Annotated in this window: 98 protein-coding genes and 1 pseudogene; 43 read left to right on the forward strand and 56 right to left on the reverse strand. The window is 72.3% G+C overall.

Annotated features, from left to right (window positions below):
• Together AB0958_RS14775 and AB0958_RS14780 are read right to left on the reverse strand one after the other, a co-directional pair.
• Positions 1 to 625, reverse strand: a 625-nt coding sequence (locus AB0958_RS14775; protein WP_366890791.1) for a maltotransferase domain-containing protein, incomplete at its 3' end; no start/stop codon positions are given.
• A gap of 101 nt (positions 626 to 726) precedes the next feature.
• Complete coding sequence (locus AB0958_RS14780; RefSeq protein WP_366890792.1) at positions 727 to 1,020, reverse strand: DUF5133 domain-containing protein; 294 nt, start codon at positions 1,018 to 1,020, stop codon at positions 727 to 729.
• Positions 1,021 to 1,332: 312 nt separating this feature from the next.
• On the opposite strand from AB0958_RS14780, the gene AB0958_RS14785 reads away from it, so the two are divergent.
• Positions 1,333 to 1,836, forward strand: a complete 504-nt coding sequence (locus tag AB0958_RS14785; RefSeq protein ID WP_366890793.1) for a pep a2 — start codon at positions 1,333 to 1,335, stop codon at positions 1,834 to 1,836.
• 23 nt (positions 1,837 to 1,859) lie between these two features.
• Positions 1,860 to 4,073, forward strand: a complete 2,214-nt coding sequence (gene glgX, locus AB0958_RS14790; protein WP_366890887.1) for a glycogen debranching protein GlgX — start codon at positions 1,860 to 1,862, stop codon at positions 4,071 to 4,073.
• Here glgX and AB0958_RS14795 read toward each other — a convergent pair.
• Positions 4,042 to 4,857 carry a VOC family protein gene (locus AB0958_RS14795; protein ID WP_366890794.1) on the reverse strand — a complete coding sequence of 272 codons (816 nt, stop codon included), beginning with the start codon at positions 4,855 to 4,857 and terminating at the stop codon, positions 4,042 to 4,044. The two genes, glgX and AB0958_RS14795, sit on opposite strands and share 32 nt — an antisense overlap.
• Positions 4,858 to 4,984: 127 nt before the next feature.
• On the opposite strand from AB0958_RS14795, the gene AB0958_RS14800 reads away from it, so the two are divergent.
• Entirely contained in the window at positions 4,985 to 5,302 is a 318-nt protein-coding gene (locus AB0958_RS14800; protein ID WP_366890796.1) for an ANTAR domain-containing protein, read from the forward strand.
• A 10-nt stretch (positions 5,303 to 5,312) separates the two neighbouring features.
• Here AB0958_RS14800 and AB0958_RS14805 read toward each other — a convergent pair whose 3' ends face one another.
• Entirely contained in the window at positions 5,313 to 6,110 is a 798-nt protein-coding gene (locus AB0958_RS14805) for an RNA polymerase sigma factor SigF (protein WP_366890797.1), read from the reverse strand.
• 283 nt (positions 6,111 to 6,393) lie between these two features.
• Here AB0958_RS14805 and AB0958_RS14810 point away from each other — a divergent pair, with 283 nt between their 5' ends.
• The 4 genes from AB0958_RS14810 to AB0958_RS14825 all read left to right on the forward strand — a co-directional run bounded on the left by AB0958_RS14810 (position 6,394) and on the right by AB0958_RS14825 (position 9,209).
• A complete protein-coding gene (locus AB0958_RS14810; protein WP_366890888.1) occupies positions 6,394 to 6,849 on the forward strand; it encodes a MarR family transcriptional regulator in 456 nt (151 codons plus the stop codon).
• Entirely contained in the window at positions 6,846 to 7,673 is an 828-nt protein-coding gene (locus AB0958_RS14815) for an ATP-binding cassette domain-containing protein (RefSeq protein WP_358981640.1), read from the forward strand. The genes AB0958_RS14810 and AB0958_RS14815 overlap by 4 nt, the downstream gene beginning before the upstream one ends.
• A complete protein-coding gene (locus AB0958_RS14820) occupies positions 7,633 to 8,487 on the forward strand; it encodes an ABC transporter permease (protein WP_366890798.1) in 855 nt (284 codons plus the stop codon). The genes AB0958_RS14815 and AB0958_RS14820 overlap by 41 nt, the downstream gene beginning before the upstream one ends.
• Before the next feature lie 194 nt (positions 8,488 to 8,681).
• The gene (locus AB0958_RS14825) at positions 8,682 to 9,209 is read left to right on the forward strand and encodes a hypothetical protein (RefSeq protein WP_366890799.1); all 528 of its coding nucleotides are present in this window, start codon (positions 8,682 to 8,684) and stop codon (positions 9,207 to 9,209) included.
• A 6-nt stretch (positions 9,210 to 9,215) separates the two neighbouring features.
• Here AB0958_RS14825 and hemC read toward each other — a convergent pair whose 3' ends face one another.
• From hemC to AB0958_RS14845, 4 genes are all read right to left on the reverse strand, one after another.
• The gene (gene hemC, locus AB0958_RS14830; protein WP_366890800.1) at positions 9,216 to 10,151 is read right to left on the reverse strand and encodes a hydroxymethylbilane synthase; all 936 of its coding nucleotides are present in this window, start codon (positions 10,149 to 10,151) and stop codon (positions 9,216 to 9,218) included.
• 92 nt (positions 10,152 to 10,243) lie between these two features.
• Complete coding sequence (locus tag AB0958_RS14835) at positions 10,244 to 11,200, reverse strand: ATP-dependent DNA ligase (protein WP_366890890.1); 957 nt, start codon at positions 11,198 to 11,200, stop codon at positions 10,244 to 10,246.
• A 299-nt stretch (positions 11,201 to 11,499) separates the two neighbouring features.
• The gene (locus tag AB0958_RS14840; RefSeq protein WP_366890801.1) at positions 11,500 to 12,264 is read right to left on the reverse strand and encodes a DUF2690 domain-containing protein; all 765 of its coding nucleotides are present in this window, start codon (positions 12,262 to 12,264) and stop codon (positions 11,500 to 11,502) included.
• 209 nt (positions 12,265 to 12,473) lie between these two features.
• Complete coding sequence (locus tag AB0958_RS14845; RefSeq protein WP_366890802.1) at positions 12,474 to 12,893, reverse strand: SH3 domain-containing protein; 420 nt, start codon at positions 12,891 to 12,893, stop codon at positions 12,474 to 12,476.
• Positions 12,894 to 13,173: 280 nt separating this feature from the next.
• Between AB0958_RS14845 and AB0958_RS14850 the strand changes: the two genes are divergently transcribed.
• From AB0958_RS14850 to AB0958_RS14860, 3 genes are all read left to right on the forward strand, one after another.
• Positions 13,174 to 13,707: a MarR family transcriptional regulator gene (locus AB0958_RS14850; protein ID WP_366890803.1), complete on the forward strand. Its 534-nt coding sequence runs from the start codon at positions 13,174 to 13,176 to the stop codon at positions 13,705 to 13,707.
• Between the two features lie 154 nt (positions 13,708 to 13,861).
• On the forward strand, positions 13,862 to 14,239 hold the full coding sequence (locus tag AB0958_RS14855; RefSeq protein WP_366890804.1) for a hypothetical protein: 378 nt from the start codon (positions 13,862 to 13,864) through the stop codon (positions 14,237 to 14,239).
• Positions 14,240 to 14,707, forward strand: coding sequence for a peroxiredoxin (locus AB0958_RS14860; protein ID WP_366890805.1), 468 nt, complete (start codon positions 14,240 to 14,242; stop codon positions 14,705 to 14,707).
• A gap of 80 nt (positions 14,708 to 14,787) precedes the next feature.
• On the opposite strand, the gene AB0958_RS14865 is transcribed toward AB0958_RS14860, so the two are convergent.
• On the reverse strand, positions 14,788 to 15,390 hold the full coding sequence (locus AB0958_RS14865) for a DNA polymerase ligase N-terminal domain-containing protein (protein WP_366890806.1): 603 nt from the start codon (positions 15,388 to 15,390) through the stop codon (positions 14,788 to 14,790).
• A 68-nt stretch (positions 15,391 to 15,458) separates the two neighbouring features.
• Complete coding sequence (locus tag AB0958_RS14870; RefSeq protein WP_366890807.1) at positions 15,459 to 16,334, reverse strand: oxidoreductase; 876 nt, start codon at positions 16,332 to 16,334, stop codon at positions 15,459 to 15,461.
• 161 nt (positions 16,335 to 16,495) lie between these two features.
• Here AB0958_RS14870 and AB0958_RS14875 point away from each other — a divergent pair, with 161 nt between their 5' ends.
• Together AB0958_RS14875 and AB0958_RS14880 are read left to right on the forward strand one after the other, a co-directional pair.
• The gene (locus tag AB0958_RS14875) at positions 16,496 to 17,377 is read left to right on the forward strand and encodes a helix-turn-helix transcriptional regulator (protein ID WP_366890808.1); all 882 of its coding nucleotides are present in this window, start codon (positions 16,496 to 16,498) and stop codon (positions 17,375 to 17,377) included.
• A gap of 86 nt (positions 17,378 to 17,463) precedes the next feature.
• Positions 17,464 to 17,655: pseudogene (locus AB0958_RS14880) on the forward strand (TauD/TfdA family dioxygenase); the annotation flags it as partial.
• A 10-nt stretch (positions 17,656 to 17,665) separates the two neighbouring features.
• On the opposite strand, the gene AB0958_RS14885 reads toward AB0958_RS14880, so the two are convergent.
• The 3 genes from AB0958_RS14885 to AB0958_RS14895 form a co-directional block, all read right to left on the reverse strand.
• Positions 17,666 to 18,706: an LLM class flavin-dependent oxidoreductase gene (locus AB0958_RS14885; protein WP_366890809.1), complete on the reverse strand. Its 1,041-nt coding sequence runs from the start codon at positions 18,704 to 18,706 to the stop codon at positions 17,666 to 17,668.
• Between the two features lie 66 nt (positions 18,707 to 18,772).
• Positions 18,773 to 20,275 carry a metallophosphoesterase gene (locus AB0958_RS14890; RefSeq protein WP_366890811.1) on the reverse strand — a complete coding sequence of 501 codons (1,503 nt, stop codon included), beginning with the start codon at positions 20,273 to 20,275 and terminating at the stop codon, positions 18,773 to 18,775.
• Positions 20,276 to 20,393: 118 nt separating this feature from the next.
• Positions 20,394 to 21,044 carry an NAD(P)-binding domain-containing protein gene (locus AB0958_RS14895; RefSeq protein WP_366890812.1) on the reverse strand — a complete coding sequence of 217 codons (651 nt, stop codon included), beginning with the start codon at positions 21,042 to 21,044 and terminating at the stop codon, positions 20,394 to 20,396.
• A 156-nt stretch (positions 21,045 to 21,200) separates the two neighbouring features.
• Between AB0958_RS14895 and AB0958_RS14900 the strand changes: the two genes are divergently transcribed.
• Entirely contained in the window at positions 21,201 to 21,644 is a 444-nt protein-coding gene (locus AB0958_RS14900; RefSeq protein ID WP_366890813.1) for a GNAT family N-acetyltransferase, read from the forward strand.
• Between the two features lie 93 nt (positions 21,645 to 21,737).
• On the opposite strand, the gene AB0958_RS14905 is transcribed toward AB0958_RS14900, so the two are convergent.
• Both AB0958_RS14905 and AB0958_RS14910 read right to left on the reverse strand, forming a co-directional pair.
• Entirely contained in the window at positions 21,738 to 22,493 is a 756-nt protein-coding gene (locus AB0958_RS14905; RefSeq protein WP_366890814.1) for a dienelactone hydrolase family protein, read from the reverse strand.
• A 118-nt stretch (positions 22,494 to 22,611) separates the two neighbouring features.
• Entirely contained in the window at positions 22,612 to 23,232 is a 621-nt protein-coding gene (locus tag AB0958_RS14910; RefSeq protein WP_366890816.1) for an L-threonylcarbamoyladenylate synthase, read from the reverse strand.
• 257 nt (positions 23,233 to 23,489) lie between these two features.
• On the opposite strand from AB0958_RS14910, the gene AB0958_RS14915 reads away from it, so the two are divergent.
• A complete protein-coding gene (locus AB0958_RS14915) occupies positions 23,490 to 25,019 on the forward strand; it encodes a helix-turn-helix domain-containing protein (RefSeq protein WP_366890817.1) in 1,530 nt (509 codons plus the stop codon).
• Positions 25,020 to 25,143: 124 nt separating this feature from the next.
• Here AB0958_RS14915 and AB0958_RS14920 read toward each other — a convergent pair whose 3' ends face one another.
• The 14 genes from AB0958_RS14920 to AB0958_RS14985 all read right to left on the reverse strand — a co-directional run bounded on the left by AB0958_RS14920 (position 25,144) and on the right by AB0958_RS14985 (position 37,740).
• Positions 25,144 to 26,376 carry a cytochrome P450 gene (locus AB0958_RS14920; RefSeq protein WP_366890818.1) on the reverse strand — a complete coding sequence of 411 codons (1,233 nt, stop codon included), beginning with the start codon at positions 26,374 to 26,376 and terminating at the stop codon, positions 25,144 to 25,146.
• Positions 26,373 to 27,599 carry a cytochrome P450 gene (locus AB0958_RS14925; protein WP_366890819.1) on the reverse strand — a complete coding sequence of 409 codons (1,227 nt, stop codon included), beginning with the start codon at positions 27,597 to 27,599 and terminating at the stop codon, positions 26,373 to 26,375. Before AB0958_RS14925 ends, AB0958_RS14920 begins: the two co-directional genes overlap by 4 nt.
• Positions 27,596 to 28,219: an ATP/GTP-binding protein gene (locus AB0958_RS14930; protein WP_366890820.1), complete on the reverse strand. Its 624-nt coding sequence runs from the start codon at positions 28,217 to 28,219 to the stop codon at positions 27,596 to 27,598. Before AB0958_RS14930 ends, AB0958_RS14925 begins: the two co-directional genes overlap by 4 nt.
• Positions 28,191 to 28,553 carry a DUF742 domain-containing protein gene (locus AB0958_RS14935; RefSeq protein WP_360519058.1) on the reverse strand — a complete coding sequence of 121 codons (363 nt, stop codon included), beginning with the start codon at positions 28,551 to 28,553 and terminating at the stop codon, positions 28,191 to 28,193. Before AB0958_RS14935 ends, AB0958_RS14930 begins: the two co-directional genes overlap by 29 nt.
• Positions 28,550 to 28,972, reverse strand: a complete 423-nt coding sequence (locus tag AB0958_RS14940) for a roadblock/LC7 domain-containing protein (RefSeq protein ID WP_358981612.1) — start codon at positions 28,970 to 28,972, stop codon at positions 28,550 to 28,552. The genes AB0958_RS14935 and AB0958_RS14940 overlap by 4 nt, the downstream gene beginning before the upstream one ends.
• Positions 28,969 to 30,672 (reverse strand): ATP-binding protein, encoded by a 1,704-nt coding sequence (locus tag AB0958_RS14945; RefSeq protein ID WP_366890821.1) that lies wholly within the window; start codon positions 30,670 to 30,672, stop codon positions 28,969 to 28,971. The genes AB0958_RS14940 and AB0958_RS14945 overlap by 4 nt, the downstream gene beginning before the upstream one ends.
• A gap of 218 nt (positions 30,673 to 30,890) precedes the next feature.
• The gene (locus AB0958_RS14950; protein ID WP_366890822.1) at positions 30,891 to 32,141 is read right to left on the reverse strand and encodes a serine hydrolase domain-containing protein; all 1,251 of its coding nucleotides are present in this window, start codon (positions 32,139 to 32,141) and stop codon (positions 30,891 to 30,893) included.
• A 101-nt stretch (positions 32,142 to 32,242) separates the two neighbouring features.
• Positions 32,243 to 32,710, reverse strand: coding sequence for a hypothetical protein (locus AB0958_RS14955; RefSeq protein ID WP_366890823.1), 468 nt, complete (start codon positions 32,708 to 32,710; stop codon positions 32,243 to 32,245).
• A 181-nt stretch (positions 32,711 to 32,891) separates the two neighbouring features.
• A complete protein-coding gene (locus AB0958_RS14960; protein WP_366890824.1) occupies positions 32,892 to 33,986 on the reverse strand; it encodes a PP2C family protein-serine/threonine phosphatase in 1,095 nt (364 codons plus the stop codon).
• 62 nt (positions 33,987 to 34,048) lie between these two features.
• Positions 34,049 to 34,936, reverse strand: a complete 888-nt coding sequence (locus AB0958_RS14965; RefSeq protein WP_366890825.1) for a Gfo/Idh/MocA family oxidoreductase — start codon at positions 34,934 to 34,936, stop codon at positions 34,049 to 34,051.
• Positions 34,937 to 34,983: 47 nt separating this feature from the next.
• Positions 34,984 to 35,967: an ATP-grasp ribosomal peptide maturase gene (gene tgmB, locus AB0958_RS14970; RefSeq protein WP_366890826.1), complete on the reverse strand. Its 984-nt coding sequence runs from the start codon at positions 35,965 to 35,967 to the stop codon at positions 34,984 to 34,986.
• Positions 35,968 to 35,982: 15 nt separating this feature from the next.
• A complete protein-coding gene (gene tgmA, locus AB0958_RS14975) occupies positions 35,983 to 36,174 on the reverse strand; it encodes a putative ATP-grasp-modified RiPP (RefSeq protein ID WP_089102565.1) in 192 nt (63 codons plus the stop codon).
• Between the two features lie 165 nt (positions 36,175 to 36,339).
• Positions 36,340 to 37,206 carry a fructosamine kinase family protein gene (locus tag AB0958_RS14980; RefSeq protein WP_366890827.1) on the reverse strand — a complete coding sequence of 289 codons (867 nt, stop codon included), beginning with the start codon at positions 37,204 to 37,206 and terminating at the stop codon, positions 36,340 to 36,342.
• Between the two features lie 66 nt (positions 37,207 to 37,272).
• On the reverse strand, positions 37,273 to 37,740 hold the full coding sequence (locus AB0958_RS14985) for a hypothetical protein (RefSeq protein ID WP_366890828.1): 468 nt from the start codon (positions 37,738 to 37,740) through the stop codon (positions 37,273 to 37,275).
• 322 nt (positions 37,741 to 38,062) lie between these two features.
• Here AB0958_RS14985 and AB0958_RS14990 point away from each other — a divergent pair, with 322 nt between their 5' ends.
• Complete coding sequence (locus AB0958_RS14990; protein ID WP_366890829.1) at positions 38,063 to 38,479, forward strand: hypothetical protein; 417 nt, start codon at positions 38,063 to 38,065, stop codon at positions 38,477 to 38,479.
• 110 nt (positions 38,480 to 38,589) lie between these two features.
• A complete protein-coding gene (locus AB0958_RS14995) occupies positions 38,590 to 39,276 on the forward strand; it encodes a class F sortase (protein WP_366890830.1) in 687 nt (228 codons plus the stop codon).
• Positions 39,277 to 39,302: 26 nt separating this feature from the next.
• Here AB0958_RS14995 and AB0958_RS15000 read toward each other — a convergent pair whose 3' ends face one another.
• From AB0958_RS15000 to AB0958_RS15015, 4 genes are all read right to left on the reverse strand, one after another.
• The gene (locus AB0958_RS15000) at positions 39,303 to 40,310 is read right to left on the reverse strand and encodes a LacI family DNA-binding transcriptional regulator (RefSeq protein ID WP_366890831.1); all 1,008 of its coding nucleotides are present in this window, start codon (positions 40,308 to 40,310) and stop codon (positions 39,303 to 39,305) included.
• 2 nt (positions 40,311 to 40,312) lie between these two features.
• The gene (locus AB0958_RS15005) at positions 40,313 to 41,614 is read right to left on the reverse strand and encodes a glycoside hydrolase family 27 protein (RefSeq protein ID WP_366890832.1); all 1,302 of its coding nucleotides are present in this window, start codon (positions 41,612 to 41,614) and stop codon (positions 40,313 to 40,315) included.
• Between the two features lie 17 nt (positions 41,615 to 41,631).
• Positions 41,632 to 43,152, reverse strand: a complete 1,521-nt coding sequence (locus AB0958_RS15010; protein ID WP_366890833.1) for an alpha-L-arabinofuranosidase C-terminal domain-containing protein — start codon at positions 43,150 to 43,152, stop codon at positions 41,632 to 41,634.
• Between the two features lie 156 nt (positions 43,153 to 43,308).
• Positions 43,309 to 44,757, reverse strand: coding sequence for a glyceraldehyde-3-phosphate dehydrogenase (locus tag AB0958_RS15015; RefSeq protein WP_366890834.1), 1,449 nt, complete (start codon positions 44,755 to 44,757; stop codon positions 43,309 to 43,311).
• A gap of 176 nt (positions 44,758 to 44,933) precedes the next feature.
• Between AB0958_RS15015 and AB0958_RS15020 the strand changes: the two genes are divergently transcribed.
• A complete protein-coding gene (locus AB0958_RS15020; RefSeq protein WP_366890835.1) occupies positions 44,934 to 46,127 on the forward strand; it encodes a hypothetical protein in 1,194 nt (397 codons plus the stop codon).
• Positions 46,128 to 46,273: 146 nt separating this feature from the next.
• Here the strand turns inward: AB0958_RS15020 and AB0958_RS15025 are convergent, their stop codons facing one another.
• Positions 46,274 to 46,588 carry a hypothetical protein gene (locus tag AB0958_RS15025; RefSeq protein ID WP_366890836.1) on the reverse strand — a complete coding sequence of 105 codons (315 nt, stop codon included), beginning with the start codon at positions 46,586 to 46,588 and terminating at the stop codon, positions 46,274 to 46,276.
• 317 nt (positions 46,589 to 46,905) lie between these two features.
• On the opposite strand from AB0958_RS15025, the gene AB0958_RS15030 reads away from it, so the two are divergent.
• The 5 genes from AB0958_RS15030 (at position 46,906) to AB0958_RS15050 (ending at position 52,338) form a co-directional block, all read left to right on the forward strand.
• Complete coding sequence (locus AB0958_RS15030) at positions 46,906 to 48,177, forward strand: DUF1343 domain-containing protein (protein WP_366890837.1); 1,272 nt, start codon at positions 46,906 to 46,908, stop codon at positions 48,175 to 48,177.
• Between the two features lie 63 nt (positions 48,178 to 48,240).
• Complete coding sequence (locus AB0958_RS15035) at positions 48,241 to 49,221, forward strand: GNAT family N-acetyltransferase (RefSeq protein WP_366890838.1); 981 nt, start codon at positions 48,241 to 48,243, stop codon at positions 49,219 to 49,221.
• Entirely contained in the window at positions 49,218 to 50,519 is a 1,302-nt protein-coding gene (locus AB0958_RS15040; protein WP_366890839.1) for an ABC transporter substrate-binding protein, read from the forward strand. Before AB0958_RS15035 ends, AB0958_RS15040 begins: the two co-directional genes overlap by 4 nt.
• Positions 50,513 to 51,472 carry a sugar ABC transporter permease gene (locus tag AB0958_RS15045; protein WP_366890840.1) on the forward strand — a complete coding sequence of 320 codons (960 nt, stop codon included), beginning with the start codon at positions 50,513 to 50,515 and terminating at the stop codon, positions 51,470 to 51,472. The genes AB0958_RS15040 and AB0958_RS15045 overlap by 7 nt, the downstream gene beginning before the upstream one ends.
• Positions 51,469 to 52,338, forward strand: a complete 870-nt coding sequence (locus AB0958_RS15050; protein WP_366890841.1) for a carbohydrate ABC transporter permease — start codon at positions 51,469 to 51,471, stop codon at positions 52,336 to 52,338. Before AB0958_RS15045 ends, AB0958_RS15050 begins: the two co-directional genes overlap by 4 nt.
• Positions 52,339 to 52,384: 46 nt before the next feature.
• Here AB0958_RS15050 and AB0958_RS15055 read toward each other — a convergent pair whose 3' ends face one another.
• Positions 52,385 to 52,993: a GPP34 family phosphoprotein gene (locus AB0958_RS15055; protein ID WP_366890842.1), complete on the reverse strand. Its 609-nt coding sequence runs from the start codon at positions 52,991 to 52,993 to the stop codon at positions 52,385 to 52,387.
• Positions 52,994 to 53,191: 198 nt separating this feature from the next.
• Here AB0958_RS15055 and AB0958_RS15060 point away from each other — a divergent pair, with 198 nt between their 5' ends.
• Positions 53,192 to 54,082, forward strand: a complete 891-nt coding sequence (locus tag AB0958_RS15060) for a PaaX family transcriptional regulator C-terminal domain-containing protein (RefSeq protein WP_366890843.1) — start codon at positions 53,192 to 53,194, stop codon at positions 54,080 to 54,082.
• On the opposite strand, the gene AB0958_RS15065 is transcribed toward AB0958_RS15060, so the two are convergent.
• A complete protein-coding gene (locus tag AB0958_RS15065; RefSeq protein WP_366890844.1) occupies positions 54,063 to 54,485 on the reverse strand; it encodes a RidA family protein in 423 nt (140 codons plus the stop codon). The genes AB0958_RS15060 and AB0958_RS15065 overlap by 20 nt on opposite strands.
• A gap of 157 nt (positions 54,486 to 54,642) precedes the next feature.
• Between AB0958_RS15065 and AB0958_RS15070 the strand changes: the two genes are divergently transcribed.
• From AB0958_RS15070 to AB0958_RS15090, 5 genes are all read left to right on the forward strand, one after another.
• Complete coding sequence (locus AB0958_RS15070; protein WP_366890845.1) at positions 54,643 to 55,152, forward strand: cupin domain-containing protein; 510 nt, start codon at positions 54,643 to 54,645, stop codon at positions 55,150 to 55,152.
• Complete coding sequence (locus AB0958_RS15075; protein ID WP_366890846.1) at positions 55,149 to 56,084, forward strand: acyl-CoA thioesterase domain-containing protein; 936 nt, start codon at positions 55,149 to 55,151, stop codon at positions 56,082 to 56,084. Before AB0958_RS15070 ends, AB0958_RS15075 begins: the two co-directional genes overlap by 4 nt.
• Positions 56,085 to 56,129: 45 nt before the next feature.
• Complete coding sequence (locus AB0958_RS15080; RefSeq protein ID WP_366890847.1) at positions 56,130 to 57,773, forward strand: AMP-binding protein; 1,644 nt, start codon at positions 56,130 to 56,132, stop codon at positions 57,771 to 57,773.
• A complete protein-coding gene (locus tag AB0958_RS15085) occupies positions 57,770 to 60,154 on the forward strand; it encodes a bifunctional salicylyl-CoA 5-hydroxylase/oxidoreductase (protein ID WP_366890848.1) in 2,385 nt (794 codons plus the stop codon). The genes AB0958_RS15080 and AB0958_RS15085 overlap by 4 nt, the downstream gene beginning before the upstream one ends.
• A 330-nt stretch (positions 60,155 to 60,484) precedes the next feature.
• On the forward strand, positions 60,485 to 61,006 hold the full coding sequence (locus AB0958_RS15090) for a transglycosylase SLT domain-containing protein (RefSeq protein ID WP_366890849.1): 522 nt from the start codon (positions 60,485 to 60,487) through the stop codon (positions 61,004 to 61,006).
• A 37-nt stretch (positions 61,007 to 61,043) separates the two neighbouring features.
• Here the strand turns inward: AB0958_RS15090 and AB0958_RS15095 are convergent, their stop codons facing one another.
• Positions 61,044 to 62,495: a cytosine permease gene (locus tag AB0958_RS15095; protein WP_366890850.1), complete on the reverse strand. Its 1,452-nt coding sequence runs from the start codon at positions 62,493 to 62,495 to the stop codon at positions 61,044 to 61,046.
• Positions 62,496 to 62,700: 205 nt separating this feature from the next.
• Here AB0958_RS15095 and AB0958_RS15100 point away from each other — a divergent pair, with 205 nt between their 5' ends.
• Together AB0958_RS15100 and AB0958_RS15105 are read left to right on the forward strand one after the other, a co-directional pair.
• On the forward strand, positions 62,701 to 63,510 hold the full coding sequence (locus AB0958_RS15100) for a serine hydrolase (protein WP_366890851.1): 810 nt from the start codon (positions 62,701 to 62,703) through the stop codon (positions 63,508 to 63,510).
• Positions 63,511 to 63,744: 234 nt separating this feature from the next.
• Positions 63,745 to 64,836, forward strand: a complete 1,092-nt coding sequence (locus AB0958_RS15105) for an AI-2E family transporter (RefSeq protein WP_366890891.1) — start codon at positions 63,745 to 63,747, stop codon at positions 64,834 to 64,836.
• A gap of 15 nt (positions 64,837 to 64,851) precedes the next feature.
• Here the strand turns inward: AB0958_RS15105 and AB0958_RS15110 are convergent, their stop codons facing one another.
• Complete coding sequence (locus tag AB0958_RS15110) at positions 64,852 to 67,137, reverse strand: nitrate- and nitrite sensing domain-containing protein (RefSeq protein ID WP_366890853.1); 2,286 nt, start codon at positions 67,135 to 67,137, stop codon at positions 64,852 to 64,854.
• Positions 67,138 to 67,486: 349 nt separating this feature from the next.
• On the opposite strand from AB0958_RS15110, the gene AB0958_RS15115 reads away from it, so the two are divergent.
• Positions 67,487 to 68,671, forward strand: a complete 1,185-nt coding sequence (locus tag AB0958_RS15115; RefSeq protein ID WP_366890854.1) for a type III polyketide synthase — start codon at positions 67,487 to 67,489, stop codon at positions 68,669 to 68,671.
• Between the two features lie 83 nt (positions 68,672 to 68,754).
• Here AB0958_RS15115 and AB0958_RS15120 read toward each other — a convergent pair whose 3' ends face one another.
• The 3 genes from AB0958_RS15120 to AB0958_RS15130 all read right to left on the reverse strand — a co-directional run bounded on the left by AB0958_RS15120 (position 68,755) and on the right by AB0958_RS15130 (position 73,769).
• Entirely contained in the window at positions 68,755 to 70,923 is a 2,169-nt protein-coding gene (locus AB0958_RS15120) for a SpoIIE family protein phosphatase (RefSeq protein ID WP_366890856.1), read from the reverse strand.
• 156 nt (positions 70,924 to 71,079) lie between these two features.
• Positions 71,080 to 71,994, reverse strand: a complete 915-nt coding sequence (locus AB0958_RS15125; RefSeq protein ID WP_366890857.1) for a YceI family protein — start codon at positions 71,992 to 71,994, stop codon at positions 71,080 to 71,082.
• A 5-nt stretch (positions 71,995 to 71,999) separates the two neighbouring features.
• Positions 72,000 to 73,769: an FAD-dependent monooxygenase gene (locus tag AB0958_RS15130; RefSeq protein ID WP_366890858.1), complete on the reverse strand. Its 1,770-nt coding sequence runs from the start codon at positions 73,767 to 73,769 to the stop codon at positions 72,000 to 72,002.
• A 166-nt stretch (positions 73,770 to 73,935) separates the two neighbouring features.
• Between AB0958_RS15130 and AB0958_RS15135 the strand changes: the two genes are divergently transcribed.
• Positions 73,936 to 75,702 (forward strand): helix-turn-helix domain-containing protein, encoded by a 1,767-nt coding sequence (locus AB0958_RS15135; RefSeq protein WP_366890859.1) that lies wholly within the window; start codon positions 73,936 to 73,938, stop codon positions 75,700 to 75,702.
• Positions 75,703 to 75,814: 112 nt separating this feature from the next.
• On the opposite strand, the gene AB0958_RS15140 is transcribed toward AB0958_RS15135, so the two are convergent.
• Positions 75,815 to 77,152, reverse strand: a complete 1,338-nt coding sequence (locus AB0958_RS15140; protein ID WP_366890860.1) for a jacalin-like lectin — start codon at positions 77,150 to 77,152, stop codon at positions 75,815 to 75,817.
• Between the two features lie 439 nt (positions 77,153 to 77,591).
• Between AB0958_RS15140 and AB0958_RS15145 the strand changes: the two genes are divergently transcribed.
• Positions 77,592 to 78,158: a lamin tail domain-containing protein gene (locus AB0958_RS15145; protein WP_366890861.1), complete on the forward strand. Its 567-nt coding sequence runs from the start codon at positions 77,592 to 77,594 to the stop codon at positions 78,156 to 78,158.
• 61 nt (positions 78,159 to 78,219) lie between these two features.
• Here the strand turns inward: AB0958_RS15145 and AB0958_RS15150 are convergent, their stop codons facing one another.
• Positions 78,220 to 79,176 carry a ScbA/BarX family gamma-butyrolactone biosynthesis protein gene (locus tag AB0958_RS15150; RefSeq protein WP_366890862.1) on the reverse strand — a complete coding sequence of 319 codons (957 nt, stop codon included), beginning with the start codon at positions 79,174 to 79,176 and terminating at the stop codon, positions 78,220 to 78,222.
• A gap of 392 nt (positions 79,177 to 79,568) precedes the next feature.
• Here AB0958_RS15150 and AB0958_RS15155 point away from each other — a divergent pair, with 392 nt between their 5' ends.
• The 5 genes from AB0958_RS15155 to AB0958_RS15175 all read left to right on the forward strand — a co-directional run bounded on the left by AB0958_RS15155 (position 79,569) and on the right by AB0958_RS15175 (position 83,567).
• On the forward strand, positions 79,569 to 80,291 hold the full coding sequence (locus tag AB0958_RS15155) for an HAD family phosphatase (RefSeq protein WP_366890863.1): 723 nt from the start codon (positions 79,569 to 79,571) through the stop codon (positions 80,289 to 80,291).
• Complete coding sequence (locus AB0958_RS15160; protein ID WP_366890864.1) at positions 80,288 to 81,061, forward strand: glucose 1-dehydrogenase; 774 nt, start codon at positions 80,288 to 80,290, stop codon at positions 81,059 to 81,061. Before AB0958_RS15155 ends, AB0958_RS15160 begins: the two co-directional genes overlap by 4 nt.
• A 137-nt stretch (positions 81,062 to 81,198) precedes the next feature.
• Positions 81,199 to 81,879: a ScbR family autoregulator-binding transcription factor gene (locus AB0958_RS15165; protein WP_366890866.1), complete on the forward strand. Its 681-nt coding sequence runs from the start codon at positions 81,199 to 81,201 to the stop codon at positions 81,877 to 81,879.
• 169 nt (positions 81,880 to 82,048) lie between these two features.
• Positions 82,049 to 82,657 (forward strand): ScbR family autoregulator-binding transcription factor, encoded by a 609-nt coding sequence (locus tag AB0958_RS15170; protein ID WP_366890867.1) that lies wholly within the window; start codon positions 82,049 to 82,051, stop codon positions 82,655 to 82,657.
• Positions 82,658 to 82,733: 76 nt separating this feature from the next.
• Positions 82,734 to 83,567: an AfsR/SARP family transcriptional regulator gene (locus AB0958_RS15175; RefSeq protein WP_366890868.1), complete on the forward strand. Its 834-nt coding sequence runs from the start codon at positions 82,734 to 82,736 to the stop codon at positions 83,565 to 83,567.
• A 7-nt stretch (positions 83,568 to 83,574) separates the two neighbouring features.
• Here AB0958_RS15175 and AB0958_RS15180 read toward each other — a convergent pair whose 3' ends face one another.
• On the reverse strand, positions 83,575 to 84,846 hold the full coding sequence (locus AB0958_RS15180; protein ID WP_366890869.1) for an FAD-dependent oxidoreductase: 1,272 nt from the start codon (positions 84,844 to 84,846) through the stop codon (positions 83,575 to 83,577).
• Between the two features lie 627 nt (positions 84,847 to 85,473).
• On the opposite strand from AB0958_RS15180, the gene AB0958_RS15185 reads away from it, so the two are divergent.
• Positions 85,474 to 86,331: an AfsR/SARP family transcriptional regulator gene (locus AB0958_RS15185; protein ID WP_366890870.1), complete on the forward strand. Its 858-nt coding sequence runs from the start codon at positions 85,474 to 85,476 to the stop codon at positions 86,329 to 86,331.
• A gap of 54 nt (positions 86,332 to 86,385) precedes the next feature.
• On the opposite strand, the gene AB0958_RS15190 is transcribed toward AB0958_RS15185, so the two are convergent.
• Positions 86,386 to 88,269, reverse strand: a complete 1,884-nt coding sequence (locus AB0958_RS15190; protein ID WP_366890892.1) for a cellulase family glycosylhydrolase — start codon at positions 88,267 to 88,269, stop codon at positions 86,386 to 86,388.
• A gap of 65 nt (positions 88,270 to 88,334) precedes the next feature.
• On the reverse strand, positions 88,335 to 89,084 hold the full coding sequence (locus AB0958_RS15195) for an alpha/beta fold hydrolase (protein ID WP_366890871.1): 750 nt from the start codon (positions 89,082 to 89,084) through the stop codon (positions 88,335 to 88,337).
• 114 nt (positions 89,085 to 89,198) lie between these two features.
• Between AB0958_RS15195 and AB0958_RS15200 the strand changes: the two genes are divergently transcribed.
• Positions 89,199 to 89,888 (forward strand): DUF6215 domain-containing protein, encoded by a 690-nt coding sequence (locus AB0958_RS15200; protein ID WP_366890872.1) that lies wholly within the window; start codon positions 89,199 to 89,201, stop codon positions 89,886 to 89,888.
• Between the two features lie 122 nt (positions 89,889 to 90,010).
• Here AB0958_RS15200 and AB0958_RS15205 read toward each other — a convergent pair whose 3' ends face one another.
• The 5 genes from AB0958_RS15205 to AB0958_RS15225 all read right to left on the reverse strand — a co-directional run bounded on the left by AB0958_RS15205 (position 90,011) and on the right by AB0958_RS15225 (position 96,699).
• A complete protein-coding gene (locus AB0958_RS15205) occupies positions 90,011 to 90,622 on the reverse strand; it encodes a hypothetical protein (protein ID WP_366890874.1) in 612 nt (203 codons plus the stop codon).
• A 416-nt stretch (positions 90,623 to 91,038) separates the two neighbouring features.
• Positions 91,039 to 93,072: an NAD(+) synthase gene (locus tag AB0958_RS15210; RefSeq protein WP_366890875.1), complete on the reverse strand. Its 2,034-nt coding sequence runs from the start codon at positions 93,070 to 93,072 to the stop codon at positions 91,039 to 91,041.
• Positions 93,073 to 93,187: 115 nt separating this feature from the next.
• Positions 93,188 to 94,024 carry a PaaX family transcriptional regulator C-terminal domain-containing protein gene (locus AB0958_RS15215; protein WP_366890876.1) on the reverse strand — a complete coding sequence of 279 codons (837 nt, stop codon included), beginning with the start codon at positions 94,022 to 94,024 and terminating at the stop codon, positions 93,188 to 93,190.
• A gap of 49 nt (positions 94,025 to 94,073) precedes the next feature.
• Entirely contained in the window at positions 94,074 to 95,474 is a 1,401-nt protein-coding gene (locus AB0958_RS15220; RefSeq protein WP_366890877.1) for a hypothetical protein, read from the reverse strand.
• A gap of 232 nt (positions 95,475 to 95,706) precedes the next feature.
• The gene (locus AB0958_RS15225) at positions 95,707 to 96,699 is read right to left on the reverse strand and encodes a phospholipase D-like domain-containing protein (protein ID WP_366890878.1); all 993 of its coding nucleotides are present in this window, start codon (positions 96,697 to 96,699) and stop codon (positions 95,707 to 95,709) included.
• A 340-nt stretch (positions 96,700 to 97,039) separates the two neighbouring features.
• Between AB0958_RS15225 and AB0958_RS15230 the strand changes: the two genes are divergently transcribed.
• The gene (locus AB0958_RS15230) at positions 97,040 to 99,442 is read left to right on the forward strand and encodes an excinuclease ABC subunit UvrA (protein WP_366890879.1); all 2,403 of its coding nucleotides are present in this window, start codon (positions 97,040 to 97,042) and stop codon (positions 99,440 to 99,442) included.
• A 108-nt stretch (positions 99,443 to 99,550) separates the two neighbouring features.
• Positions 99,551 to 100,057, forward strand: a complete 507-nt coding sequence (locus tag AB0958_RS15235; protein WP_366890880.1) for a MarR family winged helix-turn-helix transcriptional regulator — start codon at positions 99,551 to 99,553, stop codon at positions 100,055 to 100,057.
• 64 nt (positions 100,058 to 100,121) lie between these two features.
• On the opposite strand, the gene AB0958_RS15240 is transcribed toward AB0958_RS15235, so the two are convergent.
• From AB0958_RS15240 to AB0958_RS15260, 5 genes are all read right to left on the reverse strand, one after another.
• Positions 100,122 to 100,559 carry a universal stress protein gene (locus AB0958_RS15240; RefSeq protein ID WP_366890881.1) on the reverse strand — a complete coding sequence of 146 codons (438 nt, stop codon included), beginning with the start codon at positions 100,557 to 100,559 and terminating at the stop codon, positions 100,122 to 100,124.
• Positions 100,560 to 100,771: 212 nt separating this feature from the next.
• Positions 100,772 to 101,629 (reverse strand): DMT family transporter, encoded by an 858-nt coding sequence (locus AB0958_RS15245; protein ID WP_366890882.1) that lies wholly within the window; start codon positions 101,627 to 101,629, stop codon positions 100,772 to 100,774.
• A 100-nt stretch (positions 101,630 to 101,729) separates the two neighbouring features.
• The gene (locus AB0958_RS15250; RefSeq protein ID WP_366890883.1) at positions 101,730 to 102,647 is read right to left on the reverse strand and encodes an NADP-dependent oxidoreductase; all 918 of its coding nucleotides are present in this window, start codon (positions 102,645 to 102,647) and stop codon (positions 101,730 to 101,732) included.
• A gap of 67 nt (positions 102,648 to 102,714) precedes the next feature.
• Entirely contained in the window at positions 102,715 to 104,142 is a 1,428-nt protein-coding gene (locus AB0958_RS15255) for an alkaline phosphatase family protein (RefSeq protein ID WP_366890884.1), read from the reverse strand.
• A gap of 108 nt (positions 104,143 to 104,250) precedes the next feature.
• Positions 104,251 to 105,612 carry an RICIN domain-containing protein gene (locus AB0958_RS15260; RefSeq protein WP_366890885.1) on the reverse strand — a complete coding sequence of 454 codons (1,362 nt, stop codon included), beginning with the start codon at positions 105,610 to 105,612 and terminating at the stop codon, positions 104,251 to 104,253.
• 577 nt (positions 105,613 to 106,189) lie between these two features.
• Here AB0958_RS15260 and AB0958_RS15265 point away from each other — a divergent pair.
• Positions 106,190 to 106,505, forward strand: a 316-nt coding sequence (locus tag AB0958_RS15265) for an MFS transporter (protein WP_366890886.1), incomplete at its 3' end; no start/stop codon positions are given.

The following is a 106,505-nucleotide window of genomic DNA, read 5'->3' on the forward strand; positions in this document are numbered from 1 at the left end:
GCGGGAAGAACTCGTACCACGAGCCGTACAGGGCCCGTTCGCGCTCGACCAGCAGCGGCAGCGGCTCGGAGGCGGTCACCAGCTCCCGCAGCGGGAAGCGTGCGAGGATCTCGTCCACCTCGGGAGCCAGTGCGTTCGCCAGCCGGGTGTGCAGGGGCAGCGCGTCGTCGCCCAGGGCCCGGGCCGCCGCCAGCACCCGCTCGCGCTCCGGGCCCTCGGGGACCCCGGTGGCCGCCCGCTCGTAGAGCTCGGCGCCCTCCTCCAGGACCAGGCCGGTGTCGACGCCCGCCGGGATCTTGATCCGGGCGTGCCGCCGCCAGGTGCGCAGCGGGGCGCTCCAGGCCTCCACGTGATACGTCCAGCGGCCCGTGGCGTCCGGGGTGACCTCGGCTCCCCAGCGGTCGGTGCCGGGGGCCAGCTCGCGCATCGGCGTCCAGGGGCCGGGGCGGCCCTGCGGGTCGCACAGCACCACGTTGGCGCCGACGGCGTCGTGTCCCTCACGGAAGACCGTGGCGGTGACCGGGAACGTCTCGCCGGGAACCGCCTTCGCCGGACGCCCGCCGCACTCCGGGGCCGGCCGGACGTCACGCACCGGAACACGGCCGATGGTCTCGGTCGCCTTCATGGGTCTCACCTCCGCCGTGCGCGGAGCCGGGCCCGTGGCCCGGCTCCGCGATCCGTAGTGCGCCGGAAGACAGGTGTCTTCCCGCGGGTCCGTCCGTGGGATCACTGCCTCGCGGAGCGCCGGTTCGACGGCGGCCCGCGCCGGACCTGCCCGCTCAGCTGGGGCCGCCCGCTCTGTTCCCGCAAATAGGTGACGAGGCTGGTGCGCAGATAGCGCTCGGCCGCGTCCACCGCCTCCCGGGCGCAGCGCTTGCCCATCAGCACGCACAGCGTGTAGCCCGAGTCCTCGAAGGTGGACCGCACCTCGCGGTCGTGCGGCGAGGCGAGCATCACTCGCTCCCACGCCCGGTAGCGCCGCAGCTGCCGGGCCACCTCGGCCTTCGCGGGTAGCAGCATGGCCGTGTCGTTCCTTCCGACGCTCTCGAATGGGCACGTGTCCCCGACGGTCGGGGGAGCGTCCGGGCACGCAGGGGCACGGAGCCGTTACGGCGAATCGAGGCTTTCACTCATGGTGCACGCATCATGACGGAGCGTCTTGTTGGATCTTCAACCACACCCCACGGCTCTCCCGTGGCTCTCGTGTTGCACGAATGGCGTAGCGCCCGCACTGTGGATGGTGACTCAGAAGCGAGCAGTGCTCACGCTGTGCGTACGGGACGGTTTCCGGACGGTGAGCGCGAGCCCGACGCCGGTGAGGAGCAAGCGACAATGAAGACCGCAGTGCCCTGCTACTACCACCTCGACGTCGAGGTCAGCCAGGAACGGGTGGGACAGGTCGGCCGCATCCTGGCCGCCCATCTCCGCTACTGGGACCTCGACAACCTCGTGGACCCCGTCTGCCGCGGTGCCGAACTGCTGCTGACCGCCATCGACCGGCACGCGACCGACAAGCACACGTCCATCGAGATGTGGTGGAACGGGCAGCACCTCATCACCGCCATCGGTGACGACGACCGCGACCTGCGTCCCGACCAGGACCTGCGGTCCTGCCTGGCGCATCTCGCCGCCACCAGCGACGGCTGGGGCTGCTGTGCCACGGAGACCGGCAGCAAGATCATCTGGTTCTCGCAGCGCGCCCGGTCCGGCGAGCGGGTCCCGCTGGTCCCGACGGTGCCGGCGCCCAGTCTGCGCCGGACGCTCCGGGTGCCCCGGAGCCTGCCGGTCGCCCAGTTGGCCGAATCCGCCGACCGCGTCCTGGAGGGCGCCCGGTGACGGCGAGCAAGTCCCGGAAAGGGGTGCCCGTGTGGAGCGGGCAACCCTACCCGTTGGGTGCCTCCTTCGACGGGCAGGGCACCAACTTCGCCCTTTTCAGCGAGGTCGCCGAGCAGGTCGAACTGGTCCTGGTGAACGACGCGGGGACCCGTACCCCGGTGCCGGTGACCGAGGTCGACGGCTTCGTCTGGCACGCCTACCTGCCCGGCGTCGGACCCGGTCAGCGCTACGGCTACCGGGTCACCGGGCCCTGGGCCCCGGACGTCGGGCACCGCTGCAACCCGGCGAAGCTGCTCCTGGACCCGTACGCCAGGGCGGTCGACGGCCAGATCGACAACCACGCGTCCCTGTACGAGCGCACGCCCGGCGGGCCGTCCCCGGCGGACAGCGCCGGGCACTCCATGCTGGGCGTGGTCACCGACCCCTACTTCGACTGGGGCGACGACCGCCCGCCCCGGCGGACGTACTCCGACTCGGTGATCTACGAGGCCCATGTCCGTGGTCTGACCCGCACCCATCCGGACGTACCCGAACGGCTCAGGGGCACGTACGCCGGCCTCGCGCACCCGGCGGTCGTCGAGCACCTGACCTCGCTGGGCGTCACGGCGGTCGAACTGATGCCGGTCCACCAGTTCGTGCAGGACGGCGTGTTGCAGGACCGGGGCCTGTCCAACTACTGGGGCTACAACACCATCGGCTTCTTCGCCCCGCACAACGCCTACGCCGCCTTCGGCAGCCGGGGCCAGCAGGTCAACGAGTTCAAGGCGATGGTCAAGGCGCTGCACGCGGCCGGCCTCGAAGTCATCCTCGACGTGGTCTACAACCACACCGCCGAGGGCAACGAGATGGGGCCCACCCTCTCCTTCCGGGGCATCGACAACGCGTCGTACTACCGCCTGGTCGACGGCGACTGGGCGCACTACTACGACACCACCGGCACCGGGAACAGCCTGCTGATGCGGCACCCCTACGTGTTGCAGCTGATCATGGACTCGCTGCGGTACTGGGTGACCGAGATGCACGTCGACGGCTTCCGCTTCGACCTCGCGGCCACCCTCGCACGGCAGTTCCACGAGGTGGACCGGCTCTCGGCGTTCTTCGACCTGATCCAGCAGGACCCGGTCATCAGCCGGGTCAAGCTGATCGCCGAACCCTGGGACGTCGGGGAGGGCGGCTACCAGGTCGGCAACTTCCCGCCGCTGTGGTCGGAGTGGAACGGCCGCTACCGGGACGCCGTACGGGACTTCTGGCGGGCCGAGCCCGGATCGCTCGGCGAGTTCGCCTCCCGGCTCACCGGCTCCTCCGACCTCTACCAGCACAGCAGGCGCAGACCGCGGGCGAGCGTCAACTTCGTCACCGCGCACGACGGTTTCACCCTGCGCGACCTGGTGTCGTACAACGACAAGCACAACCAGGCCAACGGCGAGGGCAACCGGGACGGCGAGAGCCACAACCGGTCCTGGAACTGCGGTGCCGAGGGCGAGACCACCGACCCGGCCGTCCTCGAACTGAGGGCCCGCCAGCAGCGCAACCTCCTCGCCACGCTGCTCCTCTCGCAGGGCATCCCGATGCTCAGCCACGGCGACGAACTCGGCCGTACCCAGCGCGGCAACAACAACGCCTACTGCCAGGACAACGAGGTCTCCTGGACCGACTGGGACCTGACCGAGGAACAGCGGGCTCTCACCGACTTCACCCGGCACGTCATCGCGCTGCGCGCCGCCCATCCCGTCCTGCGCCGCCGCCGCTTCTTCCACGGCGAGACCGCCGTGCACCCCGGTCAGCCGCTGCCCGACCTGGTGTGGCTGCTGCCCGACGCCCGCGAGATGACCGACCGGGACTGGCAGCGCCCCGACGCGCACACGCTCGGGGTCTTCCTCAACGGCGACGCCATCGCCGAGCGCGATCCCTACGGGGGGCGCCTGGTCGACGACTCGTTCCTGCTGCTCCTCAACGGGCACTGGGAGCCGGTCGACTTCCGGCTGCCCGACGACTCCTACGGCGAACGCTGGACCACCCTCATCGACACCGCCGAGCGCGACGGCATCCCCGACGAACGCGAACGCAAGGCCGGGACCAGGCTGCCGGTGGCGGCCCGCAGCCTGGTCCTGCTGTCCAGGCCGTCACACAGCGGGGACGGCAAGGAGCGGGGACAGCGGGGACGGGAGGCCGCCAGGGCCCGCAAGCCCCGCAAGACGGGGGGAGTCAGGGGAGCAGGGGGCGCACGGTCACGGTGAACTGCGCCCCGTCCGGGTCGCGCAGCACCGCCTCCGTGTCAAGTTCCCGCAGGACGCTGCCGCCGTGCTTCTCGGCAGCCCGCGCGCACTCGCCGACGTCGGCGACCGCGAAGTGGACCTGCCAGTGCGGCCGCACCGACGGATCGGGGGCCGTCTCCACCGCTCCCGAGTCGATACGGGCCACGGCGTCGCCCCGGCTGCGCAGCACGACCTCGCCGCCCTCGTACTCGACCTCGCAGCAGCCCGGCTTGTCGGAGGCCCAGCCGAGGACCTCCCCGTAGAAGATCGCCGAGTCGAAGGCGTTGCGGGTGTGCAGCCGGATGAAGGTGGGGGCGGCCCGCCGCCAGGTCTCCCAGTTGGAGACCAGCTCCCCCTCCCAGATGCCGAAGACGGCACCGTCCCGGTCGGCGATCAGCGCGGCCCGGCCGGGCGGGAAGGACAGCGGCCCGACCGCCGGCGTGCCCCCGCGCTCCCGGGCCCGGGCCACCGCCTCGTCCGCGTCGGGCACGGCGAAGTACGGCGTCCAGGCCACCGCCATCTGCCACATCGCGGCGACCGCGGCGATGCCTGCCACCGGCACCCCGTCCGCCAGGGCGATCCGGAAGTGGTCGCCGAGCCGTACGCTGCGCCATCGCCAGCCGAGCACGGCGCTGTAGAAGTCCTCCGTGGTCCCCAGGTCACGGCTGGTGAGGCTCACCCAGCAGGGCGCGCCGAACACCGAGTGCGTGGACACGACGTCCCGCTTCTTCTGCGCGGGGCCGGGGGAGGTCAGGTCGTTGTTCATGGCACTCGCGTCCTGGGGTCGGGGCCGGCGGGGAAAGGGTCTGACACCAGTCTCCAACCGGAAGCGGGAGGAATGCCTGCCGAGTACCCCGGTGGCGTTCGCCCAGTCGGATGACGACGATGGGGGTGTGAGCGAGAGCGAACCGGACCGGATCCTCCACCTCCAGGAGGAGGTCGACCAGCTCAAGGAGGCCGTCTCCTCCCATGCCGTGGTGGATCAGGCCATCGGGATGGTGGTGGCGCTCGGCCGGGTCACGCCCGACGAGGGCTGGCAGGTGCTCAAGGAGGTCTCCCAGCACACCAACATCAGACTCCGCAACGTCGCGGACCTGATCCTCATGTGGGGCCGCACCGGTGACATGCCCGCCGAGATCCGCGTCGAGCTGGCGGAGGCCCTCGAACGGTACGGCCCGACCCAGATCCCCGGCGCCCCCGCCGTCGAGTGAGCGGCGGGTCTCAGCCGCCGTCGGCCAGCAGCTCCTCGCGCAGCCGGTCGAAACAGGCGGTGAGCAGCCGGGACACGTGCATCTGCGAGATGCCCAGCTGCTCGGCGATCCGGCTCTGCGTCATCCCGCGGAAGAACCGCAGGTAGAGAATGACCCGGTCGCGCTCGGGCAGACCCTGGAGACAGGGCTGCGCCGCGGTCCGGTCCACGATCAGGTCGTAACCGGGGTCCGCGCCGCCCAGGGTGTCACCGAGCGCGTAGCCGTCGCCGCCGGGCACCTCGGCGTCCAGGGACAGCGCGGAGAAGCACTCCAGCGCCTCCATCCCGGCCCGCACCTCGCTCTCGGTGAGCTGGGCCCGCGCCGCGATCTCGGCGACGGTGGGCGCGCGCCCCGCGGTGGTCTGCCCCGCTTCCTTCAGGGCCACCCGGACGCGGTTGCGCAGCTCCTGGACCCGGCGGGGGACGTGCAGGGTCCACATGTGGTCACGGAAGTGCCGCTTGATCTCACCGGTGATCGTCGGTACGGCGTACGCCTCGAAGGCCCGGCCGCGCTCCGGATCGTAGTGGTCGACGGCCTTCACCAGGCCCAGTGCGGCGACCTGGTAGAGGTCTTCCAGGGTCTCCCCGCGACCGCGGAACCGCACGGCGATCCGCTCGGCCATGGGCAGCCAGAGCTCGACCAGCTCGTCGCGCAGCGCCCGGCGCTCCGGGCCCTCGGGCAGTTCGGCGAGCCGAACGAAGTCCGCGGCCGTGTCGGGCGCGTCGTCATGCCGATGAGACTGGGTGGGGCAGGTGGTGGTGGTACGCATCGCGCGCACCTCCCTCAGCGAGGTGCTGGTGTGGACAGACCGTAGGAGGAACGCGCTCGGATCCCGGGGAGGACACGGGGGCGACCGGAGAGACCGGCTCCCACGCACGTGCCTCCGATCCGAAGCACAATCGACAAATGCCCCGAATGGGGCAAAGCAAAACAGATAATCCAAAAGGTTGAGATTGGTCTCATCGTCTCGGATGCCTTGACCCTCCCTTGGGGAGAGATACCTCTGTAGCAGAGGTAATCTTCGAGATGTGGAACACCGAGAAGTGGCACCCCTGGAGTCCGAGTCCCTTCCGGAAGAGCTGGCCGCGGCGGTCCTCGGCATCCAGCGCCTGGTCCGCCGCCGACTGCGCCGGGGGCTCGCCCTGCCTCGGCTGCGCGGGGCCGAGGTGGAACTGCTGCGGCTGGTCGAGTCCCGGCCCGGCATCGGCATCTCGGACGCCGCCAAGGAGCTGTACCTGGCGAGCAACTCCGTGTCGACGCTGGTCAACCAGCTCGTCAAGGACGGCCACCTGCTGCGCGAGACCGACCCGGCCGACCGGCGGGCCGCCCGGCTGCTGCTGACCGAGGCCGCCGCGCAACGCCTCGCCGACTGGCAGCGGCGCCGCGCGGAACTCTTCGCCGGTCATGTCGCCCGGCTCGACGAGGCCGACCAGGACCTGCTCGCGGCGGCCCTGCCCGCCCTGCGCAGACTCGCCGTCACCCTGCACGAGGAGGTCCAGGAACCATGACACCGGACACCGCCGCGGTCGCCTGCACCGGGCTGTCCTACTCCTTCGGGGACACCAGAGCCGTGGACGGGCTCGACCTGACCGTCGGCGAGGGCGAGGTCTTCGGGCTGCTGGGTCCCAACGGAGCGGGCAAGACCACCGCCATCCGCTGCATCACCACCCTGCTCCCCGTCCCCGCCGGCATGGTCCGCGTCTTCGGCCACGACACCGGCAAGGACCGGATGGCCGTACGCAGACTGCTCGGCTACGTCCCGCAGCAGCTGTCCGCCGACAGTGGGCTCACCGGACGCGAGAACGTCGCGCTGTTCGCCCGCGTCTTCGACGTCCCCCGGCGCGAACGCGCCGAGCGGGTCGCCCAGGCGCTGGCGGCCGTCGACCTCGCCGACGCCGCCGACCGGCTCGCCGGCACCTACTCCGGCGGCATGGTCCGCCGCCTCGAACTGGCCCAGGCGCTGGTCAGCGCGCCACGGCTGCTGATCCTCGACGAGCCGACCATCGGCCTCGACCCGATCGCCCGCACCGGCGTCTGGGACCAGATCAACGCCGTACGCGAAGCCACCGGCATGACCGTCCTGGTCACCACCCACTACATGGACGAGGCCGACCAGCACTGCGGACGCGTCGGCCTGATGCACCGCGGCCGGATCCGCGCCCTCGGCACCCCCACCGAGCTGCGGCAGGGCCTCGCCGAACGCCAGGGCGCCGACACCCTGCCCACCCTGGAAGACGTCTTCCGCGACGTGGCCGGCAGCGGCCTCGACGACCAGTCAGGAGGTTTCCGCGATGTCCGAAGCACCCGCCGCACCGCGAAGCGCGTCGGCTGAGCGCACGGCAGCCGCGTCCCTGCTGCTGACCCCGCCCCAGCCGCGCTCCGGCTGGCGGCTGCTGCCCGCCCGCGTCGTCGCCATGTGCGCCGTCGAGTTGCAGAAGCTCCGGCACGACCGCACCGAGCTCTACACCCGGGCGATCCAGCCGGCCCTCTGGCTGCTGATCTTCGGCCAGACCTTCACCCGGATCCGGGCGATCCCCACCGGCGGCATCCCCTACATCGACTACCTGGCGCCCGGCATCATCGCCCAGTCCGCGATGTTCATCGCCATCTTCTACGGCATCCAGATCATCTGGGAACGCGACGCCGGCATCCTCAACAAGCTGCTCGTCACCCCGACCCCACGCTCGGCGCTGATCACCGGAAAGGCGTTCGCGGCGGGTGTGAAGTCCCTGATCCAGGCCGTCGTGGTGATCGTGATCGCCGCGCTCCTCGGAGTCTCGCTCACCTGGAACCCGCTGAAGCTGCTCGGGGTCGGACTGGCCGTCGTCCTCGCCTCCGCGTTCTTCTCCTGCCTCTCGATGAGCATCGCGGGGATCGTCCTCAGCCGCGACCGGCTGATGGGTATCGGGCAGGCCATCACCATGCCGCTGTTCTTCGGCTCCAACGCCCTCTACCCCGTGGCGATCATGCCCGGCTGGCTCCAGGTGGTCAGCAAGGTCAACCCGCTCAGCTACCAAGTCGACGCCCTGCGCGGGCTGCTGCTCGGCACACCGGCACATCTCGGCCTCGACTTCGGGGTGCTGGCGGTGGCCGCCGCCCTCGGCATCACCGCGGCCTCCTCGCTGCTCGGCCGCCTCGCCCACTGATCTTGCGACGGGCGAGGCGCCGACGTGATGTGCGGCACGCGCCCGCACCCCGCCCGGGGCACCCGGGGCGGGATAACCCCTGCGCAACGCTTGATCAGCGATCAAAGGGGGCGAACCCCCTGGCCACAGCGCATTCCGCTCATTTGACAGTGCGCTGAGCCCACAGATAGACAGCGTGGGTCGAGAGGGGCACTGTGTACGAGCCGAACGTGGTCGGGGACTGGCACGAGTACGACGAGCATGCCGGTCTGCGGGTCCGCGTCCACCGTCTGGAGGCGGCCGAGCCGCCGCGCGGCCGGGACGACGCCGCGGCCGGTCTGACGTACTTCAGTGCCCGGGTGACCATCGAGAACCGAGGCTCCCGCACGGTCGGAGTCCAGTTGGAGGACGGTCAGATCGACGTCCGGGTGGGCCCCGACGGGGAGGGCGCGTTCATCGACTGGCGCAACTCCCAGTTCATCGAGGGCTTCGACGTCTACCCGCTGCGCCGCGCCACCGCGGTCCTGTACGCGGCCTGCCCGGAGAACGCCCTGGGCCAGGTGGACATCCAGATCCACCTGCGCGTCGACGAGGAGTGGACCGAACGCCGGCTGTGGGCGGGCGGCATCGGCGTGCTGGAGTCGACGGCCGGCTCCGCCTGCCAGCAAGCCGGGCCGGGCGGCCTGGCCCACCAGGTGACCGCCTTCCTCAAGGACCAGACGGAGCCCGGCGCCTCCGCCTGACCGGCGTCAGTGCGGGATGCCGTCGATGAGTTCGCGGGCCCCCTGGCGCAGCAGAGCCACGGCGACCGAGGTGCCGAGCGTCGCCGGATCGAGGCGGCCCGCCCACTCGTGGGCGTTCAGCCGGGTCTTGCCGTCGGGCGTGAACACACAGGCCCGCAGCGACAGTTCACCGGCGTGGTCGACCCGGGCGTAGCCGGCGATCGGGCTGTTGCAGTGCCCCTGCAGCACATGCAGGAACATCCGCTCGGCGGTCGCCTCCCGGTGGGTGACGGGATCACCGAGGCCGCTCACCGCGTCGATCAGCTCGCGGTCGTCCTCCCGGCACTGCAAGGCGAGGATGCCCGCGCCGATGGGCGGCATCATCGTCTCCAGGTCCAGCACCTCGGTGGCGACCTCGGGACGCCCGATCCGCTCCAGCCCGGCCATCGCGAGCAGCAACGCGTCCGCGTCACCGGCGGCCAGCTTCTCCAGTCGGCGGTTGGCGTTGCCCCGGAACGGCACGCACCGCAGATGGGGGTGGGTCGCCGCCAGTTGGGCGACCCGGCGGACCGCGGAGGTGCCCACCCTGGTGCCCGGCGGCAGTTCGTCCAGGGTCAGGCCGCCCGGGTGGATGAGGGCGTCACGGATGTCGTCCCGCTTCAGGAACGCGGCGAACACCGTCCCGGCGGGCAGTGGGCGGTCCGCCGGCACGTCCTTCACGCAGTGCACCGCGAGATCGGCCTCGCCGGCCAGCAGCGCGGCGTCCACCTCCTTGGTGAACGCGCCCTTCCCCTCCACCTGGGACAGATCGCCCAGCCACTTGTCACCGGTCGTCCGCACCGGTACGACCTCGGTGCGCACCTGCGGGTGAAGGACGGCCAACTCGGCCCGGACACGGGCCACCTGAGCGAGCGCCATCGGCGAGTCGCGGGACACGATGCGGATCAACTCGGGCACGGACATGGGGACACGATAGACCCAGGGGCCCCGCGCTGATTCCGACATCCTGTCGGCCGCCGGCAGGAGAGCGGGCCGTCCGGTCACCGGGCCGCCGCTCAGGCCGGCTCCTGCGGCAGGTCCGCCGCCGACTCCCGCGGGGTGAGGTCGGGGCGCAGCCGCAGCCAGGACGGCTGGCGCAGCAGCCCGGCCCGGGTGCGCGTGCTGTAGGTGACCTCGCCGACCAGGCGGGGCAGCACCCAGTGGGCGTTCGCGACCGGTGGCACCGGATCGAAGGGGCAGGCACCGGTCTCGGCGGCCCGCAGCAGCGCGGCCAGTTCGGCGCGTTCCGGCCCGCTCCAGCCGGTGCCCACCCCGCCGACGTACCGGAGTCGTCCGTCGGCGGACCGCTGGCCCACCAGCACCGCGCCCGGCAGGCCGGTCAGCCGGCCTTTGCCCGGCAGCCAGCCGCCGACGATCACGTCCTCGGCACGCCTGTTGCGGATCTTGAGCCAGGCACGGGACCGCACTCCGGGCTGGTAGCCCGAGTCCAGCCGCTTGCACACCACGCCCTCGAGGCCGTGCTCCCGGGTGGCCCGCAGCGCCTCGGCGCCGTGCCCGACGACCGCACCCGGCGTCGACCAGTACGGCCCGTTCAGGGCGAGGGACTCCAGGCGGGCCCGCCGGTCCCGGTACGCAACGTCGAACAGCGGTCCCTCCAGGAACGGGACGTCGAACAGGATCAGGTGGACCGGTACCCGGGCCGCCCTCCGCGCCGCCCGGGCCGGAGCGTGGCCGAGCCCCATCCTGCTCTGCAGCAACTGGAAGTCGGCACGCCCCTGTTCGTCCAGGGCCAGCACCTCGCCGTCCAGGACCGCCGGCACCCGGCCCAGGGCCCCGCCGAGCGGCTGGAGCTCGGGGTAGGCGGCGGTGATGTCCTCGCCGGAGCGGGCGCGCAGCACCAGCGTGCCGTCACCGGGCAGGTAGACGACCGCCCGCTGGCCGTCCTGTTTGGTCTCGTACGCCCATCGAGAGTCCTGGGCGGCGGGCGGCAGCGTGCCGGGGGTGGCGAGCATGGGCGCGATCAGCGGCAGGACGGTCACCCAGAAGGTGTGGACCGACCACGTCCGCCGCACGCCCCTTCCGGCGCCGGTTCCCCCGAACAGGTCTCAGGCGTCCGTTGCCGGCGGTCGGGGCCGCACCGGCCCCGACCCGGGGGCCGGCCCGACGAGTCGGGCGCGCTCCACGGCGTCCGGCTCGGCCGCCGTCGCTCAGCGCGCCGGCGCGGCCGAGTGCTCGGTGGGTGCCGGGACGGGTCCGGCGTCCGCCGGCCGGTTCGGCGCCGCGCTCCCGCGACGGGCGCGGCGCCGCGTCCTCAGTCCTCCAGGCCGGGCTCCGCCTCGAGCCCGGTGCACGCGAGTTTCCCTTCGACGTCGGCGCAGGCCTCCACGCCGCGGGGGGTGGGCACCGCGAGCATCGGGCTGGTGTAGCCGACGGAGTCCTCGGCGGGATAGCTCGCGGAGAGCACGTCCTGGCCGGCCCGCACCGAGACCTCCCGGGCGTGCGGGGTGTGCAGCCGCACCTCGGACCAGGCCGTGCCGCAGGTGGGGGACCAGCGCAGCCGGACGTCGTAGGCGGTGTCGGCGACGGCGCTCTTCGTCTGCGCGTCCCGGGCGCACGCCGAGGCGTCCGGCAACTCGCCCTGGCAGGACCGGCCGTGGCAGCCCGGCGCCGCGGAGACGGGCTGCGCGCCCGGCGTGCCGCGCCGGTACGAGACGGTCATGGCGGCCGCCGCCACCCCGGCCACCGCGAGCAGGGCGAGCGCGGTCAGCGGCAGCCGCCACCACCGTCTCGCCCGTGGCCGCCGGGGGGCCGGTGCGACGGCCCGCGGTTCCTCGGCCGCCTCGCACAACGCCAGCACGGCGGCCGGATCCACGCCCGCGAGCCGGGCCAGCGCCTCCACGGCCGGTCGAGGCGGCCGCTTGGCGCCGGACAGGTAGCGATGCCAGGCGGACTTGCTGTACGGAGTGCGGGCGGCCAGCGCCGCCAGGCTGAGCCCCGTACGTTCCTTGAGTTCGCGCAGCCGTGCCGCGGGCGAATCGTCCGGTGGGGTGGTGGGCGCTCCTTCGGGGTGCCGCATGGTGCGTGCCTCGACTTCATTACGCTATGGGCGTTTCGCCCCTGTTGTCGGGATGGCTTCCCATGGGGGCCGGGTCCGCAACCGGCGGACGGGTGTGAAGACGTGAAACGGGGGGCGCGTCGAAGGCCTGTGCGGGACGCGGGGGTTCCCGAACAGGCCTCGACGGTCAGGGAGTACGGCGGGCGGGGAGGGTCAGCGTCGCGCGGGTGTCAGCACCAGGGGACGGCGTGCCCGACCCGGACGTAGCGGGCGGTGACGTAGCCCCCGCGGTGCGGGAGCCGGTACCAGGTGCGGGTGCCGCGTACCGAGCCGCCCCAGGTCTTGCAGGTCACGGGGATGAGCCGGTTGCTGTGCCGGTGGCCGACCACGCGGTAGCGGGTGCTCGGGCCGGAGCGGACGTTGAGCCGGACGTGGTGCGTGGTCACCCGGCCGACGCTGCGGTACGTGGTGTGCCGGTGGTGACGGGGGGCCGCCGGGGCGGGCAGCGTGGTGTAGTCGTAGTACTGAACGATTCCCCGCGGCGCGGGGATCGGAGTGGCGGCGCTCGCGGTGGCGGCCCCGGCCGTGGGCAGGAACGCGAACACCGCGACCGTGGCCAGCAGGCCGTTCTTCAGGATCCGACGGGACATGGAAACCTCCGTGCTGTCGTGCCCGTGACCACCGGGCGTGATCACGATTCGGAGGATTGCCGTGGCCGGGAGGCACCATGTCGTCCCGGCGTGCCGCGGGACGCGTGGGACGTCCCCGGGGACGGGGTCCGGCCGTCCGGGCGCGGCCACGGAGGTGCGCGACGCTCCTGTCCGCGGGTGCCGGCCGTGACGCGGAACGCATGCGGGGACGCGGGACGGTCCGCTCGGCCGCGACCACCAACTTACTTGAGTTACGCAACGATATGGTAAACTGGTGGGTATGCCGACAGACTCCCCGCCCGCCCTTCCCGCCGCGACCCCGGAGGTCGTGGAGATCGAGCGCGCCCTGACGCGCATCACCTACCTGAGCACCCGGGCTCGCCGGCACGAGCGGCTGATGGCGCTCGCGGGAGTCCCGCTGGACCGGGCCGCGGTGGCACTGCTGCGCCAGGTCGCCGACTCCGAGCCGCTGCGGCCGGGGGAGCTGGCGCAGCGGCTCGGAGTCGAGGCGTCCCACGTGACCCGCACGGTGCAGCAGCTCCAGCGCTCGGGTTACGTCACGCGCGTGCCGGACCCCGACGACCGCCGCGCCCAGCGGATCGAACTCACCGACGCCGGCCGGGCGGCCGTCGACCGCGTCCGGGACGCCGGAGCCCGCGGCATGCAGCTGGCCCTCGGGGGCTGGCCGCCGGAGGAGCTGCGTCAACTGGCCACGCTCTTCCACCGCATGGTCGACGACTTCCTGTCCTGCGCGGTCGAGGACGAGCCCGGCCAGGAGGCCGGCGAGACGGCGCCTCCTGCCCCGGCGGTCTGAGCTGCTGGAGCGCCGACGGCGCCCCGGAGTTCGGCATTCCCATGGCCGCGCGCGACTCGACGCGAACGTCATCCACCGCCTGGAACAGGGCCCGGCGCGGACCGGGGCGGTACCGCCGGGTAATATCCGGCGACAGGTCGTCAGAGGAGGCTTCGTGTCCCGGTCCGAACGTTCCGCCCTGGTGCTCGCCGGGTTGCTTGCCACCGCGGGGGTCGCCCACTTCGCGGCGCCCAAGTCCTTCGACGCCACCATCCCCAAGGCCCTGCCCGGGTCACCGCGGGCGTGGACGTACGGGAGCGGGGCCGTCGAGCTGGCACTGGCCGCCGGGATCGCGATGCCCCGCACCCGGACGGCGGCGGCCCGTGCGGCCGCCGCCTTCTTCGTCGGCGTGTTCCCGGCCAACGTCCAGATGGCCGTCGACTGGCAGAAGCGGCCCCGGCCGTACCGGACCGCGGCCCTCGCCCGGCTGCCGCTCCAGGTCCCCCTGGTGCTGTGGGCGCGCGGTGTCGCACGAAACGAGGAGGGCCGCTAGATGGCGGAACCAGTCGAGGTCGGAAGCAAGGTCGAGGACTTCGCGCTGCCGGACGAGACCGGTACCACCCGGACGCTGACGGAGCTGCTGGCCGACGGGCCCGTCGTGCTCTTCTTCTATCCGGCCGCCCTGTCGCCGGGCTGCACCGCCGAGGCCTGCCACTTCCGGGACCTGGCGAGCGAGTTCGCGGCCGCCGGTGCCCGGCCCGTCGGGATCAGCGGGGACAGCGTGGAGCGGCAGCAGGAGTTCTCCGGGAAGCACACGCTCGGCATGCCGCTGCTGTCCGACACCGACGGCACGGTCCGGGAACGGTTCGGCGTCAAGCGCGGTTTCTCGCTCGCCCCGACCAAGCGGGCCACCTTCGTCATCGCTCAGGACCGCACCGTCCTGGAGGTCGTCCGCAGCGAACTGCGCATGAACACGCACGCCGACCGCGCCCTCGCCGCACTCGGGGCGCACCAGGGCTGAGCCCGCGCGTCCCGCGGTCGATGCGCTGGGACACGGGTCCCGACGGGACCGGACCGGCCCGGGTGAAACGGCGGCCCCGGTCAGCTGTCGGCGTCCGCGGCCACCTGGGCGAGGGTGCGGCCGGAGCGCACCGAGCGGGCCCGTCGGGGGTCGGGGGTGCCGTGGCCGCCCGACCGCGCCGGGCCCTTCCTCACCAGCAGCCAGGCGTCGTCGCCGTCCCGCCCGCGGAACCGCGTGAGGGCGTACTCGCCGTGCAGCTTGGCGCCGTGCAGCCGGAAGGTCGCGTGCCCCGCCGCCAGCGACTCCTCGAAGCCGACCGGCCGCCCCCCGCGGTCGTGGCTGAGCGGCTCGTACCAGCCGCGGTCCCAGACGATCACGGTGCCGCCGCCGTACTCGCCCTTCGGAATCACCCCCTCGAACTCCTCGTACTCCAGGGGATGGTCCTCCGTCGGCACGGCCAGTCGCTTGTCCCCGGGGTCGGCCGACGGGCCCTCGGGGACCGACCAGGACTTCAGGACCCCGCCCACCTGCAACCGGAAGTCGAAGTGCATCCGGCGCGCGTCATGGATCTGCACCACGAACCGGGGCCGGCCCCCGGCCGCCGACGCCTGCCCCGAAGGCTCCCTGGTCCGCCCGAAGTCGCGCTTGTCACGGTATGTGCGCAGCCGGTCGTCAGCACCCACCACGACTCCTTCCGCCGTACCCGTCGTACCCTCCTGCCTGACCGGGTACCCGGCCGGGCCCCTCCCGCTCAGCCCGCGATCCGCTGCCCGATCCCGTCCAGTTCGGTGATCGCGTCCTCGGGCAGCTCCAGGGAGGCCGCCGCGATGTTCTCCCGCAGGTGCGCGGGGGAGGAGGTGCCCGGGATCAGCGCGATGTTGGGGGAGCGCCGCAGCAGCCAGGCCAGCGCCACCTGCTGCGCCGAGGCCCCGAGCCGGTCCGCGACCTTGCTCAGCGTCTCCGACTGCAGCGGAGTGAAGCCGCCCAGCGGGAAGTACGGCACGAAGGCGATGTTCTCGGCCGCGGTCCGCGCGACCAGCGCGTCGTCCTGCCGGTTGGCGAGGTTGTACAGGTTCTGGACGGTGACCACGGGCGCGATCGCCTGCGCCTCGGTCAGCTGCGCGGCGGAGGCCGTGCTCAGCCCCAGGTGCCGGACCAGGCCCGCCTCGCGCAGCTCGGCCAGCGCGCCGAACTGGTCGCCGATCGGGTCCTCGTTCGGTGTGTCCATGTCTCCCAGGCGCAGGTTGACCACGTCCAGGGCCTCCACGCCGAGGTTCCGGAGGTTGTCGTACACCTGCGCCTTCAGGTCCTCGGGATGCCGCATCATCACCCAGCTGCCGTCGGCGGCCCGGCGGGCGCCCACCTTGGTGACGATGCGCAGCTCCTCCGGATAGGGGTGCAGGGCCTCCCTGATGATCTCGTTGACGACCACCGGTCCGTAGAAGTCGGCGGTGTCGATGTGCGTGATGCCCGCCGCCACGGCCGCGCGCAGCACCGCGACGGCCCTCGCACGGTCCCTCGGCGGGCCGAAGACGTGCGGGCCGGCCAGCTGCATGGCGCCGTAGCCGACACGGGTCAGGGTCAGGCCGTCCGCCGGGGTCAGCGTTCCGGCGAGCTGAGCGGTCATGATGTGTGCCTTCCGTGAAGTGTCAGAGGGCCACCGGTACGGCCGGTGTCCCGTCCTCGCCGTCCATCCTGCGGCGCCCGCGGCCGGCGAGGCCAAGCCCCGGTGTTCCTGGGAGTGACAGGACCAGGCACCGCGTCCGGCCGGACCGTAGGGTTGGGGGCGTGGACGGTTCGAACGCGCTGGGTGAGTTCCTGCGGGCCCGCCGCGCGCTGGTCGGCCCCGCGGACGTCGGGCTGCCCGGCGGCGGGCTGCGGCGGGTGCCGGGGCTGCGCCGCGAGGAAGTCGCGATGCTCGCCGGCATCAGCTCCGACTACTACCTGAGGCTGGAGCAGGGCCGCGACCGCAACCCCTCCGTCCAGGTCCTCGAAGCCCTCGCCCGGGTCCTCGGCCTGGACGCCGACGCCACCGCGTACCTCGTGTCCCTGGCGCGGGACCGGCCCGCGGAGGGACGGGGTCCGCGGGCCCGCGCCCCGCACCGGACCGAGCAGGTGCCGGCCGGCCTCCGCCAGCTCATCGACGGCTGGCCCCGCAACCCCGCCTACGTCCAGAACCACTACACCGACTGCCTGGCCGCCAACGCGCTGTGCAGTGCCCTGTCCCCGAACTACGTCCCCGGCGTCAACCTGTTGCGGGCCGTCTTCCTCGACCCCGCCGAGCGGGAGCTGCGCCGGGACTGGGAGGACCTCACCGAGGAGGGTGTGGCCGTCCTGCGCGCGTACGCCGGCCCCGACAGCGACGACGCACGGCTGCGCGAACTGGTGGGCGACCTCTCCGTGCGCAGCGAACGGTTCCGCACCCTGTGGGCCCGGCACGACATACGGCCCCGGCGCGAGCGGGTGAGCCACCTGACCCATCCGCTGGTCGGCGACCTCGACCTGCACTCCACCAAACTGTCCATGGACGGCACCGGGCTCACCGTGGTCGTCTTCCACGCCGAGCCCGGCAGCCGCGACGCCGAACTCCTGGACATCCTCGGAAGCCTCACCGCGACCGGCGGCGGGGACGGGCGGGAGGAGACCGCCGGGGAGCGTGTCGAGGAGTGACCGCCGGGGAGCGTGTCGAGGAGTGACCGCCGTGCCGAAGGACCAACCGTCGGACCGGTCGGCCGTTCAGAACTCCTCGTGGGTCCGATCTGGCCGCGGCCTACGCGAGCGCCGCGCTCCTGGAGATGTTCCTCGATCAGGCCGTACGGCTCGAGTGGACCGTCCGCTTCCGCCGGGAACCCGGCTTCCCCCGGGTCACGCTGCACGGTGAGGTCCCGGTCGGCGTGGACGGCCGGCCGTCGGAGCCGGTCACCGGCACGGAGGTACGGCGGTGGTGACCCGGTGACCTCACACGGCTCCGGCGTGCCGGCCGAGGGCCGGGCCGAGGTGGGTCGCGATGTCCGTGAGGATCTGGACGTAGTCCTCGTGCTCGAAGGTGAACGGCAGGGCGAAGGCCACCTCGTCCACCTCGCGGAACCCGGCGTGCGCGTGCAGTCGCTCGGCGATCTCGGCCGAGGTGCCCACCAGGTCCGGCGCGAACAGCAGCCGCGCCGGGCCCTGCGGGGCCGTGGTGCGGGGCAGCCGCTTGGCCGCGTACGCCTCGTACTTCGCGCGCTGCTCGGGTGTGGCGGAGTCGGTGGGGATCACGACCAGTCCTTGGGAGACCCGGGCCGCCTCCCCGTCGGGGTGGTGGGCACGGAACTCGGCGATGTGCGAGCGCTGGGTCTCCGCGAAGTCGTGGGCGCCGCCCACCGGGTCCGGCCCCTCGGCCTTGACCACGCTGCTGGTCAGGAAGTTCATGCCGTGCTCGCCCGCCCAGCGCGCCGAACCGAGACTGCCACCCCCGTACCAGAGGCGACGTCCGAGACCGGCCGAGTGCGGCTGGACCACGTCCGAGAAGATCTCGAAGCCCTCCACCCCGCTGAAGTCGGTGGCCGGCTTGCCGCGCACGAAGTCCAGCAGCCGCCGCACCCGCTCGTAGCCGAAGTCCTCGCTGTCCGCCGTGTCCGGGTAGAGGGCCTCCTTGACCTGCTCGTAGTGCATGGGCGGCCCCACGCTCACACCGGGGTTGAGCCGGCCGCCGGACAGCAGGTCGACGGTTGCCAGGTCCTCGGCGAGCCGCAACGGGTTCTCCCAGCCCAGCGGGATCACCGCGGTGCCCAGTTCGATACGGCTGGTGCGCTGGGAGGCGGCGGCGAGGACGGCGACCGGGGACGAGATGCCGTACTGGAGGTGCCGGTGGCGCACCCAGGCGCTGTCGAAGCCCAGCCGTTCGCCCAGTTCGATGATCTCCAGCGTGGACTCGTGCCCCTTGGCCGGGTCCGCCCCGTCGAACAGGCCGATGGTGAGAAAGCCCAGTCTGCGCAGCGGGCGGGGAGTGGACGGCACCGGTCCTCCAGCGGTCGTACCTCAGTTCTGCCCTGATTGTGGCACCCGAACATTGCGGGAGTGTGATCAGCCGAGCGGAATGACGATCTCGTCCTCGACCGGCGGGTCCAGCTCCTGCGGGCGGTTGCCGGTGGCGGCGAAGCAACGCAGCCGTACCGCCTCCGGGCTGACGTCCAGGCGCAGGAAGCACTTGAAGAACGGCGGGCTGTAACTGACCGAGCCCGGTGAGAACAGCTGGGTGTAGATCTTCTTCACCGGCAGCCGGAAGCGGGGACCGCGGTCCGGGCGGCTGCCGGCGCCGAGCAGGGTCGCGACCACCCGGGCGCGCCGGGTGACCCGGGTGTCCGGGTGGGGTGTGCGGGCGGGCCTGATGCCGAGCCGCTCGGCGATCACCGCCGTCGCCTCCGCCTCGGTGAGGGTGAACAGGCGGGGCAGACGCAGTCTGCGGCCGTACAGCCGGCTGTAGAAGGCGAGCGAGTCGCCGCGCAGCGGGTAGCAGCGGAAGTCGTCCTCGGTGACGTTCGCGACCGAGACCCGGGGGATGGTGTGGGTGGCGTGCATGAAGGCACCCCCGCCGCCCGCGACCACGTACTGGATGGTGCGGCCGGCCACGTCGACGGGGTACCGCTGGTAGTTGTGGATGTCGCCGCCGATCGCCGCCACGTAGTGGTGGGCCGGGTCGCGGACGATGTCGTCGACCGTGCCGCCGCCCTCGACGGGGCACGGGTGGTGTTCGCCGTCCACGTACAGGGGGGAGCCGGTGACCAGGATCTTCGGGCGCGGCCCCCGGGACACCTCCCGCAGCCAGGCGCCCTGTTCGGCGTCGATCGTGCCCAGCAGACCGGTGTCGATGCCGACGATCCGGACCGGACCGGCGTCGATCGCCCAGTAGGGGCCCGGCTGCACGGCCTTCTGCTCCGGCTTCGGCCTCAACTTCATTGCCTGCGCGAGCAGTTCCTCGTCGGCCGGGCGGGGCCGGTGCCACAGCAGGGTGCGCCACCAGGCGCGGGTGAGCGGACGGGGCCCCGGCTCGGGGACGAGGGGCGGGGTGTCGTCGCAGAAGACGCGCATGAACGCGCCGAGGTCCTCGTACCAGTCGTGGTTGCCGGGTATCGCGTAGATCGGCGCGGGATAGTCCTGGTAGGGGCGGAAGAACTTGGGGCCGTAGTCGTCGGCGGTGCCGACCGGGTAGATCACGTCGCTGGCGATCACCGCGAAGTCGGTGTCCCGGCCCGCCTTCAGGAAGCCCGGCACCACGGCGTACTGGGAGTCGTCCCCCTCACCGGTGTCGCCGATCACCATGAACGAGAAACGGTCGGCCTCATGACGCCGGATCACCTTGTCGGCGGGCGCTCCGGCGGCCTCCCGGGCGGCCACCCAACGGCTGCGGGTACGGCCGGTCGGGTCGCCGAACCAGGAGGCCAGTACGCCGTTGCGGGCCGCCCACATGGTCGCCGGGTCGAACCAGGACAGCTTCTGGACGTGGTCCGGCATGAGCCGCCGGTAGGCACCCCGCTCGGCCTCGCCCCAGCCGGCGCCCTGTGCGGTCTCGCGTGAGGAGTCAGACACGCCCGAACCGTAACAATGATCAACGGAGCGGCGAGGCGCGGGGGTCAGGGGTGGGGGAAACGTCCCCGCGGCCGTCCGTCAGGACATCGGTCGCCCCTCGCGCGCCACGGGACGCCGCTCAGGGCGGGACGATCTTGATCGCGCTCATCCAGCCGTGTCCCTCGGGCCGTGTCTGCAGGGCCATGTGCAGCAGCTGCATGCCCTCCAGTTCGCGGGCGTGGCGCAGCGCGCCGACGACCACCGGGTTGAGCCCGCCGGAGGCGGCCAGCTCGGCCACCTGGTTCCGGGCCGCCGCGTCGTCGCCCGCGATGAACACGTCCAGGGGCAGTCCGCCGACCTGGCCCGCGACCAGCGCGCCCGCGAAGGTGGTGTTGAAGGCCTTGACCAGGTGCGTACCCGGCGCGGCGGCCTTCGCGAGCTGCTGGGCGGCGGAGCTGTCCGCGGGCACCGTGAGCGAGTCGAAGGTGGCGAAGTCCACCGGGTTGGAGATGTCGACGACCGCCTTCCCGGCGAGCCGGTCCCCGTACTCGGTCACGACCTCCTGGGCCGCGTCGAACGGCACGGCCAGCACCACCACGTCCGCCGACCCGACCGCGTCCGGCACGGCGGGTTCCACGTCGGCCCCCGCCACCCGCTCGGCCAGCGCCTTCGCGAGCGTGCCGGCCTTCGCGGGATCCGTGCCGATCAGCCGGACCGTGTGTCCGCCCGCCAGGGCCCGGGTGGCGATACCGCCCGCCATGTTGCCTGTGCCCACGATGAAGACCCGCATGAGGAGCCCCTTCCGTGCGGGGTGGGAGCTGCCGACGGCCGGTTGTGGTCGAGATGTCACATTCCGGCCGAACCAGGATAAAACGGTGCGGTCGACCGCGCTGCTCTCCCCGCCCCGGTCCCTTGGCGTCCGGCCGCACCGGATAGCGTGGTGATCATGAGGGGCTGGAGGACACGGCCGGCGTCACCGGCGGACGTCGAGGCGGTCGCCGAGCTGCGCGCCGTCGTGCTGCGGGCCGATCTGGAGCGGCTCGGGCGGTACGACCCGCAGCGCGTCCGGCAACGGCTGAGGGACGGGTTCGACGCCGACCGCACCTCGGTGATCGAGGTGGACGGCGCCTTCGCCGGGTGCGTGGCGCTGCGGCCGGCCGAGGACGCGCTCTGGCTGGAACACTTCTACCTGGCCCCGGCGCTCCAGGGGGCCGGGATCGGCTCGGGAGTCCTGGCCGGGTTGCTGGCGCGGTGCGACCGCGACGGGGCCCGGGTCCGGCTGAACGTCCTGCGGGGCAGTGCGGCCCGACGACTGTACGAGCGGCACGGGTTCACCGTCGAGACCGAGGACCCGGTGGACGTCTTCATGGTGCGCGCGCCGTCCCGGTGAGCCCGGGGTCACGGTGACCGACTCGGCCGGCACCACCGGCACCGCAGGCGGGCGGCCCGCGACCGGAATCAGGTCGCGGGCCGCCCGGTCGGATCAGAACGTGCGCTTCAGCAGGCCGAGCAGCGCCTCCCAGTGCCGCTCGGAGGCCTCGGCGGAGTAGGCCGGGGTGTCGGCCTGCGTGTAGCCGTGGTCGGCGCCCCGGTAGATCTCGCAGGTGTTGCGGACCCCGGCGGTGTCCAGCGCCTCCTGGAAGGTGCGGATCTGCTCCTCGGTCATCGATTGGTCCTGGTCCGCGAAGCCGAAGTACAGCTCGGCGGTGACCCGGCCGGCCAGCAGGTGCGGGCTGTCGGCGTCCTCGGTGACCATCCGGCCGCCGTGGAAGCCGCCCGCGGCCGCGACCCGGTCCGGGAACGCGGCGGCGGTCCGCATGGCGAGCCGGGCGCCCATGCAGTAGCCGGTGATCGCCACCGGCCCGTCGGCCACCAGCGGGCTCTGCGCCAGCCAGTCCAGGTAGGCGGCCGAGTCCCGGTCGGTGAGCTCCGGCGTCAGCGACATCATGACCGGCATGATCTGCTGCCAGATCGTGGGGTCCGCGGAAGGGTCGATGAACTCGGGGAGGTCGAACACCGGGGTCCGGCCGTGACGGTAGAAGACGTTCGGGACCAGAACGGTGTAGCCCTCGCCGGCGAGCCGGTCCGCCATCGCCTTCAGATGCGGGCGGATCCCGAAGGCGTCCTGGTAGAAGAGCACACCGGGGTGCGGGAGTCCGTCGGCCGGGTGGGCCAGGTAGGCGTCGGCGACTCCGTCCGCGGTGGCGATGTCCACGTCGGTTCCCTGTACGGCGGTCATGGCGCAAGTGCCTCTCTGTGGAGTCGGCGTCGGGGTGCGGCACACCCGGCGCGGCATGTCCTGATCATCGTGGCACGGGCGGGCGGCCGAACCGGCTCGGGGGGGGAGCGGGAACCGGTCACTCGAAGCGCGAGGTGTCACCCGCGCCACGGCGGACGATCTCCGCCTCCCCGCTCGAGAAGTCGATGACGGTGGTCGGCTCGGTGCCGCACTCCCCGGAGTCGACCACCGCGTCCACCGAGTGGTCGAGCCGGTCCTTGATCTCCCAGCCCTGGGTCAGCGGCTCCTCCTCGTCCGGCAGCAGCAGGGTGCTGGACAGCAGCGGCTCGCCCAGCTCCGCCAGCAGGGCCTGGGTGACCACGTGGTCGGGGATGCGGACGCCGACGGTCTTCTTCTTCGGGTGCAGCAGTTTGCGCGGGACCTCACGGGTCGCCGGAAGGATGAAGGTGTAGCTGCCGGGGGTGGACGCCTTCACGGCCCGGAACACGTCGTTGTCCACCCGCACGAACTGGCCGAGCTGGGCGAAGTCGCGGCACATCAGCGTGAAGTGGTGCCGGTCGTCCAGATGCCTGATGGTGCGGATCCGGTCGATGCCGTCCCGGCTGCCGAGCTGGCAGCCCAGTGCGTAGCACGAGTCGGTCGGGTACGCGATGAGCGAGCCCGACCGCACCGAGTCGGCGATCTGGGAGATGCTCCGCGGTTGCGGGTTGTCGGGGTGCACGTCGAAGTACTTCGCCATCCGCCGAGCTTATGCCGAGCGACGCGAACCGGCCGAATCTCCGGTTCGGCGCGCATGGGCGCCGGAATCCGGGGCACACGACCATTCAGCCGCCCGGGACCCTCCCCCCCCCCCGGTCCCGGGTGAGGCGTCCTTCGCCGGCGGCCCTTCCCCCGAGGGCCGCCGGCGAAGTCGTGTCCGGTGGCCGGGACCGGCCCGGATCCATCGGGTAACGTCCGTGGACCGAGGCCGAGGCGAGGACGAGGAGCTGGGGCGAGATGGCAGGCCGAGCGGACCGGGGCCCCCACCACCCGACACCCGACGGCGACCGCTGGGCCGCGCAGCTCCTCGACCATCTGCGCCCCGGCGCCCGGGACCCCCGCCGGGTCGTCACCTGGCTGGCCCAGGCCGTCCAGGCGAGCGTCTGCCTCCGGGCCGCCGACGGCACCCTGCTGGCCGGCACCCGGATCCCCCTCGACGCCGGCCTGGTGGCCGACGTGACCACCGGCCGCATCTCGGCCGCCGCCGTCCAGGACGGCGACCGCCATCTGCGCCTGGTCGCCGTCCGCGCCCCCGACCCGCGCCCGGCAGCGGCCGGACTGCTCGCCGTGGCCCGCGCCACCCCCTTCGACCGGCGCGCCGCCGAGACGGTCACCCACACCGCCGGAGTCGTCGAACTACTGCTGCGCGAACGCGAACTGACCACCGCGGGCCGCCGGCTCCGGCGGGCCGCCGCCGACCTGCGGCTGGCCATCCTGCAACTCCTGATGGTGGAGGACACCGTCTCCGCCCGCCGCGTCGCCGCCGGCCTGTGGCCCGGCCTCCTGGACACCGACAGCGCCTGCGTGTACATCGTCGAAGGGCACCCCGCGGAACGTGACGGCCTCGCCGACGACTGCGTCGACGTGACCCACGGCCAGGCCCTCGTCGTACGCTGCCCCGCCATGGACGGCCACGTCATCGTCCTCAGCCCCTCCCCGGCCACCGGGGAAGCGCTGCGCACGCTCGTCGACGGCCGCCCCGGCACCTTCCTCGGCGGCAGCGTCCGCCAGAGCCTCGCCCAGACGGCCACCGCCTACGGCCAGGCGGTCAGCGCCCTCGCCGTCGCCCACTTCCGCCCCGACCAGGCCGCCGTCTACGCCGAACGCACCCATCCCGCCCGGCTGATGGACCCCACCGCACTGCGCGCCTGGTCCTGCGCCGTGCTCCGGCCCCTCGACGACCTGCCCCACCACACCCGGGCCGAACTGCTCGCCACCACCCGCCTCGGCCTGGAGTTCACCGCCGTCAGCGCCGCCAAGGTCCTCGGCGTCAGCCGCAACACGGTCCGCGCCCGCATGGACCGCGTCGAGACGCTGCTCGGCGCCGACTTCTCCGACCTCACCGTACGGGCCGTCGCCCATCTGGCCCTCAACACCGAGGCGGCCCGCACGGAAGACCTCGCCGGGGCGGCACGGCAGTCCGCCCCGGTCCGGCTCGGCGACCTGCTGGCGGGACCCGCGCTACGGGCCTGGGCCCAGGACCTGCTGGACCGCCTGGTCAGGGACGGCCGGGACCTGCGCGGCACCCTGCGTGCCTGGATCGCCGCCGACGGGAACGCCGAACGCGCCGCCCAGGACCTGGGCGTGCACGCCCAGACGGTCCGCGAACACGTCCGGGGCGCCGAACCCGTCCTGGAACGGCAGCTGCTGGCCTCCGGCACCGACCTCTACGAGGTCGTCCTCGCCCACCTCGTCCTCGGCGACCTCACGGCACCCGTCCTGCTCCGGGCGAACCAGGGCCAACCGGACTCACCTGTGCACAGGTGAGTCCTTCGTCCACCCGAACAGGCACCGGCGCGATACCCAACGGCCGGATCCGCACGTAAGTTCACCTTGCGCGGGGGCCCGACCGGCACGGGGGTCCGGTCGCCGCCCCCGCCACCTGCGGCTTTCACACCCCCAGCCGGACCGGGACCTCCTGCCAGCCGAAGGCGATGAACGACGGCACCTGCCGCAGCTCCTGCTCGCCCACCGCCAGCCGCAGGCCCGGAAAGCGGTCGAACAGGGCGGGCAGCGCGGCCAGCGCCTCCGCCCTGGCCAGCGGCGCGCCGATGCAGCGGTGCACCCCGATCCCGAAGGACAGATGGTCGTCGGCGCCCCGCGCGGCGTCGAACACGGCGGCGTCCGGCCCGTAGTGCGCCGGGTCGAGACCCGCCGCCGCGTACGTCGTGACGATCGCGTCCCCGGCCGCGATGGTCACGTCGCCCACCGTCAGGTCGCTCACCGCGAACCGCAGCGGCAACGAGGCGATCGAGGGATGCACCCGCAGCGTCTCGTCGATCACCGCGTCCCAGCCGATCGTCCTGGAGCGCACCGCGGCCAGCTGCACGGGCCGGGTCAGCAGCGCCACGACCGCGTTGCCGATCAGGTTGACCGTGGTCTCGAACCCGGCGCCGATCACCAGCAGCAGGGTGTAGAGCAGCTCTTCGTCGCCGAGCCGGTCGCCGTCCTCGTCGCGGACCCGGATCAGCTCCGTGGTCATGTCGTCGCCCGGGTGCTCCACCTTGTACGCGATCAAGCCACCGAGGACCGTGCCGATCCGCTCCTGCACGGACGCGGCGTGCTCCGGGCTCGGGTCGGAGGTGTCCATGATGGCCGCGATCAGCTCAGCGGCGTCGTCCCGCATCTCGTCCGGGACGCCGAAGAGTTCGCAGATCATCCGCATGGGCAGCGGATGGGCCAGAGCGGCGCGCAGGTCCACCACCGAGCCGTCGGCGCCGGCCTTGGCCACGGCGTCCAGCAGCTCCCCGGTGATCGCCGTGACCCGCGGCAGCATCGCCTCGGTGCGGCGGTGCGTGAAGCTCGGTGCCACCAGCTTGCGCAGCCGCGTGTGGTCCGGGCCGTAGGTGGACAGCATGTTGATCACGCCGACCCAGCCCAGGATCCAGCCCCAGGAGGGGTGTTCGGAGATCTCCGGCCACAGTCGCCAGTGCTTGCGCGGGTCCTTGCTGACCCGAGGGTCGAGTATGAGCTCCTTGAGCACGTCGTAGCCGGTGGGAGCCCAGGCGGGGATGCCGCCCGGCAGCTCGACCGGCACGACGGGGCCGAGGGCACGTAACCGCGCGCTCTCGGCCGGGATGTCGGAGCCGAACGGGTCGAGGGCGATGCGGTCGGTGACGGTCACGGCGTCTCTCCAGGCTGGTCGGGGGAGCGGGGGCTGAACCGGACGGGCAGGGACGTCAGCGAGCGGTGGAACGGGCCGGGCCGCCAGCTGAGCCGCTCGCGGGGCAGCACGGGTTCGAGGTCGGGCAGCCACAGGGTGAGCCGCTCGATCGCCTCGGTCGCGATGAGCAGCGCGTGGTGCCGGACCGGGCAGGCGTGCGGGCCCGCGCCCCACGACAGGTGCGAGGCGTCCCCGGCCCGCCGCCCACCGGGGACCTCCCGCTCGGCGAACAGCCCCACGGCACCGAAGGAGACCACCACCGGGACCGCCGGCCTGATCCACGCCCCGTGGAAGGAGACCGCCCGACGGGCGTAGTAGATGCCGTAGTTGGCCAGCGGGGTCTCGTGGTGCAGCACCTCGACCACCGCGTCCATGACCGGGCGGGCGCCGCTGGTCAGCGTGGAGTAGTAGAGCGGGTTGCCGAGGATCCGGGAGAGCGCGTTGGAGACCAGGTTCGTGGTCGGCTCGTACCCGGCGCCCAGGGTGAGGAACACCTGCCAGGAGACCTCCTCCGGGGTCAGTCCGGCGGGATGGTCCAGGAGCATGCTCGGCAGGTCCTCGCCGCGCTCGGCGACCTTGGCGGCGACCAGCCGCAGCACGTACTCGGCGTACTCCGCCTCGCCCTCGGCCGCCCGCGCACCACCCTCCATCATCTTCAGAACGCCCTCGTTGAGCCGGTCGCCCTGGCTGTCCGGCAGCCCGAACAGGTTGTTGAACACCAGTGCCATCAGCGGGCGGGTGAAGTCGGCGACGAGGTCTGCCTCGCCGCGGGGCGCGAAACGGTCCACCAGCAGCCGTACCGCGCGGTGCACCAGCGACCGCAGGTCGTGCGGTTCGATCAGGTCGAACACGTCGAGGAGGGTGGTCCGGTAGCGGATGTGCGCGTCGGCGTCCGAGAACAGCGCGTTGGGCCGCCAGCGCATCATGCCGAGCAGCGGGGAGTCCTCGGGGACGGTCCCCTCCCAGGCCCGCGGGTCGTGCGAGAAGGTCTCGACGTCCCGCAGCACGTCCAGGGCGGCGCGCCGCTCGGTGACGACGTACGCCGGGGTACCCGGCGCGAGTTCCGCCCAGCCGACCGGGCCCTGGGCGCGCAGGGCCGCGTAGTAGCCGTGCGGGTTGCGGGCGAAGCCGTCCTCCCACAGGCACACCGGAGCGGACACGGTGAAGGACTGCTGCACGGTCATCGGGCCTCCGCCGGCCGGTCGTCGATCAGATGCTGTACGAGGGCGAGCAGCGCGTCGACCGAGGAGTGCGCGTCCCGGGCGTCGCAGGTCACCAGCGGGGTACCGGGCTCCAGGTCCAGCGCGGCACGCAGTTGTTCGCCCGTGTGGTGGTCCGGGGCGTCGGGAAACGCGTTGAAGGCGACCGCGTAGGGCAGTCCCGCCTCCTCGACCAGGCCCAGCACGTCGAACGAGGCGTCGATCCGGCGGCCGTCCACCAGGACCAGCGCGCCCAGCGCCCCGTAGGAGACGTCCTGCCAGAGCGTCCGGAACCGGTCCTGCCCCGGCGTCCCGAACAGGTACAGCACGACCCCGCCGGGCAGGCTGATCCGCCCGAAGTCGATGGCGACGGTCGTGGTCTCCTTCTCCCGCACCCCGTCGAGGTCGTCGACGTGCGCCGAGGCCTCGGTGAGGTGCTCCTCGGTGTGCAGCGGGCGGATCTCCGACACCGAGTCGATGAGGGTCGTCTTGCCCACCCCGAACGGCCCGGTGACCAGGATTTTCACCAGATCGCGGGCGGAGTCGGGGAGATGGGTGCCGCCCGTGCGGGGCAGCTCACCGGTGCTTGAGGGCGCGGAGGCCATCGGCCACTCTCTTCAGCAGGTCGGGGTCGAACCGTTCGGCGGGCGGGATCGGCGCGCGGGCCCGCACCAGGTCCCGGTCGACGAGGTCGGCGGCCAGCACCCGGACGGCGGAGAACGGCAGCCGCAGCAGCGCCGCCGCCTCCACCACCGTCAGCGCACCGCCGGACAGCAGTTCCAGCAGCGCCTGTTCGGCGGCCGGCAGCCCGGCGGGCAGGGGCGAACCGTCGCGGGTGAGCACCGTCAGCCGTTCCAGATGCGGACGGCTGGGCCGGGCCACCCCGCCGGTGGACAGATACGCGGGGACCAGGGGGCGGCCGCCGCGGCGGCCGGTCATGCCGGCGCGCCGCCGTCGGAGCCTCTGGGCGCGGCCGCCATCGCCTTCTCACCCAGCCGGGCCACCTGCGAGTGCACGCGGTGCGCCAGCAGGTCCAGACGCACCTCCGGGTCGCCGTAGGCGGCCACACAGGTGCCGTGGTCGGTCGGCACGATCAGCACGTAGCCGTGGTCCGACTCGATGACCACCTGGCGTACCTCGGCCCGGTCCCGGTCCGCGAACGCGGCGGCCGCGGCCCGGCAGGCGCCCTGCACGGTACTGGTGATCGCGGCGACCCGCTCGGCGCTCGCCCGGGACAGACCGTCGGTGTGACCGGTCGCGAGACCGTCCCGGGTGAGCAGAACGGCGGCCAGTACGTGCGGTACCTGCAGGACGGGGTCCAGCACCCATGCCGTGTCGCCCGTGTCGCGGCTGGTCATCTGTCCGCTCCTCCTTCGTCGTCGGTCCGGTGGGGATCGGGCGGGGTGGCCCGCTCGGGTCCGCGTGCCGCCGCGGTGCCGTACTGCAGGGCCGCGAGCGCGGCGGCGGCCTCCTCGGGGCGGCGCGCGGCCGGCTGCGACGCGGGTGCGCCGGGTGCGGCGGCAGGGGTACGACGGCGCCGCCGCGGCAGTCCGCCCAGGTCACCCGGTTCCTGGTGGCCGGGGGCGGGAGCGGTGGCGCGACCGTGTTCGGGGCCGGCCCCGGCGGGCCCGGGTGCCGGAGCCGTGGCGGGAGCACGGGACGCGTGCGCCCCGTCGGCCACCGCCGCACGCCCGCCCGGCGTGCGGACGCCACCCTCACGCCCGGCTGCACCGCGCACGGGGGTCTCGCGCCAGGGCGCGCCGGCCACGGGTGTCCCGCGCCCAGCCGGCCCGCCCACGGCCACCGCAGGCACAGCCGCCTCACGGGCGACCGTCTCGCGCCCGGGTGTCCCGGGTCCGGCTGTCTCGCGCCCGGCTGTCCCGGGTGCCGGTGCTTCGTGCCCCGGTGTCTCCGGTCCAGGCGCTTCCCGCACGGGCTCTTCGGGCACGGGCGTTTCGCGTGCGCCGGTGTCGCGGGGCGGATGCTCGCGCGTCGAGCGTGGCGCGCTGGCCGACGGCGGACGTTCGCCGGGGTCGATCCGGCAGAGCAGATGGCTGTCCACCCGCAGCACCGCGCGCACCCCGCCGTAGGGGGAGGGGGAGGTGACGTCGACGTGCAGGTCGAACTGGCGGGTGAGCTGGCCCACCGCGGCCAGGCCCATGCGCGGCGGATCCCCGAGGTCGGTCAGCAGAATCGGGTCGCTGCCCGCGACCAGCCGCTGCGCGCGGGCCCGTTCGTCCTGCGTCATGCCGAGGCCCGCGTCGTCGACGGTGACGCACACCCCGTGGTGGACGTGTTCCAGGTTGACCAGGACCTCGGTGTCCGGCGCCGAGTGGCGCAGCGCGTTGTCGAGGAGTTCGGCGACGATGATGGCGACCGGCTCCACCGCGTGCGACACCAGGGCGGTGCCGGGTTCCAGGTGGTTGTGCACCCTGACCCGCCGGTACCCCGCGAGCCGGGCCTGGCCGCCGGTGACGGCGTCCACCACGTGGGACTCCTCGCGCGCCAGGCCCACCCAGGCCCCGCACACCACGGCAGCCACCTGTGCCCGCCGCAGCGACTGCTCGTTCTCATGGTCGAGCGCGAACAGCGTCTGCGCCAGCTCGGGATCGTCGTAGCGCTGTTGCAGACTCCGCAGGGCGTCCTGGAGACGGTACAGGGCGGCCTGGATCTCCCGGGTCGCACCGCGCAGTCCGGCCTGGGCGGCGGCGTCGATCCGGGCCCGCTGCGCGGTCAGCTCCTCGCGCAGTGCGGTGAGCACGTACTCCAGGGCGATCCCGGTGGGGGTCCCCGGCGTGTGCTGCCGGGCGGGCCCCGGCACCTTGAGGTGCGGATGGGCCAGCTGGGCCGCGGCGGCGGGCATCCGGCGGGCGGCGAGATGCTCGATCTCGGTGATGAACGCGCCCTCGGCGCCTTCCAGCCGGGCGTGCGACTCCGCGACCTCGGCCCGCAGCGCGGCGTTCTGGCGCCGGGAGCGCCACAGACTGCCGCCGAGGACGAGCGCGCAAAGCGTTCCGGCGGCGAGACCACCGGCCACCAGTTCCGGTAATTGGATCATGGAGTCGGATTCCAGGGGGTAGGGCAGCAGTGGGCAGGGGGGAGCCCTGGGGCCCCTCCCATGTGGCGCTCGCAGCACAGTACACACCGTCATTGACCGGCCTCGCACGGTGAATCGACACATCACTTCGAATCCGGCCGCCGACTGTTCGCTTCTGTGTCAAGTGTCGGAAATGCCGTACGTGGACGACGAGTTGGCCTCTGGAGAGGCCCGGGTCCTCACCGGGTGGCCGAGGCCGGCGCGGGCAGGTCGTAGACGTGGGCCGGCGAGATGATCCGGGTGATCGCCTTGCCGAACAGGGTGCTGGGCTCGATGTCGCCGTGGTAGCCGATGTCGGTGTTCAGCAGTACGGCCACCGTGGTGCGCGCCGACGGCAGGTACACCGTCAGTGCCTCGTAACCCGGCAGTGAGCCGTTGTGCCCGATCCAGCCCTGTACGTCGAAGATGCCGAGGCCGTACCCGGCGCCCGTGATCCCGGTCGGGGGAGTGGCGAGCCGCTGCTTCTGGGTGGCGGGGCCGACCATGGTGCTGCCGTCGGGGAAGACCCCGGTGGCCGCCGTACGGGCCCAGATGCGCAGATCGGCCAGGTCCGAGATCATCGCGCCTGCCGCCCAGCCCCAGGAGGGGTTCCAGTCGGCGGTCTCGGCCACCTTCCCGTTCGCTGTCTGGTCGGTGTAGCCCTGGGCGTGCGGGGTGGGGAACGCGTTCCCGGTCGGGAACACCGTCCGGTTCATGCCGGCGGGGGCGAGGACGTGCTGCCGGAGGTACGCGCCGAGTCGCTGTCCGCTCTCCTTCTCGACGAGCAGGCCGAGCAGGATCAGGTTGGTGTTGGAGTAGGAGAACTTCGCCCCTGGCTGGAACAGCACCGGATGCCTGAAGGAGTAGGCGAGCAACTGCCGCGGGGTGAAAGCCCGTTGCGGATCCGAGGTGAGCGCCTTGAAGAAGTCGTCGTCCTCGGAGTAGTTGAACAGTCCGCTGCGCATGCCCGCCAGGTCCCGCACGGTGATCCGGTCGCCGTTCGGCACGCCGCCGAGGTACTTTCCGATGGGGTCGTCCAGGCCGACCTTGCCCTGGTCGACCAGTTGCAGCACCGCCGTGACGGTGAACATCTTGGTCTCGCTGCCGATCCTCATGGAGAGGCCGGGCGACATCCGCTGCCCGGTCTCCTTGTTCGCGACCCCGAACGCGCGAACGTAGTCGCGCTGCCCGGGCGTCCAGACGCCGACGATCACGCCGGGCACATGCGCCTCGCGCATGACCCGCTGTACGGCCGCGTCGAGCCGGCGGGCCACGGCCGGAGTCATGGCCCGCACGTCAGGACTCCCGGAGGGCGACGGCGTGGACGCGGACGAACGCGCGGCGGACAGGGCCGGTACGGCGGGGGGTGCGGTGGCGAGCGGCGTCGTCAGTGCCCCCAGTACGACGGCGATCGCGGCGCAGGCGCGCAGCCTGGCGGGTGAGCAGGACATGGGCGACTCCCGGCACGTGGGGTGACCGTGCGGTGGGGTCGGACGTCGGAACCCTGGGTTCACAGGATACGAGGGTCTGTCCGAGGCCGCTCGCCGGCCCGCTACTCGTGGCTGACCGGCCGCAGCACCGCGAGCGTGGCGTTGGCCTCGCGCAACGCCAGTTCGAGCATGCCCGGCGAGTGCAGCGTGCCGGCCCCGTCGGGCGGCACCAGCCACTCCAGGCTGCGCCCGGCCCGGTACGGCGGCGGGGCGGCCACCCATGACCCCTTGGTCGCGTACCGCAGTCCGGCGCCGATCCAACCGCCGGCCGGATCGGGCGGCACGAAGAAGCCGACCCGGTGCGCCGCGCTGTCCACCAGGGTCGGCCCCGGCACCGGCAGCGACGGCCGCCACAGCAGGTCCAGTGCGAGCAGGCCGAGCTGGCCCGGCACGCTCAGCAGGTCCCAGAAGCGGCCCGCCTCCAGCAGCGAGACGCCCTCCCCGTGGTCCCACTCCCACTTGCACGTCCGGGGGTCCGCCGCGGCCGCCGCGAGCCATTCCACGCCCTGCATCCACATCGCGTTCGTCATCCACTGCTCCGGCACTCAAGACATCCGTCCGCCAACCCGGCACATGCATGCTGGTAGATATTTCTAAGTGGCGGAAGGGGTGGCGAACCCTGGCGTTTTGGGGTGTTTGTTCGAACAGGGAGCGTCTGTTCGGTTGTCGACGCGGCGGCAGGGTCACCGATGTCGACGGGCGCGCTGCATCTCAGCCGACGAAGGGCGTCAGGACGAGCATGGTGGCGTCGTCACGGACCTCGCAGCCCCGGGCCAGATCGGTCCACACCGCCTCGGTGAGCTCGGCGTCCGTGCCGGTGAACCCGGCCAGCCGCGACGGGAGCGGATAGAAGCGCCCGGCCCGGTCGCGGGCCTCCCAGACCCCGTCCGAGGCGATGAAGAGGCGGTCGCCGCGGCCCAGCTCGACCGTGATCTCCTTCGGCGGGTCCACCCCCGCCAGGTCCAGCCCCAGCGGAGCCGCCGACGAGACGGCGAGTTCCCGGGCCCGGCCGTCCCGCAGCAGCACCGGTGCCGGGTGACCGCAGGCGACGATCCGGACCGACCGCAGATCGGCCGAGAACTCCAGCAGCAGGGCGGTGGCGAACAGCTCGGCGTCGGGCACGCCGTCCGAGTCCACCAGCAGCCGGCGGTTCATCCGGGCCGCGACCGCCTCCAGGTCGGGCTGGTCGAGCACCGCCTCCCGGAACGCGCCGAGCAGCCCCACCACGGTCGCGACGGCGGCCAGCCCGTGCCCCCGTACGTCTCCCATCACCGCCCGCACCCCGTACGGCCCGTCGCGCACGTCGAAGAAGTCCCCGCCGACCAGCGTGCCGTGCTGCGCGGCCCGGTACAGCCCCGCGCACCCCACCGCCCCGACCCGCTCCGGCAACGGCGGCAGCACGGCCCGCTGCACCGCCTCCCCCACCGCCCGCTCGGTGAGCAGCTGGGCGTCACGGTGACTGCGCACGTAGGAGACGAACACGCTCAGTACCGCCACGAACGTGACCGTGAGCAGGTCGGTGTCGCCGGGCTGGTTGAGGTGGGTGGCGGGCACGTTGAGCAACATCACCACCAGGGAGCTGAGCACGGCCGTCGCCAGTGGCCCGTACGAGAGGACGGCCAGCGGCGGGATGGCTCCCAGGAGGAAACCGAAGTCGTGGCCGTCCGGGCTGATCAGTGTCGCCACGGTCACCGCCACGAGCAGGGCGAGAGGCAGCACCCGCACCCAGCGCGGCGGCGGCGCTCCCTGCAACCAGCCACGACCGTCCTGGTAGCCACGCGGCGACCAGCCGCGCACCCATGTCACATGCCCACGCTACGCCCGTGCCCCTGCCCGGTCCCACCGGCACCGGGCAAAACACGCGGCGGTCAGTCGACGTCCCTGCCCAGCACGGTCTCCGCCTCCGCGAGGATCTCGGTGACCCGCAGGCCGAACACGGCGTCGCACGGGTGCGCGCGTCCGGTACGGGCGGCGCCGAGCAGGGCGTCGGCGGCCCTGGTCAGGGCGGGTACCGCGCCTTCCGCACTCCTGGGCATCAGCGTCACCCCTGGCTCGCCCCGCAGTTCCACGTCCGCACCGGCCGCCGCCGGGGGCGCGGTGAGGCTCAGCGTCACCGTGCTGGAGGCCCCGGTGGCATGGTCGAGGACGAGGTGGACGGTGTCCGCGGGTCCGTGCACGGCGGCCGCCACCCGCCGTACGTCGCCCAGCACCGGCAGCAGCACGGACAGGGCGTGCGGGCCCACGTCCCACAGCGCCCCCTTCTCCTTGCGCCACGGAGAGTCGGCGAACGGGCTCTCGCCGGTGAACAGCGAGCCGAGCCACTGCGCCCTGGCCGTGAACCAGCCGGCCGCGGCGGCCTGTTCGCCGATCCACCGCTCCGGCTCCTGCTGGAACCGGGTGGTGAAGAAGACCACCGAGGCGACCCGGGCCCGCTCGGCCGCCTCCACCACCGCCCGCGCCTCGGCGACCCGGATCGCGAGGGGCTTGTCCAGCAGCAGATGGCGGCCGGCCCGCGCGGCCCGCACCGCCAGTTCCGCCTGCACGGCCGGCGGCAGCGCCACGGCCACCGCGTCGACGTCGGCGAACAGCGCGTCCACGTCGTCGTACGCCCGGACGCCGTACTGCCGCGCCAGCTCCCCCGCGGCCTGCGGGCGGCGGCCCCACACTCCGGCGAAGTCCAGCGAGCCGTGTCCCGCCAGCGCGGGGGCGTAGGCCGCCCGCGCCCAGGGCCCGGTCCCCAGCAGTCCGATGCGCATCTCGCGTTCCTTTCTCCGTGCTCTGCTCCACACCGTCGCCCGGCCCGTCAGGGGGCCGTGCGACGCCCGCCGCCGACATAGGTCCGGCGCCGCCCGGCGCCGTCCGCCAGCCACCCGGCGATGCTCTCGGCGATGGGCTGCCCGGTGTCCATCTCGACGAACCCGAACTGGCCCGACTGGTTGCACTCCAGGAACCACCAGATGCCGTCGGCGTCCTCGGCGAAGTCGAAGGCACCGTAGGCCAGCCCGGCGTCCTTCATATACGTGTGAACGGCCTCGGCGACTCGCAGGGGCACCTCCGCTTCCTGCCAGGGAGAGACGGACGGGGCGAACCGGACGTCCACGTCGTCGGGGTGGGCGTCCGGGTGCACCGGCTTGCGGGCGGCCAGCAGCCGCTCGCCGACCACCGTGAGCCGGATGTCGGCCCGCTTGGCGACCCGCCGCTGGAGCAGCGTCGGCCCGAACGCCACGGCCGAGAAGTCGGTGTCCGGCGCCACCCTGCTGGTCGGCACCGCCCGCGGCGGCTCCTGCGGGTGCGCCCCTGACACCGGCTTCACCACCAGGTCCGGGAACCGCGCCGCGAACTCCCGGGCCGCCTGCGGGAACGTCGTGATCAGCGTGGCGGGCACGGCGAGTCCGCTGCGCTGGGCCAGTCGCAGCTGCCAGGGCTTGTGGCGCGCCTGGCGGGCCGCGTCCGGATGGTTCATCCAGCGCGCCCCGGTTCCGCGCAGCATGCCGTACAGCGCCTGCGCGGACTCCTCGGACAGCCAGGCCGACGGCTGGGCGGCCCGGGAGGCCGCCACCCCCGGCCTGCGCACCCAGATGGAGCGCAGGCCGTCCACACTCACCAGGCGCCCGTTCACGGACAGGTGTCCGCGGCTGACGCCCTGTACATACTCGCCCGACAGGGCCACCCCGCTGGTGAGGTCGGCGGGGTCGAGGCGGACGACGGGCACGGATGCCTCGTGCAGCCGGAGGACCACCATGTCCGCCGTCACGTCCTCGTCACTGGTCAGGATGAGCACGGTCATCGTCGGGTTCCGCGCTCAGTCGTCGAAGTGCGTCTTGGAACCCGCTGTGGACGTCGTGGTCCCCAGGGCTCTGAGCGTTGCGTGATCGGTGGCTGCGATCCGGCCATCGTGGAGAACGTTCAACTGCAGTCCGGAGTCATACGCGTACGGAGTGGTGACGTCCAACTGCACAGCGGGGCGTGCGTAGTTGAGCGCGAACGGTTGCATGGTCTCTCCCTGTTTCGTTCTTCCATGCACTTATACGATTCGAACGCGTGGTTGGTTTCCTTACTCTGCGTAATCTCAGCCCCAATTAAGAGGTTGTTAAGGAAACAGCGCCCGATCGTCGCCACAAGTGGCCGATTTCACATGCCGGTCCGACGCGTGACAGGGTCAAATGCCTGCGATTCTCCGGGATGTCGCGAGGGCCTGTTCGGCGTAGCTCCGCCCGAAGAGGGCGGCATGCACCAACAGCGGGAACAACTGGTGCAGTCCGATGCGCTCGGTCCAGCCGTCGGCCGACGGCGCGGTCTCCTGGTACGCGGCCAGGATCCGGTCCAGATGCGGGCAGCCGAAGAGCCGGAGCATCGCCAGGTCGGTCTCGCGGTGACCGCCGTGCGCGGCCGGATCGATCACCCGGACCGTGCCGTCGGCGCCCCACAGCACGTTGCCGTTCCACAGGTCGCCGTGCAGCCGGGCGGGCGGCTCGGCCGGCCCGGCGAGCTCCGGCAGTCGTTCGCAGACCCGTTCGACCACCAGGGCCTCCCGAGGGTGCAGGGCCCCGCGGTCGACCGCCTCGCGGAGGTAGGGCAGCAGCCGGTGCTCGGCGTACCAGTGCGGCCAGTCGGCGCCGGGTTCGTTGCGCATCGGGGCGAGGCCGATCCAGGCCTCGCGCGGGCCGTGCGGCGGTGCCGCCCCGAAGGCCGGGGCTCCGCAGGCGTGCAGGGCGGCCAGTGCGCGGCCGAATCGGGTGGCCGCCTCGGCGCTCGGGGGGCCGGTGGTGACCAGTTCGGTCACCAGCCACCGCTCGTCGTGCCCGAGCACCTCCGGCACCTGGACCGCCCGGGCCGCGGCCAGCCAGCGCAGCCCGGCCGCCTCGGCCCGTACCGCACCGGATCGTTCGCCGCGTTTGACCATGGCGGCAGTGCCGTCCGCCAGTTTCACCTCGGTCAGGCTGCCGGACCGTGCCCGCCGGACCGAGACCGGCCGCCCGGTGAGCCGGGCGGCCGCCGCGTCCGGACCTTCGTCGCCGTCGACCACGGCCACCAGCGTACGGGCCGCACCCGGCCGGGACTCCGAGGCGCCCCGGTCGGGGCGCCGTGGGTGTCAGGAGCCCCAGGTGCCCTGGTCGACGGCGCAGCTCCAACCTGTGCCGTGCAGGGTGAACTTCACCTTGTAGGTGTGGGTGTCCAGCAGGTGGGACTGCACCCGCACCCCGAGGCTGGTCCTCTTCTTCAGGGTCGCCGTGGACACCGACACCGTCGTCGACGTCCGACGGGTGACCTTGCCGCCCGTGGGTGCGGCCGTGCCGAAGCGGATGTTCTTGACGTCCGTCACGGTGAACGTCACCTTCGTGAAGTCCTTGCCGGCGCTCTTGTTCTTGACGGCGAAGTAGAGGCCGCCGTTGGTCACCCAGTTGCTCGAGTTCGCGTAGAAGCGGCTCGGATAGACGATGTCGACCGGGCAGCCGGTGCTCTGCGGCGCCCCGGTCCGCGCGGACGCGCCCGCGGCGAGGCCGAGTTGGGCGGCGGTGACGACGCCGACGGTGGTCAGGACTCCGACGGATGTGCGCATGCGGCTCATTACGGTGATAACCCCCCCTGTGGTACTCATCGGAACTTAGCGAAGAGTCCCATGTTTCTCAGCCCAAAGCAGTCGCTTATCCCTCGTCAGGGTGTAATACGGCGACACGCCGACGGCGGGCCCGTGTCCGCCCGAACGGCGGTGCGCCCCGCCGCGGGATTGAGCCGGCCGGGCGGTGTTGGGCGTGTCGGCGCCACGGATGGGCGGCCCGGATGGTGCGCGGCCGGGAGCTGGCTGACGGTGGTTCATGTCGGAGCCGGGTCGTTTCAGCTGATGGAGTATCGGCGCCCGGCCACGGCGGAAGGACATAGAGATGCGTTCTGCCCGCATGATCCTCGCGACGACGGCCGCCACCGCGGCCCTGGCGTTCGCCGCTCCCACCGCGCACGCCGCGGGTTCGGGGGACCGCGACGACGGGGGCCGTGACGACAGCTCCTACAGCAGCAGCGACAGCAAGTTCGACCCCGAGACCTACAAGGGCAAGGGCGACGACGAGCAGGGCGGCAAGGGAGACAAGGGAGATAAGGGAGACAAGGGGGACCGGGGAAAGAACGAGGGCGGCTCGTGGGGTGACGACGAGGAGAGCGACCGTCCGCACGGCGGCATGCACACCGGTGGCGGCGCCCTCGCCACGCCCGGTGTCACGGCCGGCGGGCTGGCCGTCCTCGGCGTAGCGGCCTCGGGCGCCTACGCGCTGCGGCGCAGGAGAGTCGCCGGGCCCGTGTCCTGATGGGCATAGGAATACGGGGCCGCGGCCGCCGCCGGCGCTCGACACGCCGACGGCACCGCGGGTCCCGTCTCCCGCCCCTCCCGCTGCCGTGCCCCAGAAAGGTGACCCCGATGGCAGCTGGCCCTTCCTCTCCGAACCCCGACGCCCCTGACGCCGGCGACCCGGCCGCCGCGGCCGACACCCGGCGCGGCGGGCTGCTGCCCGTGTGGGGTGTCGCCCTGGTGCTGCTGGCCGTGGCACTGATCGGCGGACACGACAAGGCCTCCGACGACGCCGGCGGCGGGACCCCGGCCGGGCGCACCGGCGCCGCCCCCTCGGCCGATCCGCAGCGGACCCGTGAGGCGCTGCCCCGGTCCGTACCCACCCGCCTGCTCATTCCGAAGATCTCCGTCGACGCCCCCTTCACCGCTCTCACCATCAGCCCCTCGGGCCAGCTCGAACCGCCGCCCGCCGACAACACCAACCTCGTCGGCTGGTACTCCAAGGGTGCCGCGCCCGGTGAGGCGGGCACCGCGATCATCGCGGGCCATGTCGACACCAAGGTGTCGGCGGCCGTCTTCGTCAGACTGGACGAACTGGAGCGCGGCGACCGCTTCACGGTGGACCGGGCCGACGGCACGACGGCTCAGTTCGTGGTCGACGACGCCGAGACCTTCCCGAAGGACGACTTCCCCAGTGACCGCGTCTACGCGGACACCAGCCGCCCCGAGGCCCGGCTGATCACCTGCGCCGGCGACTACGACCACGACGTCAAGGACTACACGGAGAACCTGGTCGTCTTCGCCCACCTCGTCTGAGTTCGAACGCGTGACGAAGGCGCGGCTCAGCCGCCCGTCGACTCCCGCACCACCAGGCGGAAGGGACTGACGTACTCCTCCCGTTCCGGCCCCGGGCCGGCCCGGTCGATCCGTGCGGCCAGCAGGGCGACCGCGCGTTCGGCCATCAGGTCGTGGTCGGGGTCGACGGTCGACAGCGAGGGGACGAGGTACGCGCTCTCGTCGACGTTGTCGAAGCCGATCACCCTGACCTGTTCCGGCACCCGGACCCCGGTGTCGGCGAGCGCGCGCAGGACGCCCATGGCCACCGTGTCCGTCACACAGAACACCCCGTCGAAGTCGAGGCCGCCCGTCACCTTCTCGCGCATGCGGCGGGCCGCTTCCTGCATGGTGAGCGACGCGACCGTCACGACGAGGTCCGGGTCCGTCGCCAGTCCCGCGGCGGACAGCGCCCGCAGGTACCCGGCGTGGCGCAGGCTCGACATGTCGACCTCGCCGCCGAGCCGTCCGCACACCAGGGCGACCCGTCGGCAGCCCCGTTCGAGCAGATGCCGGGTCGCCGCTTCCGCGGCCGCCTCGTTCGGCATGGCGACGTGGTCGACGGGACCGCCGAAGACGCGCTCGCCGAGGATCACCACCGGATGGTCTGCCTCCAGCGCCTCGAGATCGGACCGGTCCATCCCGGCCGTGCTGAGGATGAGTCCGTCGTAGAGCCGGTTGCGGGACAGGGACAGGGCCGCCAGTTCGCTCTCCCGGCGGGCCCCGGTCTGTTCGATGCTCACCCGCAGACCGTGCCGGCCGGCCGCCGTGATGAGGGAGGCGGCCAGTCGGCCGTAGTACGGGCGGTTGATCTCGGGGACGGCCAGGCCGATGGTCCCGGTGCGGCCCTTGCGCAGGTTGCGGGCGGCGACGTTGACCCGGTAGTCGAGCCGGGTCATCGCCTCCAGGACGCGCTCCCGGGTGGCCGGGCGGACGTTGGGGTGGCCGTTGATCACGTTGGAGACGGTCATCGCCGAGACTCCGGCCGCCTTCGCCACGTCCTGGATCGTCGCCACGCTCACTCCCGCCTGCCGTCCTCGGCAAGACGATAGAGGGCGGCTCCGTGCGCGGGCAGCTCGGCGACCAGGTACCGGCCGTCGTGAGCGGTGTCGGTACGGGTCCACAGCTCGCGGACCCGGTCACGGGGCCCGGCTGCGACCGATCCCAGCGGCACCTCGAAGCGGCGTGCCTCGTCGGCCAGCGAGAACACCGCCGCGTACCGGGTGTGTCCGTCGGTGTCCCGGGCGGTCCAGAGCACCAGATCCCCCTCCCGGAGCACCTCCCGGTTGCCGGTGCTGTGCCACAGGACGTCGAGCGCCTCGTCGTTGGTGAGCAGCTCGATCGTCTCGGGCGGGCTGGTGGGCAGGTCGCCGCCCATCATCAGCGGAGAGCGGGAGATCAGCCAGAGGGTGAGCAGGCTGACCTGCTCGGGGCGGGTGAGGCGGGACAGGCGGTCCGTGCCCCGCTCGGCGCGGATGCCGATGTGCCCGAGCGGCAGCATGTCCGCGTCCGCCCAGCCGCCCTCCCGCTGCCAGGGCGCCCAGCGCGCCATGCGCGCGAACTGCGCCTCGACGTCCTCCCAGCGGTCCCACAGGTCGTCGCACACCCGCCACATCGTGGCGTGCTCCCGCAGGTGGTCCAGCCGCGCCACGGACAGGTCCGTGCCGGGGGAGAGGCTCAGTTCGATGGGCCGTCCGCTGCGTTCGACGGCCCGTGCGTAGGCGGCGATCTCCCGTTCGTGGTAGGGGAAGAGCATGTCGTCGGCCTTGACGAAGTCGACGCCCCACTCGGCGAACTGGGCGACCTGGGAGTCGTAGTAGGCCTGGGCGCCGGGGTGGTCGTGGTTCAGGCCGTGGTTGTCGGAGTTCCAGGGGCACACCGAGTCGGTGTCGGCCACGTCGGCGGCGGTGAACTCCGTGCCGAGCACCGGGAGTTTCGCCTCGACCGCCCGACGGGGGACGCCCCGCATGATGTGCAGTCCGAACCGCAGCCCCATGGCGTGCACCCGTGCGGCCAGCGGCCCGAACCCGGCGCCGCCCACCGCGGAGGGGAACCTGTTCGGCGCGGGCAGCTGGCGGCCGTACTCGTCCAGCACGAGCGGCGCGTCCGGGTTGTAGCCGTGGGCGCGGGCGGTGGGCTCGTACCACTGGATGTCCACGACCACGGTGTCCCAGCCGTGCGGGAGCAGGTGGTCACGCATGAACTCGGCGTTGGCGAGGACCTCGTCCTCGGTGACGGTGGTGCCGTAGCAGTCCCAGCTGTTCCAGCCCATGGGCGGACGCAGCCGACGGGCGGGCAGCGGACGTGCTGGTCGGGTCATGTGCGCGCTCCTGCGGGTCAGTGCTGGGTCAGGGCAGCCTGGACGGTGACGAACGAGTGGGGCGGGAGGGTGAGCCGGAGACCGCCGGCGGCGTCGGAGAGTCCGTCGAACTCCCTGGGGGCCACCGTCGTCGCCCCGGGTGTGTTGTGTGCCTGGAGCCTGTCCGCGGTGAGGATGCGGGCGGTCGGGCCGGCGAGGGTGCCGCCGCGCAGGTCGAGGAGGAGGTCGGCGGGCTCGTCGGCGTCGAGGTTGCTCACCGAGATCAGGACCTTGCCGTCCTTGACGCTGGCGGAGGCGGACAGGGTGTCCAGTTCCGCGTCCCCGACCCGGCGCCGGGCACCCTCGGCGCGGACGTGCACCGGGAGCGACGTGGCGTCCTGGTGGCCCTTGTTCATCTCGAAGACGTGGTAGGTCGGGGTCCGGACCAGGCGGTCGCCGTCGGTGAGGATCATGGCCTGGAGGACGTTGACGGTCTGGGCGATGTTGGCCATGTGCAGGCGGGCGGCGTGCTTGTGGAAGATGTCGAAGTGGGTGCTCGCCACCAGCGCGTCCCGCAGGGTGTTCTGCTGGAACAGGAACCCCGGGTCGGTGCCCGGCTCGACGTCCCACCAGGTGCCCCACTCGTCCAGGACCAGGCCGACCGTGCGGTGCGGGTCGTAGACGTCCATGACCGTGGAGTGGCCGGTGAGGATGCGGTCGATCCGGCGGGCCGACACCATGGTGCGGTAGTAGTCGTCGGTGTCGAAGCCGGTCGCGCTGCCCTTGGCCTCCCAGGGGCCCGCGAGGGTGTAGTAGTGCACGGACAGGCCCTGGAAGAAGGTCTTCGGGGTGGCCTCGCAGCCGAAGCAGCTGATCTGCTGCATCAGGGTCTCGGTCCACTTGTAGTCGGCGTCGGAGGCGCCCGAGGCGATGCGGTAGAGCTTGTTGTCGCCGTGGTCGCGGCAGTAGGTGGCGTACTGCCGGGCCAGGTCGGCGGAGTACTCGGCGCGCATGTTGCCGCCGCAGCCCCAGGTCTCGTTGCCGATGCCCCAGTACGTCACCCGCCAGGGTTCCTCGCGGCCGTTCTCCTTGCGCAGCCGCACCATCGGGCTGTCGCCGTCCCGGGTCAGGTACTCCACCCACTCGCTCATCTCGCGGACCGTGCCGGAGCCCACGTTGCCGCTGATGTACGGCTCGGCGCCCAGGAGTTCGCACAGGGCCATGAACTCGTGGGTGCCGAAGTGGTTGTTCTCCTCGACGTTGCCCCAGTGCGTGTTGACCATCCGGGGCCGCCGCTCGCGCGGGCCGATGCCGTCCTGCCAGTGGTACTCGTCGGCGAAACAGCCCCCGGGCCAGCGCAGGTTGGGGATGTCCAGGGCGCGCAGGGCCTCGACGACGTCCAGCCGGATGCCTCCTTCGTTGGGGACGGGGGAGTCCTCGCCGACCCAGAAACCGCCGTAGACGCAGCGACCGAGGTGCTCCGCGAAGTGGCCGTAGAGATGGCGGCTGATCGTCGGACCTTCGATGTCGAGGTTGATGATCGCGGTGGCTGTGGACACGGGCACTCCTGACCGACTGAGATGTTCGATATGACGAACGGCGTCCGCTGAACCGGTTGTATCGATAAAAAGTTGCCATCGAGCGGTGGGAGCGTCAAGAGTGCGGACGGCCCGGCCCTCTCGTGGAAGGGCCGGGCCGGACAAGGCGGAGAGGCGTCAGACCGCCGACGCCGCCGGGTACGTCGGGTACTCGACACCGGACACGTACTGGACGACCCGGACCACCTGGCAGGAGTAGCCGAACTCGTTGTCGTACCAGAGGTAGAGGATCGCGTTGTCGCCCTCCACCTTCAGCGCGCCGGCGTCGACGATCGAGGCGTGGCGCGAGCCGATGAAGTCGCTGGAGACCGCGTCCGGGGCGGTGGTGAAGTCGATCTGGCGCTTGAGCGGCGAGGTGAGCGACACCTCGCGGAGGTGGTCGAGGACCTCGGCGCGGGTCGCCTCGCGGCCCAGCTGGAGGTTGAGGATGGCGATCGACACGTCCGGCACCGGCACCCGGATCGAGCTGCCGGTGATCCGCGCCTTGAGGTCGGGCAGCGCCTTGGCGACGGCGGAGGCGGCACCCGTCTCGGTGATGACCATGTTGAGCGGCGCGGACCGGCCGCGGCGCTCCGACTTGTGGTAGTTGTCCAGCAGGTTCTGGTCGTTGGTGAACGAGTGGACCGTCTCCACGTGTCCGCGCAGCACGCCGTACTCGTCGGCCATCGCCTTCAGCGGCGGCACGATCGCGTTGGTGGTGCAGGACGCGCAGGACAGGATCTGCTCGTCCGGCTTGATCGTGTCGTGGTTGACGCCATGCACGATGTTCGGGACGTCGCCCTTGCCCGGCGCGGTGAGCACGACCTTCTCGATGCCCGGGCGCAGGTGCTTCGACAGGCCCTCGCGGTCCCGCCACCTGCCCGTGTTGTCGATGAGGATGGCGTCCCGGATGCCGTACTGCGTGTAGTCCACGGCGCTCGGGTCGTCGGCGTAGATCACCTTGATCTCGTTGCCGTTGGCGAGGATCGTGCTGCTCTCCTCGTCCACGGTGATCGTGCCCTGGAACTGCCCGTGGATCGAGTCGCGCCGCAGCAGCGAGGCGCGCTTGACGATGTCCTCGGCACCGCCGCGGCGCACCACGACGGCCCGGAGCCGGAGACCGTTGCCGGAGCCGGACTTCTCGATGAGCAGCCGGGCGACCAGCCGGCCGATGCGGCCGAAGCCGTAGAGGACGACGTCGCGGGGTTCACGCCGGTCGATCTTGTCGGCGCCGGTGGCGCCGGCGACCTCCTCCGCGGTGAACGCCGCCACCGTCAGACCACGGTCGTCGGCCTTGTACTTGGCCGCGAGCATGCCGAGGTCGATCTGGGAGGGCCCGAGGTCGAGCGTGGTGAGCGCCTGGAGGAAGGGCATCGTCTCGGTGACCGAGAGCTCGGCGCCGTCGATCTGGCGGGCGAAGCGGTGGGTCTTGAGGATGCTGACCACCGACTTGTTCACCAGGGAGCGGCTGTGGAGCAGGACCGTCACGTCCCGCTCCCGGTGCAGCTTCCCGATGAGCGGGATCATCGACTCCGCGATCTCCTCACGGTTCTTCCAGTTGGTGAACGAGTCCTCGTTGACAGTCACAGACCTGCATCTCTCGATCGAGCTGGGTGGCGCTCATATGGTAAACAGATCGACAGATGATCGATCAAGGGGGTGCGCATGTGATGCGGGTCGCGTGGGTCTGAACGGGTGCGGAAGACCGTAAGAAACCCCCGTGTCGCGTTGCGAGGTGGCGTTCCGCTGCCGATGGTCGGACCGTGAGCACGTCATCCGTACCGCGGTCGGGCCCCGTCGCCCCGTCGCGCCCCGCCCGTCTGCCCTCCCTCGGCCGCACCCCGTCCGGCCTGGGGGCCGCCCTGGCGTTCTTCGTGGCCGTCCGGCTCGCCGGAGCCACCGTCGTCGTCCTGGCGAACCGCGCCACGGGGCACCCGCTCCTGAGGAACCTCGCGCACGCCTGGGACGCCCGCTGGTACCAGCACATCGCCGCGTACGGCTACGGCGACCTGATCGAGATCACGCGCCACGGAGGCGTACAGGCCGACTGGGCGTTCTTCCCGCTGTACCCCGGGCTCATCCGCGCCCTGACGACGGTCCTGCCGCTCACGCCCGGCAAGGCCGCGCTGCTGCTGGCCGGCGTCGCCGCCGTGGTGGCCGCGTGGGGCGTCTACCGGGTCGGCGACCTCGTGTACGGCCGCGGCGTCGCCACGGCGCTCGTCGTTCTGTGGGCCGTTCTCCCCCAGTCGGTCGAACTGACCATCGCCTATACCGAGTCCCTCTTCTCGGCGCTCGCGGCCTGGTCCCTGTACAGCGTCCTCAGGGGCCGTTGGCTGTGGGCCGGCGGTCTCGCCGCGCTCGCCGGTCTCTCCCGGCCCAGCGGCTTCGCGGTCGCCGCCGCGGTCGTCGTCGCGGGCGCCCACGAGGCGGTACGGCGACGGGGCCGGGTCTCGCCCCGGCTCTGGGTGGGGTGCCTGACGGCCCCGGTCGGCTGGCTCGGCTACGTCCTGTGGGTGGGACACCGGACCGGCGACCTGCTGGGGGGCTACTTCGGGGTGCAGCAGGCCTGGAACTCGCGCTTCGACTTCGGCCGGGGGTCCCTGCTGTTCGTGAAGGGCCTGCTGGTGCACGGCGGCGGCTTCGTCTACGCCGCCGCCCTGGTGATGGTCGTGGCCGGCGTCCTGCTGTTCTGCCTGCTCTGCCTTGACCGCGCCCCACTGGTCCTGGTGGTCTTCGCCGGCGTGCTGGTCCTGGTGGTCGTGGGCGGCTCGGGCTCCTTCGCCTCCAAGCCCCGCTTCCTGCTCCCCGCCTTCCCCCTGCTGATCCCGCTGGCCCGCGCGCTGGTCAGAAGCTGGCGGCTGCGACCTGCCCAGGCCGTCCTCGTCGTGGGCGCGCTCACCGCGGTCTCCCTGCTGTTCGGCGCCTACGTCATGACGGTGGCCCGCGCACCCCTGTGACGCGGCGGGCCGGGGGCACGGCGTAGGGACCGCGGGGAGCCCGACCGGGCGGCCCGATGAGGACGCCCGGCGGCACACCGTCAACCGCTCCTGACTCGCCGGCGCGGCCCTGGCGCGGAGCGGTCACGGGATCACGGGGGCGAGCGCTAGCGGGGATTGAAGACCACGCTGGCGAAGTGGACGCCGCCGGGAGCCGAGTGGCCGGGGGCGATCCGGCGCGCGGTGCCCTTGCACTTCGCCTTGCTGTAGACGACGAGCGCCTTCTTCGTGGAGTTCTGCGGGCCGCGCGCCTCCTGCGCCATGTCGAGGCACTTGCGGTCCGGCGGGTTCTGGATGGCGTACGCCTTGCCCTTCGGTCCCACCCAGACGAAGGTGCCCTGGGCGGCGGCCGCCGGACCCATGGTGAGAACGGTGAGGGCGAGCCCGCCGAGAGCGACGGCGAGCGGACGACAGAGGCGCATCGTGATGTCCTTCGTGAACGGTGACAACGGTGAAGAAGGGGCGGCGGAAAGACCGGAGCCCGGGGTCATCACACACCGTCACGGCACCCGGACGGCCCGTCGACACGGAAACTTCCCACGTGCGGGCGACCCGGGTCGGCGTGTTGTGGCGCTCGGCCCCGGCGGGAGGCTCAACCTCTGTGGTGCGTACGGGAGTCGGGGCGGCGGCCGGTCGGGGCCCCTGGAGCCGTCGGCGATTCGGCACGCGAACAACGGGACGTAAGGGTAGATTCCCGACCACTGTTGCGAAGGGGTGTCACCGTCGGACGGGGCAGGACATGAGCACGCACGACCGCTGCGCGGTGACGACCGGTATCGCACGGCTGTACGCGGACCCCGCGCCGGTCGGGCGCGGCCGGGTCGGGCTGGTCACCAACCACACCGGGGTCCTGCCCGATCTGCGTCCCGCCGCGCCCGCGCTGCTCGACGCCGGGGTGCCGCTGGTCGCGCTGTTCGGTCCGGAACACGGACTGTACGGGGCCGGTCAGGCCGGTGAGAGCGACACCGTCCGGCGGGACCCGGACACCGGGCTGCCGGTGTACGACACGTACGGCCGCGCCGGCGAGCGGCTCGACAAGCTGCTGATCGACAGTGGTGTGGACACCCTCGTCCTCGACCTCCAGGACATCGGGGCCAGGTACTACACCTACGTGTGGACCATGTTCGACCTGATGGCGTCGGCGGCCCGTACGGGCGTGCGGTTCGTCGTCGCCGACCGGCCGAATCCGCTCGGCGGACTCGTCAGCGAGGGTCCGCTGCTGGAACCGGACTGGTCCAGCTTCGTCGGACGCGCCGCCGTTCCCATCCGGCACGGTCTCACCTGCGGCGAGCTCGCCAGACACCTCAACACCTCGGCCGTGCCGCGCGTCGCGGACGGGCCGGTCGACCTGACGGTGATCGAGGCGCTGGGCTGGCAGCGCGCCATGACCGCGGAGGACACCGGTCTGGCCTGGGTGGCACCCTCGCCCGACATCCCCACGCCCGCCACCGCCTTCGTGTATCCCGGCACCTGCCTGTTCGAGGGGACGAACCTCTCGGAGGGCCGCGGCACCACACAGCCCTTCGAGATCGTCGGCGCCCCGTACCTCGACCGGCGGTTCGCGCCCGCGCTCACCGAACTCGCGCTGCCCGGCGTGCACTTCCGGGAGCTGCGGTTCACACCGGCCTGCCACCGGTACGCCGGACGGCCACTGCGCGGAGTCCAGCTGCACCTCACCGACCGGGCGACGTTCAGGCCGGTACGCACCGCCGTCGCGATGCTCGCCACGCTCCGGCGGCTGTACCCGGACGACTTCGCCTGGGAGCCGGGGGACGGCGGAGCGGCACGGAGCGGTGCCGAAGGGACCGGCGCCGAGGACGCGGGTGCGCAGGACACGAGTGCGGACGAGACCGGTGCGGAGGGGGCCGGCCGCCGTCCCTTCATCGATCTGCTCTGGGGATCCGACCGGTTGCGGCGCGCCGTCGACGCGGGTGACGACCCGCTCCCGCTGTGCGGACCACCGGTCCCGCCCGGCCGATGGGCCGGCGACGACGTCCTGCTGTACCGCTGAGGCCGGCCCGTCGCCCCCCTGAGCTCACGCAGCTTCCCGCCTCCCCGGAAGGACCACCCGTCGATGACCCACCCCACGACGACATCCCGAGTCGGGATCCGCGGCTTCCGGTCGGGTGACGGCCCCCGGCTGGTGGAGGCGTGGGCCCGGAGCGCGCCCGCCGACCCGATCACCGCGGACCGCTTCCGCTCCCTGGTGCTGCTCGACCCCAACTTCGACCCGGCCGGACTGCGGATCGCCGCCGACGGCGACCGTGTCCTCGGCGCCGCCTACGCGGTGCGCCGGCTGACCCCGATGGCCGGCACCGACCTGGAGCCCGAGCAGGGCTGGATCCCGTTCTTCTTCGTCGCCCCGGACGCCCGCCGCCGGGGCCTGGGCCGCCGGCTGCTGACCGAGGCCCTCGACTGGCTCGGCGGCCAGGGCCGGACCCGGGTGGACTTCTCCTCGTACACCCCGAACTACGTCTTCCCCGGCCTGGACGCCGAGGCCTACCCGGAGGCGGCCGGGCTCCTCGACTCCCTGGGCTTCCGCACGCTGTACGAGGCGGCGGCGATGCACCGTGCCCTGGTCGGCTACCGCGTCCCGGCCGACGTCCTGCGCCGGGTGGGCGAACTGACCGCCCGGGGCCACCGGTTCGGCACCCCGGCCGACGACGACCTGGTGGATCTCCTCGACCTCGCCGGGTGCCACTTCGGGCCGGACTGGGCCTGCACCATCAGGGGGTGTCTGACCGCGGGCACCCCGCTCGACCGGATCGTCACCGCACGCGACCCCGCGGGCCGCATGGTCGGCTGGGCGATGCACGGCGCGTTCGACTCGGTGGACGAGCGGTTCGGGCCCATCGGGGTGCTGGCGGAGATGCGGGGCACCGGACTCGGCGAAGTCCTCCTGCACCTGGTCCTGGAGCGGATGCGGGCGCGCCGGGCGCACTCCGCGTGGTTCCTGTGGACCGGCGCGCAGTCCCCGGCCGGACACCTCTACCGCAAGACCGGCTTCACCACGACCCGGGTGTTCCGGGTGATGCGCCGGGAAGCCGCCCGGTGACCCGAACACTGAGCCGCCGTCACGTCGCGCTCGCCCTGCCCTCGGCGGTGCTCGCCGCCGGCTGCGCCGCACCGTCCAGGGGCACCGGACGGCCCGGCGACCCGATCGTCCTCACCCTGCTCTCCCACTACGCGAGCGGGGCGCTCAAGGAGGCCCTGCGGGGCCCGGTCGACGAGTGGAACGCCACCCACGACCGGGTCAAGGTGGCGACCGAGGCGGTGGAGTTCACGGACCTGCTGACCACGGTCATGGTCCGGCAGGCCGCCGGGCAGGGCGCCGACCTCCTGCACCCGTACTGCCTGTGGAACGGCCAGCTCGTCCGGGCCGGGGTGCTGCGGCCCGCGCCACCCGGGCACGCCGAGGAGATCCGACGCGGTTACGGATCCGCCGCGGTCGGTTCCGCGTCGGTGGCCGGCACGGTCTACGGCTATCCCACCGAGATGCAGACCTACGCCCTCTACTACAACAGGCGGCTGCTGCGCGAGGCCGGCGTCGCAGGGCCGCCGCGCACCTGGCGGGAGCTGGAGGACGCGGCCTGCCGCACCGCCCGGCGGGACCGCTACGGCAACACGCTGGTCCAGGGTTTCGGGCTGTCGACCTTCGACGACTCCACCACCGTCGGCCAGACCCTCGCGCTGCTCAACGCCGCCGGCGGGCGGTTCGTCTCCGCGGACGGCAGACGCACCGAGCTCGACTCGGCGGCCGGCCGGGCCGTGTTCGACCTGGAGCACCGCCTCGTCGCCAGGGGCGCGAGCGACCCCGGTGTCAACGTCTACCAGGCGTTCGCGTCCGGGCAGGTGGCCATGGTGATCAGCGCCGGCTGGTGGACGGCGAACCTGAAGTCGCTGATGGGCACGGCCTACCGCGATGTCGGAGTCGTACCCGTGCCCCTCCCGGAGACCGGCGGCAGCCGCGCCACCCTCGCCACCGGCTTCATGCTGGGCGTCAACACGGCCGCCCGGCACCCGCGCGAGGCCTGGGAGTTCCTGCGCTGGCTCAACACCGAGAAGGTGCGCGGTGCCACCCGGATGAGTGCCCTCCAGGTGTCGGTCGGCTCGCTGACCGGCCGCGCCGACGACATGCGGACCCTGCTCGGCGCGGGCACCGATCCCAACCTGCGGCCCTTCCTCGACGCACTCGCCTACGCGGTGCCGGAGCCGAACGTACCGGGCGCGCAGCAGGCCAAGTCGCTGCTGCGCCAGAACATCGAGGCGCTGTGGACCGGCCGGCAGTCGGTCGGGGAGGCCCTGCGCACCACCCGCCGCCAGGTCGACCAGGAGGTGTCCCGGTCATGGTGAACGCCACCCTTGCCCCGCGGCCGACCGAACGTGCCGCACCCGGCGCCCCCGCCACCCGCCCCCGCGGCCGTGACCGCAGGCAGCGCCGCCAGACCGCCGTCGCCTATCTCTTCCTGACCCCGGCGCTGCTGTTCTTCGCCGTCTTCCTGGTCCTCCCGCTCGGCTTCGCGCTGCTGCTGTCGACGTCCCGGTGGGCCGGCTTCGACCTCGGTGCCATCGAACCGGTGGGAGCGGACAACTTCGCCGCTCTGTTCGCGGCCGGCTCGACGTTCGTGACGCCGGTGCTCACCAACACGCTGCTCTTCGCCCTCGGCACCGTGGTGCTCTCGCTGGCCGGCTCGGTGCTCGTCGCCACCTGCATCGACAAGCTGCGGTTCCAAGGGCTTTGGCGCACCCTGTACTTCCTGCCGATCGTCACGACCGTCGTCGCCGTCGGCAACGTCTGGAAGTACATGTACGAGCCCGGTGGCCTCGTCAACGGCGTCCTCAACGCCCTCGGACTCGGCTCGGTGGCGTTCCTCCAGGACCCGGACACCGCCCTGCCCTCGGTCGTCGTCGTGCAGTCGTGGGCCTCCGTCGGCTCGGCGGTCCTCGTCCTGACGGCGGGGCTGAAGTCCGTCCCCGAGACCTACTACGAGGCCGCCGCCCTCGACGGCGCGGGTCCCGGCACCGTCTTCTGGAAGATCACGCTGCCGTTGCTGCGACCGTCCCTGATGTTCGTGTGCGTCACCCAGTTCCTCACCGGCCTCCAGTCGTTCGCGCTGATCACCGTGATGACCAGGGGCGGACCGGGGGACGCGACCGACGTGGCCGCGCTCGAGATGTACCGGCAGGCCTTCTCCTACGGCGACTGGGGCACCGCGAGCGCCGCCGCCTTCGTGCTGTTCGCGGTGGTCCTCGCAGTCACGCTGGTGCAGTTGTGGCTCTTCCGGCGCACGGGGGAGGACGCGTGAACCGCCGGCCCTTCCCCTGGCTGTCCTACCTGCTGGTGATCACCGGCGCGGTCCTCACGGTGGTGCCGTTCGCCGACATGGTGATGACGTCCTTCAAGGGGCCGGACGAGGCCGGCACGCTGCCGTACCGGTTCCTGCCCAGGGCGTTCGACCTGTCCAACTACCGGGCGGCGGTCCACCAGCTCGACCTGCCGGTGCTCTTCCGCAACAGCGTCGTCGCCACGACCGTCATCACCGGTTCGGTGCTGCTCACGTCCTCACTGGCGGGCTACGCGCTCGCCAAGCTCCGCTTCCCCGGCCGGCGCCTCGTCTTCCGCCTGGTGCTGTCGACGATGATGTTCCCGCCGTTCCTGTTCTTCGTCCCGCACTTCCTGATCCTGGTGCACTGGCCGCTGGCGGGCGGCAACGACCTGCTCGGGCGCGGCGGCGCCGGGCTGACCGTGAGCATCGTCGCGCTCGCCGTGCCGTTCCTCGTCAGCAGCTTCGGGATCTTCCTGACCCGCCAGTTCATGATCTCGATCCCGGACGAGGTGCTGGAGGCCGCGCGCATCGACGGCGCCGGCGAGCTCACCGTGTGGTGGCGGATCGTCCTTCCGCAGACCAGGCCGGTCCTGCTCACCCTCGGCCTGCTGACCTTCGTCGACGCCTGGAACGAGTACATCTGGGCGCTGCTCGTGTCCACCGCGAATCCGGACGTGATGACCCTGCCCGTCGGCATCCAGCTGTTGCAGGACTACGTCGACCCGACCCGCACGACGCCCATCGTCATGGCCGGCCTGGTCCTGAGCACCGTGCCGGTCCTGGCCCTCTTCCTCCTGTTGCAGAAGCACTACGTCCGGGGAGTCATGCTCAGCGGCCTCAAGTGAACGCCCGCCTCGTGGACTTCCCCGGGCCGCACGGGAGCGGCGACCGTCACAGGCCCCGCCAGACGTTGTCGAAGGCAGCGTCCTCGATCTCCCGGCGCTGCCGTACGGCGGCGAGTTCCGTCACGGCGTCGTTCACGGCGGCCACCACCGTGACGGTCGCCTCGGGGGCGGCGCCGACGAGGTCCCCGGCCGCCTCGTCCTGGATCCCGACGGCGGCCGCCAGGGCGGCGAGGACGGGCTCACCCGACGTCCAGCGTTCGTGCGCCGCGGCGCGCTCCGGCGAGTCGGACGGCTCCGTGCGGCCGGTCGGCAGCGGCAGCCAGCGTCGCCGCTGCTGGGCGACCACCGTGCCGTCCGCCTCCAGGACGTCGAGGTAGGCGGCGCCCAGGCCACGCCCGCGGCGCCACAGCCAGTCCTCCACCGACTCGTACGGTGCCTCCTGCCGCAGCGCAGCGGCCGCCTCGTCCAGGAGCCGGTCTCCCGTGCCGCCCTGCGGAGCGGGGACGACGAGATCGCCGTCGAGCGTGACCGCCCCGGCCGCGAGGAGATCGACCAGTTCGGCTCCCGCGAGTGCCAGGGAGAGGTCGCCCTGCGTGACGGGCCGGGCGGCGGCGTCGTACACGGTGACGAGGAACAGGTCCCGGGGTGTGGTCATGTCGGACTCCCCAACTGAGGCGGCAGAGACAACGCAGGCACCAGAAGTACCAGAGACACCTACGACAAGCGTGGTGCGGATGACTACGATGCCCGGTTCGGGCGCCCCGCAGTCCCCTGCGCTTGGGCCGTACCGGTCACGCCTGCTGCCGGCCGACCTGCGCGGTAGGCTGCTCGGCGATCAGGAGGGTTCGCAAGGGTGACGCGACCGGAGGCGGAGAACATGACAGCGCGGGCCGGGTCCTCGTCGTCGTCCGCCGCCGTCGGGGCGGGCGGCCGGGACAGCCGGCTGGGCCCGCTGATCATCACCCTGTTCGCGCTGTACGCGCGCGGTGAGCAGGACTGGCTCTCCGTCGCCTCCGTCATACGCCTCATGGCCGACCTCGGGGTGGAGGGACAGGCCGTGCGTTCCGCGGTCTCCCGGCTGAAGCGGCGCGGGGTGCTGCGCGGCGAGCGGCGCGGGGGCGTCGCCGGGTACGCCGTCTCCGAGGGCACGCTGGATGTGCTGGCGGAGGGCGATGTCCGGATCTTCGAACGGAGCCGGGCCGCGGCCGACGACGGCTGGCTGGTCGTCGTGTTCTCCGTGCCCGAGTCCGAGCGCGACAAGCGCCATGCCCTGCGCACCGCCCTGACCCGGCTGGGATTCGGCACCGCGGCCCCCGGTGTCTGGGTGGCCCCGGGAATCCTCGCCGAGGAGACCCGCCGCACCCTGCGACGGCTCGAGCTGACGCCGTACGTGGACCTCTTCACCGGCGACCACTTCGCCTTCGGTGACCTGTCGGCGAAGGTCCGCGCATGGTGGGACCTCGACGAGCTCACCGCGCTCTACACGGACTTCCTGGCGCGCTACCGCCCGGTGAGCGAGCGCGCCGCGACCGGTGCCGTCCCTCCCCGGGAGGCGTTCGGGATCCATCTGCCCATGCTCACCGAGTGGCGCAGGCTCCCGTACCGCGATCCCGGCCTGCCGCTGTCCCTGCTGCCGCCGGGCTGGGAGGGGGAGACCGCCGGCGCGCTCTTCGCGGAGCTCGACGGGGCGCTCCGGGAGCCCGCGCGCGAACACGCCCTGGCGGTCATCCACAGGCGGGCCTGACCAGCCGTTCCTCCGGGATCACGGCGACGCCCAGGATCTCGATCAGCGCCTCGGGCTGCCAGAGCGCGGTGCAGCCGATACCCGCCATCGCGGGGTACACCGGGCCCGCGAGCTCCCGCCACACCCGGCCGATCTCCCTGCCGTGCGCCTGGTAGTCCGGGATGTCGGTCAGATAGATGGTCACGCTCACCAGGTCCCGCGGTTCGCCGCCCGCCGCGCGCAGCGTGGTGAGCAGGTTGCCGAAAGCCTGGCGGAACTGTGCCACGATGCCGCCCGGAACGATCTTCATATCGGCGTCGAGGGCGGTCTGGCCGCCCAGGTGGAGCGTGTTCCCCGCGAGTGTCCCGTGCGAGTAGCCGCTCGGCGCGGGCAGTTCGGGCGGGTTCACGGCGACGGGAGTCATCGGGCCTCCGGTTCGGGGGTGTCCGGCGCCGGCCGCACGGCCAGCAGTATTGACAATAAATGACGACGGTGAAAGATACGAGATAGTCCGCGGTCCTGTTCCGGACCCGGGCAAGCCAGCGGACCTCCGAGCGAGCCACGGAAACGGAGCCGATTCCATGGAGCCCGACCCGCGGCGTCAGCCGCACAGCGAGCACAGCGGCACGTACCGGCTGGAAGGCGACGACGCGCTGTACCGTCCGGCCGACGGGATCGTCGCGCCCGTCGTGACCCGCGCAGGCAGGGAGGACGTCAACACGGCCGACTCGGGCGGCGCCGTCCGCGTGTCGGGCGTCAGCGCCCAGCACACCCCGGCGCGCCGGCTCTGGTACGGCAAGGTCAGCAACGAACCCGGCTACCGCTCGGTCAGCCACCACCACGGCGAGGCCGAGACCGGCGGCTACGTCCTGTCGGGCCGGGCCCGTATCTACTTCGGCGAGAGGTTCGAGGACTACGTCGACATGGCGGAGGGCGACTGGGTCTTCGTCCCGCCCTTCATGCCGCACGTCGAGTGCAACCTCTCCCGGACCAGGCCGCTGGTCTGGATGACCACCCGGACCCCGGACAACATCGTGGTGAACCTGCCCGACGTCGCCGACGCCGACCTGCGCGACTGGCTGAACCGGTGAGCGCCACCCCCGCCACCCCAGCGGCCTCCGCCGCCTCGCCCGCGCCGACCTCCGAGATCGTCACGGCTGCCCTCACCCTGAAGCCGGCCCGTCCGGAGCGCTTCGACCTCGCCTTCACCGCCACCACCCAGCCCTGCCCCTGGCCCAAGGCCTACGGCGGCGACCTCGTCGCCCAGGCCGCCGCCGCGGCGATGCGCTCGGTGACCGACGGCAAGTCCCTGCACTCCATGCACAGTTACTTCCTGCGCCCGGCCGACGTCGGCGCCGAGGTCCGCTACGAGGTGGAGGTACTGCGCGACGGCCGCGGCTACAGCACCCGCCAGGTGCGCGGCCACCAGCACGGCAAGGTGCTCTACGTCTGCCTCGCCAACTTCGCCGCGGGGGAGTCCGGGGCGTCCTTCCGCACGGAGTTCGACGAGCAGGTCCCCGGCCCCGAGGAGCTGCCCAGCTCGGCCGAGTACCTCGCCGACCGCACCGGCGGCACCATGACCGCCGAGTCCAAGGCCTACTGGCGCGGCGGCCGCGGCTTCGACCTGCGTCATGTCCCCGGCCCCGTCTACCTCACCGTCGACGGCGACCGGCTGCCGCACCAGGCCGTCTGGCTGCGGCCGTTCGACGCGCTGCGTCCCGTCGAGGGGCTCACCGACGCCCAGCGCGACCTCGCCGCCCTCGCCTACGTCTGCGACTACACCGTCCTCGAACCCGTCCTGCGGGTCCTCGGCCTCGCCTGGGCCGACCCCGGCCTGGTCACCGCCAGTCTCGACCACGCCATGTGGTTCCACCGTCCCGCGCCGGTGGCCGACTGGCTCCTGTACGTCCAGGAAGCGGTGGCCGCCGACGCGGGCCGCGGCCTGGGCACGGGCCGCTTCTTCACACGCGACCACCGTCACCTGGCCACCGTGGTCCAGGAAGGCATGATCCGCCCCGCCTGACCGCCCGCCGGGCGCCGTCGGCGGGTCATCGGAAGGATCCTCGCGTTGTCACTTCCGCTGTCACCCACGTCGCACCTGGACACCTTCGCCCGCGACCACCTCCCGCCCGCCGACCTTTGGCCGGTGATCGAGTTCACCACCCCCGAACTGGCCTGCCCGGCGCGGCTGAACGCGGCGGCCGAACTGATCGACGTACCCGTCGCGTCGTACGGGCCCGACCGGCCGGCGCTGCGCACTCCGGCCGGCGAGGTGTGGTCGTACGGCGATCTGCGCACCCGCGCCAACCAGGTCGCACGGGTCCTCACCGAGGATCTGGGCCTGGTGCCGGGCGGCCGTGTGCTGCTGCGCTCGCCCAACACGCCGTGGACGGTGGCCTGCTGGCTCGGTGTCCTGAAGGCGGGCGGGGTGGTGGTGACGACGATGGCCGCGCTGCGGGCCCGGGAGATCGTCCCGGTCGCCGAGCGCACCAGGCCGTCCGTCGCCCTGGTGGACCACCGGTGCACCGACGAGATCCGCACCGCCCTGCCCGGCCTGCGCCTGGTCGCGTACGGCGGTCCGGGCGCCGACGACCTGGTGGCCCGGTGCGCCGCCAAGCCGGGCGAGTTCACGAACGTCGACACCGCCGCCGACGACGTGGCACTCCTCGGCCCCACGTCCGGGAGCACCGGGGTCCCGAAGATCACGATGCATTTCCACCGGGACCTCCTGTCGATAGACAACACCTTCGGCCGGCACGTCCTGCGGCTGCGCCCGGACGATCTGGTCGCCTGCACGGCGCCGTTCGCGTTCACGTTCGGCCTCGGCATGCTGATCGTCTTCCCGCTGCGGGCCGGCGCCTGTGCCCTGCTGACGGAGACGGTCGCACCCGGCGGGCTGGCCGACCTCGTCGAGCAGCACGAAGTGACCGTGCTGGCGACCGCGCCCACCGCCTACCGGGCGATCGTGCGCGAAGGCAAGGTGCACCGGCTCGCCGGGCTGCGGGCCGGGGTGTCGGCGGGCGAGCACATACCCCTCACGACCTGGCAGGAGCTGCGGGACGCCATCGGGCTGCGGGTGATCGACGGCATCGGCGCCACCGAGTTGCTGCACATCTTCATCTCCGCGGCCGGTGACGAGATCCGCCCGGGAGCGACAGGCCGTCCGGTACCCGGGTACCGGGCGACGGTCCTCGGCCTGGACGGCGCGGAGCTGGGCCCGGGTGAGCCGGGGCGGCTGGCGGTGATCGGCCCGGTCGGCTGCCGTTACCTCGACGACAGACGCCAGCAGGACTACGTGGTCGGCGGCTGGAACGTCACCGGGGACATCTTCCACCGGGACGAGGACGGCTACTTCTACTACCACGCGCGCAGCGACAACATGATCGTCTCCTCCGGGTACAACATCGGTGGCCCGGAGGTCGAAGCGGCCATCGACACCCACCCCGACGTGCTGGAGTCGGCGGTCGTGGCCCGCCCCGACGCCGAACGCGGCTCGGTGGTCTGTGCGTTCGTCGTGCTGCGGGAGGGCGTGGCCGGGGACGTGGCGAAGGCCAGGGAGATCCAGGACCACGTCAAGCAGGTCCTGGCGCCCTACAAGTACCCGCGCGAGGTGCGTTTCCACGACGCCCTGCCGCGCAACACCAGCGGCAAGCTCCAGCGCTTCGCCCTGCGCAAGATCATCGAGGCCGAGCAGCGAGGGGAACTCCCGTGAGGATCGCGATCGTCGGCGGCGGCCCGGGAGGTCTCTACCTCGCGGCCCTGATGAAGCAGCTGGATCCCACCCATGCGATCACCGTGTGGGAACGCAACGCCAGAGACGACACGTTCGGGTTCGGAGTCGTGTTCTCCGACGAGACCCTCGGCGGTATCGAGAACGCCGACACCGTCTTCAGCGAAGCGATGTCCCGGCGGTTCGCCCGCTGGACGGACATCGACATCCACTACCGGGGCGAGAGTCACACCGTGGGCGGCCAGGGATTCGCCGCCATGAGCCGCAGGGACCTCCTGCACCTGCTCCAGGAGCGCTGCCTACGGCTCGGCGTCGAGCTGCGCTTCTCGACCGCCGCCCCGGAGGTGGCCGCGCTGCGGGCCGGGTACGACCTGGTGGTGGGCGCGGACGGGGTCAACTCCGCTGTCCGCGCGGCGTACGCGGACGTCTTCGGGCCGTCGCTGGACCGGCGGCACAACAAGTACATGTGGCTGGGCACCGACCGGGTCTTCGAGGCCTTCCAGTTCTTCGTCAAGGACACCGAATGGGGGGTGATGCAGGTCCACGGCTACCCGTACTCCGACGCCGGCTCGACCTTCATCGTGGAGATGCACGAGGACGTGTGGCGCCGGGCCGGCTTCGCCACGACCGAACACACCGCCCTGGGACCAGGGGAGTCGGACGAGCCGGCTGTCGAGCGGATCCGCGAGCTGTTCGCCCCGGAACTGGCCGGGCACGATGTGTTCGCGAACAACTCGAAGTGGCTGAGCTTCACCACCGTCCGCAACCGGCACTGGCACCACGGCAACCTCGTCCTCGTCGGCGACGCGGCGCACACCGCGCACTTCTCCATCGGCTCCGGCACCAAGCTGGCCATGGAGGACGCCCTCGCTCTCGCCGCCTGCCTCCACGAACACGCGGACGCCGACGGCGCGTTGCGCGCGTACGAGGCCGAGCGACGGCCGGTGGTGGAGTCCACCCAGCGGGCCGCGCAGGCATCCCTGGAGTGGTTCGAGAACATCGGCATGTACACCCGCCAGGAACCCGTCCAGTTCTGCTTCAACCTGCTGACCCGCTCCCGCCGCATCACCTACGACAACCTGCGCACCCGCGACCCGGAGTTCGCCGACCGCGTCGACACCGCCTTCGCCGAGGCGCAGGGCCGTGCCCGGACCGTCCCCGCGATGTTCCAGCCGTTCCGCGTCGGGCAGCTGGAGCTGAAGAACCGGGTGGTCGTCTCCCCGATGGACATGTACTCCGCCACCGACGGCGTACCCGGCGACTTCCACCTCGTCCACCTGGGCTCCCGGGCCATGGGCGGTGCGGGCCTGGTCATGACCGAGATGGTGTGCGTGTCACCCGAGGGCCGGATCACTCCCGGCTGCACGGGCCTGTGGAACGACACCCAGCGCGACTCCTGGCAGCGCATCGTCTCCTACGTCCACACCCGCACCACCGCCCGTATCGGCCTCCAGCTCGGCCACTCCGGCCGCAAGGGCTCCACCCGCCTCATGTGGGAAGGCATGGACGAACCCCTCCCCGAGGGCAACTGGGGGACCGTCGGCCCCTCCGCCCTGCCCTACGGCCCCGGCTCACCCACCCCCCGCGAGCTCGCCCGCACAGAGCTCGACGTCATCACCGCCGAGTTCGTGGCAGCCGCCCGCCGCGGCGCCGAGGCGGGGTTCGACCTCCTGGAACTGCACTGCGCCCACGGCTACCTCCTCTCCTCGTTCCTCTCCCCCCTCTCCAACCACCGCACCGACGCATACGGCGGTCCTCTGGAGAACCGGCTCCGCTACCCCCTGGAGGTCTTCGACGCCGTCCGCGCGGTCTGGCCAGCCGAACGACCCGTCGGCGTACGGATCTCCGCCACCGACTGGGCCCCGCACGGCACCACCGGACACGACGCGGTCACCATCGCCCGCGCCTTCATCGCCCACGGCGCCGACGCCATCGACGTCTCGACAGGCCAGGTCACCAAGGACGAGCAGCCCGCCTACGGCCGCTCCTACCAGACGCCCTACGCCGACCGCATCCGCCACCAGGCGGCCGCCGGGACCGGCGCCGCCGTCATCGCCGTCGGCGCCATCGCCTCCCACGACGACGTCAACTCCCTCCTCCTCGCCGGCCGAGCCGACCTCTGCGCCCTCGGCCGCACCCACCTCTACGACCCCCACTGGACCCTCCACGCGGCCGCATCGCAGGAGTACACGGGTGCCGGGGCCGACTGGCCCGCCCCGTACCGCGCGGGACGCCGCAAACCCCCCACCGCCCGCACCGACGCCGTACGCCCCCGCCTGTCGCTGCTGCGGGCGGACCAGCCGGGGGACGGCGTCCACCTGCGGTGGAAACCGGTGCCGCGGGGACTGCCGATGGTGCGGTGACGCGGGCCGCGGAGGGCCCCGGAGCGTGATGCCACCCATAGGAGGCAGATCACATCCTATGCGCCGTCGTACCAACGGATGCCACTGAACAGGCGTGAAGCATTACATATCGGTCATTTTAGCTGACACATACGAAAGTGGCTAGTACGTCACATCATTGCGTTCGGCCGCAGGCGCCGCTAACCATGGCTGTCGTCGCCGGGAGACAGGCGATGGACCGAGCGGATCACCGCGGGGTCCGTCCCCTCCCGCCGGCAGCACGGGCTCCGCCCACGCCGCCGCTCACCGCGGCCGGCATCGACGCCGTCCCCCACCGGAGAGTTCCTTCACATGACCCTGATCAACCGCACCCGCATCGCCCGCCTCCGCACCATCGGCCTCACCGGTCTCGCCACCACCGGTGCCGCGGCCGCCGCGCTCACCCTGATGCCGGCGAACGCCCAGGCCGCCGAGGCGACGCAGGTGCACACCGCCACCGCGGCCACGGCCTCCGGTGACACCGGCCGCACCGCCACCCAGCAGGGCGGCAAGGCCAACAACCTCGACGGCTGGATCAAGCAGTCGCTGCAGATCATGAAGGCCAAGGGCATCCCCGGCAGCTACGAGGGCCTCAAGCGCAACATCATGCGCGAGTCCGGCGGCAACCCCGCCGCGCAGAACAACTGGGACGTCAACGCCAAGCAGGGCACCCCGTCCAAGGGCCTGCTCCAGGTCATCGACCCCACCTTCAAGGCCTACCACGTCGCCGGCACCGCGCAGAGCGTCACCGACCCGGTGGCCAACATCACCGCGGCCGCCAACTACGCCGCGCACCGCTACGGCTCCATCGACAACGTCAATTCCGCGTACTGACCTGACGGTCGCGCGCGAGCCGGCCCGGCGGACCCCCCTACGGCTCGCGGTGCTCGTGGGCCGCCTGTTCCAGCGCGGCGGCCTCCGCCTCGGCGATCCGGATCTCCTCCTCGACGTCGATCGAGCGGGTCAGCGCCCAGTACAGCACCGCCGACACCGGCAACCCGATGAACAGCGAGATGTCGGCGCCGTCCAGCGCCTTGGCGGCGGGACCGACGTAGAGCGTGCCGACGGAGAAGAACGGGATCATCACGGCGAACCCGACCAGGTAGGAGATGATCCCCTGCCAGCCCCAGCGGCCGTAGATGCCGTCGGGTTTGAAGATCTCGGCGATCGCGTAGTGGCCCCGGCGCACCACGTAGTAGTCCATGAGGTTCACCGAGGTCCACGGGATGAACAGATAGAGCACCAGCAGCAGGAAGTTGTTGAAGTTCGTCAGGAAGTTCGCCGTCGCCGCCAGCGCTCCGATCAGGGAGAGCACCGCCGTCACGATCAGGGTGGCCAGCCGCACCCCCAGCGTCGGACGGATCCGTCTGAAGGAGTCCAGGGCGCTGATGAGGGTGAGCGAGCCGCCGTACATGTTCAACGCGGTGACCGAGATCAGGCCCAGCGCGGCGAACAGCAGCACGACCGCGCCGAAGCCGTCGAAGATCTTGTCGCCGGCGGCGTTGATGGAGCGGATCGTGTCGAAGCTGTCGCCCGCCCAGGCCGCCAGCAGTGTGCCGAGCACCATCAGCCAGATACCGCCGAGCGCCGACCCGAAGTAGGTCCAGTAGAACGTCTTGCGGACGGTCACGTCCGGCGGCAGGTAGCGCGAGTAGTCCGAGACGTAGATGGCCCAGCTGATCTGGTAGCCGGCGACCACGCCGAACTGCGCCAGGAACGGCGTGGCCCGGAACGCGCCGAGGTCGAAGGAGCCCGCCGGGTAGTGCAGGGTGACCAGCACACCGACGGTGAAGATCCCGAAGATCACCAGAAAGGTGTACGTCAGGAACTGCTCGGCCTTGTGGATGATGTCGTAGCCCACCAGCGCCACGACCAGGCCGATCGCGGTGACCACGACCACCCACAGCTTCACCCCGCCGTGGAGCGTGGCGTGCAGGGACTCGCCGGCCAGGATGGTGTTGAACACGTTGAAGCCCGCGTACTGCACGTACGCGAACAGCCACACCAGCAGCGCGCCGACGTAGCCGAACTGCGGCCGCGACTGGATCATCTGCGGCAGGCCGAGCTGCGGGCCCTGCGCCGAGTGGAACGCCATGAAGAACGTGCCGATCAGGGTGCCCGCGACGATCGCCAGCAACGACCAGATCAGGTTCCCGCCCTCCGTGATGCTGATCAGCCCCACGGCCAGCGTGGCGATCTGCGCGTTGGACATGAACCACAGCGGGCCCAGATGCCACAGCTTGCCGTGCCGCTCGTCCAGCGGCACGTAGTCGATGGACCGCACCTCCAGACCGCTGACCCGCGGTTCCGCCGATGTGCTCATGGCACCTCCCTGGGCTGGTCCGCCGCTCTGTTCACATTCTTCCCCCGGACGGCTCCGGATGAGGCCTGGGGGAGTCCGGTTCCCTTCCTGTCGTCCTGCTCACAAACGGGCCGCGCCGTGGCGGCGGTCATGTCGTGGCCCCGGGTCCTTTGTCTACGTTCGCAGTCCTGTGTCCCTCCGATCCGAACTGCCGAGGCGTTCCGCGATGCTCAACCGAACCCTGTCCGTCCTGGCCACGGTGGTCACCCTGCTCGGCGGAGCCGCACCGGCGGCCTTGGCGGCGGGCACCGGGACCGGCTCCGCAACCGCCGACTTCCGCACCACGGTGCAGGCACAGGGCGCGTCGCGGGTCACCGCCGCGGTCCTCGACCTGGACGGCCCGGACCGCGACCCCGCCGTCTACGGTGACGACGCCGCGTACGACACGGCCAGCATCGTCAAGGTCGACATCCTCGCCGCGCTGCTGCTGCATGCGCGGGACGACCACCGCGACCTCACCGCACGGGAGAGCACCCAGGCGGAGGCGATGATCCGCAACAGCGACAACGCCGCCGCCAACGCGCTGTGGCGGACCATCGGCCGGGCCCCCGGTCTGGAGTCGGCCAACAAGCGGCTCGGCCTGACCTCGACCACGGGCGGCCCGGACGGCAGGTGGGGGCTGACCCGGACCACGGCGGGGGACCAGATACGACTGCTGCGCGCGATCTTCGGCACCGGCTCGACGCCCCTCGACGAGCCGTCCCGGAGCCGGATCCGCACCCTGATGACCCAGATCGCCGACGAGCAGTCCTGGGGCGTCTCCGCCGCCGCCGACTCCGCGTGGGCGCTGAAGAACGGCTGGCTCATGCGCACCGCCACCGGCCTGTGGGACATCAACAGCGTCGGACACGTCACCGCCGGCGGACACCACTACCTCGTCGCCGTCCTCTCCGACGGCAACACCTCGATGCCGGACGGCGTCCGATTGGTGGAACGCGCGGCCCGCACCGCCGTCACGACGACCGCGGCGCACTGACTCGTCCGGCTGGGCCGGTGGTGGGGCGCGGCGGTCCCTTCGGCCGGGTCGAGGGTGGTGGCGCGGCGTGCGCTGACCCCCTTGGCCCAGCGGATTCCACTCGATGTCTGAATTGCCCCTAACGTGCTGTGGAGGCGGAGGTCGGCAACGGGAGGCGCGGTGGCGGGTGCGGGCGGGCGGGGCCGGGTGGGCCGGGCGCGTGGCACGGCGCCGGGCAGCCGGGCCGCCCGCGCCGTGTGGATCCCGAAGCGGGCGCGCGACCCGCGCGCGACCGCCTCCGTCAGCGCGGTCGTCGTGCCCGCCCTGCGGATCGCCGCCGCGTACGCCTGGCGGCTCATCGTGGTCGGCGTCGTCGTCTACGGCGTCTTCAGCGTCCTCGGCCGTTTCCAGCTGATCGCCACGGCCCTGTTCCTGGCCCTGGTCGTCACTTCGGTGCTGCGCCCGCTCGCCGACCTGCTGGGCAGGTGGCTGCCCAGACCGCTGGCCGTGGCCGTGAGCCTGGTCGGCAGCATCCTCGTGCTCTGCGGACTGCTGGCCCTGGTCGGCAACGCGGTCGCCGAGGAGTCGACGACCCTCGCCGACGAGTTCCGCGGCGGCATCCACCGTATCGAGGTCTGGCTCCAGCGCCCGCCCTTCCGGCTCGGCCCGGGCGCCCTGTCGCATCTCCAACAGGAGATCGTCAACTATGTCCAGGCGCACCGCGCCAACCTGGTCAACAGCGCGGTCAGCGGCTTGGGCACCCTGGTCGAACTGGTCACCGGCGTCGCGCTCGCGCTCTTCGCCTCGGTCTTCTTCATCCACTCGGGCGAACGGCTCTGGGCCTGGGCCAGCAGCGAACTGCTGCCCGTCGGCGCCCGCACCGCCTGGGACCGGGCGGGCCGGGCGGCCTGGCGGACGTTCGCCGGATACACCCGCGGCATCATCATCGTGGCCGCGACCAATGCCGTACTCGTCGGCATCGCCCTGGTCGTGCTGCGGGTGCCGCTCGCCCTGCCGCTCACGCTGCTTGAGTTCTTCGCCGCGTTCGTCCCGCTGGTCGGCTCACCGGTCGCGCTGGGCGTGGCCACCGTGGTCGCCCTCGCCGGGCGCGGCCCCCTCACGGCCGTCGCCGTCCTGGTGCTCATCGTCGTCATCGGCCAGCTGGAGGGGCATCTGCTGCACCCTCTGGTGATGAGCTGGGCGGTACGCCTGCACCCCCTTGTCGTGGCGGTGTCCGTCATCGCGGGCAGCATCGTCGCGGGGGTGATCGGGGCGGTGGTGGCCGTGCCGTTCGTCTCGGTGATCTGGGCGGTGGCGCGGGCCCTGCGCCCCGAACCACCCCCTTGATCACGGTCCCCTCGATCAGCCCTTCTCGGCGGGTCCCCGGCCCCGCCTCGGGGCACGCCGGGGGAGGCCGGGCGGACTGCCGGGCGACCCGGACTCACCGCCCGCGGCGGGGGCGTCGGAGGCGCCGGCGGCCGGAGCCGTCCCGGACCGTCCGGTCCGTGCCGCGGTGGGGCTCGGCACCACGATGCCGTCGTCCCACGCCTCGTGCGCTGCGAACGGGTCGGCGGGTGCCTGCGCGAGCAGGGCGTCGAGCGCGGACGAGGCGCGTGCCTTGACGGTCGCCAGGGCCAGCGTGTCGGCGTCGGACTCGGGACCGCTGTGCCAGGTGACGGTGGCGGGGAGCATGACGAGCGAGGTCGTGCCGGACTCGGCGGCGGCCGGGCGCAACTGCACCCGGATGCCGTGCCGGTCGGCCAGCCTGCCCACCACGAACAGGCCCATGTGCTGGTAGACGTCCGCGTCGGCGGTCGGCGGGTTGGCGAGCTTGTGGTTGATCTGCGCGAAGTCCTCGGGCATCAGACCGATGCCCTTGTCATGGATCTCGACCATGATGCGGGCGTCCGGCAGCCGGGTCGCCGTGACCCGGACCGTCGAGCGGGGCGACGAGAAGGCGGTGGCGTTCTCCAGCAGCTCCGCGAGCAGGTGCACGAGGTCGGTGACGGCGCGCCCGTGGACCTCGGCCTCCGGGACGCCCGCCAGCTCGATCCGCTCGTACTGCTCCACCTCGGAGGCGGCCGCCCGGATCACGTCGACCAGGGGCAGCGGGTGGTCCCACTGCTGGGTGGGCCGCTCGCCGCCGAGCACCAGGAGGTTCTCGCCGTTGCGGCGGACCCGGGTGGCCAGGTGGTCGAGGCGGAACAGGTCGGCCAGCTGCTCGGGGTCGGCCTCGCGCTCCTCCAGGTCGGTGATCATGGCGAGCTGACGCTCGATCAGCGACTGGTTGCGGCGCGACAGGTTGGTGAAGATCGTGTTGATGTTGCCGCGCAGCAGGGCCTGTTCGGCGGCGAGCCGGACCGCCTCCCGGTGCACGTGGTCGAAGGCCCGCGCGACCTCGCCGATCTCGTCGGTGGTGGTGATCGGGATCGGTGTCACCTTGGTGTCCACCTGACCGGGCACGGCCTGGGACAGCTGGGTGATCACCGCCGGGAGGCGCTGTTCGGCGATCTCGATCGCCGAGGCGCTGAGCCGCCGCATCCCACGGCTCATGGAACGGGCCACCCAGGCAGCGAGCAGGAACGCCGCGAGGACGGCGCTGAGCGCGAGCGCGCCGTTCGTGATCGCGCCCTGGCGAGCCTTGTCGGCGATGCCGCGGGCGTCGGCGAGCGCCCTGTCGGTGAGGTGGACCTCGATCCCCCGGTAGGCGTCGAAGACCAGCGCGTGCGCGGCGAAGAACGACTCGGGTGTGATGCCCTCGGCGGCCAGTTCCTGCGTCGACTTCCCGCCCGCGATCTCGCTGATCATCGTGGCCCGGTCCGGCGGTGCCACGAACGTCCGGCCCACGGCCTTCGCCTCCTGGGCCGCCTTGGCCGTCTGCGCCGCCCCCTTCTGCTGCGCGTCGGTCAGCGCGGCCCGCAGCCGGGTCATGTCCCCGGTGGTGCCGGCGCCCGCGTACTCCTGGAGGCCGACCTGCTCCAGGTAGGCGTAGGAGCTGAACGAGCTCAGCTGGTTCTGGAGTTCGCCGGCCCCGAGCGCTGCGCGGTCCTCCACCAGCAGGTGCGTGCCGATGGAACGCACCAGGGACTCGGCGGCCTGGGTCAGGGACACGGCGTAGAGGGTGCGTCCGAAGCTCGCCTGGTTGTTGCTGCCGAAGCCGAGTTCGTTGGAGATCTCCATCAGCGGGTGCTGGACGGCGTGATAGCTCTCCTCCGTCTGCACGCCGGTCAGCTTGGGCGTGAACGCGGCGGCACGCACCGTCGGCAGTTGTTTCTCGCCCTCCCGCACCAGCGCGATCCGCCGGTCCAGGCCCGCCGTCCTGGGCGCCCGCGCCACCGCCCGGTCGAAGGCCTGTGCGTCGGCGTCGGTGACCTTGCGCGCAGCCAGCACAGCGGGTGCGTTCCGCTTGCCCTCCAGGAGCGGGATCACCGACACGTCCCGCTCGTTGATCGCGTCGCTGGCGTAGGCGTTCGCCGCCTGCACCAACTCCGCCACGCGCACCGCGTCGTTGGCGTCGCGCAGGGTGTCCACCGAGTTCTTCACCCGGATGCCGCCGAGCCCGAGGGCGACCAGCACGGGGATGAGCAGGATGGCCTGGAGGCGTCTTGCGACGCGCCAATTGCCGGTCAGGGATCTGAGTTTGGACAAGATCGTCCCATTTCACAACAGGGAGGGTGCGCGGGACCGTTCGGGGCCCGACGTTCTGTGGCCAAGTTCTAACACCCAGCGATCTGCTTCGAGCAGTGTTTGAGTGAAGCGGTTTCTCCGAAGTGGTGCAAATCTCAATTAAAACCATCCGTGGTCAGCGCATGTACCACGGGGTGGGAGCGACTTCACGGATGCTGCGTGCGATCGAATGTGCCGCCAGCGCTTGCGCACTCCCAACGACGCGCCTTCACAGGGTTCGTGACGGACCGAGTCTTGACCTGCTCTCCCGGATCGGGCAGATTTCAGACACTTGACGCCATCCGCGGGTTTTCTGAGAAAGAGGCGTGCTATGGGCGCCTGTCTGTGTCCTCCTGCCGTAGTGCACGGCGAACACGCCGTGCGGACCGACGAGATCCTGGCGGAGGTGCGCGGCCGGCACCCGCAGGCGCCGTGGCTGTCGCGGATCGACGGCATCGCCACGAGTACCGGCATCGCCACCCGGGGGTGGATGCTGCCACTGGCGGCGGCCGCCGCGCCCGGCGCCGGGACGGGTCTGCGAACTCCGGCCCCCGGCCCGGCTCGTGAGGCCCTGGCCCACAGCGGGTTCACCGACGCGGAGGTGGACCGGGCGATCGCCGCGCTGGAGGCGGTACCGGCGCCGCAGACCATCCAGGAGCGCACCGCGCCGGCTTGGGCCGCCGTGCAGACGTACGGGGAACGCGCGGCACGCGAGGCCCTTCGAAGCGCCGGACTGGACGCCGCAGACGTCGACTGCGTGATCACCAGCCACTCCACCACCCCGGCCCTGCCGGGGCTGGACCTGTCCCTGCTCAACCGCCTCCCGCTGCGCGACGACGTGCTGTTGCTGCCGGCCACCCAGTGGGCCTGCATCGCCGGCACCCGGTCACTGGCGCTGGCGGCCGACCTGGTCGCCGCGGACCCCGACCGGGTGGTGCTGGTCGTGATATCGGAGGCGCTGAGCACCACCTACCAGCCCGCCGACGACACGCTCGAATCGCTGATCGTGCGACTGCTGTTCGCGGACACCGCCGTCGCCGTCGTGGTCACCGGGCGCCCCCGGGCCGAGTCGGTCCTGCGACTGGACGCGGTCTGGCACCACACCCTGTCCGACACCACCGACCTCCACCGGCTGGACACCCGCGCCGACGGCACGCACTTCGTGATGGACCGCCGCGGACCCCGTGCCGTGCAGCGGACGGTCGCCGGGATGTGGAGGTGGTTGCGCGAGCGCCACCAGGACGACGCCCGGCCCTGGCATCCCGACCTGCTGCTCGCGCACCCCGGTGGAACACGGGTGCTGGAGTACATGGAGGAGACGATGCCCGACGGGTGGCCGACCGGGCTGCTGGTCTTCAGCCGGGACAGCTACACCACGGGCAACCGCGGCGGCGCCGCCGTGCTCGACATCCTGCGGCGCGCGTACGACGCGGGCCAGAAGGCAGGCAGCCGTACGGTGTTGTACGCCGCCGCGCCCGGCCTGACCGCGACCGCTGTCGAGGGGGAGTGGCTGTAGCCGCCGGCCGCCGGCCGGCCCCGTCCTCGTCGCGGCGGGCCCGCCGCGGCCGGAAAGCCGTCACCCGCGAGTCGGCCGTGGCGTCAGGTCTCCAGTTCCGCCCAGACGGCTTTGCCGGTGTCGGTCCACCGCACCCCCCAGCGGGTGGTGAGCTTGTGGACGACGTGCAGTCCCCGTCCGTCGTCGTCGAGCGGTTCACCGCGGCGCAGCCGGGGCCGGCCGTTGCCGGTGTCCGCGACCTCGCACGACAGCCGGCCCCCTGACCTCACCAGCCGCACGGTGACCGGCCCGGTGCCGAACCGGACGGCGTTGGTGACCAGTTCGCTGAGCACGAGCAGGGCGTTGTCCCGGGCCTGGTCGGTGGTGTGCCACTGCCGCAGGAGAGGGGCGACCAGGGCGCGGGCGTGCGCGACCCCGTCCTCGCGGGCCGGCAGGTGCCAGGTGGCGGTGTCCCGGCCGCGGCGGCCGGCCATCCGGGCCAGGAGCAGGGTCACGTCGTCGCGCAGGTGACCCCGCGGCGCCAGACCGGCGACCACGCGGCGCGCGGCCTGTTGCAGGTCGTCCCAGGGGTGCACCTCGCGCACCAGGTCGGTCAGCCGGCCGATGCCGTCGTCGATGGAGGCGGCTGGATCCTCCACCAGGCCGTCGGTGTAGAGGACGAGAAGCGACCCGGGCGGCACGGCGAACTCGTGCACCTCGAACGGCTCCCGCACCACGAACTCGGCACCCAGCGCCGGGTGCGGCTGGCCCGCGACGGTCTTGGCGGACCCGTCGGGACGGACGAGGACAGGGGGCAGGTGGCCGGCGTTGGAGAGCGCCACCCGGTGGTCCACCGGATCGTAGACCGCGATGCAGCACGTCGAGCCGAGCGCGCTGTACCCGGCGGCCAGGCCCGCGTCCGTGTCGTCCAGCAACGTGACCGTCTCGTCCAGACGCTCCAGCACCTCCCCGGGACCCAGCCCCGCCGACAGCAGGGCACGGGCCTCCATGCTCAGCTGCCCCATGGCCGCCGCGGCCCCCAGACCATGCCCCACGACGTCACCGACCACCAGCGCGGTGCGGTCGCCCGGCAGCGGAAAGCTGTTCACCCAGTCCCCGCCGACGCCCGCACTGTCGGGTGTGGTGGGCTCGTAGACACTGGCCACCTCGATGGTGTCGCTGCCGGCCCGCGGCAGCAGCCGGCGCTGGAGCGCCAGCACCTGGGCGTGCTCCCGCTGGTGCTGGCGGGCGAGGTCGACGTGCCGGGCGGTCTTGGCCACGAGTTCTTGCAGGTCGAGCAGCTCCCCGTCGCCGAAGGGCCAGTCCGGGCGCCGCCAGATCTCCGTCACCCCGAGCACGATGGGCCCCGGCGTTCCCTCAGGTCCTTCCACGACCAGCGGGATGCAGGCGACGCTGACCGGGCGGTCGCCGGGCACCAGGGCGCGTACCAGCCGCACGTCTTCGAGGTCCTGCTCGATCGCCGTACGGTCGGAGATGACGACGGCCTGCGGGACGTCGTCGCGCATGACCGCACCGGCCAGCAGGCGGCTGGCTTCGCGGGGCAGGTTGTCACCGGGGGTCAGATAACCGTCGGGCCAGGCCCGGTCCGGCGCCAGAGCCGCCCGCCGCAGCCGGATGCGCTCATGCGTCTGCTCGGTGACCGCCTCGCCGGTCCACACCGCGTAGTCGAGGTCGACGGCGGCCACGTCCCCCCAGGCCAGCAGGGACTGGGCGAGGGACTGGGCGGTCTCCCCGATGTCGAGGGACGTCCCGATCGCGGTGGCGGAGGCGTACAGGTGCAGCCGCTTGGCCATCGCGATCAGGGAGACGGTCAGACCCTCCTGCGGCGGCGCGGCGGGCAGGATGCTCATCGAGACGACCAACTCGGTGCCGTCGTCCCGCCGCAGCCGCTGGACCCGCGCGACATGCGCCTCCCGGGTCTCCAGAACCCTCCGCAGCCGCTGCGTGACCGTCGGTACGTCCCCGCTCGGCAGCAGCTCCGCGAAAGGGGCCCCGGTCCTGGCGCTCACTCCCGCGAAGGGAGCGGCGTCCAGGTTGTACCCGGCGATCCTCAGCCCCGCGTCGAGGCTGACCACGCCGAGGATCTGCTCCCGGCCGTCGCCCTCCCGGCCGTCGCCCTCCCGGCCGTCGCCCTTCCCGCCGGTGCCGGAGGACCGGGTCGCTGACGGTCCGGCCCTCGGGACGTAGTCCGCCAGGGCGCCGCTGACCATGTCGAACGGCGAACCGGCGGAAGACGAGGCAGAGGGGTCCATGCAGCTCACGCAGCTCGCTGACTCCGGCGCAGGCCGGACGGTGTTCCCGAGTCCACGCGGCCGGGCCCCGAGATCCCGCACCGCACCTCTCATGGGTAGCACAGATACCCTGTCCACCGTAGAGGTAAAAATCAGCAAAAAACATAGTCCGTCGTGTCACTCCGGGGGAGTGGGTGTCTCCGGTGACCGGTACATCGCCTGGACGTCCAGTTCCAGTTGTACGGTCGGTCCCACCACCGCGATGCCACGGGCGAGCATGGACCGCCAGTTGAGGGTGTAGTCCTCCCGGTGCAGTTCGGCCGTGGCGAGCGCGGCGCAGCGCAGTTCCTCGCCGTATCCGCCGTTGACGGTGCCCAGGTAGGTGGTGTCGAGCGAGACCGAGCGGCTGACGCCGTGCATGGTCAGGGTCCCGAGGAGCGTCCACTTGCTGCCGCCCCGGTAGGCGAAGCGCGTACTGACGAACTCGATGTAGGGATACCGCTCCACGTCCAGGAAGTCGGCGGACCGCAGATGGTTGTCGCGGGTGGTGTTGCCCGTGGTGATGCTCGACGCGTGGATCCGTACCCGGACCGTGGAGCGGCTCATGTCCGGGGCCACCTCGACGGCCCCGTCGAAACGCTCGAAACGACCGTGCACATGCGCCATGCCGACATGCTTCGCGATGAACCGGATCGCCGTGTGCGGCGGATCGAACACCCAGCCCCCGGTCGGCGGCAGCGGCAGCTGCCGGGCCGGCATGAGCCGGATCCGCGCGGCCTCCGGACAGGTCCCGGCGGCGATCTCCACGGTCTCCCGGTGCGGATCCAGGCCCTCCGCGACGATCAGCATGCTGTAGCGCCCGGGCGGAAGGGCGGCCAGGAAGCAGCCGAACGGGTCGGTGGTGCCCCGCGCGACCACCTGGTGGGTGTCCAGTGCGGTGACCGTGACGTCCGCACCGCCCAGCGGCTGGTCGACCGGGTCCAGGACGGTGCGCGCGAGGCCGCCCGCACCTGGGGGCATGGGCATGGTGAGTCCCGCGTCGCGGGCCGGGGCGTCCTTGGACCACCGGCGCCTGAGCAGCCCGAGGGCCATGCTGTTCACCTCTCGTGTTGCGTGGGTCGTGCGGCGACGGCGCGGCCGAGGATCTGCCGGAGCGCTCCGCCCAGGAGTTCCTCCGCGTTCCCGGCGGCGGTCGGGTACCGGAAGGCGACGTAGCCGTCGGGCCGTACCAGCAGGGCGCCCGCATCGGACACCTCACTGAGCCGGGCCCAGTCGCCGTAGGGGTCCTCGTAGTTCTGCCCGGGGCCGATGACGACGGTGGCGATGTCGAGGTCCAGGGCCTCGGCCGCGCGCAGCCAGCCGTCGCCGCCGATCCCCGTCAGCAGGGTGAAGCGGCCCTTGCCGACGGTGTCCAGGGTGGACACGGTGCGCGTCCCCGAGGTGAGCCAGGCGTGCGGGAGCTTGGCACCGGGGCGGGAGCTGGGCTGGTGGTACAACTCCGGGTCGCGGGCGAAGCCGGGGTCGGGGGTGCCGTCGGGGACGACCGCGCCGGAGACGTAACGCTGGTTGAGGTCCACGCCGTGGGCGTTGAACTCGTACACCTTGTGCGCGATCGCGTCCCGCAGCCGGGCCCGCTGCCGCTCGGCCGCCTCCGTGGGTTCCTTGCGGGCGGCGATGTTGGCCCAGAGCCGCTCGGGCGTCTGCGGGGCGAGACCGTCGAGCGCCTCGAAGACGGGTGCGGTCTCGCCGATCGACTTGTTGGCGCGGGTGACGATCTGTCTGCCGACCGGCGCGCGTTCGGCGCTGTAGCTGTCCAGCAGGCTCGGGCCGGCGGTGCCGTCGAGGACCAGCTTCAGCTTCCAGGCCAGGTTGTACGAGTCCTGGACGGACGTGTTCGAACCGAGCCCGTTGGACGGCGGATGCCGGTGCACGGCGTCGCCGGCGCAGAAGACCCGGCCGTGGGAGTACGTCTCGGCGTACATCTCGTTCACCGTCCAGGCCGAGGACGACTTCACGGTCACCGGGATCTCGTCGTTGCCGATCAACCGGCGGACGATCGACTCCGCGTACTCGGTGGTCAGGTCGGGGGCGCCCGCCGTGACGTCGTACCCCCACACGATCAGCCACTCCGTCCAGGGGCGGACGCACCGCACCAGGCCCGCTCCGATGCCGCCGACGGTGGCGCCGGGGGCCAGCACCCAGTACAGGGTGGACGGGCGGTGCGCGGTGTACCTGCTCAGATCGGCGTCGAAGACGATGTTGACGCTGCCCGCGACCCCCATCTGGCCGCCCATCGGCAGCCCGGCGTCCTCGGCCACCCTGGAACGCCCGCCGTCCGCCCCGATCAGGTACCTGGCACGGATCGTGTACTCGTCGCCGCGCACCCGGTCCTCGACGGTGACCGTCACCCCGTCCGCGTCCTGCGTGAACGACTTGTAGACGGTGCTGTAGCGCAGGACGGTGCCGCGGGCCGTCGCCGCGTCCACCAGCACCGGCTCCAGGAGGTGCTGCGGTATGTCACACATCGTGGTGGGACTGGCCAGCTGGTGCGCGGCCTGCACCAGCGGCTCGTTCCCCCAGGACCGGACCCGTCCCAGCTCCTCGCCGGCCAGGCTGGTGCAGAAGGTGGTGTTCCCCATGAGGTGCTGCGGAGTGGCCCGGGCGAGCGCCTCACGTTCCACCCCGAGGTCACGCAGCACCTCCATGGTGCGCTGGTTGGTGATGTGGGCGCGCGGGGTGTCGGCCAGGCGCGCGTAGCGGGTGACGACCATGTTCGGTACGCCGTAGGTGCTCAGGGCCAGGGCGGCGGAGGCGCCGGCCGGGCCGCTGCCCACGATCAGGACGTCGGTGACGACATCGGTGTGCACGGGGAACGCTCCGGTGGGGGGAAGGACGGGAACCGACCGAGCAAGATCATGAAACGGTCCGGGCCGCGGCGGGTGTCTCAATCCGAGACACGCGATGCACGGCGGAACCGCCCTGGCCGGACCAGTCGTTGCTCCTTCAACCGTTCCGGGTACGGTGAGGGGCGCCATGACCACCGCAGAGCAGCCCCCCACGGCCCACCGGCAATCGCCCGTCCGCCCCGCCCTCGGTCAACTGCGCCGGGCCCGTGCCCGCTTCCTCGCCGGACATCCGCTGTCGGAGGACGTCCCGGACGAGATTGCCGCGGCCTGGCGCCGGGCCCGGTTCCACGGCGTACGACACGACCACCCGGCCCACTCGGCCACCCCGGGACCGCAGCCGCCCGACCCCCCTCTCCTGGAGGCCGCGCGGCCGGTGCTGGCACGACTCGGCCCCCTGCTCGACGGCGACCACGCCACCCTCGTCCTCACCGATGCCCGGCTGCGGGTGCTGTGGGCAGCCGGACACACCCCCCACGAGACGTGCTGCGCGGACCTCTCCGAGCAGCGTGTCGGCCCCAACAGCGCGGCCCTGGCCCTGCGCACCGGCCGGCGCGCCGAGGTGCACGGACCGGAGCACTTCCTGGACGTCTGGCAGGACGTCTCGGCGGTGAGCGTGCCGCTGCGGACCCCCGGCGACGGCAGGCCGGCCGGCACGGTCACCGTCGCGTCGGCCCTGTTCGACGGTCGCGCGCCGCACCCGCGGGGCGGCCTCGCCGAGGCGACGGCCGCGGCGCTGGAGGCGGAACTGCGCGCCCACGCCCGGCCGCCGGAGCACGCCCTGCTCGACGCCTACCTCGCGGCGTGCGACGGCCGGGACCGTCCCGTGGTGGCCTTCGCCGGCCACAGCCGGCTGGTGAGCGAGGCGGCCGGGCGGTTGCTGTCGACACGGGACATCGACGACCTGGAACGCGCCGTGCACACGGCCCTGCGCCAGGACGCCCCCACCACCCGCCTCCGGCGCGACCCCGAGGCCGAGCCACTCGGGCACTTCGGCGGGGCGGCCGGTGTCCGGGTCGCATGCGTGCGGCACCTCGGTGCAAGCGTCGGTGCCGTGGTCGTACTCGAACCGGCTCCCCGTCACGAAGCCACCGCCGTCGCCGGGCCGCTGCCGACCACGTTGGCCGGGCACTCGCTGCCGTGGCGGCACGCCACCGCGCGCGCCGCCGAACTGGCCGCCGCCCCCGCCCCGCTGCTGCTCGTCGGCGAACGGGGCACCGGCAAGACCTCCCTGGCCCGCGCGTTGCTCGGCGACCCCGCCCCGCTCGTCGTCGACGCGGCCGAAGGAGAGGTGCACGAAGCGCTGCCCGGCGCACCGTGCGGCGGCCTCGTACTGCGCCACGCCGAGCGGCTGGCCCAGCCGGACGTGGCCGCGATCGTCGCCCTGCTGGAAGCCCGGCCCACCACACCCCTGTTGGTCACCTACACCCCGGGTGCACCGCCGGGCCCGTGCCTCCAACGGCTCCTCGACACCCTGGCCGCCCGCTCGGTCACCCTGCCCGCCCTGCGTGAACGCCCCGAGGACATCAGGGAGTTGTTGACCGCCGTGGCCCCGGCCCCGGCCCCCGGACAGCCCCCGCTCAGCTGGACCCTCGACGCCCGGCGCGCCCTGGAACGCTATCCGTGGTCCGGCAACGTCACGGAACTCGCCCATGTCGTGAGGTCGTTGGCGCAGCGCCGCCGGGTGACGGGACCGGTCCGCCGGGTCGAACTGCCCGATCCCGTGCGCGAGGGACCCGCGGGGCGCCGGCTGAGCCCCATGGAGCACGCCGAACGCACCGCCATCCTGGAGGCCCTGCGCCGCCACGGCGGCAACAAGGCCCGCGCGGCGGCAGCCCTGGGCATCGGCCGCGCCACGCTGTACCGGAAGCTGCGCGTCTACGACTCCCATGCGTAGGCGGGGGCGTGCGTCCGGCGTGCGGCCGACGTGGCCGACCGGGGGACCGCGGCGGGTGCGCGGCGGGACGGTCGGCGACCACCCGTGGTGTCCGCCGACCGTCCCGGCGCGGTCAGCGCTTGGTGTAGATGAAGCCGACCTTGTCGAGCTCGTCGCCGGAGCGGCCGTGGAAACCGGCGATCTGCCAGCCCGACGGGGCGGTGCGGGTCACGCAGTCCGAGGTCGTCGTACCACCGGCGAGGGTGCGGCCCAGGTTGGTGGTGAACTTCGCGGAGAAGATGCGCGTGGTGTTGTTGTACTTGCCCTCGCACAGGTTCGCCGTCGTCACGTACTCGTCGCTGCCCAGCGTCAGTGCGGACGCCGTGCCGCCGGTACCGCCGTGGGTCAGCGTCGTACCGTCGGCGAGGGTGATGCCGATCTGGTCGACGCGGGAGCCGGAGCGCAGCGAGACGGTCGTGGCGCGGGCGCCGGCGGCCACCTTGTCGATGTCCTGGTAGTAGTCGCCGTGCGGACCGCCGAACTGGTCGCTCAGCTGGAAGCCGGGGTTCTGCGACCAGGAGAAGCCGACCGTGATCGGGTCGTGGTCGGAGAGCATCAGGCCGTCGCTGGTCAGGAACTTGGCGTGCTCGTTGTTGTACGAGGTGGCCTTCAGGTTCACCAGCTTGCTGCCGCGGTACAGGACCTTGTCCACGACCTCGCAGGTGTTGGGCACGGTCGCCCCGGACTGGTCGCAGACCAGCGCGTCGCTGCCCTTGGCCGGTGCGCTGCCGCCGCGGATCAGCTGCACCCAGGCGTCGGTGAGCCCGTTGGCCGAGGCGAACTCCGCGATGGTGTCGGCGGAGCGGGTGTAACGGGTGTTGGTGTCACCCATCACCACGACCGCGTTGCCGGCCGAGTGCGTGCTGATGAAGGAGGTCAGCTGGTTGAGGTTGTCGGCCCGGGAGGCCTCGTCCCCGTCGTTCGTGCCCGCGTTGGTGTGCAGGTTGTAGAAGTCGACGTAGACCCCCTCGGCGAGCCGCTCGCGCATGAAGGTGAAGCCCTTCGGCGTGAGGCAGTCGCCCGAGTCGACCTGGCAGGAGTTCCAGTGGACGCGTTCGAAGTCGTCGCCGTCCCAGGCGTAGTTCGAGACGGTGTTGAGTCCGCTGCCGATGCCGGCGCCGCCGCTGGTCGCCGTGCGGTACGGGTGGGTGTCGGTGGCGTAGAGGTACGCGTGGTAGTTGAAGTCCTCCTCGACGTTGACGATGTCGTACGGCGCGATCCGTCTGCCGATCTCGGTGGTGCTGGTGTCGCGCGGCGTGGGTGCGCTCGACAGGCCTTGGGGAAGCCCGGCGACGTTGTACGTGAGCACGCTGAAGGTGCCCGAGCCGGCCGCCGCGGCCGGGGTGGCCGTCGCCGTGAGCCCGCCGAGGGTGGCGACCGCGGCCGCGAGGCAGGCAACGAGTCTGCGCATGGGGGTGTCTCCTACGGGGAGGGGTGCGCTGAGGGTTGTGGGCATGCCAAAAGGCAAGGCAAAACGTAGCGGCAAACGCTTTCTCCGCACCCTGTCGGGGACCCATGAATCGGCGAACTCCAGGTGACGCCGAGAAGATCGACTCCGGTATGGCGGGAGAGGCGGCTGTTACTCACTTTCGGGTGACGTGCCCTCTGATGTCGGGGTGCGTTGTGATGCCCGGGAGTGTCAGCGGCCTTTGCCTGCGGGGTTTTCACGCGCTTTGACGGGTCAATTCAGCACATTCACTCGTTAAATGCACTCTGCACCTTAGAGTCATGACAAAGTGTTGGATCTGTAATGGGTCAGGTGTGTGTCCCACATCACCACCGGCAGGGTTGCAGGGTGTGAGTGCGCGGCCGCCCGGTCGCCAGCCCGCACACCTTGCAAGGGGAACTCAGTGTCCGCTTCCGTTACCGTGACCGCCCGCCGTCTCGGCTCCGCCACCGCCGTCGCGGCCGCCCTGGTGGGAGCGCTGGCCCTGCCGGCCGCGGCTGCCGCCCCGCACCGCGGCCAGGTCGTCATCAGCGCCGTCCAGCACGACGTCCAGGGCCGTGAGGTCCATTCCAACCGCGCCCTGAACCGGGAGTGGGTGGACGTCACCAACACCGCCCGCCGGGACGTCAACCTCAGCGGCTGGACGCTGTCCGACGCGTCGGGCCGCACCTACACCTTCCACCACTACCGGCTGGCCGGCCGTGCCACGGTCCGCGTCCACACCGGAGTGGGCCGCGACACCGACAAGGACCTGTACCAGGACCGGCGTGACTCCGTGTACAACCGCAACGCCGACACCGTCACCCTGCGGGACGACCACCGGGACCTCGTCGACTCCGTCACCTGGGGCCACCGCCACCGCGACGCGGGCAGCGGCGACCACTGGGGTGACGAGCGGGGCGGGAACCACCGCGGCGACGAGCGGGGTGGCAACCACCGCGGCGACGACGGCCGGCACGTCCGCCGCTGACGCCGCACGCTGACGGCGGCCCGCGTATCCCTGCCGGGGTGTGCGGGCCGCCGTGCCGCGGTCACCCCTGGAGGACGGGGCCGCTCACGGTGGACGCGAAGACGGTCTCGCCGGCCTGCCGGCCGACGACCGTCACGGTCGCCGTGCCGTCGCCGCGGGAGGTCACACTCGTCACGTCGATCCAGCAGGGGCTGTCGAGTTCGACGTAGCGGTGGAACTCCGTGGACGTGCTCGCCGGTATCAGCGTGCGCGGTGCCAGCCGGGCGCAGGCCGCCTGCCGGGCCCCTTCCAGCAGCACCATGCCGGGCAGGTGGTCGCCGCCGTGGTCGAACAGGATCGGGTGGCCGAGGTCCGGGGTGAGCAGCCAGCGGTCCGGTTCGCCGGTGGGCGCGAGCACCACGTCGGCGGGGGAGGTACGGCCCACCACGGACGGTGCCAGCCGGTCGGCAGCGGCCACGGTGTCCTCCGAAGTCCTTCCCCCCTCCGGCCGGTTGGCGCGCAGCCGGGTGTAGACGGACGGACTGACGATGGAGTACAGCCCGTCCCCGTGGGCCACCGGTCTGCCGTCCCTGTGCAGTGCGAACCGGATGCCCATCCGGCGCCCGGACGCCCTGCCGCGCGGCGCGGCGTCCGGGCAGGTCACCTCCAGGTCGAAGTCCGTGGGCCGGGAGGAGATGCGCAGTTGCTCCAGGTCGGTGTGGCAGCTGAGCGACCACAGCACGAAGTGATGGCCGAGCGGTATCCCGTGCTCCGCGTGCGTCACGAACATGCCGGCCTGTCGGAACGTCTCCGCGGCCTGTAGCGGGTCGTGACTCGAACCGTCGGCACTGTTGAAGAACGTGTGGGCGCGCGGCCACTGTCCGGTGAGCGAGAACCGCACTCCCTCGTCCTGGGCGGTACAACCGCTGAGGAACACCTCGGCCAGGGACGCCCGGTGGACGTACTCCTTCGGAACCGTGGTGGTCAGTCGGGGCAGTGCGGGCAGACCGACTCCGATCTCGCTGGCGGACAGGCTCATGGACGACCCCCCGTCGGGAAGCTCTTCGTTGGCTGGAAGCTCCGTTCGACGCCTATAAGATACGGACCTACCGGTTTTCTCGGGTCGGCCACCAGGTAAAGGATTCACCAAGCGTGGTTCGACTCGATCCATGCACGACTCCGCTCAGTAGTGGTTTGGCCAATATTTTCACGCTCAATCATGCAGAAAGCACGGCGAATAACGGACCAACTGGCGGATGTCGTCGGCTGATTCCCTGCGGGTGGCGGGTCCGCCCGGCTCCTCCGAAACCTGACCCACGGTCTCTTTCGGCCATGTCGAAAGGGGCGCCGGCCCCGCCCGCGCCCCCTCCGTACCCTCCGGTCCCGACCGCACCTGCATGATGGTCGAACGGCCAGCGAGAGGGAGACCCGATGGAACCACTGCGCACCCTGCGCCTCGCCGCCGTCAACATCGACGGCGTCCTGCTCAACGACAGTTTCAGCCCCGTTCTGCACCGGCTCGTCCTCAAGTACGGCGGTGCGTACACCCGCGAGCTGGAGCAGCGGCTCTTCTCGCAGTCCCGGCTCGCGGCCGCCCGGGTCCTGCTGGCGGAGACCGGCGCCCGCGTCAGCGAGCAGGAGGCCATCGCCGACTACTTCGCCGAGCGCGAGGACCACCTGCGCACCCACCCCGTCCACACCCTCGACGGCGCCGAGGAACTCCTGCACCGGCTGCGCGCCCTGGGCCTGGACGTCGTCTGCTACGGCGGCCTCGACGAGGACCACTTCCGCCGCCATCTCGGGGCCTGGGAGCACCTGTTCACCGCCCCGCGCTACATCTGCACCGACGATTTCCGCCCCGGCATCCGGGAGATCACCCAGGACCACTTCGGCCTGGACTTCCACCAGGTCCTCTTCATCGACGACGTGGCCCGCTTCGCCGCCCACGCGAAGGAACTGGACGTCCCGTTCGTCGGCCACCCCAGCACCTTCGCACACGGATTCCAGCGGGAGCTGATGCGCGAACTCGGCGTCCGGCACCTGGTCGGCGGCCTCGCCGAGATCGACGAACGGCGCCTGCGCACCCTCGACCGCGAGGCCGGCCTCGGCACCGTCTGGCAGGACTCCGGCTCGCTCGCCGAGGCGGCCGGGTGACCGCGGCGCAGGGCGCGGACCTCGCCGGCCGGGTCGCCCTGATCACCGGCGCCAGCAGCGGCATCGGCGCCGCCGCGGCCCGGGTGTTCGCCCGGCAGGGCGCCACCGTCGTCGTCACCGCCCGCCGCGAGGACAGGCTGCGCGCCCTCGCCGAGACGCTGCGCGCGGAGGGTGCCGAGGTGAGCCACCGCGCCCTCGACGTGCGCGACGGCGAAGACGTGCGGCGCGCCGTCGAGTTCGTCGTCGAGCGGTACGGCCGTCTCGACGCGGCCTTCAACAACGCCGGCGTGGCGCTGCCGAAGACCCCGATGCACCTCATCGACGACGCCGACTACGACCGCGTCACCGAGACCAACGTGCGGGGCGTGTGGAACTGCCTGCGCCACGAGATCGCCGCCATGCTGGAGAGCGGCGGCGGCTCGATCGTCAACACCAGCAGCGTGGGCGGCCTGGTCGCCTCCTCGACGGCCGCCCCCTACATCGCCTCCAAACACGCCGTCATCGGACTGACCAAGGCGGCCGCCGTCGAGTACGCCCCGCACCGCATCCGCGTCAACGCCATCGCTCCGGGCCTGACCCGCTCCGAGATGATCGACGACTGGTTCGCCAAGTCCCCCGAGAACGAGGCCCGCGCCTACCGCTCCGCCCCCCAGGCGCGCGCCGCCGACCCGGAGGAGGTCGCGGAGGCCGCGGCCTGGCTGTGCGGTGACCGGGCGAGCTTCGTCACGGGTGCCACACTTACCGTGGACGGCGGACGCACCGCCTGGTGAACTGCTTCCGGCGGTCCCGCTTCGACGTCCGCGCCGGTGCGGGACCGGCCGGTAATCGGCCTTCTCCGGCCGAAATACCGACCCCCGTTTGGGGTAAGGTACGTCACGTCCGGTTTTCTTTTGACCGAGGAGGGTCCATGGCGCGTCAGGAGCGTGCGATCCGGACCCGACGTGCTGTAGTCGAGGCCGCTGCCGCGGTCTTCGCCGAGCGCGGGTACACCGCGGCGACGATCGCCGAGATCCTCGACCGGGCCGGAGTCACCAAGGGTGCCCTCTACTTCCACTTCGACTCCAAGGAAGCCCTCGCGCGGGGTGTGATCAACGCCCAGATCAGCGACGACTACTGGATACCACGCGAGTTGAAGCTCCAGGAGTGGGTGGACATCGGCATGACGCTGGCCCACCGGATCCCCAAGGAGGTCATCCTGCTCGCCGGCATACGGCTCTCGGCGGACCTCCAGGGACGCTCGCTGTTCGGCAGTGCCTGGCCCGCCTGGACCGAGCTGGTGACCGAGAAGCTCGTGGAGGCCAAGGAACGCGGGGAGGTGCTGCCGCACGTCACGCCACAGGAGACCGCGGAGTGCTTCCTCGGCGCCTGGATCGGCACCCAGTTCATGTCGGAGGTGGTCTCCGACTGGACGGATCTCAATGACCGGATCTCCGTCCTCTACAACCATGTGCTCCCGGCCATCGCCACGCCCGCGGCCCTGATCAGGCTGGACACCGCGCCGGACCGGGGCGCCCGCGTCGTGGCGGAAGTCGAGCGGCGTCGGCAGGAAGCCCAGGAGCGGGAACCCCTGGTGGACACCGGGGCCTGACCCGCCCCGAAGCGCCTGTGCGGTGGTGGTCGGTGATCCCAGGAAACGGTTCTTCTGGAGGCTTCGGGGAGATCGTGGGGAGGTTGTCCGGCCTCCCGGCGACCAAAAACCTACCGATCACGCTGTTTTGCTAAGGTCTTCGGATCGCCCGGATCAACAGGGGGACGCGATGGTCAAGCAGCTCCGGGCGGCCAGAACCCGCCAGGCCCTCGTTCTGGCCGCTGCCGAGATCTTCTCCGACGACGGTTACGCCCTGACCTCGCTGCCCGCGATATGCCGACGGGCGGGAGTGAGCGCCGGGGCGCTGCACTTCCACTTCCCCAGCAAGGACGCCCTCGCGATCGAGGTGGAGAGCGAGGCGCGGCGCTCCGTCGAGCAACTGGTCGCCGACCGGCGCCAGTCCGCCGCCTCCGCCCTGCAACTGCTGGTGACGGTCACCCGGGACCTCCTGGTCGCGGTCGCCGTCGACGTCGTCGTCCGCGCGGGCTTCCGGCTGGGCGTCGATCCGTCCTGGAAGAACGGCGGCCCCGGCTTCGACTGCTGGTGGCGCGCGTGGGTCTGCGAACAGTTGCTGCGGGCGCAGCGCGAAGGCGAACTGACCGAGGGCGTCTCACCGGAGCGGGCCGCCGCGGTCATAGTGGCCGCGACCGTCGGGTTCCAACTGAGCGGGGCCGTCGGCCGCGACCGCGGCCCGTCCCAGCACGTCGAGCAGTTCTGGTCCCTGGTGCTGCCGCAACTCCGAAGCGGGGGCGCACCGACCGTGCAGAGCCGGGTTTGACAAACCGCCCGTGCCGTTTTTGACTCTGGTTCCCGGACGGCCGCCACGCACGACGGCGGCGGAGCAGGGGGACGGCATGGACATCCGCATACTCGGCGCCCTCGACGTGCGCGAGAACGCCGTCCTCGTCGCCCCGACGGCGCCCAAGCCGCGCCAGGTGCTGGCCCTCCTGGCCCGGTACGCCGACCGGCCCGTGACCGCGGCGACGCTGACGGAGGAACTCTGGGGCCCCCGGCCTCCGCGCAGCGCTCGGGCCACCTTGCAGACGTACATCATGCACCTGCGCGAACTCCTCGCCCGCGCGGGGGAGCAGAGCGGCGACGGCCCGGGGGCGCGCACCGCCAAGCAGGTCCTGCGCACCGTACCCGGCGGCTACCTGCTCGACAGCGATGACGGCACGAGCGACGTGACGGAGTTCGAGCGGCTCGCCGCGCGCGGGTACCGCGCGAGGGAGGCCGGCGACCACCGGGAGACCGCCCGGCTGCTGCGCGCGGCGCTCGCCCTGTGGCGGGGACCCGCGCTGGCCGACGTCCCCGCCGGGGAGCAGTTGCGTACGGAGATACGGGCACTGGAGGAGAGCCGGCTCTGCGCGCTGGACCGGCGGATCGAGGCCGATCTGCGGCTCGGCCGGCACCGGGAGCTGATCGCCGAGCTGACCGCGCTGGTCGACCGGTACCCCACCCATGAGAGCCTGTGCGGCCAGCTCATGCTCGCCCTGCACCGCTCGGGCCGCCGCAGCGAGGCCCTCGGGGCCTACCAGCGGTTGCGCACCACCTTGGTGCGAGACCAGGGTCTGGAACCGTCGGCCGCGCTGGGCAGGGTACGGGCGGCCGTCCTGGCGGCCCCCGCGGACGACACCGCGACACCCGGCACGGTGGCGGCTTCCGAGAACCGGGACCCGAGCGGCTGACGGGCCCTCAGCGGGTCCTGAGGTGCCGGGCGATCCGGACGGCGGCGAACTCGGTCCCCGCCACGAACCGCATCATCGGACCGAACATGGGGGCCGCGAGCGAGCCCGTGAAGTACAGGCCGGGCACCGACGACTCGAACGTCCCCCGCAGGGCGGGCGCCCGCGATCCCGGCACGCACGCCACGGCGTGCCGGACCGGCGCGGACAGATAGGGCAGGGCGTCCAGGTCCAGCCGGTAGCCGGTGGCCGCCAGCACATGGTCCACGGTGAGGGAATCGCGCCGCCCGCCGGGACCGACCACGTCCAGGTGCACCTCCGGCCCGCGGACCACGGCAGCGGTGACCCGCCGTGAGGTGTGCACCGGTACGACACCCATCACCCGGTCCCGCAGCCACCAGCCGCCCGAGGGCCCGAGCGCGCGCCGGAACAGCAGCAGCCGGGCGGACGCCGGCAGGAACCGCACCCCGCCCGGTGACGCGCACACCGCGGCCAGCACCCAGCCCGTGCCCAGCGGGGAGGCCGGCCTGGCCAGCCGCTGCGGCCAGGACCGGGCCGGCTCCGGGACCATGCCCCACAGCACCGTCCGCTCACGCACCAGGACCTGTGCCTCGGCACCGGCCTCGTGCAGCAGAGCGGCACTCTCCAGCGCCGACTGGCCGCCGCCGACGACGGCCACCCGCCGCCCCGCGTACAACGACAGATCGGTGTGGTGGCTGGTGTGGGACACGGCCGCCTGCGGGCCGGGTCCCTCGGGTGCGAGGCGCCGCAACTCCGCCGGGACGTGCGCGAGTCCGTTCAGCCCGGTCGCCACCACCACGGCCGAGGCCGCCACCTCCTGGCCGTCGTCCGCCCGCACCACGAAACCAGGTCCCGAAGCGGCCCGCTCGACCGACGTCACCCGGGCCGGCTCGACCTCACCGACGTACCGCTTCTGGAACCACTGTCCGTACCGTACGAAGACGTCGCACGGGATCGGGGTCAGCTCGGTCAGCTCCGGCTCGCCGTGCTCACGCCGGAAGTCCGCCAGCCTGCCCCCCGGTTCCGGCGCCGACAGGTCGGTGGCGTCCGGCGTCGATTTCAGGAACATCCCGGTGGCCATGGCATGCCGCCAACTGCCCATCACCTCGCCGAAGACCCGGACCGGCGTCCCCGCCGCCCGCAGATGCGCGGCCACCGACAGTCCGTACGGCCCGGCGCCGACCACGACGACCGGTGGCCGCCCCTGCCCGGTGAACGCCTGCTCCTGGGCAGGGCGCTGCCCCGGAAGCGACTGCGTCATGCATTCCTCCGCTGGTCTGCGCGCCGCCTTCCCCAAGGCGGCGCGACACCGCGGGATGGCACGGCCGGCGTGAAACGGCCGTGCGCGTCCCCCCTCCGCCGGTGAGTCTCTCCCACCCGCATGTGGGTGGAAACGATAACGACGCACGTTGGCCAAAACTTGGTCGAACCATACGACAAGCGACGCCGAGCGTGTCATTGACGTGCGTAGGGACGATCCGAGCGGTCGCGGATCCGCCAGAACCGGTCGGGGGCGGCGGTGGTGCAGACCGGTGGTGCCGGCGCTGGGGGGCGTCCCCCTCGCCGTCCGCGTCGGGCGCCGTGGACGGGGCGGCTGACCGGGTGCACGGCCAAGTAACCGACCAGACGGTGTCATTCGGTCGGTCTTCGTGCGGGAGCGTCCTGCGGTCGAGGACCGGCCCGAGTGGCCCGACCGGTCCCGGTCGACGCGGCCGACGGTCGAACCGGCCCTGCTGTACTGCGGGTTCGCCGTCCGGCGGGGCCGGTGTGCCGTTACGGTTGTCCCCGGGGGCGGAGTGGAAATCCGCCTGGCCGCCGGTCGGTTGACAGACCGGTTGTGCTGTTTTCTACTGGCCGGGTGCCGGTTGACAGGACCAGGGAGACGCAGGTGGACATCAGGCTGCTGGGTGCACTCGACGTGACGGAGAACGGGGTCTCCGTCGCCCCGACCGCACCGAAGCCACGCCAGGTGCTGGCCCTGCTCGCCCTGCGCGCCGACCAGGTGGTGCCCGTCGCGACCCTCATCGAGGAACTCTGGGCCGGCACGCCGCCGCGCAGCGCCCGCACCACGCTCCAGACCTATGTGCTCCAGCTGCGGGAACACATCGCGACGGCCCTGCGCGGGAACACCGGACCCGGTGGCGCCGACGCGCGCTCGGCGAAAGACGTCCTGGTGACCCTGCCGGGCGGCTATCTCCTCGCCGCCGGGGGCGGCCGCAGCGACATCCGTGAGTTCGAGCGGCTGTGTGAACTCGGCTGCCGTGCCATGGACGACGGGGACTTCGCGGGCGCCTCCCGCGTGCTGCGCCGGGCGCTGGACCTGTGGAGCGGGCCGCCCTTCGCCGGCGTGGTCACCGGCGCCCAGCTGGCCGTGGAGGCACGGCGGCTGGAGGAGAGCCGACTCTGCGCGCTGGACCAGCGCATCGAGGCGGACCTGCGGCTCGGCCGGCATCGCGAGCTGCTCGCCGAACTCACCGTTCTGACCAGCCGCTACCGCACGCACGAGAACCTGCACGCCCAGTTCATGCTCGCCCTCCACCGCTCCGGCCGGCGCGGCGAGGCGCTCCACGTCTACCAGCAGCTGCGCACCCTTTTGGTCAGGGATCTCGGCCTGGAGCCGTCGGCCCGGCTGCGCCGCCTCCAACAGTCCATCCTCGCGGCCGCCGCCGACAACCCCGGCATGGCTCCGCCCCCCGACGACCTGTCCGCACCGAGGCCGGCCGGACGACTGGCCCGCGCGACCTGACACCGCGACCGCTCCCGCGGAGAGAGCGGCCCCCGGCTGAGGGGGGCCGTTCGCTCAGGACGGCAGTGGGGCGCACAGGACGGCGGCGGGGCCCGGTGCGCTGCCGACTCGGGTGGTGAAGGCGACGCCCGCGGTGTATTCGCCGGCCTCGCACTGGCCCTTGTAGGCGCCGTAGGCGAAGTCGTCGCCCGCGCCGTCGGCGGGCCGGTTGTCGGAACGGTCGAACCACAGCGTCCGGCCGCTCGCGCTCGACGCCGCCCGGGCCGGCACGCACAGCACCGCCGACACCCGTTCGCCCCGACGGCTGTAGCCGATCACGAACTGGCCCGCCGGGCACTGGAACTTGGTGTAACCGGACGCCCAGTCGCCGCCCGCCGGGACGTACCGCTCGTCCGTGACCACCGTCCGGGCGCTGCCCGCCGCCCGCAGGTCACCCGCGCCCACGTCGGTGCACAGACCGCGCCCGCCGGAGTGCGCGAGCCCGACCAGCCGCAGGCCGTCCGGGCAGGCCGCCTTGTAGGCACCCGGGTCCCAGTCGCCGCCGGCCCGCACCAGCAGGGACTCCACCTGGTCGCCGTGGTCCGTGGACAGCATGCGCCAGGTCGCCCCCGGAGGGATGTACCCGGTACGGCCGGGGGAGTTCATCAGGTGGGCCCAGGCCGTGGCCCGCCAGTCCCCGCCGTCCAGGATGCCGGAACGGTGGCCGGCGGTGTCGTAACGCAGCAGGGCCCAGTCGTCGTGGCCCTCCCAGCCGACCAGTGGCCAGTAGGCGAAGTCGGTGTCGTGGTCGGCGAAGTAGTCGGTGACGGCGCCGAACCAGGTGTGGGCCGCCGTACCGGTCTCGTTCGCCCCGATGCCGAACTCGCTGACCCACACGGGTGCGGTGTAGTGCTTGCCCTCGGCGGTGACGAAGAACGCCTCGTCGGCGAGCGCCTGGTACAGCTCGTCGCGGGTCAGGTCCTGGTAACGGGGGTCACTGGTCTCGCCGATGCCCGTGGCGCCGCTGTGCCGGGGACCGGTGTAGCCGTAGAAGTGGGCCGAGTAGACGAGTTTGTGGGCGTTCACGAGGGTGTGGGAGAGGGTCCGGACAGGGGTGAGCACGGGGCGGCCGTGCGGGAGTCCGTCGACGGGGAGGCCGGTCCAGTTGATGCCTTCGACGACGATGAGGAGGTTCGGATTGCCCTCGGTGAGGATGCGGTCGGCGGCGAGCTGGGCCGCCGCGTACCAGTCGTGGTCGTCGCCCAGGCCCCAGTTGGGGTCGTCCAGTACGTCCCGGCGCACCTCGTTGTAGAGATCGGCGCCCACGACACGGGGGTCGGCGGCGTACCGCCGGGCCATGAAGACCCAGTCGTCGGCCCACCGCTGCGTGGACTGGCCGCTGTTCCAGCGCTCGTTGCCGTCGACACCGCAGCACCAACGGGAGGAGTTGGTGTGGTTGTTGAGGATGACGGCGAACCCGGCGCCGGTGAGGGCGGTGACGACCGCGTCGTAGATCTCCAGCGGGGTCTTCCCGCGCAGCTGCGGATTGGCGGTGACGGCGGCGTCCGGCACCGGGGCGGTCGTGTGGATCATCTCGTTCGAGAACGGCAGCCGGACGCTGTTGATGCCGAGCGCCGTGAAGTCCGACAGGAGCCGGGGGAGGGGTGCGCGGTCCAGGCCGAGGGGGATGCCGTACGAGTCCTGGCCGGCGTGGTGGTTCGCGGGGTCGGTGACGCTGCCGCTGCCGGTCCAGGAGCCCTGGGCGCCGTCCCAGTTGGCGGCCTTGAGGCGGAAGCGGTTCCCGTCGGCGTCGACGATGTAGCGGCCGCGCGTGGACAGCGGTCCCCGCCAGGCGTCGGCGGCCGAGGCCTGGCGGGCCAGGGCGGTCGGAAGAAGGGCGATGACGAGGAACGCAACTGTCAGGTACGTGACAAACTTGGGCGAGTGCCTGAGCGGCATCATCAGTCCTCTGAGCGGAGCCGGTGGGTGTGTCGCGCGGGTGCGGCACCCTACCAGGGCCGGTCTCACCGCAGAAGCGGTCCGTCCGCCGCGCAGGCCTCCGCCGCCCAGCCGTCGAAGTCGCGTTCGGGGCGCAGCAACCGCCTGATGGCGGCTGCCGAGGCCCGGTGCCAGTCGCGGCTGCGGCGCAGCATCGCGTGGTCGCAGCCCCGCAGCAGCACCATCCCGGCCTCGGCGCCGGCCTCGCGGGCGTGCCGTACGTAGTCGGCCGACTCGCCGGGCTCGGTGGTGTGGTCGCGGTCCCCGTGCAGGACGAGGATCCGGGTTCCGTCGAGATCGTCCACCGGGTCGCCGGGCGGGCACCAGGGCGCCAGTGCCAGCACCCCGCGCACCGCGGGATCGGCCGCGGCCCGCAGCGCCGCCCGGCCGCCCATGGAGTGCCCGACCAGCACCACGGGCACGTCCCCTGACAGGCGGCGCAGTTCGTCGAGGGCGCGCAGGGTGTCGTGCAGCGGGTCGGCGGCGTCGTTCCAGCCCCGGTAGCGGTAGCGCACCTGTCCGACCAGCACGTCATGCGGTGAGGAGACGGAGGCGGCGACCCCGGTGAAGGGGCGCATGCGCAGGGCCGCGGGCTGCCAGGGGCGCGCCGGACGCCGCCCGTTCTCCTGCCCGCCGTGCAGGACGAGCACCGCCGCGCGAGCCCGCTCCCGTGGCGCGCGGCGCACCACCAGGGCACTGCCGCCCGCCTCGACGACCCGTCCGTCGGTCACCGCGTCCACCTCTGCTTCCTCCGGGATGAAGCGTGCTGACGCCATCAAACACTCCCGGAGGAAGCCCTGGCCACCGGGATTCCCGAGCGGCGTGCGCCCACCGCGCGCACATCGGTTAGGCTCCACGCGCACAGGGGACGCACAGCGGGGGTGGGGGACTTGAGCGAGGGTTTCGGCGAGCCCGAAAGAGCCGGCAGACCGGTGGTCCAGGTGGTGGCCGCGGTGGCGTTGTTCGCCGTCGTGGTGGGCGCGCTGTGGGTCCAGAAGCGGTTCGTCCACCAGACGGAGACCGGCAGTGCGCCGGCCACCTGCACGACCTCGCACGACCGGCTGCCGGCCCGGTACCTCTCCGGTGCCCGCCTGTGCGCGCTGCTGAACCGTCCGGACCTCCCCGCGCTGCTGGGCACGCCGCGGGAGCGGATCGAGACCGCCGACGGCAGCGGGGACTGGATCACGCTCGCCGGCGGCACCAGGATCCCGGCGCCCGAGGCGACGGTGACCCTGAAGACGTATGACGTGAAGCTGTCGGCGGCCTACGACGACCTGCCCGTCTCCGAGACGGGCGACGTGTTCGGCGGCACCAGGAGGACGAGCGTGCTGGGGCACCCCGCCGTCCTCTACTCCAGCCCCACCTTCTCCATCGGCTTCGACCTCGCCGGCGGCAGGGCCCGCTCGGGCCCCGGCGGTACGGCGCGCTGCGTGCTGGTCTCGAAGCACGGGAAGGACGACGGGAAGGGTTCGTTCGAGGTCGCGATCTGGCGCCAGGACGACGTGCCGCCCGACGACGCGGCGCTCCTGCGGGTCGCGGAGCGGGTCCTGGGCACAGCCCCGGGCTGGAACGAGGCCTGACCACCGCCGCGGACGCGCGCGACGCCGGCCCCGGCCGGGAGTCGTGTCCCTTCCGGGGCCGGGCGCGGTGGGCCGGCCGGGACGCCGGTGGGGCAGCGCCGGGCCGGCTCCGGGTCATCTCCTCATGGGGCGACGGTCGTCGCCGTGGAGGTGACGGTGTCCGCTGCGGGGAGCGCGGGCAGTGCGGGCAGTGCGGGCGCGAGGCTGCCGAGGAGCCCGGTGACCGCGTCGAGGACGGGGGCGAGCAGTCCGGTGACGGCGCTGATCACTCCGCCCAGGTCGAGTGAGGTCAGCGAGGTGAGCAGTTTGCCGACGGCGGCCTGGATCGCGTTCACCAGGTCCGTCACGGGGTCGGCGGCGCGCGTCTGCTGCCGGTGCCCGGCGGCCCGGGTGGCGGCGGCCCTGATGCTTTCCTGGACCGTGTCGCTCCACTTCCGTACCGCCTGCGCGTAGGCGGCGGCCGTGGCCGGGTCGAGCCGGTTGCCGTGTGCCGCGGCGAGGCCGGGCACCGTGGCGAGGAACGGGGAGACGAGACGGGAGCCGTGCGTCGCGTCGAGCCGGTCCAGGAGCGTGGCGAGGTCGGTGCCGGCCGGCAGGGCCTGCTGCGCGACACCGCGCCCCGACGCTGCTCGGCCGGCGTCGGCGGCGGCAGCGTCGGCGGCGGCCGGACCGCACACCAGGGCGGCGCAGACCAGGGGGGAGACGAGGAGGCCGCGGGAGACTAGGGCACGCATGGGGTTCCTTTCGAGACTGCTGTCCTTGTGCCCACGGTGGGAAGCGGAGCAGGCCACCGCAACCGCTTCGGGCCCTGGCGCGCGGTCCCCGCCGCCCCCCGGGAAAGGCCTTGACCAGCCGGTTTGTTCGACTGGACGACTCCAGCCGGACGTTCACCCGTCGGAGTGCGTCCCGCAGCCGCCTGACGTCGCACATGCGAAGAGCCCCGCCCCTGACGGATCAGGGACGGGGCTCTTCGGTCGGAGCGCCGGGCAGGCCTTGCACCTGCATTTCCCCGCAGGAAGCGGGGCGTCTTTCCTTGGACCACCAACGCATCGCGCTTCACTCGGACTTGAGTGCCTCGCTCAAGATCGAGCCTACCCCGGCCGGGGGACGCACGCCAAATCGCGCGCGCGTTCCCCCCCCGGGCTCCCGATCACCGCTCCGGAACGCGGTCCAGGTCGTGCAGCCAGGCCCGCGCCGAACTGTCGGAAGGGGCGCGCCAGTCGCCGCGCGGCGACAGCGAGCCGCCCGCCGACACCTTCGGGCCGTTGGGCATCGCCGAGCGTTTGAACTGGGCGAAGGCGAAGAAGCGACGGCAGAAGTAGTCGAGCCAGTGCCGGATCTCCGCCAGGTCGTACGCCTTTCGCTCGGACTCCGGGAAGCCGGGCGGCCAGGCACCGGCCTCCCGGTCGTGCCAGGCGTGCCAGGCCAGGAACGCGATCTTCGACGGCCGGAAACCGTGCCGCAGCACCTGGTACAGGGTGAAGTCGTGCAGCGCGTACGGGCCGATCTTCGACTCGGTGGACTGCAGTTCCTCACCCGGCACCAGCTCCGGGCTGATCTCCGTGTCGAGGATCGCGGCCAGCGTCCGGCCGGTCTCCGGGTCGAACTGCCCGCTGCTGATGACCCACCGGATCAGATGCTGGATCAGCGTCTTCGGCACACCGGAGTTGACGTTGTAGTGGCTCATCTGGTCGCCGACGCCGTACGTCGACCAGCCGAGCGCCAGCTCCGAGAGGTCGCCGGTGCCGAGGACGATGCCGCCGCGCTGGTTGGCCAGCCGGAACAGGTAGTCGGTGCGCAGCCCGGCCTGCACGTTCTCGAAGGTGACGTCGTACACCGGCTCACCGGCCGCGAACGGGTGGCCCATCTCCTGGAGCATCAGCCGCGCGGTCGGCGTGATGTCCAGCTCGGCCGCGGTCACGCCGAGCGACTCCATCAGCCGGTGGGCGTTGCCCTTGGTGTGCTCGCCGGTGGCGAAGCCGGGCAGGGTGAAGGCCAGGATGTCGCTGCGCGGGCGGCCGGCGCGGTCCATGGCCCGAGCGGCCACGATCAGCGCGTGCGTGGAGTCGAGGCCGCCGGAAACCCCGATGACGATCTTCGGGCCGCCGATCGCCGCAAGCCGCTGCTGGAGCGCCTCGACCTGGATGTTGTACGCCTCGTAGCAGTCCAGGGCGAGCCGTTCGGGATCGGCAGGCACGAACGGGAAGCGCTCCACCCGGCGGCGCAGGCCCAGATCGGCCGTCGGCGGGTCGAGCCGGAAGGAGACGGTCCGGAAGTCGCCGGTGCGGGCCGCGTGGGTGCGCCGGTTGTCGTCGAAGGAGCCCATCCGGGCCCGCTCCTGGCGCAGCAGGTCCAGGTCGACGTCGGCCACCGCGTACTGGTCGTCGAGGGGGAACCGGTCCGTCTCCGCCAGCAGCTGACCGTTCTCGTAGATCATGGTCTGGCCGTCCCAGGACAGGTCAGTGGACGACTCGCCGAGACCGGCCGCCGCGTACACGTACGCGGCGAGGCAGCGCTGCGACGCCGAGCGGCACAGCAGCTTGCGGTCCTCGGCCCGGCCGACGGTGATCGGGCTGCCCGACAGGTTGACCAGGACGTTCGCCCCGGCCAGTGCCGCCTCCGCGCTCGGCGGCACCGGCACCCACATGTCCTCGCAGACCTCGGCGTGCACCACGAGACCGGGTACGTCGGACGCCTCGAAGAGCAGGTCCACCCCGAACGGCACGCTCTCGCCGCCGATCCGGATCGTGCCGCCCCGCTCGTCGTCACCCGCCGCGATCTGCCGCCGCTCGTAGAACTCCCGGTAGTTCGGCGGGTACGACTTGGGCGCGACCCCGAGGATCCGGCCGCGGTGCACCACCACCGCGCAGTTGTAGATCCGGTTGCGGTGACGCAGCGGGGCGCCGACGACGAGGACCGGCAGCAGTTCGGCGCAGCCGGCGGCCACCGTCGCGAGTGCCTCCTCGACCTGGTCGAGCACCGCGTCCTGCAGCAGCAGGTCCTCGATCGAGTAACCGGTCAGGCCGAGCTCCGGAAAGACCGCCACGGCGACCCCGTCCTCGGCGCAGCGCCGAGCCTGGCGCAGGACCGCCTCGGCGTTGGCGCGCGGGTCGGCGATGACGGTGTGGCCCGTGCACGCTGCCACGCGCGCGAAACCGTGCTCATAGATCGACCAGAAGTTCAACGGGCTTCCTCGGGAGAGACGGACGGGGAACGATGCCGGACACGGGTACCCGCTCCGGCGGCTTTCCCGCTCCCGGCAGCATAGATCGCTCCATGATCCGTGCCGGTCCGGAGGGTCACAGGGGCGTGGTGTCCAGCAGGTCGGCGGCCGTCCGGCGGGCCGGGGCCTCGGTGTCGGCCGCCACCCGCTGGAACGTCGCCTCCGCCGCGCGGGCCGGCCAGTCGGCGGGCAGGTGCCGGGCGGGCAGCCGCGGATCGGTGCGGATGATGTCCAGCCACTCGCTGACCAGCCGCAGCCGGGTGACGACGGCGTCGTCGTCGGGGCCGGGCCGCCAGGCCTCCCAGCGGGCGCGGAAGTCCTCGTAGCGGGCCGCGATCGACTCCAGGTCCCAGGTGTCGCGGATCATGACGTCGATGTCCGTCGCCTCGTCGGCCAGCGCGTGGAAGATCTTCACGTGTGCGGAGAGCCCGAGTTCCGCGACCACGGCGGAGACGTCGACCCGGCCCGGCGCGATCCACAGCCCGCTGTAGAGCGGTCCGAAGCCGGACCAGCTGAGTTGTGAGCGCAGGTCGTGGCGCTGGCGCTGCCAGGACTCGGGCAGCGAGAAGCCCAGCAGGGTCCAGGAGCCGTCCCAGTCGTCGTTGACGGCGCCCGTCTCCCAGATGCGCCGTCGGCCGTCGTGCAGGATCTGCGCGGCCAGGGGCGTCAGGCCGAAGTACATTTTCCGGCCCTGCCGTTGCCGTCGCAGCAGGTCGCGGTTGACCATGCGGGTGAGCGTGGAGCGTACGGCCTGCTCGCCGACGCCTGCCCGGCCGAGGACCGCGATGATGCTGCCCGAGTAGACGCCCAGCGGACCCTGCTCCAGTACGTGGTTGCCGAAGAAGGCGAGCAGGAGCGACTGCGGACGGGGCTGCGGGGAGTCCAGGGGTTCTGGTGCGGTCTCGGCGTTCACGTGCGCAAGATTACGGCCATCGGCCGGACGTACGACGGGCCGTACGACCTTACTTCCGGTGCGGGGCACGGGGGCCGGCCAGGTCGTACGGACGGGGGAAGGCGCTCGGCTCGTACGGTGTGTAGCGGGCCGCCGAGGCGGGGTCGGCGGCGCCGGCGCGGGCGTTGAGGGAGGCGGGTCCGCTGCCCTTCCAGTGGCCGGAGGTGATGCGGTCCTCCAGGGCGTGCAGCGCGGCCACCTGTTCGCCGGGGCTGAACGTGCAGTGCCCGGCGTTGTCGACGTAGCGCTGCCTGAGCAGGGCGGTCCGGCCCGCGGCCGCGACGGCACGCCGGTAGGCGCTCTCCGCCTCGACCGGGATCAGCGGGTCGCCGGTGGTGTGGACGTCCAGGTGCGGCTTGGTGAGCCGGCCGGTGAACACGCTGGTACCGCTCATCCAGTGGACGGCCTCGGGGTCGGCGGAGATGCGCGGCGCCGCGGCCAGCTCGGCGAGGTCGGACCGCAGGGACCGGCCGGCCTCGCGGTAGAGCTCCGCAACCTCCTTGGAGTGGGGCGAGTCGTGCAGCACGGTCGCGTAGTCGACGCCGGTGTTCCAGGACATGTTGCCGCCCGCCCGGCTCTCCGCCTCCTGGCGCCAGCGGAAGGCCGGGAGTTCGACAAGACCGAGAGCGGCCCAGTACTGGCCGGCCTGCTGGGCGTCCCAGTCGTCCGGCGCCGGCCGGGGCGTCTCGGGGTCGTTCCAGCCGGGGACGTCGTACAGGGCCGCGGCCAGCGCGATCCGGGCCCGGCCGGTCGCGGTGCCCTGTGCCTGTGCGACCAGAGCGGTCATGTCCCCGGCCTGGGCGGCCGCGTCGTCGGCGTCCCGCAGCCCGGTCAGCCGGATGCCCGGGCCGGTGGTGCCGCCGAGCAGGGTACGCAGGGCGAAGACGGCATCCAGCATGCTGTTCCAGGTGGCGATCCCGCCCTGCACCAGGCCGCACATCGACAGCGATCCGGCGATGCGTTCCGGGTGCCGCTCGGCGATGGTGGTGGTGACGAGGCCGCCGTACGACGAGCCCCAGGCGATGGTGCGCCGCGCCGCGCCGAAGCGGCCGGTGAAGGCGTCGAGGGTGGCGAGCTGGTCGGGCACCGCGTCCGTGACGGCCCAGCCGGTGGTGGCGTACGACGAGCCGGCGAGCGCATACCCCTCCTTCAGCAGCAGCGACCGGGTGGCGTCGTCCGGTGCGTCGCGCGCCGGGTTGGCCACCCCGGCGGGGGTGTAGCCGTGGCTGTACAGCAGCACGGTACCGTTCCAACGGTTCGGCACCTCAAGGACGTAGGCCGCGCCGGACGGCAACGTGCCCTCGACGTGGGCCGCTTCGGCGGCCTGGGCGGCCGGTGCCGGCGCCGGCGCGGCGGCGAGCAGCAGGGCCGCGAGGGCGAGGAGCGTACGACTGCGGATGCGGTACGGCACGGGGCTCGGGCTCCTTGCGCCAGGGTGGAGGGCCGACACCGCGAAGTTAGGTCTGCATGTGACCGTCGTCAAGAATGTGCACAACGTCAGCGTGTCGCGCGGCGGCCGTTGCCGGTCGCCTGGGTTGCCGCACTCCTTGGACACGGCCCCCGGTCCCGCGAGCTCGGCCGCGGGCGAGCCCCGTTCCGGTGTCCGCCGAGGCGGCACCGGAACGGGGAGGTGTGCCGCTCCGCTATGCGGCGGTGCCACCGGAGTAGTCGCTGTTGAACGCGGTCTCGATGGTCGTGGCCACCGACTGCGCCACCCCCGTGCCCGTGAGGATGATGCCCAACTCGCGGTTGCTGGAGAGGGAGTTGCTGCTGATGTTCATGGAACCGGCCTCGACCTCCTGGGTGGACAGACCGTAGTCGGCGACCATGGCCTTGGCGTGGATGTAGAACCCGTTCGGGTCGGAGTAGCCGACGACGGTACCGCCGGCCGCCTTGATCTGGGAGACCTCGCTGGAGTAGGTGGACGGGGTCTCCAGGACCATCCGCACCTTCACACCCGCCTGAGCCCTGGCGACGATGGCGTTGACCACCGTGCTGTCGCTGAACTCCAGCTCCTCGACGTCGAGCGTCCTGGTGGCGGCGTTGATCACGGTCAGCAGACGGCTGCGTGAGTCGGTGGGGGACCAGAGCAGATGGTCGCCGTCGGTGGGGGTGATCGAGGTGCCGGCGTAGTCGGCGTTGAAGACCTTCTCGATCGCGGCGACGTCCCGGGTGTCGTCGGTGAAGACGCCGTAGTCCCGGCCCGTCGAGTAGTACTGGGAGGTCAGGTTGCCGGTGAGGACCAGCGACCTGGTGCCGTCGACGGTGATCGTCTTCTGGTGCGTGTAGACGAAGGCGGACGGCGACCACGCCACGCCCACGCCCGCGTTGGTGAGGGCGGTGTAGGCGGAACCGTTGGCGCTGCGGTGGGCGTTGTCGAGGATCACCCGCACGGTGACGCCCTTCTTCTCCAGGGCGACGAGATCGTTGACGGCCGTGGTGTCCTCCAGCTCGTACATGGTCATGTCGAGGGAGGTGGTGGCCGAGTTGATGAAGTCGTAGATCGTGGGCTCGCCGGCGCCGAGCGAGAAGGCGAAGGCGGTGTAGCTCGCGGCGTCGGCGGGGACCGCGGTGGCGATCACGGCGGCGCCGGCCGCAAGGGCGACCCCGGCGCGACCGAGAAGCTTCGACAGCATGCGTGACTCCTAGTCGAGTTGACGCTCACGTGGGGGGTGGGTGAGCGTGGGCATGACACCACGCGCGTAGACCGCCGAGGAAGAAGAGAAGGGTGAACTCACCGTTACCGACGGGCGGGACGAGCCGACAAAACGGACTTCGGGCAGGTGGCGGCCGGTTCATGGGCGCCCCGCGAGAACGCAAAGTCTTCGTAGCCGAGCGCTTCACGGGCGCTGCCCGGGCGCCGCACTGCGACCGCGGCCGGGGATCTGGTCAGGAATGGAGAAGCACCGCCGTTCCACCCCGGCTAGCGTGGCCGCATCGACGGAGGCACCGCGCAGCGAATGGGATGGTTTGAGCATGGCCAGAACGACCGGGACGCAGACGCCCACGCCGCACGTGGCCGACACACACGGCCTGATCCGGGTGCACGGTGCCCGTGAGAACAACCTCAAGGACGTCAGCATCGAGATCCCGAAGCGCCGGCTGACGGTCTTCACCGGGGTCTCCGGCTCGGGCAAGAGCTCGCTGGTCTTCGACACCATCGCCGCCGAGTCCCAGCGGCTGATCAACGAGACCTATCCGGCCTTCGTCCAGGGATTCATGCCGAACCTGGCCCGTCCCGAGGTCGACGTCCTCGACGGCCTGACCACCGCGATCATCGTCGACCAGCAGCGGATGGGCGGCGACCCGCGCTCCACCGTCGGCACCGCCACCGACGCCAACGCGTTGCTGCGCATCCTCTTCAGCAGGCTCGGCACGCCGCACATCGGCTCGCCCAAGGCGTTCTCCTTCAACATCGCCTCGATCAGCGGCGCGGGCGCCGTCACCGTCGAACGCGGCGGGCAGAAGGTGAAGGAGCGCCGCAGCTTCAGCATCACCGGCGGTATGTGCCCGCGCTGCGAGGGTCGCGGCGCCGTCACGGACCTGGACCTCGCCGAGCTCTTCGACGAGACCCTGTCCCTCAACGAGGGCGCGATCACCGTCCCCGGCTACAAGGGCGGCGGCTGGAACTCCCGCCTCTACATCGAGTCCGGCTTCTTCGACCCGGACAAGCCGATCAGCAAGTTCACCAAGAAGGAGCTCCAGGACTTCCTGCACCGCGAGCCGACCCGCATGAAGATCGCGGGCATCAACATGACCTACGAGGGGCTGATCCCGCGCATCCAGAAGTCGATGCTCTCCAAGGACAAGGAGTCGATGCAGCCGCACATCCGCGAGTTCGTGGAACGTGCGGTCACGTTCGCCACCTGTCCCGAGTGCGACGGCACCCGGCTGAGCGAGGGCGCCCGCTCCTCGAAGATCGACGGGATCAGCATCGCCGACGCCTGCGCGATGCAGATCAGCGACCTGGCCGCCTGGGTCAGGGGCCTCGACGAGCCGTCGGTGGCCCCCCTCCTGGAGACGCTCGGGCACACCCTGGACTCGTTCGTGGAGATCGGCCTCGGCTACCTCTCCCTGGACCGGCCGGCCGGCACCCTGTCGGGCGGTGAGGCCCAGCGCACCCGGATGATCCGCCACCTCGGCTCCTCGCTCACCGACGTCACCTACGTCTTCGACGAGCCCACCACCGGCCTGCACCCGCACGACATCCAGCGCATGAACGGCCTGCTGCTGCGGCTGCGCGACAAGGGCAACACCGTGCTCGTCGTGGAGCACAAGCCGGAGGTCATCGCGATCGCCGACCACGTCGTCGACCTCGGCCCCGGCGCCGGAGCGGGGGGCGGCACCGTCTGTTTCGAGGGCACCGTCGAGGGCCTGCGCAAGGGCGGCACCCTCACCGGCCGCCACTTCGACGACCGCGCCGCGCTGAAGGAGACGGTCCGCAAGCCCACCGGTGCGCTGGAGATCCGCGGCGCCGCCACCCACAATCTCCAGGGCGTCGACGTCGACATTCCGCTCGGGGTGCTGGCCGTCGTCACCGGCGTGGCGGGCTCCGGCAAGAGCTCCCTGGTGCACGGGTCGATCCCGGCCGGCGCCGGGGTCGTCTCGGTCGACCAGGGGGCCATCCGCGGCTCCCGGCGCAGCAACCCGGCGACGTACACCGGACTGCTCGAGCCGATCCGCAAGGCCTTCGCCAAGGAGAACGGTGTCAAGCCCGCCCTGTTCAGCTCCAACTCCGAGGGCGCCTGTCCCACCTGCAACGGCGCCGGCGTCGTCTACACCGACCTGGCGATGATGGCCGGTGTCGCCACCACCTGCGAGGAGTGCGACGGAAAGCGGTTCGAGGCGTCCGTCCTCGAGTACCGGCTCGGCGGGCGCGACATCAGCGAGGTGCTGGCGATGCCGGTGACCGAGGCCGAGGAGTTCTTCGGCGCGGGCGAGGCCCACCTCCCGGCCGCCCAGCGCATCCTCCAGCGGCTGCGCGACGTCGGCCTCGGCTACCTCACCATCGGCCAGCCCCTGACCACCCTGTCCGGCGGTGAGCGCCAGCGCCTCAAGCTGGCCACGCACATGGCCGACAAGGGCGGCGTCTACGTCCTCGACGAGCCCACCGCGGGCCTGCACCTCGCCGACGTCGAGCAACTCCTCGGCCTGCTCGACAGGTTGGTCGACTCCGGCAAGTCGGTCATCGTCGTCGAGCACCACCAGGCGGTCATGGCGCACGCCGACTGGATCATCGACCTCGGCCCCGGCGCCGGCCACGACGGCGGTCGGATCGTCTTCGAGGGCACCCCCGCCGACCTCGTCGCCGCCCGCGCCACCCTCACCGGCCGGCACCTCGCCGAGTACGTGGGCGCGCGGGACACGGCAGGGGACTGACGGGAACCGGAGCGGGCGGCGCCCCTCGCCGCCCGCTGTGCGGTGCGCCGGGCACGGCGGCACGGGGCGAGGTGTGAACGTTCAAACGCCCCTCGCTAGGGTACGACCATGACCTCGACGCCCCGCTGGCTGAATCCCGAGGAACGACGTGCGTGGCTGGCCTACGTCCAGTTCTCCACGCACCTGTCCGACCACCTGAACCGCCAGCTGCGGCGGGACGCGGGGATGACCCACGCCGACTACAGCCTGCTCGCCCACCTGTCCTCGGTCGAGGACCACAGCCTGACCATGTCCGAGCTGGCCGAGCGGCTGAAGATCACCCGAAGCCGCCTCACCCACGCCGTGACCCGCCTCCAGGAGGCGGGCTACGTCGACCGCCGCGAGGACCCGGCCAGCCGCCGCAACCAGCTGGCCGTCCTGACCCCGGCCGGTCTGGCCCTCCTGGAGCGCGAGGCTCCCGGTCATGTCGAGGCGGTCCGCCGCGCCGTCTTCGACGCCCTCATTCCCGAGCAGGTGACCCAGCTCGCCGTGATCGGCGAGGCGATCAGCGCCGCCCTCCAGCGGATGGACACCGACAACGGCGAGCAGGAGGCGCTGCCCTGGCGACGGCGGTAGCACGCCGACGGGCCCGCCGCGGACACGGTGTCCGCGGCGGGTCGGTGAGTGACGGCCGTGCCGGTCAGGCCTTGGGGCCGTCCGCCGGGGCGAGCAGGACCGCCGTCGCGGTGCGGTGCGCGACGGCGTCGCTCACCCGCGGGTCGAACAGCGCCTCGACGGCGTTGCGGTGGTGCGGGCTCAGCACGATGAGATCGGCACCGAACTCCTCGGCCGTCTCCGAGATGACCTCCGCGACCTGCGTGGTGAGTCCCCGCAGGAGGGTTCCCCCGGCCTTGATCCCCCGCTCGCGCAGATCCGCCAGCGCCTCCTCCAGAACGGCCTTCGCCTCGGTGTCGTCCTCCAGGGCGACGACCGCCGACACGGAGACGGCGGAGGTGATGACGTGCACGACGCGGACCTCGGCGTTCGTCAGCTGCGCCAGCTCACCGGCCAGTCGCACGGCGGAGCCGCGGGCGGGGCTGGGATCGACGGCGACCAGGATGCGCTGAAACACGGACACTTCTGTTCCCCTTCCGGGAGGGTGGAAGGGCAACTCGGTGATCAGGGACGCCGGATCACGGCGTGTCGGGTCGGCGCGTCCGGCGCCGAACGAGTTCTTCCACCCCACCCCGGTGATCATGCCACCGCCCCCGGGACCGGCACACGGCGGGTGTGTGTAACAGCCACTGAACGGACGGGGACCTGACGGTGCCCCCCCTCGCGGCGCCGGTCTCATCCGGTGACGCCCTTGAGGTGCGGTACGACCCGGGTGAGCCGGACGACGCCCCACAGGATCAGGCCCGCCCCGACCGCCTCGGGCAGCAGCCACCAGCCGGTACGGACCGACTCGCCGAACAGGATGACCCCCAGGGTCAGACTCACCGCCGCGTCGCCGATCGTCAGCGCCGGCTGGGAGGCGACCAGCGGACCGGCCTGCAACGCGTTCTCCAGGAACATCAGCGCCGCGATCCCGGTGAGCGCGCAGGCGTACGTCTGCCACGTGGTGAGGAAGGCCGGCAGACCCGCGTCGGCGAGGCGGCCGGTGGCCGACTTCATGAACGCGGCGGCCAGCGCGTTGCCGACCGCGGCACCCGTGGCCAGGGCCGCCGCGCGGAACAGCGGTGACGAGGACGATCTCACGAGCAGCACGGTGACGGCGATGGCACCCAGGGTCAGGGCCAGGACCGGGATCCAGCGGGTCATCGGGGCCTGCTGCCGGCCCCCGTGCGGTGCGGCCGAGGCCAGCAGCAGGGCCAGACCGGCCACCACGCCCGCGATCGCCCACCAGCCCGCCGGGTTCGGCCGGCGGTGCAGCAACGGCACGGCGATCAGCAGGGCGAACGGCAGTTCCAGCATGAACAGCGGCTGCACCAGCGCCATCGGGCCGTTGACCAGGGCGAGTGCCTGGAAGACGGCGGCTCCCGTGACCCCGGCGATCCCGACGGCCCAGGCGGGCCGCCGGGCCAGCGCGAGCAGCAGGCGCAGTCCGGTACGGCCCGGCAGGGTGGACGCGGCCTTGCGCTGGAAGGCGGTGCCCGTCGCATTGCTGACGGCACCCAGGACGGCGAAGAGCACGGCGAGCACCATCATGGTTCCAGGATGCCCCGAGCACCCCGCACGCCACGGGCCGACGCCCGCCGCCACCGGGTGAACGCGCACTTCACCGCTCCGGCGGTGCCCTGTCCGCCCGTTACGGCCGCAGCACGATCTTGCCCTGGGCGTGCCGCCCTTCCAGTTCACGGAACGCGTCCCGCACGCGTTCCAGCGGGTAGACGCCGGCGATCGGCACGTCCAGCTCCCCGCGTGCGGCGAGCCGGGCGAGTTCGCCGAGCACGACCGCGCACGCCGCCGAGCCCTCCCCGTAGGTCCGCGCACCCACCTCGCCCGCGGCGGACCAGTCGCGGATCGTGTTGATCCGGTCCGGCCGCACCCCGAGTTCCACGGCCATGCGTACATAGCCGTCGCCGTAGGTGTCGATCAACGCGTCGACGCGCCCGTCGGCGGCCCGCCGGACCCGCTCCGCCGCGCCCGCCCCGTAGGCGACCGGGACGATGCCGTGATCCGTCAGCCAGGCGTGGTCCCGCTCGCTCGCCAGCCCGATGACGGTGGCACCACGCCGCCGCGCGAGTTGCACGGCGAGCGCCCCCACCCCGCCCGCCGCACCGGACACCACGACGGTGTCGCCCGGCTGGGGGTCCACCGCGAACACGGTGGCGTAGGCGGTGGTGCCGGCCACGTACAGCGAGCCGGCCACGTCCCAGTCGAGTCCCTGCGGCCGGGACACCAGGTTCACGTCGTCGACCACGACGTACTCCGCATGGCTGGCCCGCCGGTGGGTGAAGCCGAGGACCTCGTCGCCCACCGCGAAACCGCGTACCTCGGGACCGGCCTCGGCCACGACACCGGCGAGATCGCTGCCCTGTCCGGAGGGGAACGTCGCGGGCCAGCGTCCGTGCCGGGCCCCCTCGCGGATCATCACCTCGCCGGGCTGGATCCCGGCGGCCCGGACCTCGACCAGCACCTGCCCGGGGCCCGGCGCGGGCCGCGCCACCTCCTCGACCCGCAGCACCTCGATTCCGCCGTAGCCGTGGAACCGGACCGCTCTCATCGCGTGCCCACCGTCCCGGGGACGGGAGTTCCGTGCGGTGTTGTCGTCATGCGCACATGCTGGCAGGTCAGAGGTGTGGGCGGTGGCCCTTTTCCTGTCGGGGGTAGATCTGGTCGGCCCCCGGGAGGGCGGGCCTGGGGAGGGTGGCGACCTCCTCCTTCGCCTTCGCCAGCTGCTGGGCGGTGTCGTGCGGCAGCCGCGGTGGCCGCGGGCGGGCGTCGCGGAAGCGGAAGGCCGAGAGCAGGTCGCCGAACGTGCGTCGGCGCCACTGGCTGACGTTGGGTTCCTCGACGCCGGTGAGGCGTTCGAGGAACCGCAGGACGGAGGTGTGGTCGAAGGCTTCGGAGGCGACCCAGCCGCCGACGGTCCAGGGGGAGACGATGACGGCGGGGACCCGGAAGCCGCCACCGATCGGCAGCCCCTGGACGAACTCGTCCGGGGTGCCGGCCGGCGGGGTGGGCGGTGCCACGTGGTCGAACAGGCCGTCGTTCTCGTCGTAGGTGAGGATGAAGACGGTCTTGCGCCACACCTCGGGGTTGGCGGCGATGGCCTCGATCTTCGCGGCGACGAAGTCCGCGCCGGCGGCGGGCAGGTAGTCGGGGTGCTCCGACTGGTGGCTGGTCGGCATGATCCAGCTGACGTCCGGCAGGCGGTCGTTGCGGGCGTCGTCCTCGAAGGTGCCCTCGGGCTGCGGGCGCACCCCGCGCTCGTACAGGTCGCTGCCCGGCTGCGCGTGCCGGAACGCGGCGAACTGCTCCAGCACGTTGCAGCTGTAGTCGTCCTCCTGCTGGTAGACCTTCCAGCTGATCCCCGCGGCCTGTAGCCGCTCGGCATAGGTGGTCCACCGGTACGGGGTCGGGGCGACGTTGCCGGTGACCGGGCCGCCGTGGGTGCCGGCCGGATCGATGCTCCCGGTCATCCACATCAGCCGGTTGGGCCAGGTGGGCCCGAGGACGGAGCAGTAGTAGTGGTCGCACACGGTGAAGGTCTCGGCGAGGGCGAACTGGAAGGGGATGTCCTCGCGGGTGTAGTAGCCCATGACATAGGGGGCCGCGGCACCGTCGGCGGCACGGTGGGCAGGCAGCCAGCGGTCCATCCTGCCGTTGTTCCAAGCCTGGTGCTGCACGGACCAGGCGTGGCTGGTGGAGGGGATGGCCTGGGCGCTCGACCTGCGCGTGTCGAGGTGGAACGGCAGCAGGTAGCCCCTGGGGTTGGCGGCGTCGGGCTGGTAGAAGACGGACCGCCCGTCGGCCAGTTTCAACGCGTGCGGGTCGGCGAAGCCGCGGACGCCGGGGAGCGTGCCGAAGTAGTGGTCGAAGGACCGGTTCTCCTGCATCAGCATGACGACGTGTTCGATGTCGTGCGGGGAGCCGCCGCGCGGGGGTCCGGCGGCGACGGCCTTCTGGACGCTGGGCGGCAGCAGCGTGAGGGCCGCGGCACCACCGAGCGTGGCCGCGGCGGAACCCAGGAGTCTGCGACGGGTCAGCTCAGCCATGGACGACCCTTTCTGGGGCTCGCCGGGGGTGGGGACGGGTACGGGAACGACGGCCGGGCCGCCCGCCAGGGCGGACCCGGCCGCCCGCGGGACGGACCGGCCGTTCACTCACTGGCCCGGCGCGAGTATGTAGGTGTTGAGCGTGCCCACGGCCGAGAGCGGGCTGGGGGAGCCGGTGTCGTAGCGGTCCACGGCGAGGTAGTTGGGCTTCTTGCGCGCGGCAGGGGTGCAGAAGTTCTGGGCGCGGTTGAGGAGTTTGCCGTTGTCCGTGGCAGCGGTGGCCGCGATGGGGTAGTCCCGGAAGTGGTTCATGACGAACAGCGGGTGGAAGGCGGACGAGTCGGTGGTGAGGGGTCTGGCGGTGCCCCAGCGGCTGTAGCAGGACCAGTCGGAGTCTCCGAGCCCGGCGCCCATGGACCAGTAGTTCTCCACGGTCCATTCGCGCTGGTACATGACGCCGAAGGTGTCGCGGGTGGTCCAGCCGTTCGCGGTGTCGCTCGCACGGGTGCGGTCGCTGAAGACCAGGAGCTGCTTGCCGCGGGCGGCGAGATCGGCCATCGTGGGCCAGCCCTTGGTGGCCGCGCCCTCCTGGTCCGGCCGGTACAGCAGGTCGTAGAGGCCGCTGACGGACGCCAGGGACGACTTCAGTACGTCGGAGGAGGCGTAGTCCTCCAGGAAGACCGTGGCGAACTGACCGGGATGTGCCTTGAGGAAGTCGACGATGCGCTGGAGGTCCGTGGCGAGCGGCACGGGGCTGCTGACGCCGTCGCAGCTGTTGTGGCAGAGGACGGCCTGGCCGGAGACGGTGTAGTCGTCGAGCATGAAGCCGCGCACGCCGTCGCTCAGCTGGCGGCTGATGCCGTGGTTCTGGTTGGGGAACAGGTTGACGGGGAACGAGGCGAAGTTCCCGTCGGCGCCGTTGGCGAAGGCGTTGTGCGCGGTGAGGAAGGTGACCTGGTCGAGGGTGCGGGTGTCGGCGGAGGGCATCGCGGAGGTGGCGTAGGAGACCGGGGTGAGGTACCAGCGGGCGAGGTCGCCCGCGGAGCCGAGCTGGACGGCTCCGGTGTCCGACGACGAACCGGTGAGGTACTGCGCGGTGCCCGGGACCGCCACGGTGTAGGTGCCGTCGGCGCCGGCGGTGACGCTCCAGGCGGTGCCGTCGGCGCCGCAGGCGGCGGTCACCGCGGCGGTGCCGCTGCGCCCGAGGCAGGTGCCGGACTCGTCGGCGTTCCGCAGTTGGTAGCCGCCGCCGACCGCGACCGGTGTCCACTGCTGGTGGTCCTCGTTGCCCTTGGGGTTGTGGGCCACGACGGTGCCGCCGCTGTCGGCCGCGTCGAGGCCGGTGGCGTAGTTCTGGAGGTAGACCGAGGAGGTGGGCACCGCCGCAGACGCGGTGCCCGGGAGCAGGACGGGCGCCGACAGGGCGAGGACGGCGGAACAGCACAGGACGCGCAGGGGGCGCAGACGCACGGGGATTCCCTTCACTCTGGCAGGGCACGGAGTGCAACGCTGTCAGAGGCATGAGATACCCGGTGGCACGTGTGGTGCGCCAGTCGTTCCGGCTGAATTCCTTTTCCCCCAGCACGATGTGACGATCCGTCACCCATGTGGGTGGCGTGGCGGACGCCTGCCGGTCGGGAGTGGGGGACAGGGGGCCGTGCGGGGAGGACGGATCTGCCGCGCCTGCCGCCTGAGTGAGGTGTCGTCGCGGATAGGGGCCGCATGTGCACGGAACGGCCCCGCGAGGAAACGGCGCGACTCCACCTGCGCGCGGTCCGGGTCGACACCGCAGTGCCCGAGGACGAGCTCACCGCACAGGTGCCCGCGGGGTCCCCGGGCTCCGGTAACCGGACCCGGGTGACGCAGGTCACCGCGTTGTGAGCGGCGATCCAGGAATGTGTGCGCACGTCATCCCGCTGCAACGTTCTTGGGGCCTGCTGGGCAACGGTGCTCGGCGCGGCCGGCCCCGGAGGCACCAGCGCCTGCGGAGCCCCGTCCCCGCTGCCCGTCCCCGGACCACCGTCTTCGAAAGGTCTTCCCGCTCACCATGCCTTTGGCTCTGCTGGCCCTCGCCGTCGTCACGTTCGGCATCGGCACCACCGAGTTCGCCACCATGGGACTGTTGCCCCAGATAGCGGACGGCGTCGGAGTGTCCGTGCCGCACGCCGGCAACCTCGTGTCGGCCTACGCTCTCGGCGTCGTCGTCGGCGCCCCCGTCCTGACCGGCATCGGCGCGCGGGTGCCCCACGAGCGGCTGCTGCTCCTGCTGACCGGGCTGTTCGTGGTCGGCAACACGGCGTCCGCGCTCGCCCCGAACTTCGGCCTGCTCTTCGCCGCCCGATTCCTGGCCGGACTGCCGCACG

The sequence above is a fragment of the Streptomyces sp. NPDC006655 genome, assembly GCF_040703965.1.
GTDB lineage: Bacteria > Actinomycetota > Actinomycetes > Streptomycetales > Streptomycetaceae > Streptomyces.

Excerpts from the sequence above, each read along its gene's own strand:
- AB0958_RS15175 (WP_366890868.1), top strand. The coding sequence starts at position 82,734 with ATGGACATCCGCATACTCGGCGCCCTCGACGTGCGCGAGAACGCCGTC.
- AB0958_RS14835 (WP_366890890.1), bottom strand. The coding sequence starts at position 11,200 with ATGCTCGCCACCCCCGGCACGCTGCCGCCCGCCGCCCAGGACTCTCGA.
- AB0958_RS14780 (WP_366890792.1), bottom strand. The coding sequence starts at position 1,020 with ATGCTGCTACCCGCGAAGGCCGAGGTGGCCCGGCAGCTGCGGCGCTAC.
- AB0958_RS14965 (WP_366890825.1), bottom strand. The coding sequence starts at position 34,936 with ATGCGCATCGGACTGCTGGGGACCGGGCCCTGGGCGCGGGCGGCCTAC.
- AB0958_RS15235 (WP_366890880.1), top strand. The coding sequence starts at position 99,551 with ATGACCTCGACGCCCCGCTGGCTGAATCCCGAGGAACGACGTGCGTGG.
- AB0958_RS14985 (WP_366890828.1), bottom strand. The coding sequence starts at position 37,740 with ATGCGCACATCCGTCGGAGTCCTGACCACCGTCGGCGTCGTCACCGCC.
- AB0958_RS14845 (WP_366890802.1), bottom strand. The coding sequence starts at position 12,893 with ATGTCCCGTCGGATCCTGAAGAACGGCCTGCTGGCCACGGTCGCGGTG.
- AB0958_RS15125 (WP_366890857.1), bottom strand. The coding sequence starts at position 71,994 with ATGGCCCTCGGGCTGCTCAGGCGCCGGTGGTCCAAGGACGCCCCGGCC.
- AB0958_RS15055 (WP_366890842.1), bottom strand. The coding sequence starts at position 52,993 with ATGACCACACCCCGGGACCTGTTCCTCGTCACCGTGTACGACGCCGCC.
- AB0958_RS14795 (WP_366890794.1), bottom strand. The coding sequence starts at position 4,857 with ATGAACAACGACCTGACCTCCCCCGGCCCCGCGCAGAAGAAGCGGGAC.
- AB0958_RS15025 (WP_366890836.1), bottom strand. The coding sequence starts at position 46,588 with ATGCGCCTCTGTCGTCCGCTCGCCGTCGCTCTCGGCGGGCTCGCCCTC.
- AB0958_RS14900 (WP_366890813.1), top strand. The coding sequence starts at position 21,201 with ATGAGGGGCTGGAGGACACGGCCGGCGTCACCGGCGGACGTCGAGGCG.
- hemC (WP_366890800.1), bottom strand. The coding sequence starts at position 10,151 with ATGTCCGTGCCCGAGTTGATCCGCATCGTGTCCCGCGACTCGCCGATG.
- AB0958_RS15115 (WP_366890854.1), top strand. The coding sequence starts at position 67,487 with ATGGGCGCCTGTCTGTGTCCTCCTGCCGTAGTGCACGGCGAACACGCC.
- AB0958_RS15170 (WP_366890867.1), top strand. The coding sequence starts at position 82,049 with ATGGTCAAGCAGCTCCGGGCGGCCAGAACCCGCCAGGCCCTCGTTCTG.
- AB0958_RS15205 (WP_366890874.1), bottom strand. The coding sequence starts at position 90,622 with ATGCGTGCCCTAGTCTCCCGCGGCCTCCTCGTCTCCCCCCTGGTCTGC.
- AB0958_RS14840 (WP_366890801.1), bottom strand. The coding sequence starts at position 12,264 with ATGCGGCACCCCGAAGGAGCGCCCACCACCCCACCGGACGATTCGCCC.
- AB0958_RS15135 (WP_366890859.1), top strand. The coding sequence starts at position 73,936 with ATGACCACCGCAGAGCAGCCCCCCACGGCCCACCGGCAATCGCCCGTC.
- AB0958_RS14895 (WP_366890812.1), bottom strand. The coding sequence starts at position 21,044 with ATGCGGGTCTTCATCGTGGGCACAGGCAACATGGCGGGCGGTATCGCC.
- AB0958_RS14870 (WP_366890807.1), bottom strand. The coding sequence starts at position 16,334 with ATGACCGCTCAGCTCGCCGGAACGCTGACCCCGGCGGACGGCCTGACC.
- AB0958_RS15045 (WP_366890840.1), top strand. The coding sequence starts at position 50,513 with ATGGTGAACGCCACCCTTGCCCCGCGGCCGACCGAACGTGCCGCACCC.
- AB0958_RS14935 (WP_360519058.1), bottom strand. The coding sequence starts at position 28,553 with ATGACCGGCCGCCGCGGCGGCCGCCCCCTGGTCCCCGCGTATCTGTCC.
- AB0958_RS14785 (WP_366890793.1), top strand. The coding sequence starts at position 1,333 with ATGAAGACCGCAGTGCCCTGCTACTACCACCTCGACGTCGAGGTCAGC.
- AB0958_RS15225 (WP_366890878.1), bottom strand. The coding sequence starts at position 96,699 with ATGCTGTCGAAGCTTCTCGGTCGCGCCGGGGTCGCCCTTGCGGCCGGC.
- AB0958_RS15120 (WP_366890856.1), bottom strand. The coding sequence starts at position 70,923 with ATGGACCCCTCTGCCTCGTCTTCCGCCGGTTCGCCGTTCGACATGGTC.
- AB0958_RS14910 (WP_366890816.1), bottom strand. The coding sequence starts at position 23,232 with ATGGCGAAGTACTTCGACGTGCACCCCGACAACCCGCAACCGCGGAGC.
- AB0958_RS15195 (WP_366890871.1), bottom strand. The coding sequence starts at position 89,084 with ATGGCGTCAGCACGCTTCATCCCGGAGGAAGCAGAGGTGGACGCGGTG.
- AB0958_RS14940 (WP_358981612.1), bottom strand. The coding sequence starts at position 28,972 with ATGACCAGCCGCGACACGGGCGACACGGCATGGGTGCTGGACCCCGTC.
- AB0958_RS14925 (WP_366890819.1), bottom strand. The coding sequence starts at position 27,599 with ATGACCGTGCAGCAGTCCTTCACCGTGTCCGCTCCGGTGTGCCTGTGG.
- AB0958_RS15030 (WP_366890837.1), top strand. The coding sequence starts at position 46,906 with ATGAGCACGCACGACCGCTGCGCGGTGACGACCGGTATCGCACGGCTG.
- AB0958_RS15230 (WP_366890879.1), top strand. The coding sequence starts at position 97,040 with ATGGCCAGAACGACCGGGACGCAGACGCCCACGCCGCACGTGGCCGAC.
- AB0958_RS14820 (WP_366890798.1), top strand. The coding sequence starts at position 7,633 with ATGTCCGAAGCACCCGCCGCACCGCGAAGCGCGTCGGCTGAGCGCACG.
- AB0958_RS14930 (WP_366890820.1), bottom strand. The coding sequence starts at position 28,219 with ATGGCCTCCGCGCCCTCAAGCACCGGTGAGCTGCCCCGCACGGGCGGC.
- AB0958_RS14905 (WP_366890814.1), bottom strand. The coding sequence starts at position 22,493 with ATGACCGCCGTACAGGGAACCGACGTGGACATCGCCACCGCGGACGGA.
- tgmA (WP_089102565.1), bottom strand. The coding sequence starts at position 36,174 with ATGCAACCGTTCGCGCTCAACTACGCACGCCCCGCTGTGCAGTTGGAC.
- AB0958_RS15245 (WP_366890882.1), bottom strand. The coding sequence starts at position 101,629 with ATGATGGTGCTCGCCGTGCTCTTCGCCGTCCTGGGTGCCGTCAGCAAT.
- AB0958_RS15065 (WP_366890844.1), bottom strand. The coding sequence starts at position 54,485 with ATGACTCCCGTCGCCGTGAACCCGCCCGAACTGCCCGCGCCGAGCGGC.
- AB0958_RS15255 (WP_366890884.1), bottom strand. The coding sequence starts at position 104,142 with ATGGCTGAGCTGACCCGTCGCAGACTCCTGGGTTCCGCCGCGGCCACG.
- AB0958_RS14945 (WP_366890821.1), bottom strand. The coding sequence starts at position 30,672 with ATGATCCAATTACCGGAACTGGTGGCCGGTGGTCTCGCCGCCGGAACG.
- AB0958_RS15035 (WP_366890838.1), top strand. The coding sequence starts at position 48,241 with ATGACCCACCCCACGACGACATCCCGAGTCGGGATCCGCGGCTTCCGG.
- AB0958_RS14815 (WP_358981640.1), top strand. The coding sequence starts at position 6,846 with ATGACACCGGACACCGCCGCGGTCGCCTGCACCGGGCTGTCCTACTCC.
- AB0958_RS14850 (WP_366890803.1), top strand. The coding sequence starts at position 13,174 with ATGCCGACAGACTCCCCGCCCGCCCTTCCCGCCGCGACCCCGGAGGTC.
- AB0958_RS15070 (WP_366890845.1), top strand. The coding sequence starts at position 54,643 with ATGGAGCCCGACCCGCGGCGTCAGCCGCACAGCGAGCACAGCGGCACG.
- AB0958_RS15090 (WP_366890849.1), top strand. The coding sequence starts at position 60,485 with ATGACCCTGATCAACCGCACCCGCATCGCCCGCCTCCGCACCATCGGC.
- AB0958_RS15005 (WP_366890832.1), bottom strand. The coding sequence starts at position 41,614 with ATGACCCGACCAGCACGTCCGCTGCCCGCCCGTCGGCTGCGTCCGCCC.
- AB0958_RS14915 (WP_366890817.1), top strand. The coding sequence starts at position 23,490 with ATGGCAGGCCGAGCGGACCGGGGCCCCCACCACCCGACACCCGACGGC.
- AB0958_RS15140 (WP_366890860.1), bottom strand. The coding sequence starts at position 77,152 with ATGCGCAGACTCGTTGCCTGCCTCGCGGCCGCGGTCGCCACCCTCGGC.
- AB0958_RS15155 (WP_366890863.1), top strand. The coding sequence starts at position 79,569 with ATGGAACCACTGCGCACCCTGCGCCTCGCCGCCGTCAACATCGACGGC.
- AB0958_RS14860 (WP_366890805.1), top strand. The coding sequence starts at position 14,240 with ATGGCGGAACCAGTCGAGGTCGGAAGCAAGGTCGAGGACTTCGCGCTG.
- AB0958_RS14950 (WP_366890822.1), bottom strand. The coding sequence starts at position 32,141 with ATGTCCTGCTCACCCGCCAGGCTGCGCGCCTGCGCCGCGATCGCCGTC.
- AB0958_RS15150 (WP_366890862.1), bottom strand. The coding sequence starts at position 79,176 with ATGAGCCTGTCCGCCAGCGAGATCGGAGTCGGTCTGCCCGCACTGCCC.
- tgmB (WP_366890826.1), bottom strand. The coding sequence starts at position 35,967 with ATGACCGTGCTCATCCTGACCAGTGACGAGGACGTGACGGCGGACATG.
- AB0958_RS15100 (WP_366890851.1), top strand. The coding sequence starts at position 62,701 with ATGCTCAACCGAACCCTGTCCGTCCTGGCCACGGTGGTCACCCTGCTC.
- AB0958_RS14805 (WP_366890797.1), bottom strand. The coding sequence starts at position 6,110 with ATGCGTACCACCACCACCTGCCCCACCCAGTCTCATCGGCATGACGAC.
- AB0958_RS15095 (WP_366890850.1), bottom strand. The coding sequence starts at position 62,495 with ATGAGCACATCGGCGGAACCGCGGGTCAGCGGTCTGGAGGTGCGGTCC.
- AB0958_RS15180 (WP_366890869.1), bottom strand. The coding sequence starts at position 84,846 with ATGACGCAGTCGCTTCCGGGGCAGCGCCCTGCCCAGGAGCAGGCGTTC.
- AB0958_RS15190 (WP_366890892.1), bottom strand. The coding sequence starts at position 88,269 with ATGCCGCTCAGGCACTCGCCCAAGTTTGTCACGTACCTGACAGTTGCG.
- AB0958_RS15250 (WP_366890883.1), bottom strand. The coding sequence starts at position 102,647 with ATGAGAGCGGTCCGGTTCCACGGCTACGGCGGAATCGAGGTGCTGCGG.
- AB0958_RS14955 (WP_366890823.1), bottom strand. The coding sequence starts at position 32,710 with ATGACGAACGCGATGTGGATGCAGGGCGTGGAATGGCTCGCGGCGGCC.
- AB0958_RS15165 (WP_366890866.1), top strand. The coding sequence starts at position 81,199 with ATGGCGCGTCAGGAGCGTGCGATCCGGACCCGACGTGCTGTAGTCGAG.
- AB0958_RS14990 (WP_366890829.1), top strand. The coding sequence starts at position 38,063 with ATGCGTTCTGCCCGCATGATCCTCGCGACGACGGCCGCCACCGCGGCC.
- AB0958_RS14995 (WP_366890830.1), top strand. The coding sequence starts at position 38,590 with ATGGCAGCTGGCCCTTCCTCTCCGAACCCCGACGCCCCTGACGCCGGC.